The sequence below is a fragment of the Kitasatospora sp. NPDC088134 genome (assembly GCF_044741705.1).
Classification (GTDB): domain Bacteria; phylum Actinomycetota; class Actinomycetes; order Streptomycetales; family Streptomycetaceae; genus Kitasatospora.
Map to the genome: position 1 here is coordinate 1 of NZ_JBIUTD010000007.1, position 114,316 is coordinate 114,316.

Annotated in this window: 99 protein-coding genes; 32 read left to right on the forward strand and 67 right to left on the reverse strand. The window is 73.3% G+C overall.

Annotated features, from left to right (window positions below):
* Positions 1–40: 40 nt before the first annotated feature.
* A complete protein-coding gene (locus ACIOHG_RS13500) occupies positions 41–589 on the reverse strand; it encodes a hypothetical protein (RefSeq protein ID WP_400949287.1) in 549 nt (182 codons plus the stop codon).
* Positions 590–783: 194 nt separating this feature from the next.
* Here ACIOHG_RS13500 and ACIOHG_RS13505 point away from each other — a divergent pair, with 194 nt between their 5' ends.
* The 6 genes from ACIOHG_RS13505 (at position 784) to ACIOHG_RS13530 (ending at position 7,782) form a co-directional block, all read left to right on the forward strand.
* Entirely contained in the window at positions 784–981 is a 198-nt protein-coding gene (locus ACIOHG_RS13505; protein WP_400949290.1) for a hypothetical protein, read from the forward strand.
* Positions 982–1,219: 238 nt separating this feature from the next.
* The gene (locus ACIOHG_RS13510) at positions 1,220–1,978 is read left to right on the forward strand and encodes a hypothetical protein (RefSeq protein WP_400949292.1); all 759 of its coding nucleotides are present in this window, start codon (positions 1,220–1,222) and stop codon (positions 1,976–1,978) included.
* Entirely contained in the window at positions 1,975–2,256 is a 282-nt protein-coding gene (locus ACIOHG_RS13515; protein WP_400949295.1) for a helix-turn-helix domain-containing protein, read from the forward strand. The genes ACIOHG_RS13510 and ACIOHG_RS13515 overlap by 4 nt, the downstream gene beginning before the upstream one ends.
* A 263-nt stretch (positions 2,257–2,519) precedes the next feature.
* The gene (locus tag ACIOHG_RS13520; protein WP_400949298.1) at positions 2,520–3,335 is read left to right on the forward strand and encodes an ABC transporter ATP-binding protein; all 816 of its coding nucleotides are present in this window, start codon (positions 2,520–2,522) and stop codon (positions 3,333–3,335) included.
* Positions 3,329–5,734 carry an FtsX-like permease family protein gene (locus ACIOHG_RS13525; RefSeq protein ID WP_400949301.1) on the forward strand — a complete coding sequence of 802 codons (2,406 nt, stop codon included), beginning with the start codon at positions 3,329–3,331 and terminating at the stop codon, positions 5,732–5,734. The genes ACIOHG_RS13520 and ACIOHG_RS13525 overlap by 7 nt, the downstream gene beginning before the upstream one ends.
* Positions 5,735–6,090: 356 nt before the next feature.
* On the forward strand, positions 6,091–7,782 hold the full coding sequence (locus tag ACIOHG_RS13530; RefSeq protein ID WP_400949302.1) for a hypothetical protein: 1,692 nt from the start codon (positions 6,091–6,093) through the stop codon (positions 7,780–7,782).
* Here the strand turns inward: ACIOHG_RS13530 and ACIOHG_RS13535 are convergent.
* From ACIOHG_RS13535 to ACIOHG_RS13560, 6 genes are all read right to left on the reverse strand, one after another.
* Positions 7,722–9,923, reverse strand: coding sequence for an NB-ARC domain-containing protein (locus tag ACIOHG_RS13535; RefSeq protein ID WP_400949305.1), 2,202 nt, complete (start codon positions 9,921–9,923; stop codon positions 7,722–7,724). The two genes, ACIOHG_RS13530 and ACIOHG_RS13535, sit on opposite strands and share 61 nt — an antisense overlap.
* Before the next feature lie 148 nt (positions 9,924–10,071).
* Positions 10,072–10,830, reverse strand: a complete 759-nt coding sequence (locus ACIOHG_RS13540) for a class I SAM-dependent methyltransferase (protein WP_400949308.1) — start codon at positions 10,828–10,830, stop codon at positions 10,072–10,074.
* Positions 10,827–11,861 (reverse strand): aminotransferase class I/II-fold pyridoxal phosphate-dependent enzyme, encoded by a 1,035-nt coding sequence (locus ACIOHG_RS13545; RefSeq protein ID WP_400949310.1) that lies wholly within the window; start codon positions 11,859–11,861, stop codon positions 10,827–10,829. Before ACIOHG_RS13545 ends, ACIOHG_RS13540 begins: the two co-directional genes overlap by 4 nt.
* Positions 11,858–13,210 carry a radical SAM protein gene (locus ACIOHG_RS13550; RefSeq protein ID WP_400949312.1) on the reverse strand — a complete coding sequence of 451 codons (1,353 nt, stop codon included), beginning with the start codon at positions 13,208–13,210 and terminating at the stop codon, positions 11,858–11,860. Before ACIOHG_RS13550 ends, ACIOHG_RS13545 begins: the two co-directional genes overlap by 4 nt.
* A gap of 80 nt (positions 13,211–13,290) precedes the next feature.
* Positions 13,291–15,045 (reverse strand): putative Ig domain-containing protein, encoded by a 1,755-nt coding sequence (locus ACIOHG_RS13555; protein ID WP_400949315.1) that lies wholly within the window; start codon positions 15,043–15,045, stop codon positions 13,291–13,293.
* A 302-nt stretch (positions 15,046–15,347) separates the two neighbouring features.
* Positions 15,348–17,237 (reverse strand): RICIN domain-containing protein, encoded by a 1,890-nt coding sequence (locus ACIOHG_RS13560; protein ID WP_400949317.1) that lies wholly within the window; start codon positions 17,235–17,237, stop codon positions 15,348–15,350.
* Positions 17,238–17,416: 179 nt separating this feature from the next.
* Between ACIOHG_RS13560 and ACIOHG_RS13565 the strand changes: the two genes are divergently transcribed.
* Positions 17,417–18,439: a LacI family DNA-binding transcriptional regulator gene (locus ACIOHG_RS13565; RefSeq protein WP_400949319.1), complete on the forward strand. Its 1,023-nt coding sequence runs from the start codon at positions 17,417–17,419 to the stop codon at positions 18,437–18,439.
* A 510-nt stretch (positions 18,440–18,949) separates the two neighbouring features.
* Positions 18,950–19,819: a class I SAM-dependent methyltransferase gene (locus ACIOHG_RS13570; RefSeq protein WP_400949321.1), complete on the forward strand. Its 870-nt coding sequence runs from the start codon at positions 18,950–18,952 to the stop codon at positions 19,817–19,819.
* Positions 19,820–19,888: 69 nt separating this feature from the next.
* Here the strand turns inward: ACIOHG_RS13570 and ACIOHG_RS13575 are convergent, their stop codons facing one another.
* Positions 19,889–20,389: a hypothetical protein gene (locus ACIOHG_RS13575; protein ID WP_400949324.1), complete on the reverse strand. Its 501-nt coding sequence runs from the start codon at positions 20,387–20,389 to the stop codon at positions 19,889–19,891.
* 208 nt (positions 20,390–20,597) lie between these two features.
* On the reverse strand, positions 20,598–23,426 hold the full coding sequence (locus tag ACIOHG_RS13580; RefSeq protein ID WP_400949945.1) for a DEAD/DEAH box helicase: 2,829 nt from the start codon (positions 23,424–23,426) through the stop codon (positions 20,598–20,600).
* A gap of 348 nt (positions 23,427–23,774) precedes the next feature.
* Here ACIOHG_RS13580 and ACIOHG_RS13585 point away from each other — a divergent pair, with 348 nt between their 5' ends.
* From ACIOHG_RS13585 to ACIOHG_RS13595, 3 genes are all read left to right on the forward strand, one after another.
* Positions 23,775–24,506 (forward strand): hypothetical protein, encoded by a 732-nt coding sequence (locus tag ACIOHG_RS13585; RefSeq protein WP_400949326.1) that lies wholly within the window; start codon positions 23,775–23,777, stop codon positions 24,504–24,506.
* A gap of 600 nt (positions 24,507–25,106) precedes the next feature.
* Complete coding sequence (locus tag ACIOHG_RS13590) at positions 25,107–25,481, forward strand: hypothetical protein (RefSeq protein WP_400949328.1); 375 nt, start codon at positions 25,107–25,109, stop codon at positions 25,479–25,481.
* Positions 25,482–25,524: 43 nt separating this feature from the next.
* Positions 25,525–25,854 carry an ArsR/SmtB family transcription factor gene (locus tag ACIOHG_RS13595; RefSeq protein ID WP_400949329.1) on the forward strand — a complete coding sequence of 110 codons (330 nt, stop codon included), beginning with the start codon at positions 25,525–25,527 and terminating at the stop codon, positions 25,852–25,854.
* Positions 25,855–25,947: 93 nt separating this feature from the next.
* On the opposite strand, the gene ACIOHG_RS13600 is transcribed toward ACIOHG_RS13595, so the two are convergent.
* Entirely contained in the window at positions 25,948–27,186 is a 1,239-nt protein-coding gene (locus tag ACIOHG_RS13600) for an aminotransferase class V-fold PLP-dependent enzyme (protein WP_400949332.1), read from the reverse strand.
* Between the two features lie 53 nt (positions 27,187–27,239).
* Between ACIOHG_RS13600 and ACIOHG_RS13605 the strand changes: the two genes are divergently transcribed.
* The 8 genes from ACIOHG_RS13605 to ACIOHG_RS13640 all read left to right on the forward strand — a co-directional run bounded on the left by ACIOHG_RS13605 (position 27,240) and on the right by ACIOHG_RS13640 (position 36,488).
* Positions 27,240–29,342, forward strand: a complete 2,103-nt coding sequence (locus tag ACIOHG_RS13605) for a prolyl oligopeptidase family serine peptidase (protein WP_400949334.1) — start codon at positions 27,240–27,242, stop codon at positions 29,340–29,342.
* Positions 29,343–29,427: 85 nt separating this feature from the next.
* The gene (locus ACIOHG_RS13610) at positions 29,428–31,773 is read left to right on the forward strand and encodes an immune inhibitor A domain-containing protein (RefSeq protein WP_400949336.1); all 2,346 of its coding nucleotides are present in this window, start codon (positions 29,428–29,430) and stop codon (positions 31,771–31,773) included.
* A gap of 82 nt (positions 31,774–31,855) precedes the next feature.
* A complete protein-coding gene (locus tag ACIOHG_RS13615; RefSeq protein WP_400949338.1) occupies positions 31,856–32,473 on the forward strand; it encodes a winged helix-turn-helix domain-containing protein in 618 nt (205 codons plus the stop codon).
* Positions 32,470–33,813, forward strand: a complete 1,344-nt coding sequence (locus tag ACIOHG_RS13620) for an MFS transporter (protein WP_400949341.1) — start codon at positions 32,470–32,472, stop codon at positions 33,811–33,813. The genes ACIOHG_RS13615 and ACIOHG_RS13620 overlap by 4 nt, the downstream gene beginning before the upstream one ends.
* Before the next feature lie 180 nt (positions 33,814–33,993).
* Positions 33,994–34,377, forward strand: a complete 384-nt coding sequence (locus ACIOHG_RS13625) for a hypothetical protein (RefSeq protein WP_400949344.1) — start codon at positions 33,994–33,996, stop codon at positions 34,375–34,377.
* Positions 34,374–35,528, forward strand: coding sequence for a hypothetical protein (locus tag ACIOHG_RS13630; protein WP_400949346.1), 1,155 nt, complete (start codon positions 34,374–34,376; stop codon positions 35,526–35,528). Before ACIOHG_RS13625 ends, ACIOHG_RS13630 begins: the two co-directional genes overlap by 4 nt.
* A 37-nt stretch (positions 35,529–35,565) precedes the next feature.
* Positions 35,566–35,997 (forward strand): roadblock/LC7 domain-containing protein, encoded by a 432-nt coding sequence (locus ACIOHG_RS13635; protein WP_400949947.1) that lies wholly within the window; start codon positions 35,566–35,568, stop codon positions 35,995–35,997.
* A gap of 116 nt (positions 35,998–36,113) precedes the next feature.
* Positions 36,114–36,488 (forward strand): hypothetical protein, encoded by a 375-nt coding sequence (locus ACIOHG_RS13640; protein ID WP_400949349.1) that lies wholly within the window; start codon positions 36,114–36,116, stop codon positions 36,486–36,488.
* Between the two features lie 15 nt (positions 36,489–36,503).
* On the opposite strand, the gene ACIOHG_RS13645 is transcribed toward ACIOHG_RS13640, so the two are convergent.
* The 7 genes from ACIOHG_RS13645 to ACIOHG_RS13675 all read right to left on the reverse strand — a co-directional run bounded on the left by ACIOHG_RS13645 (position 36,504) and on the right by ACIOHG_RS13675 (position 46,619).
* Complete coding sequence (locus tag ACIOHG_RS13645) at positions 36,504–38,291, reverse strand: glycoside hydrolase family 36 protein (RefSeq protein ID WP_400949351.1); 1,788 nt, start codon at positions 38,289–38,291, stop codon at positions 36,504–36,506.
* A 138-nt stretch (positions 38,292–38,429) separates the two neighbouring features.
* Complete coding sequence (locus ACIOHG_RS13650) at positions 38,430–40,772, reverse strand: collagenase (protein WP_400949354.1); 2,343 nt, start codon at positions 40,770–40,772, stop codon at positions 38,430–38,432.
* A 142-nt stretch (positions 40,773–40,914) separates the two neighbouring features.
* Complete coding sequence (locus ACIOHG_RS13655) at positions 40,915–41,931, reverse strand: ABC transporter ATP-binding protein (RefSeq protein ID WP_400949357.1); 1,017 nt, start codon at positions 41,929–41,931, stop codon at positions 40,915–40,917.
* Complete coding sequence (locus ACIOHG_RS13660; RefSeq protein WP_400949360.1) at positions 41,928–42,911, reverse strand: ABC transporter ATP-binding protein; 984 nt, start codon at positions 42,909–42,911, stop codon at positions 41,928–41,930. The genes ACIOHG_RS13655 and ACIOHG_RS13660 overlap by 4 nt, the downstream gene beginning before the upstream one ends.
* Positions 42,908–43,897, reverse strand: a complete 990-nt coding sequence (locus ACIOHG_RS13665) for an ABC transporter permease (RefSeq protein WP_400949363.1) — start codon at positions 43,895–43,897, stop codon at positions 42,908–42,910. The genes ACIOHG_RS13660 and ACIOHG_RS13665 overlap by 4 nt, the downstream gene beginning before the upstream one ends.
* Positions 43,894–44,865, reverse strand: coding sequence for an ABC transporter permease (locus ACIOHG_RS13670; protein ID WP_400949366.1), 972 nt, complete (start codon positions 44,863–44,865; stop codon positions 43,894–43,896). Before ACIOHG_RS13670 ends, ACIOHG_RS13665 begins: the two co-directional genes overlap by 4 nt.
* 14 nt (positions 44,866–44,879) lie before the next feature.
* Entirely contained in the window at positions 44,880–46,619 is a 1,740-nt protein-coding gene (locus ACIOHG_RS13675; protein ID WP_400949368.1) for an ABC transporter substrate-binding protein, read from the reverse strand.
* 332 nt (positions 46,620–46,951) lie between these two features.
* Between ACIOHG_RS13675 and ACIOHG_RS13680 the strand changes: the two genes are divergently transcribed.
* On the forward strand, positions 46,952–48,397 hold the full coding sequence (locus ACIOHG_RS13680) for an aminopeptidase P family protein (protein ID WP_400949370.1): 1,446 nt from the start codon (positions 46,952–46,954) through the stop codon (positions 48,395–48,397).
* Between the two features lie 138 nt (positions 48,398–48,535).
* On the opposite strand, the gene ACIOHG_RS13685 is transcribed toward ACIOHG_RS13680, so the two are convergent.
* Positions 48,536–49,561, reverse strand: a complete 1,026-nt coding sequence (locus ACIOHG_RS13685) for an NAD(P)H-dependent flavin oxidoreductase (protein ID WP_400949372.1) — start codon at positions 49,559–49,561, stop codon at positions 48,536–48,538.
* A gap of 120 nt (positions 49,562–49,681) precedes the next feature.
* Between ACIOHG_RS13685 and ACIOHG_RS13690 the strand changes: the two genes are divergently transcribed.
* Positions 49,682–50,191 carry a hypothetical protein gene (locus tag ACIOHG_RS13690; RefSeq protein ID WP_400949374.1) on the forward strand — a complete coding sequence of 170 codons (510 nt, stop codon included), beginning with the start codon at positions 49,682–49,684 and terminating at the stop codon, positions 50,189–50,191.
* A gap of 100 nt (positions 50,192–50,291) precedes the next feature.
* A complete protein-coding gene (locus ACIOHG_RS13695; protein WP_400949376.1) occupies positions 50,292–50,765 on the forward strand; it encodes a carboxymuconolactone decarboxylase family protein in 474 nt (157 codons plus the stop codon).
* Here ACIOHG_RS13695 and ACIOHG_RS13700 read toward each other — a convergent pair.
* The 5 genes from ACIOHG_RS13700 to ACIOHG_RS13720 all read right to left on the reverse strand — a co-directional run bounded on the left by ACIOHG_RS13700 (position 50,741) and on the right by ACIOHG_RS13720 (position 53,671).
* Positions 50,741–51,472, reverse strand: a complete 732-nt coding sequence (locus ACIOHG_RS13700; protein ID WP_400949378.1) for a TetR/AcrR family transcriptional regulator — start codon at positions 51,470–51,472, stop codon at positions 50,741–50,743. The two genes, ACIOHG_RS13695 and ACIOHG_RS13700, sit on opposite strands and share 25 nt — an antisense overlap.
* Positions 51,473–51,553: 81 nt before the next feature.
* On the reverse strand, positions 51,554–51,748 hold the full coding sequence (locus tag ACIOHG_RS13705; RefSeq protein ID WP_400949381.1) for a hypothetical protein: 195 nt from the start codon (positions 51,746–51,748) through the stop codon (positions 51,554–51,556).
* Positions 51,749–51,810: 62 nt separating this feature from the next.
* The gene (locus tag ACIOHG_RS13710) at positions 51,811–52,272 is read right to left on the reverse strand and encodes a hypothetical protein (protein WP_400949383.1); all 462 of its coding nucleotides are present in this window, start codon (positions 52,270–52,272) and stop codon (positions 51,811–51,813) included.
* A gap of 119 nt (positions 52,273–52,391) precedes the next feature.
* Positions 52,392–52,598 (reverse strand): DUF397 domain-containing protein, encoded by a 207-nt coding sequence (locus tag ACIOHG_RS13715; protein WP_400949386.1) that lies wholly within the window; start codon positions 52,596–52,598, stop codon positions 52,392–52,394.
* Entirely contained in the window at positions 52,595–53,671 is a 1,077-nt protein-coding gene (locus ACIOHG_RS13720) for a helix-turn-helix domain-containing protein (RefSeq protein WP_400949388.1), read from the reverse strand. Before ACIOHG_RS13720 ends, ACIOHG_RS13715 begins: the two co-directional genes overlap by 4 nt.
* 493 nt (positions 53,672–54,164) lie before the next feature.
* On the opposite strand from ACIOHG_RS13720, the gene ACIOHG_RS13725 reads away from it, so the two are divergent.
* Entirely contained in the window at positions 54,165–54,890 is a 726-nt protein-coding gene (locus ACIOHG_RS13725) for an alpha/beta hydrolase (protein ID WP_400949390.1), read from the forward strand.
* 28 nt (positions 54,891–54,918) lie between these two features.
* Here the strand turns inward: ACIOHG_RS13725 and ACIOHG_RS13730 are convergent, their stop codons facing one another.
* The 6 genes from ACIOHG_RS13730 to ACIOHG_RS13755 all read right to left on the reverse strand — a co-directional run bounded on the left by ACIOHG_RS13730 (position 54,919) and on the right by ACIOHG_RS13755 (position 60,265).
* On the reverse strand, positions 54,919–55,917 hold the full coding sequence (locus ACIOHG_RS13730; RefSeq protein WP_400949392.1) for a hypothetical protein: 999 nt from the start codon (positions 55,915–55,917) through the stop codon (positions 54,919–54,921).
* Between the two features lie 233 nt (positions 55,918–56,150).
* Positions 56,151–57,176, reverse strand: coding sequence for a hypothetical protein (locus tag ACIOHG_RS13735; RefSeq protein ID WP_400949394.1), 1,026 nt, complete (start codon positions 57,174–57,176; stop codon positions 56,151–56,153).
* 86 nt (positions 57,177–57,262) lie between these two features.
* Entirely contained in the window at positions 57,263–57,697 is a 435-nt protein-coding gene (locus ACIOHG_RS13740) for a hypothetical protein (RefSeq protein ID WP_400949396.1), read from the reverse strand.
* A gap of 3 nt (positions 57,698–57,700) precedes the next feature.
* Complete coding sequence (locus tag ACIOHG_RS13745) at positions 57,701–58,036, reverse strand: hypothetical protein (protein ID WP_400949398.1); 336 nt, start codon at positions 58,034–58,036, stop codon at positions 57,701–57,703.
* A gap of 118 nt (positions 58,037–58,154) precedes the next feature.
* The gene (locus ACIOHG_RS13750; RefSeq protein WP_400949401.1) at positions 58,155–58,799 is read right to left on the reverse strand and encodes a response regulator; all 645 of its coding nucleotides are present in this window, start codon (positions 58,797–58,799) and stop codon (positions 58,155–58,157) included.
* Complete coding sequence (locus ACIOHG_RS13755; RefSeq protein WP_400949403.1) at positions 58,796–60,265, reverse strand: sensor histidine kinase; 1,470 nt, start codon at positions 60,263–60,265, stop codon at positions 58,796–58,798. Before ACIOHG_RS13755 ends, ACIOHG_RS13750 begins: the two co-directional genes overlap by 4 nt.
* Positions 60,266–60,441: 176 nt before the next feature.
* On the opposite strand from ACIOHG_RS13755, the gene ACIOHG_RS13760 reads away from it, so the two are divergent.
* On the forward strand, positions 60,442–61,494 hold the full coding sequence (locus ACIOHG_RS13760) for an FtsX-like permease family protein (RefSeq protein ID WP_400949404.1): 1,053 nt from the start codon (positions 60,442–60,444) through the stop codon (positions 61,492–61,494).
* Between the two features lie 29 nt (positions 61,495–61,523).
* Entirely contained in the window at positions 61,524–62,249 is a 726-nt protein-coding gene (locus ACIOHG_RS13765; protein ID WP_400949406.1) for an ABC transporter ATP-binding protein, read from the forward strand.
* A gap of 68 nt (positions 62,250–62,317) precedes the next feature.
* On the opposite strand, the gene ACIOHG_RS13770 is transcribed toward ACIOHG_RS13765, so the two are convergent.
* From ACIOHG_RS13770 to arc, 26 genes are all read right to left on the reverse strand, one after another.
* Positions 62,318–63,157 carry a PP2C family protein-serine/threonine phosphatase gene (locus ACIOHG_RS13770; RefSeq protein ID WP_400949408.1) on the reverse strand — a complete coding sequence of 280 codons (840 nt, stop codon included), beginning with the start codon at positions 63,155–63,157 and terminating at the stop codon, positions 62,318–62,320.
* Positions 63,158–63,199: 42 nt separating this feature from the next.
* Positions 63,200–63,658: a GAF domain-containing protein gene (locus ACIOHG_RS13775; protein ID WP_400949411.1), complete on the reverse strand. Its 459-nt coding sequence runs from the start codon at positions 63,656–63,658 to the stop codon at positions 63,200–63,202.
* A 215-nt stretch (positions 63,659–63,873) separates the two neighbouring features.
* On the reverse strand, positions 63,874–64,581 hold the full coding sequence (locus ACIOHG_RS13780) for a GntR family transcriptional regulator (protein ID WP_400949413.1): 708 nt from the start codon (positions 64,579–64,581) through the stop codon (positions 63,874–63,876).
* Positions 64,582–64,691: 110 nt separating this feature from the next.
* Positions 64,692–65,585: an ornithine cyclodeaminase family protein gene (locus ACIOHG_RS13785; protein ID WP_400949416.1), complete on the reverse strand. Its 894-nt coding sequence runs from the start codon at positions 65,583–65,585 to the stop codon at positions 64,692–64,694.
* Positions 65,582–66,589, reverse strand: coding sequence for a proline racemase family protein (locus ACIOHG_RS13790; protein WP_400949419.1), 1,008 nt, complete (start codon positions 66,587–66,589; stop codon positions 65,582–65,584). The genes ACIOHG_RS13785 and ACIOHG_RS13790 overlap by 4 nt, the downstream gene beginning before the upstream one ends.
* Positions 66,590–67,969 (reverse strand): aldehyde dehydrogenase family protein, encoded by a 1,380-nt coding sequence (locus ACIOHG_RS13795; RefSeq protein ID WP_400949422.1) that lies wholly within the window; start codon positions 67,967–67,969, stop codon positions 66,590–66,592.
* Between the two features lie 47 nt (positions 67,970–68,016).
* Positions 68,017–69,024: a proline racemase family protein gene (locus ACIOHG_RS13800; RefSeq protein ID WP_400949425.1), complete on the reverse strand. Its 1,008-nt coding sequence runs from the start codon at positions 69,022–69,024 to the stop codon at positions 68,017–68,019.
* A 117-nt stretch (positions 69,025–69,141) separates the two neighbouring features.
* Positions 69,142–70,050: a dihydrodipicolinate synthase family protein gene (locus ACIOHG_RS13805; protein WP_400949428.1), complete on the reverse strand. Its 909-nt coding sequence runs from the start codon at positions 70,048–70,050 to the stop codon at positions 69,142–69,144.
* Positions 70,051–70,133: 83 nt separating this feature from the next.
* Positions 70,134–71,573, reverse strand: a complete 1,440-nt coding sequence (locus tag ACIOHG_RS13810) for an NAD(P)/FAD-dependent oxidoreductase (RefSeq protein ID WP_400949431.1) — start codon at positions 71,571–71,573, stop codon at positions 70,134–70,136.
* The gene (locus ACIOHG_RS13815; protein WP_400949432.1) at positions 71,554–71,862 is read right to left on the reverse strand and encodes a (2Fe-2S)-binding protein; all 309 of its coding nucleotides are present in this window, start codon (positions 71,860–71,862) and stop codon (positions 71,554–71,556) included. Before ACIOHG_RS13815 ends, ACIOHG_RS13810 begins: the two co-directional genes overlap by 20 nt.
* Before the next feature lie 94 nt (positions 71,863–71,956).
* A complete protein-coding gene (locus tag ACIOHG_RS13820) occupies positions 71,957–73,114 on the reverse strand; it encodes an NAD(P)/FAD-dependent oxidoreductase (RefSeq protein WP_400949435.1) in 1,158 nt (385 codons plus the stop codon).
* A gap of 147 nt (positions 73,115–73,261) precedes the next feature.
* Positions 73,262–74,155, reverse strand: coding sequence for a twin-arginine translocase subunit TatC (gene tatC, locus ACIOHG_RS13825; RefSeq protein ID WP_400949950.1), 894 nt, complete (start codon positions 74,153–74,155; stop codon positions 73,262–73,264).
* A 91-nt stretch (positions 74,156–74,246) separates the two neighbouring features.
* Positions 74,247–74,507, reverse strand: a complete 261-nt coding sequence (locus ACIOHG_RS13830) for a twin-arginine translocase TatA/TatE family subunit (RefSeq protein ID WP_400949437.1) — start codon at positions 74,505–74,507, stop codon at positions 74,247–74,249.
* 125 nt (positions 74,508–74,632) lie between these two features.
* Complete coding sequence (locus tag ACIOHG_RS13835) at positions 74,633–74,788, reverse strand: hypothetical protein (RefSeq protein ID WP_400949440.1); 156 nt, start codon at positions 74,786–74,788, stop codon at positions 74,633–74,635.
* A gap of 13 nt (positions 74,789–74,801) precedes the next feature.
* Positions 74,802–75,032 carry a hypothetical protein gene (locus ACIOHG_RS13840; protein ID WP_400949443.1) on the reverse strand — a complete coding sequence of 77 codons (231 nt, stop codon included), beginning with the start codon at positions 75,030–75,032 and terminating at the stop codon, positions 74,802–74,804.
* The gene (locus tag ACIOHG_RS13845; protein WP_400949446.1) at positions 75,029–75,994 is read right to left on the reverse strand and encodes a helix-turn-helix transcriptional regulator; all 966 of its coding nucleotides are present in this window, start codon (positions 75,992–75,994) and stop codon (positions 75,029–75,031) included. The genes ACIOHG_RS13840 and ACIOHG_RS13845 overlap by 4 nt, the downstream gene beginning before the upstream one ends.
* On the reverse strand, positions 75,991–76,965 hold the full coding sequence (locus tag ACIOHG_RS13850) for a helix-turn-helix transcriptional regulator (RefSeq protein ID WP_400949448.1): 975 nt from the start codon (positions 76,963–76,965) through the stop codon (positions 75,991–75,993). The genes ACIOHG_RS13845 and ACIOHG_RS13850 overlap by 4 nt, the downstream gene beginning before the upstream one ends.
* A gap of 117 nt (positions 76,966–77,082) precedes the next feature.
* Positions 77,083–77,454 carry an FKBP-type peptidyl-prolyl cis-trans isomerase gene (locus ACIOHG_RS13855; RefSeq protein WP_033212825.1) on the reverse strand — a complete coding sequence of 124 codons (372 nt, stop codon included), beginning with the start codon at positions 77,452–77,454 and terminating at the stop codon, positions 77,083–77,085.
* A gap of 60 nt (positions 77,455–77,514) precedes the next feature.
* Positions 77,515–78,789: an FKBP-type peptidyl-prolyl cis-trans isomerase gene (locus tag ACIOHG_RS13860; RefSeq protein WP_400949452.1), complete on the reverse strand. Its 1,275-nt coding sequence runs from the start codon at positions 78,787–78,789 to the stop codon at positions 77,515–77,517.
* Between the two features lie 114 nt (positions 78,790–78,903).
* Positions 78,904–79,893 carry an FKBP-type peptidyl-prolyl cis-trans isomerase gene (locus ACIOHG_RS13865; protein ID WP_400949455.1) on the reverse strand — a complete coding sequence of 330 codons (990 nt, stop codon included), beginning with the start codon at positions 79,891–79,893 and terminating at the stop codon, positions 78,904–78,906.
* An 87-nt stretch (positions 79,894–79,980) separates the two neighbouring features.
* Positions 79,981–81,342, reverse strand: coding sequence for a Pup--protein ligase (gene pafA / locus ACIOHG_RS13870; protein ID WP_400949458.1), 1,362 nt, complete (start codon positions 81,340–81,342; stop codon positions 79,981–79,983).
* A 106-nt stretch (positions 81,343–81,448) separates the two neighbouring features.
* Positions 81,449–82,195: a proteasome subunit alpha gene (prcA, locus tag ACIOHG_RS13875; protein WP_400949461.1), complete on the reverse strand. Its 747-nt coding sequence runs from the start codon at positions 82,193–82,195 to the stop codon at positions 81,449–81,451.
* Between the two features lie 32 nt (positions 82,196–82,227).
* Positions 82,228–83,070, reverse strand: a complete 843-nt coding sequence (prcB, locus tag ACIOHG_RS13880; protein ID WP_400949464.1) for a proteasome subunit beta — start codon at positions 83,068–83,070, stop codon at positions 82,228–82,230.
* Positions 83,071–83,260: 190 nt separating this feature from the next.
* Entirely contained in the window at positions 83,261–83,479 is a 219-nt protein-coding gene (locus tag ACIOHG_RS13885; protein ID WP_400716540.1) for a ubiquitin-like protein Pup, read from the reverse strand.
* Positions 83,480–83,576: 97 nt separating this feature from the next.
* A complete protein-coding gene (gene dop / locus ACIOHG_RS13890) occupies positions 83,577–85,088 on the reverse strand; it encodes a depupylase/deamidase Dop (RefSeq protein ID WP_400949466.1) in 1,512 nt (503 codons plus the stop codon).
* A 95-nt stretch (positions 85,089–85,183) separates the two neighbouring features.
* On the reverse strand, positions 85,184–86,950 hold the full coding sequence (arc, locus tag ACIOHG_RS13895) for a proteasome ATPase (RefSeq protein ID WP_400949469.1): 1,767 nt from the start codon (positions 86,948–86,950) through the stop codon (positions 85,184–85,186).
* 229 nt (positions 86,951–87,179) lie between these two features.
* Between arc and ACIOHG_RS13900 the strand changes: the two genes are divergently transcribed.
* The gene (locus ACIOHG_RS13900) at positions 87,180–87,467 is read left to right on the forward strand and encodes a ferredoxin (protein ID WP_111552042.1); all 288 of its coding nucleotides are present in this window, start codon (positions 87,180–87,182) and stop codon (positions 87,465–87,467) included.
* 7 nt (positions 87,468–87,474) lie between these two features.
* Here ACIOHG_RS13900 and ACIOHG_RS13905 read toward each other — a convergent pair whose 3' ends face one another.
* The 3 genes from ACIOHG_RS13905 to ACIOHG_RS13915 form a co-directional block, all read right to left on the reverse strand.
* Positions 87,475–87,999 (reverse strand): hypothetical protein, encoded by a 525-nt coding sequence (locus ACIOHG_RS13905; protein ID WP_400949472.1) that lies wholly within the window; start codon positions 87,997–87,999, stop codon positions 87,475–87,477.
* A 159-nt stretch (positions 88,000–88,158) separates the two neighbouring features.
* Positions 88,159–89,124: a tRNA (adenine-N1)-methyltransferase gene (locus ACIOHG_RS13910; protein ID WP_400949475.1), complete on the reverse strand. Its 966-nt coding sequence runs from the start codon at positions 89,122–89,124 to the stop codon at positions 88,159–88,161.
* A 44-nt stretch (positions 89,125–89,168) separates the two neighbouring features.
* A complete protein-coding gene (locus ACIOHG_RS13915; protein ID WP_400949477.1) occupies positions 89,169–90,374 on the reverse strand; it encodes a site-2 protease family protein in 1,206 nt (401 codons plus the stop codon).
* 167 nt (positions 90,375–90,541) lie between these two features.
* On the opposite strand from ACIOHG_RS13915, the gene ACIOHG_RS13920 reads away from it, so the two are divergent.
* On the forward strand, positions 90,542–91,408 hold the full coding sequence (locus ACIOHG_RS13920; RefSeq protein WP_400949480.1) for a RecB family exonuclease: 867 nt from the start codon (positions 90,542–90,544) through the stop codon (positions 91,406–91,408).
* Positions 91,409–92,080, forward strand: a complete 672-nt coding sequence (locus tag ACIOHG_RS13925; protein WP_400949481.1) for a response regulator — start codon at positions 91,409–91,411, stop codon at positions 92,078–92,080.
* Positions 92,081–92,147: 67 nt separating this feature from the next.
* Here ACIOHG_RS13925 and ACIOHG_RS13930 read toward each other — a convergent pair whose 3' ends face one another.
* The 3 genes from ACIOHG_RS13930 to metH form a co-directional block, all read right to left on the reverse strand.
* A complete protein-coding gene (locus tag ACIOHG_RS13930; protein ID WP_400949484.1) occupies positions 92,148–93,749 on the reverse strand; it encodes an ABC transporter substrate-binding protein in 1,602 nt (533 codons plus the stop codon).
* 349 nt (positions 93,750–94,098) lie between these two features.
* Positions 94,099–94,803, reverse strand: a complete 705-nt coding sequence (locus ACIOHG_RS13935) for an HAD family hydrolase (protein ID WP_400949487.1) — start codon at positions 94,801–94,803, stop codon at positions 94,099–94,101.
* A 331-nt stretch (positions 94,804–95,134) separates the two neighbouring features.
* The gene (metH, locus tag ACIOHG_RS13940) at positions 95,135–98,638 is read right to left on the reverse strand and encodes a methionine synthase (protein WP_400949490.1); all 3,504 of its coding nucleotides are present in this window, start codon (positions 98,636–98,638) and stop codon (positions 95,135–95,137) included.
* Between the two features lie 147 nt (positions 98,639–98,785).
* Between metH and ACIOHG_RS13945 the strand changes: the two genes are divergently transcribed.
* Positions 98,786–99,898: a hypothetical protein gene (locus ACIOHG_RS13945; protein WP_400949492.1), complete on the forward strand. Its 1,113-nt coding sequence runs from the start codon at positions 98,786–98,788 to the stop codon at positions 99,896–99,898.
* A 53-nt stretch (positions 99,899–99,951) separates the two neighbouring features.
* A complete protein-coding gene (locus ACIOHG_RS13950) occupies positions 99,952–101,418 on the forward strand; it encodes a phytoene desaturase family protein (RefSeq protein WP_400949495.1) in 1,467 nt (488 codons plus the stop codon).
* 36 nt (positions 101,419–101,454) lie between these two features.
* On the opposite strand, the gene ACIOHG_RS13955 is transcribed toward ACIOHG_RS13950, so the two are convergent.
* From ACIOHG_RS13955 to ACIOHG_RS13970, 4 genes are all read right to left on the reverse strand, one after another.
* Positions 101,455–103,026: a glycoside hydrolase family 13 protein gene (locus tag ACIOHG_RS13955; RefSeq protein ID WP_400949498.1), complete on the reverse strand. Its 1,572-nt coding sequence runs from the start codon at positions 103,024–103,026 to the stop codon at positions 101,455–101,457.
* A 35-nt stretch (positions 103,027–103,061) separates the two neighbouring features.
* Entirely contained in the window at positions 103,062–103,949 is an 888-nt protein-coding gene (locus ACIOHG_RS13960; protein WP_400949500.1) for a carbohydrate ABC transporter permease, read from the reverse strand.
* Between the two features lie 2 nt (positions 103,950–103,951).
* Positions 103,952–104,896, reverse strand: coding sequence for a carbohydrate ABC transporter permease (locus ACIOHG_RS13965; protein WP_400949502.1), 945 nt, complete (start codon positions 104,894–104,896; stop codon positions 103,952–103,954).
* A 75-nt stretch (positions 104,897–104,971) separates the two neighbouring features.
* Complete coding sequence (locus tag ACIOHG_RS13970; protein ID WP_400949505.1) at positions 104,972–106,399, reverse strand: extracellular solute-binding protein; 1,428 nt, start codon at positions 106,397–106,399, stop codon at positions 104,972–104,974.
* 237 nt (positions 106,400–106,636) lie between these two features.
* Between ACIOHG_RS13970 and ACIOHG_RS13975 the strand changes: the two genes are divergently transcribed.
* Positions 106,637–107,647, forward strand: coding sequence for a LacI family DNA-binding transcriptional regulator (locus ACIOHG_RS13975; protein ID WP_400949507.1), 1,011 nt, complete (start codon positions 106,637–106,639; stop codon positions 107,645–107,647).
* Positions 107,648–107,749: 102 nt separating this feature from the next.
* Here ACIOHG_RS13975 and ACIOHG_RS13980 read toward each other — a convergent pair whose 3' ends face one another.
* Together ACIOHG_RS13980 and ACIOHG_RS13985 are read right to left on the reverse strand one after the other, a co-directional pair.
* On the reverse strand, positions 107,750–112,042 hold the full coding sequence (locus tag ACIOHG_RS13980; protein WP_400949510.1) for a discoidin domain-containing protein: 4,293 nt from the start codon (positions 112,040–112,042) through the stop codon (positions 107,750–107,752).
* A gap of 201 nt (positions 112,043–112,243) precedes the next feature.
* On the reverse strand, positions 112,244–113,257 hold the full coding sequence (locus ACIOHG_RS13985) for a LacI family DNA-binding transcriptional regulator (RefSeq protein WP_400949512.1): 1,014 nt from the start codon (positions 113,255–113,257) through the stop codon (positions 112,244–112,246).
* A gap of 292 nt (positions 113,258–113,549) precedes the next feature.
* On the opposite strand from ACIOHG_RS13985, the gene ACIOHG_RS13990 reads away from it, so the two are divergent.
* Positions 113,550–114,287, forward strand: coding sequence for a hypothetical protein (locus ACIOHG_RS13990; protein ID WP_400949514.1), 738 nt, complete (start codon positions 113,550–113,552; stop codon positions 114,285–114,287).
* The last annotated feature ends 29 nt before the right edge of the window (positions 114,288–114,316 follow it).

Sequence of the window (114,316 nt, forward strand, 5' to 3'; positions counted from 1 at the left end):
CGGCAACGCCGGCGGTCTCACCATGATCGATCAGACTCCTTCAAGCAGCAGGACCCGCAACAAACGAGCCCTGCCACAAAGTCTGACGCGGGACATCATGGGCACGCCATGATGCTTCGAGCTGCTGCCGGACGGCTGCCAGCCGAGCCTCGCGCAGCTTCAGCCGGAGGGCGGCGAACCCTTGGCCCGGCAGCCCTCGGAGCGGATCCTCCTCCGAGAACTCCGACAGAGCACGACTCAGCACCTCCACCTGTTCCGACCAGGGAAACCGCTCAGCCCGCTGGAGTGCGTCGAGGAACCTGAGGTAGTCCACGCTCTGCCTCGGAACGCGGAGGGCACAGAAGCCGGAACTACTGCGCGGTACGCATTCTTCCCCCAGAACGCGCCGCAGGTCGGCCATCGCCCGATCGACCAGTCGCCGGTCGAAATCGCGCCCGGGCCACAGATGACCGAACACCTCCTCGATACTGCACCGACAGTCCGGCGACATCACCAACAGGCCGAACAACGCCGCTGGCTTCGTCGTACCGAAAACCCTTTTGGCACCCGCCACTTCAAGACTGATCACACCAAGTACGCGCCCGTCCATGCTTGTCTCCTCCGTCGCACGGTGACGGCGACCGCTTCCGCGACGCCTGTCGGATTCTGCGCACACTCGACACTCGCTGCGCGGGGCTTCACTCCTTCACGCCCCCTCAGTACTGCCTCAGCTCCTCCTCAGATTCGGTCCCTCCACGGCGCTTCACAGTCGGGCACGATTGCACCAGTCACTCCCCGGGAGGGATGAAGGAAACCCAACAACCCCTGAAAGAAGGCGAGTTCATGAGCAACCGTCAACGCAACCGACGCTCGGTCCGCCGCAAGCGGTCTTCCGACTACCCGTCCACCAAGCACCGTTCGACCGGAGCGGTGAAGAAGCCGGAGATCACCCCGGAACCGTCTGCGGTCGAGCCGGAAGCGCCGTCGCCGGCCGACGACTGAGCCCTTGATTGCCGGGTGCCTGCCTCCGGGCGGGCACCCGGCGGAGGTGGCCACAGCTCACTCCGAGTGTCGGCCGCACCCACGCCATACCAAGCAGAGTCGAAAGCACGGCAAGTCCGCACAAAAGTGGGACACATGGGGCGCATTCCCGTTATGTCCGTTCTACGCCCCATCCTGCCGCGTGGGTTCTCTCTTCGCCCAGCTTTCATCCCACTCAGTGAAGCGAGAAAGGACAGCTATGACGGCTGTCGGTTCCAGCGGCGCATTCGCTGCCGTAGCAAGGTACTTCACCAATCCCCGGGTCCAGGATGCCGTGCGCCTGACGGTGCCGTCGGCCGATGCCGACGGACAAGAGCGCTCCTTCACCCCCGACAACGCCCTCGAAGCCCTCTACGGGCCGGACGCGGAACCCGAGCTGACCGCTGCGATCTGGCAGGCGGCCGTGCTGTCCGCGGCCACCGAGCCCAGGTCCACGGACAGCCACTGCCTCCTGCTGATCTGGCTGATGGTGCCCCGACTAGCCCGCACCGCCCAGCACATCTGTCGCCGACTGCGCGCGGACCGAGGTGACATCGAGGCGGAGATGCTCATGACTCTCGTCACCGAACTGCGAACCACCAACCTCGAGGTGTTGCCGACCGCCGAGGGCCTGATCAAGGCCGCTCGCAGCAGTGCGTGGCGATTCGCGCGAGCCGGCCTCAAGGAGACTGCGAGCGCGTTTCTGGAGAATCTCGGGGAGGACTCCCGGCTGACTCCGCACGACGAACCCGAACCCGCCGAGCAGCAGCACGGCACGGAAGTGGAGATCAGCCGCCCGGACGGGCCCGACGGCTTGCGCACACCGCTGCGCTTCACCCTCCCGGCAAACCGCCTTGGCAAGGAGACCCTGCGCCGCCTTACGGATCGGGCGGCCCCGCAGGACGACCAGTGCCGGGCCCGGAACTCACGGTCCGCATCCACCACTGTCACCGGACGCCGTACGGGGAGGCTCCTGTGAGCCCGACCTCCCAAGGCCCGCTCAGCTTCGTCGAGATGTTCGAGCTGCCGACGGTGGTGGACGTGCGGACGGCCGCGCGTGCGCTCGGCGTCTGCCCCTCCACCGCCTACCGGATGCTCCAGCGCCAGGCATTCCCCTGTCCCGTGCTGCGGGTGGGCGGACGCTACCGGATCCCAACGATCGAGCTGATGCGCGCCCTCGGAGTGGACGAGCACCCGGTGTACTCCGCGGAGCTCAGCCGACCGACGGAGTTCGTCCAGGAGACGTTCGCGTTTTGAGCAGGTGCGTGCGTAGCCGTTCGCCTCCCGTACGGCGCCGGCCCGGCAGCAGCGTGCGGTGAGACTGCAGCTTCCCGGCCTTCGTACTGATCCAGGAGTACGGCGACCTCGCGGGCGTCCGCGCCGCCGCCGACCCGGCGGTCGGGTTGCGAGGGCCGGGAAGGCCGGGCGCGTCCGTCCCGGGCGAATTGAGGTCGTCGGCGGAACCGGGATCTGCTACTACTGTCCCCCGATTCGTTGATCAACTCGGGGGGCGGTTCAGCATGCAGCAAGACAGCGCGGTCGTCGCGCTGACCGGAGTCCGCAGGACGTACGGCTCCGGCGAGAGCCGGGTCGCGGCGCTGGACGGGGTCACCCTGGAGTTCCCGGCGGGGACCTTCACCGCGATCATGGGGCCGTCCGGCTCCGGGAAGTCGACCCTGCTGCAGTGCGCGGCCGGGCTCGACCAGGTGGACGAGGGCCGGGTCCGGCTGGCCGGGGTGGACCCGCGCGGCATGTCGGAGACCGCGCTGACCAAGCTGCGCCGCGAGCGGATCGGCTTCGTCTTCCAGTCCTTCAACCTGCTGCCCACCCTGACCGCGCGCCAGAACGTCGAGCTGCCGCTCAAGCTGGCGAAGAAGCCGCCCCGGCCCGCCGAGGTCGACCGGGTGCTCGCCGAACTGGGCCTGGCCGCGCGTGCGGCGCACCTGCCGAGCGAGCTGTCCGGCGGCCAGCAGCAGCGCGTGGCCATCGCCCGCGCGCTGGTGACCCGCCCTCAGGTGCTGTTCGCCGACGAGCCGACCGGCGCCCTGGACTCGCGCACCTCGCGGGAGGTGCTGGCGCTGCTGCGCCGGATCGTCGTCGAGCACGGGCAGACGATCATCATGGTGACCCACGACCCGGTGGCCGCCTCGTACGCCGGACGCGTGGTCTTCCTGGCCGACGGCCGGGTGGTGGACGACCTGGCCGACCCCACGGCCGAGGCCGTCGCCGCCCGGATGGCCACCCTGGAACCGCTCGACGACGAGCCGGACGGGTCCGGCGACCACGAACCCGCCGGCCACGCTGCGGCCGACCGTGCGGGGGCGGCGACTTGCTGACCCTGGCCCTCGCCAACCTGCGCAGCCGCTGGACCGCTTTCGTCGGGACGTTCGTCGCCCTCGCCCTGGGCACCGGACTGATCTCGATGATGGCGCTCGTCCTGGCCGCGACCCTCGGTACGCCGCACCCCGCGCCCCAGCGGTTCGCGGCCGCGACCGCCGTGGCCGTCCCCGTCGACGCGCGCGGGGAGGCCGCCCGGCTCCCCGCCGGACTGCCCGCCGCCCTGCTCGCCGAGGCACCGTCCGGGGCCGTCGCCGACCGCACCTTCCCGGCCCGGTGGCCGGGCGGCCCGTCCGACGGGGTCGGGCACGGCTGGTCCTCGGCCGCCCTGACGCCGTACCACCTGACGGCCGGCCGGGCCCCGGCGGCGGACGACGAGATCGTGCTGACCGGCGGCGCCGAGCTGGTCGGCCGGCGGATCGACCTCGCCACCGCGGCCGGGCGCTCCGCCTACACCGTGGTCGGCGCCACCGAGCAGCGCTGGTTCGAGCACGCCGCCTTCCTCACCGACTCCGCCGCCGCGCGGATCTCGCCGCCGGTCAACGCCCTGGCCGCGACCGGCCCGGCCGGCCCGCTGCCGTCGGCCGACGGGGTGCTGCTGCTCACCGGGCCGGACCGCCGCCAGGCCGACCCCGACCCGTCCGGCGGCGCGGACCAGTTGCTCAACGCGCAGGCCATGGCCGCCACCACCAGCGGGATCGCGGTCACGGTCGCGGTCTTCATCGTGATCGCCACCTTCGCCTTCTCGGTCGAGCAGCGCGGCCGCGAGCTGGCGCTGCTCCGGCTCACCGGGGCCACGCCGCGGCAGGTGGCCGGCCTGGTGCTGGCCGAGGCCGGACTGGTCGGCCTGGCCGGGTCGGCGGTCGGGGCGGTGCTCGGCGTGTTCGGCGCCGGGGCGCTGCGCGGGTGGATGGTCGGTCACGGCGTCGCACCCGACTGGTTCGGGATCGGCGTCGATCCGCTCGCACTGCTGGCGGCCGTGCTGCTCGGCCTCGCGTCGGCGCTGCTGGGCGCCGCCGCCGTGGCCGTCCGGGCCGCCCGGGTCCGCCCGGTCGCGGCCCTGCGGGACTCCGCCGCGAACACCCGGGCGATGACGCCGCTGCGCTGGGTGCTGGCCCTCGGCCTGCTGGCCGGCGCCGTCGCCACGGGCTGGACGATCACCTCGACCTCGCCCGAGTACGCGGTGAACGCCCGCAAGTACGGCACGGTGCCGCTGCTCTTCGTCGGCGGCCTCGCCCTGCTCGCGCCGGTGCTGCTGCGACCCGCCGCGCGGCTGGCCACCTGGCCGCTGGGCCGGCTCGGCGCCGGTGCGCTGATCGTCCGTCAGAACACCCTCAACGCCAGGCGCCGGACCGCCGCCACGGTCACCCCGGTGGTGGTGGCGGTGGGCCTGGTCGCGGCCATGGTGAGCATGCAGGCCGCCGGCGACCGGGCCCGGGTCGAGCTGGCCCGGGGCCGGACCGGCGCTGCCGCGGTGGTGCTGCCCGAGGACGGCGGGCTGCTGGACCGTCCGACGGTCGCCGCGCTCGCGGACCTGCGCGCCACCACCGTCACCCCCACCCGGATCGAGATCACCGGCGCCGACGGCACGGTGCTCGACTCACTCACCGGCCAGGCCGTCCCGCCCGGCGCGCTCGGCTCCCTGCTCACCCCGACCGTGGTCGCGGGCTCGCTGACCGGGCTGGGGGACGACTTCCTGGTCGTCGACGAGCACACCGCCCGCAGCGACGACCTGTCGGTCGGGCAGACCGTCGGCTGCCGACTGCCCGACGGCTCGCGGACCGAACTGCGCATCGCGGCGGTGGTCCGGACGGGCCTGAGCGGCGACGACACCTACCTCGCGGCGGCGCACGCGGCCGGCGGGCTGCCCGCGCTGGCCTGGCTCGGCACCCCCGCGGACGCGGCGGCGGCCCGGGCGGCGCTCGACGGCCGGACCGCACTGGTCGGACCGGCCGACCGCTACTTCGACCGGCTGGCGGCCAAGCAGCGCGCGCAGTCGCGGAACGCGAGCGTGGTGGTGCTGGGGATCTCGGTCGGCTACGCCCTGCTCTCGGTGGCGAACACCCTGGTCATGGCCGCGGCCGGCCGCCGCCGCGAACTCGCGGCGCTCAACCTCGCGGGCGCGACCAGGGCCCACGTCCTGCGCCTGATCGCGGCGGAGTCCGTGCTGGCCGTGCTGGTGGGCAGCCTGCTCGCCGCCGTGGCCGGCGCCGCGGTCGCGGCCACCCAGGCGACCGCGCTGCGCCGCCTGGTCGGCGGGTTCGCGGTCACGGTCCCCTGGACGGCGGTCGCGCAGGCGACGGCCCTGTGCGCGGCGGTCGCGGTGACGGCGGCCGTCCTCTCCGCCTGGCGCACCACCCGCGGACGGGCCATCGAGGCGGCGGGGGCACGCGAGTAGCCGCCTCCGGAAGACCGCGCTCCGGGTTGCGGGCACGTGCATGCCTATAGGTTTGGGTGTGGAGTGGCGCCTTTGGAGAGCACGGAGATTCCCAGCGGAGATGTGGCAGCCGAGCTTGATCTGTGATACTGCCGCGAGCCGCGAGCCGCGAGCCGCGAGCCGCGAGCCGCGAGCCGCGAGCCGCGAGCCGCGAGCCGCGAGCCGCGAGCCGCGAGCCGCGAGCCGTCTGAGCGGTTCGGGGGGCTGTGTGGGACCCTGCGAGCGGGCGGAGGTGGGCGATGGGTCCCGATGAGCGCATTCGTGTTCCCGTGGGGTGGGGGGCCGGGCGGTGGCGCACTTTCGCGGGGGAACGGAACGTGGTCGTCGCGGCCCGGACGGTCACTTCGCTGGTGCGGGTGCTGGACGTGGTGCCGGAGGTGCTGGGCGACGACGCCCGGGTCACCATCGTGTTCGCCTACGATCCGGCGTCCGCGTTCAACGACGGCGTGCTCGATCTGCTCCGTTCGCTCGGCTGCCGCACCATGCCGTGGTCGCAGGTCGACGAGGTTTCGCCGGACCTGGTGATCTCCGCCTCGGAGAACGTCACCGCCCCGGCCGGCGACTGCCCGGTCCTCGTGCTGCCGCACGGGATCGGCTTCCAGAAGCAGGTGCCGGCCCCGGTGGGTCCCGGCACCCGGCTGTCCGGGCTGGTCCCGGAGGAGCTGCTGGCCTCCCGCCGGGCCTGGATCGCGCTGTCGCACCCGGACCAGGCGGCGCAGCTGGCCGCGGCGCACCCGGGGACGGTCGGCCGGACGGTCCTGGTCGGCGATCCGTGCCACGATCGGCTGCTGGCCGGTGCGCGCTGGCGCGAGCGGTACCGGTCCGCGCTCGGGGTCCGGCCGGGGCAGCGGCTGGTCCTGTTGAGCTCGACCTGGGGCACCGGGTCGCTGATCGGGCAGCACCCCGAGCTGCCCGCCGAGCTGCTGGCCCACCTGCCCGCCGACGAGTACCGGGTGGCGCTGGTCCTGCACCCGAACGTCTGGTCGGGGCACGGCGCCTGGCAGGTCCGGGTGCTCCAGCGCCGGGCCACCGAGGCCGGGCTGATCACCGTCGATCCGGTGGACGGCTGGCAGCAGGCCCTGCTCGCCGCCGACCTGGTGGTCGGGGACCACGGCTCGGTGACCCTGTACGGCGCGGCGGCGGGCCGGCCCGTCCTGCTGGCCGCGTTCGGTGCCGAGGCGGTGGCCGGGACGGCGTCCTGGGCGCTGCGGGCCGCGGCACCCCGGCTGGACCTCGACCGGCCGCTGCCGGAGCAGCTGGCCGCGGCGGTCGCCGGGCACACCCCGGAGCGCTACCGGGAGGCGGTGGAGATGGCCTTCGCCGTTCCCGGGGAGTCGCTGCCTCGGCTGCGCGAGACGGTCTACGACCTGCTCCGGCTGGCGCCGCCCAAGCAGCCGGCCCGCACGGCCCGGGCCTTCGCACCGGTGGCCGGCGACGGCGGGCCCGCCCGGTCGCTGCTGGTCCGCACCGCCGTCACCGCTCGGAGCGGGCGGGCGGTCGAGGTCGAGCTCCGGCGCTTCCCCGCCGTCCTGGCCCGGGAGACGGCCGAGACCGCCGACGCGTTCTGGCACCTGGCCTGCGACGTCGACGAGCCCGACACCCGGCTGACCGAGAGCGCCACCGCGCTGCTGCAGGGGTCGCCGGTCTTCCCCGAGGAGGCCGGGCGGCAGCGGCTCGCCGAGCTGCTGGCCGCGTTCCCGGGCGCCCGGGCGGCGGCCCTGCCCGTCGCGGACGGCTGCCTGGTCCGGCTGCGCGACGGCAGCACCGTGCTGGCCACCGGGGCGGGGCCGGACCCGGGGATCGCCGCCGCCGCGGTCTACGCCTGCCTGCGACTGGGCCTCCGCACGGAGGAATCGGACGGCCCGGACGGCCTTGTGGTGACGCTGCGTCATGGTGCCGGCGCGGAACGGGTGGTGCTGTGCCCGGACCGTCCCGGAACAGCGGCCGGTCAGCCCGCGGCGAGCCGGGCGCGGACCTCGGCCGCCTTCGGGCTGCCGCCCTCCTCGTAGATCGCCAGGGCCCGCCGCAGGCACTCTTCGGCTTCGGCCGGGTCGTCCAGCAGCGGCGCGAGGTCTTCCAGGGCCTGGGCCTCGTAGTACGTGGCCTGCTGCTTCGCGAGTTCGGCGGCGGCCTGCCGCAGGTCGGCGGCCGCGGCGGGGCGGTCGCCGAGCCGGGCCCGGACGCGCCCCTGGTCGGCCAGGGCCCGGGCCGCCATCCTGGCGTCCCCGCGGGTGAGCAACTCCGTACGGGCGGCGGTGAGTTCGGCCAGTGCTGCGGCACGGTCGCCGGCCGCGTCCTGCGCGCAGCCGAGGAAGTAGCGGGCCAGCGCGGCGCCGCGGGCCTCCCCGGCCCGATGGTTGAGGTCGAGCGAGGTGCGGTAGGCGTCGATCGCCCGGGCCGGGTCGTGCCGGTCCCAGTAGCGGCCGAGGAACTCCTGCACGGAGGCCTGGAGCACGAGGTGGCCGGTCTCGACGGCCAGCCGGTCGGCGGTCTCCAACTGCGCCCGCGCCTCGGCGTCCCGGCCCAGGTCGAGCAGCGGGCGGGAGAGCAGGCTGCGCAGCCGGGCCTCGGCGGCGGCCGCTCCGTCCTCGGCGGCGGCGTCGGCGCCGAGTTCCAGGGACTCCCGCCAGTCGGCGAGGTGGCGGTGGTGGAGGAAGAGGACGGTGAACACCTCGGCCAGCTGCCACACCGGCCGGTGCAGGCCGAAGCCGTAGGCGGCCCGGAGCACCGCGAGGATGTTGCCGCGTTCGGCCTCCAGCCAGGCCAGGGCGGCCTCCCCGGGGCGGTCCGCGGCCGCGAACGGTCCGGCGGCGGGGGTTTCCGGGCCAGGGGCGTCCGGGCCGGTGCCGAGGATCTCGGCCGGGTCGGTGAAGCGCAGCCGGTCGGTCCGGACGGCGAGGTCGGCGCGCAGGGTCAGCGCCAGGTAGTGGCCGGTGGCCCGGCGCACCACCTGCTCCTCGGTGCCGGGCGGGTCGGCGCGGCGGGCCGACTCCCGGGCGTGCAGCCGGACCAGGCTGTGCATGGTGTACCGGTCGTCCGCGCCGCGGACCAGCAGGCTCGCGGCCTCCAGGGTGTCCAGCGCCTCCTGGACGGCGGCCGGTTCCCGCCCGGCCGCCACCGCGACCAGGCCGGTGTCGAAGGCCCGGCCGGGCAGCAGGCCCAGCAGCCGGTAGATCGCGGCGGCCGGGTCGGGGAGGTCCCGACAGACCAGTTCGAGTGCTGCCGACATGCTGCGCTCCTCCGGGCCGGACGATGCTGCGATGATGTTCAACCTGGCTTTCTCGTCTGCGAGTTCGGTGACCAGTGCGCCGACCGTCAGCCGCCGGTGGGTGGCCAGCCGGGCGGCGCACAGCCGGATCGCCAGCGGCAGGCCGCCGCACAGGTCCACCAGGTCGGCGGCGGCCGGCTCCGCCGCGAGCTGCGGCTGCCCGCAGCGGGCCGCCAGCAGTTCGAGCGCGCTCGGCCGGTCCAGGACGTCGAGTTCGAGCAGGACGGCCCCGTCGCCGGCCAGCTCCCCCAGCCGCCGGTTGCTGGTGGCGAGCACGGCGCTGCCCGCTCCGTGCGGCAGCAGGGCGGTGACGTGCGCCGGGCTGCTCACGTCGTCGAGGACCAGCAGCATCCGCCGGTCCGCGGACATGGTCCGGTAGAGCGCGGTGCGGTCGGCGAGCCCGGTGGGCAGGAAGGTCTCGTGGACTCCGAGGCCGCGCAGGCACATCGCCAGCGCCTCGGAGACGTCCCGGCCGGCTCCCTCGCCCAGCTTCCCGAAGTCGACGTAGAACTGGCCGCCGGGGAAGCGGTCCCGGTTGCGGTCCGCCCACTCGCTGGCGGCGGCGCTCTTCCCGATCCCGGGCATCCCGCTGAACACGCCGATCGGGCAGCCCCGGCCGGACTCGGCGTCGACGAACGCCGCGTCGAACTCGGCGAGCGGGTCCACCCGGTCCACGAAGCGCCGGGGCGGCCTCGGCACCTGGTCCGGGCGGCGGTACTCGGGCGCGGCCGGCCCGGCCGCGTGGTAGGTGGTGAGGTTGATGCCCCCGTGCACGCTGCCGGCCTGGAGGACCGGGCCGTGCGCGACGCCGGACAGGCTGTTGCTCACGCTGCTTCGCACGGACGGCGGTTCGGGGTGCTCCGGCTCCGCCCGCCCGTTCATGCAGCCTCCGCTCCTCCGGATCACCAACGGAGGTCACGCTACTGGATGGGGCGGGCCGGGGCCGGTGGTTCGGCCGGACACGACCGGAAGAGGACGCCGGGGCGGGTCGGGCAGCCTGGCGGGTCAGGCGGCCGGGCGGCGAGGCGGATCAGGCGGCCGGGCGGCAGAGCAGGATCTGCTTCGGGGAGGTGCTGGTGAAGGGGGAGGCGTCGTAGTCGCCGTGGCGGTCGAGGACGTCGAGGCCGGCCAGGCGGCAGAGGGCGAGGAGTTCCTCGGGGAAGAAGCAGCGCATGCTGACCTTCTTGGTGCGGACGCGCTCGCCCGCGCGGAGGTAGTCGAGGGTGAAGTGCAGGACCTGGGTGGCGGCGTCGTAGCCGGTGCTGGCGCGGACGTCGAGGGGGGTGCCGTCGAGGTCGGCGACGGACTTGTGGTGGTAGGGGGCGTCGGGGAGGCGGGAGAGCTTGGCCGGGGCGGGGTTGAAGACGTCCAGGATCAGGGTGCCGTCGGGGCGCAGGACGTCGCGGGCGGAGGTGAGGAAGGCCAGCACCGAGTCCAGGTCGTGCAGGTGCTGCATGGCGTTGGTGGCGGAGAAGACCAGGGCGAAGCGGCGGTCGGTGCGGATGCTGCGGCAGTCCTGTTCGAGCCACTCGACGGGGAGCTGTTCGGCCGCGGAGCGGCGGCGGGCCCGGGCGAGCATGGCGGGCACCACGTCGAGGCCGGTGACGTCGACGCCCGCGCGGGCGATCGGCAGGGTGATCCGGCCGGTGCCGCAGGCGACTTCGAGGACGGGGCCGCCGGCCCGGACGGCCCGGTCGAGGAAGAACGGGATGTCGTGGGTGCGGCCGGCGAACTCCTGGTCGTAGAAGTCCGCGTCGTCGTAGACGGCCAGGTCGGTGAGGGGTTTCATCGCGGTACCGCCGGGGTCGGGCCGAAGGTGTCGGCGAGGCTGGTGAGGACGGAGCCGGGCCAGGGGTTGGCGCCGAAGACGGTGACCGGCAGGGCGAGCAGGCCGTGCTGCTCGCGCAGGGCGGCGGCGGGCAGCGGGACCGGGAAGAAGTAGTTGCCGGGGCTGGTCCGGGCGGCGGCCGGGATCGCGGCGAGCACCTCGGCCGGCAGCCGGGCGAACAGCCGCTCGGCGCGGTCGGCGAGCGCGTCGGCGATCCGCTGCGGGGTGTCGGCGTGGGTGCCCAACAGGCTTTCGGCGAGCCGCAGTCGGCTCTGGTCGGGCGGGTCGGTGCGGAAGGCTTCGGCGGCGCCGGACTGGTCGGGGCCGAGCAGGACGATGCCGAAGGTCTGCGGCCACAGCCAGCCCTTGGTGACCGAGTGCAGCAGGACGGCCCGGCCGGTCTCCAGCAGGCGGCGGGTGCCGGCCGCGAACGGGGTGCCGAGGTCGTAGACGGTGTCGATCAGCAGGCGGCGGTGCGGCGACTCCCCCAGCCAGGCGGTGAGTTCGGCGCACTCGGGGTCGGTGAGGAAGCGGCCGAGCGGCTTGCTGGGGTTGGTCAGCAGCAGGTACTCGGGGCGGCCGGTCGGCGGGGCCTGCGGCAGGCCCGGGGCGGGTAGCGTCGGGTAGCCGCCGGGGGTGAGGCCGGCCGCCCGGGCCAGCTCGCCGTAGACCGGATAGACGTCCGACGGAATCCACAACTCGGCCTGCTCGGCATGGAGTTGACGGAACATCAGGGCGAGGCCGTGCCGGACGCCGCGGCTCACCATGGCGCGCCGGGACCACTCCGGCGGCAGCCCGTAGCGGTGCAGCCACGTCCGGGCCAGGTCGCACCGGTACACCGTCCGGTCCGGGTCGACGGTGGAGGGGGCGGCCGGGTCGGCCGGGCGCAGCGGGGCGAGCGCCCGGTAGACGTTGGTCTCGGCGGCGTCCACCAGGCCGGGGTGGGCGGCGAGTTGCTGCTCCCGGTAGTGCTGGAACTCGTCGTACCTCATGCGGTGGCCGCTCCTGCCGGGAGGATCTCGCTGGCCCGGTCCTCCAGCGAGGCGTAGCAGCGGCCGTCGGCGAGGACGTTCCAGCTGCGGGCGACGCCGTGGGCGCGTTCCCAGTAGAGGCTGGGTTCGGTGTAGGCGGCGAGCCGCATCGGCCGGCCGTCCCAGCTGCCGTCCAGGACGGGGGCACCCCAGGGGAGGCGGTCGACGGTCTCGAAGCCGTGCCGGGCGGCGAACCGGGTGAGGACGGCGAGCGGGACCTGGTGGTCGCGGCTCCAGGTGTTGGCGGCGCGGTCGAAGTAGAGCGATTCGGTGCTGGTGGAGACGTAGAGCTCCTTGAAGCAGACCTCTTCGACGCCGAGGGCGGCGGCCCAGGAGAGGTAGGCGGCGATCCCGGCCTCGTCGGCGACGCCGCCGTGCTGGAGGACGCAGATCAGGCGCAGTCGCAGGCCGGGCCAGCGGTCGCGGCCGGTGCGCCAGGCTTCGACCACCTCGCCGACGGGCGTGTCGAGCATCATCAGGCGTCCGCTGACGGCGTCGTCCTGGTGGTGCCGGGAGACGGCCAGCACGCCGAGGCCGGCCTCGTGCAGGGCGGCGAGGCGGTCGGCGCGGTCGGTGGGCCCGCCCTTGGCGAGGTTGTGGGCGTTGGTGATCAGGACGGTCTTGGGGTAGACCGCGGCGCAGGCGGCGACCAGGCGCAGCTGCTGGTCGAACGGGAGGATGGTGGGTTCGCCGCCGCCGGTGATGACGGCGCGTTCGGCGCCGGCCTCGCGGGCGCGGGCCAGCCAGGCTTCGACGGTGTCCCAGGGGACCCGGGCGGGGGGCTGGTCGGCGGAGATCGAGGCGGCGGAGAAGCAGAACGAGCACTTGGCCTGGCAGGCGTTGGCGACCGGCAGCACGGAGACGGAGCGCGGCCGCAGTTCGGCGTACGGGCGCTGGACGTCCTGGTGCAGGTGCAGGGAGGCCGCCATGGCGTCCTCGACGGTGGTGGGGCGGAGCGCGGCCCCGTCGCCGCCGTCCTCGGTGCCGTCGAGTTCGTGGACGGCGGCGAGCCGGAGGGCGGGCCGGTGGAGTTCGGCGCCGAGGCCGGTGCGGGTGTTGGGGTGCAGCTCGGCGGGGTCGACCTCGGTCTCCAGCACGAGCAGCCGGTCGCCCGGTATCGCCAGCCGGTCCAGCAGGCGGCGGGCCTTGTCGATGCCGATGCCGAGTTCGGCGCGGGTGAGCAGGTGGAACCGGTCGGGGAAGCTGCTCTCCGGGATGCCCGCCTTGTCGTAGGCGAGCGCGTACTTGTCGAAGCCCCTGGCGAAGTTCGACAGCACGATGACGTGGAAGCGCCGGTCGGTTCGGTTCATCTCCTCATGATGCACGGAACCGCGGTCGGCCCGGCGTCGCCCCCCCCTGCGCGGGGGGGCGACGGCCCGGGCCGGACGGCTCAGGAGACGTTGACGTTGATGTCGTCGAGGACGAACGAGGTCTGCTTGGTGTAGTCCTCGGTGCCGGTGAACTTCAGCGTGACGCTCTGGCCCGCGTAGGCGGACAGGTTCAGGGTGCGCTGCTGGTAGCCGGTGGCGGCGTTGGTGTTGGAGTAGGTGGCGAGGGTGGTGCCGTTGGCGGTGACGGTGAGGGTGTCGAAGACGGTGGTGGCGGAGGACGCCGTGTCGATGTGCAGCCAGAAGCTCAGCGCGTAGGTGGTGCAGCCGGCGGGCAGGGTGACGGTCTGGGCCAGGCTGTCGGTGTTGGCGGCGCCGTAGCCGTCGAGCCAGGCGTCGTACGTGCCGCTGTGGGCGGGCTCGCTGCTGCTGGAGTTGATGGTGCTGGCGCCGCCGCTGTTGGTCTCGGTCCAGCCGGAGGTGGAGCCGGTCTCGAAGCCGGGGTTGGTGATCAGCTGGGCGGCGGTGCAGCCGGTGCCGCCGCCGGCCGGGTTGACGGTCCAGGTGAAGGCGGCGGTGGCGGACGGGCCGGTGGAGTCGGTGGCCTTGGCGGTGACGGCGTAGCTGCCCGCGGTGGTAGGGGTGCCGCTGATCAGGCCGGTGGCCGGGTTGACGGTCAGGCCGGCGGGCAGGCCGGTGGCGGAGTAGGCGAGGGTGCCGCCGGCGGTGTCGGTGGCGGCGAGCTGCAGGCTGGTGGCGGTGCCGGCGGTGGCGGTGCGGGCGCCGGGGTTGGTGAGCGCGACGGTGCCGGTGCTGCCGCCGCCGCTGCCCTGGGCGAGCCAGGCGGTGGCGTTCAGCGCGAGGGCGGCGTCGGTGCCGGCCGGGTCGTCCCAGCCGTTGTAGAGGGTGTTGCCGGGCTGGCCGGTGCCGTCGTCGATCGGCGAGGAGTCGCCCCAGACGGCGACCCGGCCGCTGCCGAAGGTGGAGGTGGCGAAGGCGGCGCCGGTGGTGCCGCTGTAGCCGGTGCGGTACACCAGGCCCTTGACGTTCGGGTTGTCGGCGGGCTTGAGGGTGAAGGTGGTGCCGTTGCGGATGATCGAGCCGGTGACCTTGCCGAACGGGCCGTTGATCACCGGGTCGGTGGTGTCGGCGATCGCCCGCGGGTTGTCGGTGGCGATGTTCAGCAGGTCGACGGAGAAGCCGAACGGGTCGGTGCTGTCGACGCTGTTGGTGGTCAGCAGGTCGTTGATGATGGCGGGCGAGTCCCAGCCGTCGTTGTTGCGGTCGCTGACGGTGTGGTCGGAGATCAGGAACAGGCCGCCGCCGTTCTGGACGAACTTCATCACGGCGGTCTTCTCGGCGTCGCTGAGCCGGATGTTGGGCTCGGGCAGCACGAACTCGTCGAAGTTGGCGAGGTCGAGCGCGCCGCCGGTGCCGTAGGTGATGGTGTTGCCGGCCGGGAGGGTCTTCAGGCTGTACTGGCCGGTCTTCTGGAGCGCGACGCCCCAGGCGGAGATCGCGCCCGTCCAGGAGGTCTCGGTGCTGGGGTTGGCGTTCTGGCCGAGCGGGTCGGGCTGGCTGGTGGAGATGATCCAGTCCGCGTTGCCGGCGGTCTCGGCCTTGGTGTTGTCGAACAGCACCCGCTTCGGGGTGGTGGTGGCGGCCTGCGCGGCGGTGGCGCTGCCGGCGGCCGGAGCGCTCGCGGCGGCCGGGGCGAGGGCGTGGGCGTGCTGCGGGACGGCGGTGGCCAGTGCGGCCACCACCAGGGCGGCGGCCGCCAGGCCGGTCGGGCGGACGGTCCTCGGTGCCCTGATCATCTGTCGATCTCCTCGTGCCGTGGGTGTTCGTCACAGACAGTGCGCTACGCGCGTAGTCGCGCAGGACACCGTCCCATGATGGAGTGAGCGGCACTTGAACGGAACACGTCGAGTTGATCCGGCGTCAGTCTTGACCGGGTCAAGGGGCGGTCATGGCACGAGGAGCCGCCGCGGGGGTGCCGGCGGGGAGCCGGGAGGCCCGCCACCGGTGCTCAGGCACACCGGGGGCGGGCCTCCCGCGGGGGCCGGCCGGTCCACCAACCGGCCGTCCCGGTACGGGGGTTCCTCGGGAGACCGGACGGTCAGCCGGCGGGGGTGAGGCGGAAGGTCTGGGCGGGGCCGCCGGTGCAGGTCCACTGCTGGAGGCGGGCGCCGTCGGCGGTGGAGACGTCGGTGACGTCCAGGCACTTGCCGCTGTTGCGGTTCACCAGCGTCCAGCTGCCGTCGGCCTGCCGGGCGGGCCGGAACTGCTGGTTGGCGCCGCCGGACCACTGCCAGGTCTGGATCTCGGCACCGTCGGCGGTGGCGGCCCCGGTGACGTCCAGGACCTGTCCGGTCGCGGCGGCGTTCCGGTTGACGACCCGGTAGTAGCCGCCGTCGGTGGGCGTGAACTGCCACTGCTGGTTGGCGCCGGTGCCGCAGGACCACTGCTGGACGGCCGTGCCGTTGGCGGTGCCCCAGCCGGTGGCGTCCACGCACTTGCCGGAGTGGGTGTTGGCCAGGGTGTAGGGGACGGCGGGGTCGACCGTCCCGCCCGTTCCGCCGCCGACGGGTGCGCCGGGCCAGGTGAAGGTGGCCACCGCCCCGGCCGGGAGGTCGTAGACCAGGGAGCGACCGCCCTCGCTGATCGAGAAGTGCTGGGAGCCGCCGGTGGCGTTGAGCACCACGTCGCCGCGCGAGCCGTCCGGGTTCAGGAAGGCGACGTTCTGCAGGCCGCCACTGCCCTGACTCGTCGAACCGATGCGGTGCGCACCGGACTTGACGAACTTCGAGAGGTGGCCGAGCACGTAGTACTCGGCGTTCTTGCGGTAGGTGCCGTCCGCGATCTCCAGCACGCCGTTGCAGGTGGTGGAGCAGTGGCCGTACTGCGGGCCGCCGTTGGCGTCCAGCGCGACGTTCCACAGCACGGCGGTGCGGCCGCCGCTGCGCAGGTTGCGGACGATCAGGTTCTCGGTCTGCCACTTCAGGGTGTCGGCGAAGGTCTGCGCGGGGGTGGCCGAGTCGCTGCCGGTGCACTCGGTGAAGAAGACCGCCTTCCCGGTGTCGGCGACCTGCTGCTCGGCCTCGGGCTGCCCGCCGTAGCAGTGGAAGGCCGCGCCCTTGAGCCGGGCCACCGCGGCGTCCTGGGAGAGCACGCTCAGCGGGAAGTTCGGGTCGTCCCAGTTGTGGTCGTAGGCGTACAGCTCGGTGGGCAGGCCGGCCGCGGTCAGCCTGGCGTCCAACACCTTGATGAAGTCGGCCTGTTGGGCGGCCGTCATCCCGGTGGACGGGTAAGTCGTCTGGAACTCCGGCTCGTTGGCCACCGTCAGATCGCCGATCGGGGCGCCGGCCGCGCCGTAGGCCCGGACCGCCTTCACCAGGTAGTCGGCGAAGTCCCCGTAGTTCTCCGGCTTCAGGCTGCCGCCGTTCAGCGAACCCGAGGTCTTCATCCAGGCGGGCGGCGACCACGGGGTGCCCATGATCCGGAGGTTCGGGTTGACCGCCCGGGCCTGGGTGATCGCGGGCAGGATCTCCTGCTGGTCGCGGGCGATCGAGAACGCGCCCCTGGTGTCCTCGTACGAGTAGAACGGCAGGTGGGAGACGAAGTCGGAGGCGCCGAGCGGCTGGCGCAGGTAGTTCAGGCCGATGCCGCTGCCGGTGGTGGCGAACAGGTCGTTCATCAGGGCGGCCCGGGTGGCGGCGGGCAGCCCCGCCACCAGGTGCGCGGAGGACTCGGTGAACGCCGCGCCGAACCCGACCAGCGGCTGCCGCACGTCACCCGCGTCGATCGAAATGTCCTGCGCCTGCGGGGAGTCGGACGCGAACGGGACGCTCGCCGCCCGGGCCAGCCGGCTGCTGCCGTCGGCGGTGGTGATCCAGACCTGGGCGGTGGTGTCGGCGGCCCGGGCGGCCGTCCCGCCGGCGGTGGCGAGCGCGGTGGCGGCCAGCGCGAGGGCGACGGCGATCCGGGTGGAGCGGTGCGGTCCGGGCATGCTGCGGCTCCTCACGTCGGGGGCCTCACCCCCGCGCCTTCATGAAACGAAATGAAACATTTCTGGAATCCGTGCCTGCGTTCAGGAAACGGCACCCGCTTTCCCCATGTCAAGATTCCTGCACCCCTTGCGAGTTGGGAGCGGTACGATCCCTTTCGTGAAACGGAACGGTGAAACACATGGGTAGGCCGAAGTCGACGCGGGTCACCGTCCGGGAGATCGCGGCCGCCGCCGGGGTCTCCCCCGCGACGGTCTCCCGGGTCCTGACCGGGCAGGCCGTCGTCGCCGACGGGACCAGGGCCGCCGTCCGCGCGGCGATCGAACGGCTCGGCTCGCCCGAGACGGCCGCGCCCCGGCGGACGGGCCGCCCGGGCGCGGTGTTCGTCCGCTGCCCCTACCTGCTCACCGACTACTTCGGCACCGTCGTCACCGCCGTCGCCGAGGCGCTGGACCGGCACGGCCGGGAGCTGATCCTCAGCGCGGGCGGCTCCGCGCAGCGCAACGGGGCGCTCGCCGCGCTGCCGCACCGGCGCGACCTCGCCGGGGCGCTGCTGGTCCTCCCCGTCGAGGAGAGTTCCGAACTGGAGCAACTCCGGCGCCAGGACGTCCCGTTCGTGGTCGTCGACCCCCGCACGCCGGTCCCCCGGGACATCGCGGCCGTCTCCGCCTCGCACTTCACCGGCGCCCGCAACCTGACGGCCCATCTGGTCGCGCTCGGCCACCGCCGGATCGGCTTCATCAACGGCCCCGGCGACTGGCTGGCCGCCACCTCCCGCTTCGCCGGCCACACCGCGGCCCTCGCCGAGGCCGGCGTCCTGATCCCCCCGGAACTCGTCACCGGCATCGAACCCACCAGCGACCAGGGCCACGCGGCCGCCGCCCGCCTCCTCGACCTCCCCCAACGCCCGACCGCCCTGGTCGCCTTCAACGACAAGGCCGCCATCGGCGCCCTCCGCGCCGCCCACGAACGCGGCCTGCGCGTCCCCACCGACCTCTCCGTCGCCGGCTTCGACGACGACCCCCTCAGCCGCGCCGCCGTCCCCGCCCTCACCACCGTCCGCCAACCCCTGGAAGAACTCGGCAACCTCGCCGTCAGCCTCCTCCTCCGCCTCGTCGAGGGCCACACCGTCGAAGCCCTCCACGTCGAACTCGCCACCGAACTCATCCCCCGCGCCTCCACCGGCCCGGCCCCCGCCACCTGACCGCCGACCGGGCGAAGGGTCCTGTCGCGTTCCCCGTGCTTCGCTCGCGGGCGGTTCCCCCCGGGACGGTGACCGGTCGGCTCGTGCCGACGCACCACGGGCAATGACCCGTCCGGGCAAGGGAACCGAGATGTTCCTGTACGAGCTGGGCGTGGCGTCGGTCGGGCCCTGGTGTCGGCGCTTGCGGACCTGTCACGTGAACGGGGCTGCTACGGCGCCGGCCCACACTCTCGCCGCACCGACCACCGCGGGGCCGCACCGGGGGTTCGACGACAGGCCCGGGATGATCGATTCCAAGCCGTCAGTGGTCATACGCGCTCAGCGACCGCATGGTGAACAGCTGCGACTCGAACTCGCTTGGAGTGCGGTCGCGCGGGAGTCCAAGTCCGTCTTCACACACCGAACACACCGACCTCGGACTCCCGCGCATCGCCCCGGAACAGCAGCGCCGGCCGACTCCACCGTTCAAAGGAAGGGCGCGTTTGGCGACTGCCTTGTAGGGTCCGGGAGATGACCACAACTCCCTCGTCCCGCAGCTCCAGGTCCGAGGCCGCCGAGATGTTCCTGCGCGACTTCCACAACAACGGACCAGGGCGCCAGTCGGTCAACACGGAGCGGGCCCCGCTCGCCGACGGCCGCACCAGTTACCAGGTTCTGGCCGCCGAGGTCGCCGGCGCCCGCCGGGTGCTTGACCTGGGCTGCGCGGACGGCGCGCTGCTGGAGGTGCTGGCCGCGGCCGGTGCCGAGGAATTGGCGGGCATCGACCTGGCGGACCAGGAGCTGGCGCTGGCCCGGGTGCGTCCCGCCCTCACACGTGCGGACCTGCGGCAAGGGCGGGCCCAGGAACTGCCGTTCGCCGACAACTCCTTCGACGCCGTGGTGTCGCACATGGCGCTGATGCTGATGCACGACGTGGACCTGGTAGCCGCCGAGGCGGCTCGGGTGCTGGCGCCCGGCGGCCGGCTGGCCGTCGCCGTCGGGGGCGGGGCCGTCGACGGCGAGGCCATGAGCCTGTTCCTGACCCTTGCCCGCCCCTGCTTCAAGGCGGCATCGCCGGAGCGGTCCATGCCGCGGCTCGGCGACGGCAGGGCCCGCAGCCGTGCGGGCCTGGACGAATTGTTCGGCCCAGCCGGATTCGCGCCGGTGAGCTGGGACACCGTCGTCATCGACATGGGCGGCACCCCGGAACAGGTCTGGGACTCCACCACCGAAGCCTTCTACGACATGGTGGTGCTCGCCCCGGAGCAGACCGCGAGCCTGCGCGCCGAGTTCCTCGCCGCTGCCCCGGCCCTGCTGGACACCGACGGCCGCATTCCCTCCGGCATGCGCCTCAACGTCGCCACCACCCGGCTCCTCCCCACTCACCACGGGGCGAACTGATCGCCACAGGGCCTGCCCCCTTGGAATCGATCGCCCAGTGCCGCGTCGGGCAACCTTTGCCTGACGCGGCTAGAAGGGGGTGCCCTCCGGGAAGACTGCGGCGATCCGGGCCTCGCGGGCCTGCTTCTCCTGCCGGTGGGCCTCCCGGAGGCGGTCCACGGTCTCTTCGGGGACGCCCAGTGCGGCGGCCAGTCGCTTGATCTGCTCCAGTTCGCCGGGGGCGATGACGCCGTCCGCGTCGCAGGCCCGCAGCGCGTCGAAGACCAGCGGCACCCGGGTGACCCGGGCGAGCACCTCCGAACTCTCCACCAGCGCGACCACGTCCTCGTCGGCCGGGTACGCGGCGAGCTCCCGCAGCAGGTCCGGGTTCCCCCCGGTGAGGGTGCCCATGTACCCCAGGACCCAGTCCCGCTCCTCCGGGGCGAGGACGCCGTCGCCCTTGGCGGCGACCAGCAGGGCCTTCGCGTAGATCCGGATGTCGCCGAAGTCCGGGAGGGTGCTGAACGCCCAGTCCTGCCGGAACAGCCAGCCGGCCGTCCCCGGTCCCGCGTACGCCGTTGCTTCGGTCATCGTCGTTCCCCTTTGCGCGCGTCTGCTCGAAGGGCGGTCGGCCGGGGCGGCCGACCGCAGCCGTCCCAGCCGCAACGGCCGCGCTGCGGAAGCCCGTTGCAGGTGGCACTCACCGAGTGTCGGGGGAACCCGGCCGTCCGGTCGGCGGTACGGCACCGCCGCCACCCGAACGAGTGGCGGCGGTGACCGGCGGCGGAGGCGGAGTGGCCTAGCCGACGGAGGAGTAGGCGATGATGCCGCGACGCATGGCGTCGACGGCCTTGCGGGCGGTCTTGCGGAGGTCGGTGTTGTCGCCGGCGGCGTCCTGGATCTGGCCGAGGACGTCGATGAGTTGCTTGGTCCAGCGGACGAAGTCGCCGGCGGGCATGTCGGCGTCGCGCAGGACGGCGTCGAGGTCGTGGCCGAGGGCCCAGCGGTAGGCCGTCCAGGCGAAGCCGAGGTCGGGTTCGCGCTGGCCGACGCCCTCAGCGGTGGAGATCTTGTGCTGCTCCTCCAGGTCGTCGAGGCGGCTCCAGATCCGGACCATGTCGCCGAGCGCCTGCTTGGTGCCGCCCTCGGGCACCCGGGGGGCGACCGCGTCGTCGGACTGCCGGGCCTCGTAGACCAACGCGGAGGCGCAGGCGGCGAGTTCGGCCGCGGCGAGGCCGTTCCAGACGCCTTCGCGGATGCACTCGGAGGCGAGCAGGTCGAGTTCGCCGTAGAGCCGGGCCAGGCGCTTGCCGTCGTCGGTGACGGTGTCGCCGCTCAGGTAGCCGAGGTCGGTGAGCAGGCCGCAGACCCGGTCGAAGGTGCGGGCGATGGTGTGGGTGCGCGAGCGCATCCGTCGTTCGAGGAGTTCGGTGTCGCGGTGCAGGCGGTGGTAGCGCTCGGACCAGCGGGCGTGGTCCTCGCGCTCGTCGCAGCCGTGGCACGGGTGCTGGCGCAGCGCGGCGCGCAGCCGGCTGATCTCTGGGTCGTCGGCGGCCGCGGCGCGCCCCTTGCGGAAGCGCTCGGGTTCGAGGTGCCCGGCCTTGGTGCGCAGCGCGGAGGCGAGGTCGCGGCGGGACTGCGGGCTGCGCGGGTTGAAGGACTTGGGGATGCGCATCCGGTCCATCGCGGTGACGGGGTACGGGAAGTCGATCATCGCCAGGCGCTTGACCTGGCGCTCGGCGGTGAGCACGACCGGGCGCGGCCCGTCCTGGAAGTCGGGGTGCCGGTGGTGCCGGCCGCTGCGGCTGTCCGGCGGCAGGCCGGGGTCGAGGACCAGCGCGAGGCCGGCGAACTTGCCGGTCGGGACGTGGATGATGTCGCCGGGCTTGAGCTGTTCGATCGCCTCGACGGCGGCGTTGCGGCGCTGGGTGGAGCCCTCGCGGGCGAGTGCGTTCTCGCGGTCCTTGAGGTCGCGGCGCAGGCGCATGTACTCGTCGAAGTCGCCGAGGTGGCAGGTCATCGACTCGCGGTAGCCGTCCAGGCCCTCCTCGTTGCGCTGGACCTGGCGGGCGATGCCGACCACCGAGCGGTCGGCCTGGAACTGGGCGAAGGAGGTCTCCAGCAGTTCCCGGGAGCGGTGCCGCCCGAACTGGCCGACCAGGTTGACGGCCATGTTGTAGGACGGGCGGAAGGAGGACTTCAGCGGGTAGGTGCGGGTGCCGGCCAGGCCGGCCAGCGCCTCCGGGTCGAGGCCGCGCTGCCAGAGCACCACGGCGTGGCCCTCGACGTCGATGCCGCGGCGGCCGGCCCGGCCGGTGAGCTGGGTGTACTCGCCGGGGGTGATGTCGGCGTGGGTCTCGCCGTTCCACTTGACCAGCTTCTCCATGACCACCGAGCGGGCGGGCATGTTGATGCCGAGGGCGAGCGTCTCGGTGGCGAAGACCGCCTTGACCAGGCCCTTGACGAACAGCTCCTCGACGACCTCCTTGAACCGGGGCAGCATGCCGGCGTGGTGGGCGGCGATGCCGCGCTCCAGGCCGTCCAGCCACTCGTAGTAGCCGAGGACGTGCAGGTCCTCGTCGGGGATGTCGCGGCAGCGCTCCTGGACGAACTGGCGGACCGTCAGGCGGTCGGCCTCCCGGTTCAGGCGCAGGCCGGAGCTGAGGCACTGCTGAACGGCGGCCTCGCAGCCGGCCCGGCTGAAGATGAAGGTGATCGCGGGCAGCAGGCCCTCGGCGTCCAGCCGGTCGATCACGTCGACCCGGCCCGGCGTCCAGACCCGGCCGGGGCGGCCGGTGGGCATCGAGCGGCCGCGGCCGCGGGCGAACCTGTCCCGGCCGCGGTCGGCCTCGGAGCGGGCGAGGCGGACCAGTTCGGGGTTGACCGCCTTGGCAGGGTTCTTCAGGCTGCCCTTGGGGCGGCCGTCCCGGTCGGGGCTGGCGAACAGGTCGTACATCCGGTTGCCGGCCATCACGTGCTGCCAGAGCGGGACGGGGCGGTGCTCGGAGACGATCACCTCGGTGCCGCCGCGGACGGTGTCCAGCCAGTCGCCGAACTCCTCGGCGTTGGAGACGGTCGCGGAGAGCGACACCAGCGTCACCGACTCGGGGAGGTGGATGATGACCTCCTCCCAGACGGCGCCGCGGAACCGGTCGGCGAGGTAGTGCACCTCGTCCATCACCACGTAGCCGAGGCCGTCGAGGGCGCTGGAGCCCGCGTACAGCATGTTGCGCAGCACCTCGGTGGTCATCACGACCACCGGCGCGTCGCCGTTGACGGAGTTGTCGCCGGTGAGCAGGCCGACCTTGGCGGCGCCGTAGCGCTTGACCAGGTCGCCGTACTTCTGGTTCGACAGCGCCTTGATCGGCGTGGTGTAGAAGCACTTGCGGCCGGAGGCCAGCGCGAGGTGGACGGCGAACTCGCCGACGATGGTCTTGCCGGAGCCGGTCGGTGCGGCGACCAGGACGCCCTTGCCGCTCTCCAGGGTCTCGCAGGCCCTGAGCTGGAAGTCGTCGAGCGGGAAGTCGTACAGCTGCTGGAAGCCGTGCAGGGCGGTGGCCTCCCGCTTGGCGCGCTCGCGCGCGGCCGCGTACCGCTCGGCGGGGCTGAGCTGCTCTTCTTCGGGCATGGGAGTGCCGGGCACTGGCGTCACCTTTTCTTCCCGTGGGTGTGGCTGGACGGAAGCGCAGACGGCGACGCCTGCGGCTGCGGGGCCGTGGCCGCGGGGGGCGACGGGGCGCAGCGGGTGCGTGGAGTGTGGTGATCGAGCATCTCAGCCTGAGATTACCCGCCGGGACCGACATCAACATCAGACTTTCGCAGCACTTCGAAGCGCTTCGGAGCGGCGGGGCGCGGGCGGTGGCCCGGCGGTCCGGGACGGCGGGGCGCGGGCGGTGGCCGGGTGCTTGCGGTGGGTGATCGGGGCTGGTGGAAAACCCGGTGACGGTCGAACGGGTGTGCCGATAGCGTCTGCGCCGTGGCCAAGTTGAACCAGATCATCGCCGTGGAAAAGGGCGTCAAGTCGAAGTTCTTCCAGGAGCTCACGCAGTCCCACCAGGACCTGCAGAAGCCCGCCCTGCTGGCCGGCCTGTCCCGGACGTACCAGCCCAAGGACGAGGAGGGCGAGCAGCTGCCGCCGGAGTCCACCCGGGTGCAGGTGAAGGCCGAGGAGGTGCTGCGGGCGACCGCGGCGACGCTGACCCGGCTGTTCGACGTGACGGCCACCAAGGACTGGGCGAACACCGAGGCCCGGGCCGACGTGGTGGTCGACGGGCGGACGCTGGTGGCGGACGCGCCGGTGACGTACCTGCTCTTCCTGGAGAAGCAGCTGACCGACCTGCGGACGTTCGTCCGCAAGCTCCCGGTGCTGGACGCCGCGGAGTCCTGGTCGCTGGACGTGTCCACGGACGCGTGGAAGACCGAGGCGGTGCGGACGATCCGCACCAAGAAGGTGCCGCGCAACCACGTGAAGGCGGAGGCGACGGAGAAGCACCCGGCGCAGGTCGAGGTGTACTACGAGGACATCCCGGTCGGGTACTGGACGACCGTCAAGTTCTCGGGTGCGCTGCCGGCCCGGCGGGTCAACGAGTTGGTGGAGCGGGTGGAGAAGCTGCAGCAGGCCGTGCAGTTCGCCCGCGAGGAGGCCAACGGGGCGGAGGTCACCGACCGCCGGGTCGGCGACGCCGTCTTCGGCTACCTGTTCGGGTAGCCCCATGATCTCCCCCGGGTGAGACCGGGGGTGGCGCGAAGAGCGCAAGCTGACACTGAAGTTGAAGCTGACATCGGGACACGGTGGGGGTTCGAATCCCTCCCCCGGCACCATCGCGCCGGGGTGGCCCAAGCAGGCAGAGGCATCCCGTGAAACTCAGACTCTCGCTCAAGTCTCAGCATTCGCCGCCGAGCGCCGGATCGACCGGACGGGGCCAGTAGCGTCGGATGGGGGTTCGATTCCCTCCTGCGCCTCTTACGTGGCGCGGTAGCTTCAACGGTAAAGCAAACGCTGTGAGCATGATCACCGTCCTTAAACGTGCCGGTGCAGAGCAATTGGGTGGCAACCCAGGGGCCCGGGAGCTGGATACCGCTCCCGGGCCCCGTCACGTTCCGGCGGCCTTCCCCGGCGCGCCCGGCGGAAATCTCGCACAGGTGAACTGTTCACATCCCGAGTTGCAAATGTCTTCATGCGGTCGGTAGATCGCCGAGCAGCGATCCGAAAGCAGCCAGCTTCGAAGGATTCCGATCAACAGTCGGATGCGCTGCGATCCCGTTCCTACAGTCGTGCCACCGACCCGCGACGACAGGAGCACAGGCGATGGCCAATCTGGAGACCTCGCTCAAGGAAGCCATGACCATCGAGGGAGCCATCGGCGTGGCCCTGGTGGACTACGGCAGCGGCATGGCGCTGGGCACGCTCGGCGACGGGGGCGACATCGACCTGAACGTCGCCGCGGCCGCCAACACCGACCTGGTCCGGGCCAAGATGCGGGCGATGGAGATGCTCAACCTCCACGACGACGGCATCGAGGACATCCTGGTCACCCTGACCGGCCAGTACCACCTGATCCGGCCGCTCACCACGGCCGGCGGGCGGGGCCTGTTCCTGTACCTGGCGCTGGCCCGCAGCCGCTCCAACCTGGCGATGGCGCGGCACCAGTTGAAGCGGATCGAATCGACGCTGGAGGTCTGAGCGCGGGGCGGCGGCCCGCCCGCCGCCGGGAAGGGGAGGAAGCATGCCCGTACCGCTCTACCAGGCCAAGGCCGAGTTCTTCCGGATGCTCGGCCACCCGGTGCGCATCCGGGTGCTCGAACTGCTCCAGGCCGGACCGACGCCCGTCCGCGACCTGCTGCCCGAGTTCGACATCGAACCGTCCAGTCTCTCCCAGCAGTTGGCCGTCCTCCGCCGCGCCGGCCTGGTCACCGCGACCCGCGAAGGGTCCACCGTGGTCTACGCCTTGGCCGGCGCGGACGTCGCGGACCTGCTCCGCACCGCCCGCCGCATCCTCACCGAGCTGCTGGCCGACCAGCACCTGTTGCTGGAGGAGCTGCGCGCCGCCCGGTGAACCGGCAGCACCACGACGGGCACCACTCCCCAGGGGTCAGTGGTGCCCGTCGCCGTTCCCCGCCCGTCGTCCCCCCGTTCCCGGACTGCCGGGCTAACGGGTGATCAGGTGGGCCAGGCCGTCGGCGAGGCGGAGGTACTCGGCGGGGCGGTTGTAGAGCTGGGCGCTGATCCGGAGGATGCCGCCGCCGGGCCAGGGGCGGACCGCGATCCGGGTGTGCAGGGTGCGGCGGACGGCGACCATCAGGGCCTTGGCGGCGTGCTCGTCCTCGGCGACGCCCGGGGGGAGGCGGACGGTGCGCATGCCGAGGCCGGGGAGGGCGGGCAGGGCGCGCAGGCCGGTGCGTTCGACCAGGAGCTGCTGGCCGTGCGCGGCGAGCCGGTCGTTGTGCGCGCGCAGCTGTTCGGCGCCGATCCGCTCCAGCAGGGCGAACCCGGCGGGGGCGGCCAGCCAGGCGGTGTAGTCGAAGGTGCCGCGCCACTCGACCCGCCGGGGGAAGCCCCGGTCGTGCTCCCAGGAGAACATCAGCGGCCGCACCCGGGGCCGCCACTGCCGGTCGACGGCCAGCACGCCGGTGGCGCGCGGGGCGAACGCCCACTTGTGCAGGTTGCCGACCCAGAAGTCGGCCCCGCCGGCCGCGCCGCCCAGGTCGACGGGCAGCGCGCCGGGCGCGTGCGCGGCGTCCACCACCGTGATGACGCCGCGTTCGCGCAGCGCGGCGAGCAGCGCGGGGGTGGCGATCGCCCGGGCGGTGGGCGAGGTGACCAGGTCGAGGACGGCGACCCTGGTGCGCGGGGTGACGGCCGCCAGGACGCGTTCGGCCACCGTCTCCGCGTCGGGGGTGTGCGGGGAGAGCCGGACGCAGTGCACGCTCGCCCCGCTCTCGGCGGCCCGGCGCTCGGCGGCCCGGGTGACCACGCCGTAGCCGTGGTCGGTGACCAGGACCTGGTCGCCCTCGGCGAGCGGGACGGTGTCGAGCGCGACGGCGACGCCCTCGGTGACGTTGGTGATCAGGGCGAGCCGGTCGGGGTCGCCGCCGAGGGCGGCGGCGATCTGGTGGCGGGCTCGGCCGACCCGCTCGGGCGCCTCCAGGAAGAAGCCGTCCGGGTCGCGTTCCAGTTCGGCGCGGAGCCGGCCCTGCAGGCGCTGGACCGGTACCGGGACGGCCCCGTAGGAGCCGTGGTTGAGGTGCGCGACGCCCGGGTCGAGGCCGAACAGCGTACTGCTGCCCGGCAGCGGGGCGAACCGCTCCGGCCCGCCCGCACCGGTCTTCGCGTCCGCGCCCGGGTTCCCCGTGTTCGTCATCGCCACCCGCTCCATGTTGTGTGACATTTCACACTGCATACTTCTAGCCGAACCGCCCCTGGCACGGCAACCATCGGCGGGTGACTCACACCGACCCCTACCTCGAGCTGAGCGCCGCCACCGGCCGCTTCGGCTACGGCTCGCCCCGCGCCGTCACCCTCGCCGCCGACGCGAGCCGCGCCCTGTTCCTGCGCTCCACCGGGCCCACCGATCCGGTCGAGCGCCTGTGGCTGTACGACCTGACGACCCATCAGGAGCGCCTGGTCGCCGACCCCTCGGCGATCGACCCGGCCCGCACGGGGGCGGCCGCCGCACTGCCGCCGTTGGAGCGCCGACTGCGCGAGCGGATCAGGCTGTGGGCGCCCGGCATCGGCTCCTTCGCGGCCACCGCCGACCTCGGCACCGCCGTCTTCGCCCTCGACGGCCGGGTGTTCAGCTGCGCCACCGACACCGGCACCAGCACCGAACTCCCGGTGGTGGGAACCGCGTTCGACCCGCGCCCGAACCCGGCCGGCGACACCGTCGCGTACGTCGCGGACGGCGCCCTGCACCTGACCCCGGGCGGCCGGCTCAGCCCGGCGGACGGCGCGCTCTGGGGCGTGGCGGAGTTCGCCGCGCAGGAGGAGCTGGGCCGCACCCGGGGCCACTGGTGGGCACCGGACGGCAGCGCGCTGCTGGCCGCCCGGGTGGACGAATCCGCGCTGCCGCTGCGGCACTTCGCCGACCCGGAGCACCCGGAGCGCCCGGCCGAGTCCTTCGCCTACCCGCAGGCCGGCGGCCCGAACGCGGACGTCCAGCTCTGGGTGCTGCGGCTGGACGGCTCGGCGACGCAACTGCGCTGGGACAGCGCCGAGTTCCCGTACCTGACGGCGGCGGGCTGGGAGGGCGACGGCGAGCTGCTGCTGACCGTCGCGGACCGGCTGCAGCAGAACGTGCTGCTGCTGAGCGCCGACCCGGCGACCGGCGCCACCCGCGAACTGAGCCGCACCGTCGACGAGTTCTGGGTCGACCCGCTGCCCGGCACGCCGCTGCGGCTGGCCGACGGCCGGGTGCTGACCTCCGCCGACACCCCGGCCGCGCGCGGGGTCGCGCTGGACGGCAAGATCCTCACCGACGAGCGGCTCCAGGTCCGCCGGGTGGTCGGCCCGTGGCGGGACGGCCGGCTGCTGATCGAGGCGGGCGACGGCGACCCGGCCGACCAGCACGTGTTCCTGCTGGACCCGCACACCGGCGCGCTGGAGAAGCTCACCGCGGGCCCGGGCGTGCACGCGGTGGCCGCGCACACCGGGGAGGTGCTGCTGCTCACCTCGGCCTCGCTGGACGGCGTCCGGCGCGAGCTGCGGACCCCGGCCGGGAGCACCGACTTCCCCGACCTGGCGGCCGAACTCCCCTACCGGCCGCGGCCGTTGCTGTCCCGGGTGACCGAGCACGGGCTGCCCGCCGCGGTGCTGTACCCGCGCGGGCACGCGGCGGGCCGCAAGCTGCCGGTACTGCTGGACGTGTACGGCGGCCCGGGCTCCCAGGTGATCGCCAACGAGCCGCGCCGCTGGCAGCTCAAGCAATGGTGGGCCGACCAGGGCTTCGCCGTGGTGACGGTCGACAACCGGGGCACCCCGTTCGTCTCGCCGGACTTCACCCGGGCGATCTTCCGCCGCTTCTCGCAGGTGGCGCTCGACGACCAGGTGGCGGCCCTGCAGGCCCTCGGCGCCGCGCACCCGGACCTCGACCTGGCGCGGGTCGGCGTGCGCGGCTGGTCGTACGGCGGCTACTTCGCGGCGCTGGCGGTGCTGCGCCGCCCGGACGTGTTCCACGCGGCCTGCGCGGGCGCCCCGCCCACCGACTTCCGGCTGTACGACACCGCGTACACCGAGCGGTACCTGGGCCTGCCGCAGCAGAACCCGGCGGGGTACGCGGCGGACTGCCTGGTCGACGACGCGCCGAGGCTGTCCCGTCCGCTGCTGCTGATCCACGGCCTGGCGGACGACAACGTGCACCCCTCGCACACCCTGCGGCTCTCCTCGGCGCTGACCCGGGCGGGCCGGCCGCACAGCGTGCTGCCGCTGCCGGGTGTCAGCCACATGCTGCCCGACGGGGCGCTGGAGCGGGTCGCGGCGGCGGAACTCGCCTTCCTGCGGGAAAAGTTGGGCCTCCGCGACGAGTCGGCGCCGGCCCCTTCCCTGTAGCAGATGACATGTGAAATATTACCGCTCATTCCTTTGCCCATCCCTTAAAGGAGCGGGTCACTTGCGCAGACTCCCCACGGCCCTCATGGCCGCGCTGACAACCGGTGCGATAGCACTGACCGCCGTCCCGGCGTTCGCCCAACCCTCTTCCCCCACTGTCCGGTTGACGGCCGAGCAGGCGCCGGAGGGCCAGGAGGCCCCGCAGTCGCCGCTGCCGCCGCAGGAGAAGGCCCGGCAGGCGCTCACCGCGCAGGCGCTGGCCGAGGTCAACCAGGGCCGGGTCGCCAAGAACGGCAGGTCGGCGCCGGCCAGGGTGAAGGTCGGCAACGACTACGTCCAGCTGGCCAAGCAGCGCACCGACAAGGTGTTCGTGATCCTGGCCCAGTTCGGCGACCAGGTCGACACCACCACCCAGTACAACGGCCAGGCCCGCTACGGCGGCACCCCGGGCCCGCAGCACAACGCGATCCCGAAGCCGGGCAAGGACGACACGCACACCTACTGGGAGCGCGACTTCAGCCGCGACTACTACCAGAAGATGTTCTTCGACAGCACGCCCGGCGCGAACTCCCTGCGCAACTACTACCGGACCCAGTCCTCGGGCCGGTACGACGTCGAGGGCACCGTCACCGACTGGGTGACGCTGCCGTGGAACGAGGCCCGCTACGGCTCCAACAAGGGCCCGCAGGGCGGCGGTGCCTGGACCCAGGCGCAGGAGTTCGTCCGGGACGCGACCAAGGCCTGGTACGACGGCGAGATCGCCAAGGGCCGCACCGCGGCGGACGTCAAGGCGGAACTGGCGCAGTACGACACCCAGGACCGCTACGACTACGACAAGGACGGCAACTTCGACGAGCCGGACGGCTACCTCGACAACGTGATCGTGGTGCACGCCGGCGTCGACGAGACCTGGGGCGGCGGCGCGCAGGGCTCCGACGCCCTGTGGGCGCACCGCAGCTGGACCTTCCCGGACCCGTCCGGCCAGACCGGCCCGGCCGGGAACCGGATCGGCGGCGCGCCGGTCGGCGACACCGGCCTGTACGTCTACGACTACGTGCAGGCGGGCGAGAACAGCGGCGTGGGCCTCTTCTCGCACGAGTTCGGCCACAACCTCGGCCTGCCCGACCTGTACCCGACCACCGGCGGCGACAACTCCGTCAGCTTCTGGTCGCTGATGTCCTCGGCCTCGTACCTGGGCCGCGGGAAGAACACCACCGGCGAGTACCCGGGCGACCTGGACGCGTGGAGCAAGCTGCAGCTCGGCTGGCTCGACTACGACGAGGCGCAGGCCGCCACCCGCTCCAGCCACACCCTGGGCGTGAGCGGCTACCACACCGACCAGGCGCAGGCCGTCCTGGTGCACCTGCCGCCGAGCAGCACCACCACCACGCTGGCCACCCCGTTCGAGGGCGGCAAGCAGTGGTGGAGCGACACCGGCGACAACATGGACGCCTCGCTGGCGCGCACCGTGGACCTGACCGGCGCCGCCGGCCCGGCCGCCCTGGACGCGGCGACCTGGTACGACACCGAGCAGGACTACGACTTCCTCTCGGTGGAGGCCTCGGCCGACGGCGGCAAGACCTGGACGCCGCTGCACGGCACCGTCGACGGGCAGCCGATCGGCGACACCACGGCCCTCACCCCGGGCCTGAGCGGCAGCTCCAACGGCTGGCGGCAGCTGCACATCCCGCTCGACGCCTACCTGGGCAGCAGCGTGCAGGTGCGCGTCCACGTCACCTCGGACTCCAACACCCACGGCAAGGGCGTGCTGATCGACGCGGTCAAGCTGACCGCGGGCGGCGCGGTGCTGTTCGCCGACGGCGCGGAGAACGGCGGCGGCAGCGGCGGCGACAACGGCTGGGCGCAGGTCGGCTTCTCGGTCATCCAGGGCAAGGACGCGGTCAAGCAGCACCCGCGGGCGTACCTGGTGGAGAACCGCCGCTACACCGGCTACGGCGCCTTCCTGCAGACCGGCCCGTACAACTTCGGGTACTCGGGCGTCGCGGGCAAGACCAACGTGATCGACAACTACCCGTACCAGGAGGGCGTCCTGGTCTGGCTGTGGGACACCGCCTACGGCGACAACAACACGGTCGACCACCTCGGCGGCGGCCTGATCCTCCCGGTCGACGCCCGCCCGCAGGCCCAGCGCTTCGCGGACGGCACCGTCACCAACGGGCGGTCGCAGCCGTACGACGCGACCTTCTCGCTGAAGCCGACCACCGCGTTCACCCTGCACAAGGCGGGCGTGGCGACCAAGGTCCCGGCCAAGCCGGCGGTGCCGGTGTTCAACGACCGCACCGGGGTCTACACCGACCCGGCGATCCCGCAGCTCGGGGTGAAGGTGCCGGACACCAACACCAGGATCGAGGTGGTCCGCGAGACCCAGGGCGGCAAGCTCACCACCATCAAGGTGGGCCCGGCCTCCTGAGCCCGCGAACGATCCGACACTCCGGCGGCCGCCCGCTCGCCCAGGGCTTGTAAAGAGTTCTTTCTAAAGCTAGCTTTAGAACATGAGCGAGCAGTCGCCGGAGATCCGGCTCACCGATCCGCGCGCCCTGCGCGCGTACGCCCATCCGACCCGGATGGCCCTGGTGGGCCTGCTCCGCCGCGAGGGTCCGCTGACCGCGACCCGCGCGGCGGAGCTGCTCGGCACCGAATCGGTGGCGAGCTGCTCCTTCCACCTCCGCCAGCTCGCCAAGTACGGGCTGGTGGAGGAGGCGGGCGGCGGGCGCGGCCGGGAGAAGCCCTGGCGCGCCACCGCCGTCTTCACCAGCTGGGACGCCGCCCCCGCCGACCCCGAGCAGGCCGCCGCCACCGAGGGGCTGCAACGGGCCGTCCTGGACACCTACTTCGCCCGCGCCACCGAGTGGCTGGTGCGCCGCCCCGGCGACGCCCCCGAGTGGCGCGAGGCCGCCGGGTACGGCGACACCCTGCTCCACCTCACCGCCGCCGAACTCACCGAACTCGACCGGCGGATCGCCGAGTTGACACGCCCCTACCTGGACCGGGCGACCGACCGGGCACTGCGCCCGACCGGCTCCCGCCCGGTGCTGCTGGTCCAACTCGCCGTCCCGCTGGCCGAGTCCGCGCAGGCCGCGCAGGCCGAGCGCCCCGAGGAGCAGCCGTGACCGCCCTCGACACCCGCTCCGGCACCGGCCCCGCCGACACCCGCGCCGCCGGCCCGCTGCGCCGCCGGATACCCGAGCTGCTGCACGACCCGGCGTTCCGCCGCTACTGGACGGGGCAGACCGTCTCCTCGCTGGGCGACCAGGTCACCCTGCTGGTGATCCCGCTGATCGCGGCCACCGCACTGCACGCCGACGCCGCCCAGATGGGCTACCTGTCCGCCGCCGGCTACCTGCCCTACCTGCTGCTGTCGCTGCACGCGGGCGGCTGGGCGGACCGCTACGGGCACCGCCGCCGGATGATGATCGCCGCCGACCTGGGGCGGGCCGCGGTGCTGCTGACCGTCCCGTTCGCCTGGGGCGCGGGCCTGCTGACGCTCTGGCAGCTGTACGCGGCGGTGCTGCTGACCGGTGCGCTCTCGGTGCTGTTCAACGTCTGCAACCCGCCGCTGTTCGTCGCCCTGGTGCCCGCCGACCAGTACCTGCGCGGCAACGCGCTGATCAACGGCAGCCGGGCCGCGACCTACGTGGCGGGCCCCGGTCTCGGCGGCCTGCTGGTCCAACTGCTGGCCGCCCCGCTGACCCTGGTCGCGGACGCGCTCTCCTTCCTCGCCTCGGCGCTGTTCCTGCGCCGGATCGACCCGGTCGAGCCGCCGCCGGCCGCGTCCGGGAAGGGCTCGACCGCCGAGGGCATGCGCTGGATCCGCCGCGACCCGGTGATCCGGGCGGCGCTGCTCGGCACCGCCACCGTCAACCTGTTCACCTTCGTCGTCAGCGCCCTGTTCGTGCTCTACGCCACCCGTGAACTCGGCTTCAGCGCGGGCCTGTTGGGCGCGGTACTGTCGGCCGCGGCGGTCGGCACGCTGCTCGGCGCGGCGCTCACCGGGCGGCTGGCGGCCCGGATCGGCGTCGGCCCGGCCTTCCTGTTCGGCCTGGTGGCCTTCCCCGCGCCGCTGCTGCTGGTCCCGCTGGCGGGCGGCTCGACGGGCGGTGCGGCGCTGCTGTTCGGTGCCGAGTTCCTGTCCGGCATCGGCGTGATGATCCTCGACATCACGGCGGGCAGCATCTTCGCGGCCTGCATCCCGAACGCCCTGCGGTCCCGGGTCCAGGGTGCCTACCAGGCCGTCAACTTCGGTGTGCGGCCGGTGGGTTCGCTGCTGGGCGGTCTGCTCGGCAGCACCCTGGGCCTGCGGCCGGCGCTGTGGATCGCGGCGGTCGGGGCGGTCGCCTCGGGCCTGTGGGTGCTGTTCTCGCCGATCCCGCGGATGCGCGAGCTGCCCGAGCCGGAGCCCGCGCCCGAAGCCGCTCCCGCACCGGCCGGGAGCACCGGCACCGGAACCTGACGGGGCCTCAACCGGCCGGGCACCCTAGCGCATTCGCGCATATGCCCGAGGGATATGCCGGAAAGTCTCGCCCTCCCGGGGTGCCCCCGGTAGCGTAGCGTCCTGGTCAGACTACCGCAGGTGAGCGCGGTGGCAGCGACGCGCCGTGCCCGCCCGCACGGTGGGGAGGGAACGCGGTACGTGCCCGGGATCGAGGAGTGCCTTGCCGAAGCCATGGGGATCACCGGCGCCCTGGGGGTCAGCCTGGTCGACTGGACGAACGGCCTGGCGATAGGGACCGCCGGACTCGGCCCCGACGGCGACCACGAGGTCGGGGCGGCCGACGCCACCGAGCTCGCCCGCGCGGTCACCCAGACCCCCTCGTTCGCCGACCCGGACACCGGGGCCCCGCCCGCCGAGGACGTCATCGTCACCTCGGCGGGCAACTACCACCTGCTGCGCTTCGTGCCCGCGTCCTTCGAGGCCAACGTCTTCCTCTACCTGCGGCTCGACCGGGAGGCCGGCAACCTGGCGATGGCCCGGCTGCGGCTCGCGGCGATCGCCGACCGGCTGGTGCTCTCGTGACCGGGCCCGCCGACACTCTCGCCCCGCCCCTGGAGGCGCCGACGGCGCCGACCGCGGTGGCACCTCCCGCCGTGCTCCCGGTCCTGCCGGTGCTGCCCGTCCCGCCCCGGCCGACGCTGCCGCCCGCGCTACCGCCTTCGGTGTCGTTCCCGGTGCCGCCGGGGGTGCCGCCGCTGCTGGTGGCCTCCCCGGTCGCCGCGACCCAGCTCTCCCCCGCCGCACGGCAGTTCGACCCCGATCCGGTCGCCGAACGGGCGTCCGTCGAACGGCCCCGGGCCCGGCGGACGCACGCCGCCCCGCTGCCGCGCCGCCGCCGCTCCAGCTGCGCGCCCGCCACCACCTTCGAGGCCGCGCTGACCGACCTGGCCGCGGAGGGCGCCACCGGCGCGCTGCACGGCCCGGACGGCGCGGTGCACCTGGCGGGCGGCCTGGTGGTGCACGCCGAGTCCCCGCACGCCGCCACGGTGGGCCACCTGCTGGTCGGCGCGGGCCGGATCGCGGTGCGGGACTGGGACGACGCCCTGCTGCCGGGCGCGGGCCGGCTCGCCGAGCACCTGCTCGACCGCGGCCTGGTCGGCGCGGGCGAGCTCGAACTCGCCCGGCTGGCCGCGACCCTGGACGGTGCGCAGGACGCGCTCGCCCAGCACGGCGGCGAGCTGCGCTTCGACCCGGCGGCCCGCCCGGCGTTCCGGCTCTCCCGCCCGCTGTCGGTGCTGGAGCTGCGCGGCGCGGTGGGCCGCCGCCGGGCCCTGCTGGACGCCTGCTGGCCGTCCGCCGAGCTGGACCGGGCCCCGCTGCTGCCCACCGGCAGCGCGCCGACCCGCCGCATCGCGGTGCCGCACCGCCGCCGGCAGGCGCTGCTGGCGGCGGCGGACGGCTCCCGGACGGTGCCCGAGCTGGCCCGGCTGCTGGGGCGCTCCACCTTCGGCACGCTGCTGGACGTCCGGCAGCTGGCCGCGGCCGGGCTGCTGACGGCCCGGCCGTCGGCCCCCGCCGCCTTCGACCCGCCCCCGGCCGCCGTACCGGAGCCCGCGCCGCCGGCGGCGCCGCTGCCCGAGGTGCTGCTGCCGCCCGGTCCGCGCTCCTACGACCCCTCGGACCCGGAGGTGGGCCTGCTGCTCCGACTACGCGCCGCTCTGGAGGCTCTGTGACATGTCCGATCACCCGTCCCTGCCCACCCGTCCCGTCATGAAGCGCACGTTCCGCCAGCTGACCGCGCGGCGGCCCTCCGGGTTGCCGGAGGCCGAGGTGCAGGCCGAGCTGCGCGGCCTGCGGGCGCGCGTCCCGCACCTGACCGGCTCGCTGGTCGCCACCACCGACGGGCTGGTGGTGGCGCACGACACCGCGGCGCTGGAGGCGGAGAGCGTGGCCGCGCTGACGGCCGCCGCGCTCGGCGTGGGCGCGCGGCTCACCGAGGCGACCGGGCAGGGCGCCTTCCGGGAGCTGATCACCCGCGGCGAGCGCGGCTACACGGCGACGTACGCCGCGGGCGCGTACACCGTGCTGACCCTGCTGGCCGGTGCGCAGGCCAATGTCGGCCGGCTGCACCTGGAGGCCCGCCGGGCCGGGGTGCGGATAGCCGCCCTGGCCGGCCCGGACCTGGACCGGACGCCCTCCTGAGCTCCGACTCCACCCCCGCCGGCCTCTCCCCCACTGTCCCATCCGTTCGAGGCACCCGCAGGCCGCGAGACCTGACGGGTCGTCAGTTCCTTTCCAGAAAGAGGTACTCGGAGAAAATGACTACTGTCGAAACCGCGCTCAAGGACATCATGGGCGGCATCGAGGGGACCATCGGCGTCGCGCTGGTCGACTACAACAGCGGGATGGCGCTGGGCACCATCGGCGGCGGCCCGGACCTGGACCTGAACGTCGCGGCGGCGGGCAACACCGACGTGGTGCGGGCCAAGCTGCGCGCCATGGAGCTGCTCAACCTGAACGAGGCGATCGAGGACATCCTGATCACCCTGTCCAGCCAGTACCACCTGATCCGCCCGCTGACCTCCCGCACCGGCAAGGGCCTGTTCCTGTACCTGGCGCTGGACCGGAACCGGGCCAACCTGGCGATGGCCCGGCACCAGCTCAAGCGGATCGAACCGGAGTTGGAGGTCTGACGGGCGGGCCGGTCCTCAGCGGCGCAGGGTGAGCAGACCCCCGGTGGGGACCCGGACGGAGAGTTCGGTGCCGCCGACCGGGGTCTGCGCCCGGGCGACGGTGCCGCCGAGGCAGTCCTGCACCAGCAGGTCGACGGTGCCGGGGGCGCGGTCGAACCCGATCCGGACCAGGGTGTCCTGGTCGGCGTTGGCGACCAGCAGCAGCTCCCACTCCCCCGCGGCCCGGACCGGCAGCGGGGCGTAGCGGCCGAAGGCCAGCTGTGCGCCGCGTCGGGCCTCGATCAGGGGGTAGGCCAATTCGGGTCGGTGCGGGCGGAGTTCGCCGCGCTGGAGCAGGTCGAGGTGTTCCTTCATGACGCCCAGCCAGAAGGCGACGGCGGCGAGCCGGTCGGGGTGCTGGGCGCCGAGGTCGACGGAGACCTGGGCGGTGGCGAACAGCACCGACTGGAGCAGGACGGCGACCTGTTCGGGGCTCTCGTCGGGGTGCCAGGTCAGCGGGTCGGCGTGCACGGCGAGCGGGCCGGCGGTGAGTCGCAGGTCGGCGGTGCGGACCCGGTTCTCGACGGCGCTGTGCGGGCAGTCGGTGGCCCGGACCATGTCGGCGTAGGGCCACAGGCCGGGGCCCATGTAGTCCTGGCGGTGTTCGATCAGGACGTCGGGGCGGGTGGCGCGGAGCCGGGTGTCGAGGGCGGCGAGGAGTTTCCGCACGCCTTCGGCGACGGTGGCGCAGTCCGCTTCCGGGGAGGTGGTGTGGGGGGCGGCGCCGGGCTGGGGCTTGCGGGCGAAGGTGTCGATGAAGTCGACCTTGAGGCCGTCGACGCCGTGTTCCTCGACGGCGGCGGCGAGCCGGTCGACCTGGTGGGCGCGGACGGTGGGGCTGCGCGGGTCGAGCAGGAAGGTCTCCAGCAGCGGCAGGTGGGCGAGGGTGTGCCCGGCCAGCAGTTTCGCGGCTTCGCTGCGGTCGCCGACGAACGGGATCGCGTGCCAGAGCAGGTAGTTGAGGCCGAGGTCCTGGACGCGGCGGACGTGGGCGGCGAAGTCGGGGAAGTCCCGGGGCGCGGGCCGCCAGTCGCCGGTGGTGGCGTAGGAGCGGGTGCGTTCGTCGGTCTGCCAGCCGTCGTCGACGATCAGGGTGCGGAAGCCGAGCGGGGCGGCGAGGGCGGCGAGCCGTTCGACGTCGGCGGAGGTCATCGCCAGGTGCAGGGCGTACCAGGTGCAGAAGACCGGTGCGAAGGCGGCGGCGGGGACGGTGCGGACGGGGGCGAGGCCGGCCCACCAGTCGGCGCACTCGCGGACGGTGTCGGCGAAGTGGCGGCCGCTCAGGTCGAGGCGGAGGGCGAGGGTCGGGCCGTCGTGCTCGACCCACCAGCTGAACCGGCCGGTCTCCTCGACGGCGCCCTCGCCGATGGTGACGGGTCGGACGAGTTCGCCGACGGCGAAGGTGCACAGGGCGCCGTCGCCGGGGCCGACCAGGCTGCCGACGGGGGCGCCCTTGGGCAGTGAGGCTTCCCGGGGCAGCGCCCAACTGGGGGGTAGCCAGCTGGTGTTGGTGTGGGGTGTCCAGTAGCCGGTGGCGCCGGTGCAGGGCAGGTGCCATTCGATGCGCAGCCGGGTGTCCGGGCCGGTGGCGGCGGCCTCAACCAGCAGGACGCCGGGGGTGCCGGTGGCGGTGACGGTGACGGCGGGGGCCGTGTCGCTGCCGATGGCGGTGACGCGGAGGGCGAGCGGCCCGGCCTCGACGGTGCGGGTGGTCTCGGTCCGGCCGGACGACGGCGCGGAGCCGTCCCAGGACAGCGCGGTCACGCGGTGGTTCCTTTCGCGGGGCCCGCGGGCGCGCAGGGCCCGGGGCGCGGGGTGGGCCCGCCCCGGCCGGCCGCGGAAGCGGTCGAACGGCCGGTCGGGGCGGGGGCGTTGGGGCGGGGGCCGGTGTCGGTGTGCCGCTCAGCGGCGGAGCGGGCCCTCGCAGGTGTAGTCGGCGCTGCCGGCCTGTCCGCCGGTCCAGACGTCGACCTTGCCGAACCAGCAGTTCATGTCGTCGAGGTTGTTGGCGACGCCCTTGGTGCGGGTCAGGACGAAGTAGTCGACGGTGGCGGACATGTCCTTGAACACCCGGTCCGGGTTGCCGGCGTCGGACAGGTTGGCGGTGATCCGGCCGGTGCAGACGAAGCGCATCGGCTTGTTGTCCCAGTCGCCGTTGTCGGTGCAGTCCGGGGTGTTGTAGGTGGCCTTGGCGAACGCCGCCCGGACCTCGGCCGGGTAGGCGTACTGGAGGTATCCGTTCGGGGTGAAGTCGGTCTTGGGGACGGTAAGTTGGTCGACCTGCTTGATCTGGGCGTCGAGGAACGCGGAGTACTCGGCGTTCAGGTTGCGGTCGGCGCCGAGGCGGGTGCGCCAGGCGTCGAAGCCGGCCGGGTCGTCGGCGCGCTGGTGGCCGTACATCTCGCGCAGCAGCGACGGGTGGGCGGTCCAGAGGAACTCGAAGAAGGTGCCGGCGTAGTTGTAGAAGTGGAAGGCCGGGGTGTCGTCGTAGCGGGCGTGCAGCAGTTGGTCGACGGTCATCCGGGGGATGCCGGCCGCCTCGTCGCGGGCGAGGGCGGCGACCAGGGCCCGGCGGACGGCGATGCCCTGGTCGCGGGTGGCGCCGTCGAAGAACTCGGCGGTGCCCTCGTCCATCGCGGTGGTCCGGTCGTTCGCGTACCAGCGCGGGTCGCCGAAGTAACCGGGCACCGCCCAGCGGCCGTTGAGGTAGTGCACGTACTCGTGCCGGAACAGTTCCTCCAGCGTCAGGTACGACTCGGCGGGGGTGCGCTGGTAGGTGTAGAAGGTGGCGCCCCGCTCGATGTAGATGCCGCCGTTGTTGGTGGCCATCCCGGTGAGCAGGGGGTGGTAGACCTCGTAGTCGGAGCGGGTCGCGTAGAGGTGGATGTGCAGGGTGTCGTTGGTGTCGCCGGCCAGCGGGGCATCGGTGCCCAGGACCCGGAAGAACTGGGTCTTGACCTGCTTGCTGGCATAGTACATCCGGTCGACGGTGGCCTTGTCGAGGGCGGTGTGCACCTCGATGGCGCCGTTGTCGTACCTGTAGGTCTGCGGGAAGAGCCGGGCTTCGATCGTGTCGGTGCAGACGTCGTACTGGGCGCAGACCTGGTAGGTGTTGGCCCAGCCGACGACCTTGATCCACGGGCCGGTGGAGGTGCCGAAGGTGGTCCCGGTGTCGGTGAGCAGGGCGCCGATCTCGCCGGTGATCTGCGCCGTCAGGGCGTCGATCTGCCCGAACCGGCCGTACTCGCCCATGGCGTCGCGGGCCACCCACTCGTTCGGGGTGCCCTTCAGGTACCCGGCGGTGGCGAAGCCGCGCAGCAGGCCGCGGAACTCGGCGTCCGCGGTGACGGCGGAGACGTACGCCCGGTCGCGGTTGCCGATGCCGAGGAAGTTCGCGGTGAGCGGGGCCAGCGCGCCGCCGCCCCACTGCGGGACGGCCACCAGCGGGCTGCCCGGGCCGAAGTGCGACAGGATCTGCTTGAACAGCGGCAGGTTGTGCTCGCGGATCCCGGTGGCGCCCGCGACGATGCCCAACTCGCGCATCACCAGGCCGGCTTCGGGCGTCGCGTCGAAGGCGCGGCCGCCCGCGAGGTGGGCGTCGATCGCCGCCTGGACGGCGGCGGTGGTCGGCGCGGCGGTCAGGTCGATCGAGTCCTGGGTGAAGTCGTGGAAGACGGCGGCGTGCAGGAAGTACCAGAGCTGGTACAGGTTCGGGTCGTTCGCCGCGGCCAGGCTCTGCGCCTTCGCGGCGACCGCCTGGACGTGCGCCGGGTCCATGGTGGTCGCGAACCGGGCGTCCCAGGTCCACAGGATCGCGCCGAGGCAGCTCTCGGTGACGGCCGGGTCGGCCAGGAAGTCGGCCAGGCCCTGCGGGGACAGGCCGGTGATGCCGTTCAGGTCGCAGGAGACGCCGGCCGCGGTCGTCGCGGCGGCGCCGGTCGGCCCCGACTCGGCTGCCGCGGGTGCCGGTTGACCGATCCTCGCGGGCAGCGCCCCGGGGATCCGGTTGCCGTCCAGGACACCGCCGCCGGGCGCGGGCGCGGCGGTGCCGGTCCGCTCGGTCGCCGAGCCGAGGTGCGCGACCTCGTCGTAGGCCCCGCGCCCGGCGGGGGCGGCGACGGGTGCGGGCGCGGGGGCGGCCGTGACGGCGGGGAGGGCCTGGGCGCTCTGGGCGCTCTGCAGGACGGGCAGGGCGAGCGTGGCGGCGACGGCCGTGGCCAGCAGGGTCTTTCGGGTCGGGCGCATGGTGGGGGCTCCATGGTCGGGACGGGGTGGGGGGTTGCAGGGGCGCGGGCAACCCGGCGGCCCGGAAAGCTTGTTGACGCTTCGTCAGATTGCTTTTCGGGCAAGGCCGTTCGGGTGGTCGACCGCACCCCTGCCGGGTCCGCTACGCCTCGGGGAAGTGGCAGGCGACCTGGCGGGTGGGGGTGTGGGGGGTGAGCAGCGGCGCCTCGGTCCGGCAGAGTGCCTGGGCCTTGGGGCAGCGGGGGTGGAAGGTGCAGCCGCTCGGCGGGTTGGCGGGGCTGGGCGGGTCGCCGAGCAGGACGATGCGTTCGCGGGCGCGTTCGGCGGCCGGGTCGGGCAGCGGGACGGCGGAGAGCAGCGCCTTGGTGTAGGGGTGCGCGGGGCGGTCGTAGACCTGCTGCTTGTCGCCGATCTCGACGATCTGGCCGAGGTACATGACGGCGACCCGGTGGCTGATGTGCTTGACCACGGCGAGGTCGTGCGCGATGAACACGTAGGCGACGCCGAGTTCGCGCTGGAGGCGTTCCATCAGGCCGACGATCTGGGCCTGGATGGAGACGTCGAGCGCGGAGACGGGTTCGTCGGCGACGACCAGTTCGGGGCGGGTGGCGAGGGCGCGGGCGATGCCGATCCGCTGGGCCTGGCCGCCGGAGAACTGGTGGGGGTAGCGCTCCAGGTGTTCGGGGGCGAGGCCGACCAGCCGGACCAGGTCGCGGACCTCGGCCCGGATCTTCTCGGTGCTCGCGCCCTGGGCGCGCAGCGGGGCGCCGATGATCTGCTGGACGGTCTGCCGGGGGTTCAGCGAGGCGAACGGGTCCTGGAAGATCATCTGGAACTTGCCGCGCAGTGGCCGGAGCCGGCCCTGCGGGGTGCGGGTGATGTCCTGGCCGCGGAAGCGGACGGTGCCGGCGGTGGGGTCGAGCAGACGGACGAGCATCCGTCCGGTGGTCGACTTGCCGCAGCCGGATTCGCCGACCAGGCCGAGGGTCTCGCCGGGGCGGACGTCGAAGGTGACGCCGTCGACGGCGCGGACGCCGGGGAGGCGGCGCAGGGTGCCGCGGGCGCCGGGGAAGGTCATGCCGAGGTCCTGGACGCTGAGCAGGGCGTCGGGGGTGCGGCCGTCGGCGGGTCCGGTGGTGACGGCGGTCTCGGTGGTCATGCGGTCACCTCATCGAGGACGCAGGCGCTGCGGTGGCCGAGGTCGACGATGCGCAGCGGGGGCCGTTCGCCGGTGCAGCGGGCGTCCTGCTTGGCGGCGTGGACGGCGCAGCGGGGGTGGAAGGCGCAGCCGGCGGGCGGGGCGAGCAGGGAGGGCGGGCTGCCGGGGATGGAGCGCAGTTCGGTGTCGTCCCCGGCGTCGAGGCGGGGCAGCGAGTCGAGCAGGCCGCGGGTGTAGGGGTGCCGGGGGTGGGCGAACAGGGTGTCGGCGGTGGCCTGTTCGACGGCGGAGCCGCCGTACATGACGAGGACTTCGTCGGCGACCCGGGCGATGACGCCGAGGTCGTGGGTGATCAGGACGATGCCGAGTCCGCGTTCCTGCTGGAGGCGGACGAGGAGTTCGAGCACCTGGGCCTGGACGGTGACGTCGAGGGCGGTGGTGGGTTCGTCGGCGATGATCAGGTCGGGTTCGCAGGACAGTGCGAGGGCGATCATGGCGCGTTGGCGCATGCCGCCGGAGAACTGGTGCGGGTACTCCTGGGCGCGGCGGGCGGGTTCGGGGATGCCGACGTCGCCGAGGACGTCGACGGCGCGGGCCAGGGCCTGCTTGCGGGTGCCGCCGAAGTGCTGCCGGTAGGCCTCGGCGATCTGGTCGCCGACGGTGAAGTAGGGGTGCAGGGCGGTGAGGGCGTCCTGGAAGACCATCGCCATCTTCCGGCCGCGGAGCCGGCGCAGTTGCTCGTCGCCGGCGCCGATGAGTTCGGTGCCGTCGAGCCGGGCGGAGCCGGTGACGGTGGCGCCGCGGTGCAGGCCCATGACGGCGAGGGAGGTGACGGACTTCCCGGAGCCGGATTCGCCGACGATGCCGAGGGTGCGGCCGCGTTCGACGGTGAAGTCGACGCCCTTGACGGCGTGGACGGTGCCTTCGGCCGTGCGGAAGCGGACCTGGAGGTCCTCGACGGCCAGCAGGGGTTCGGTCATGCGAGCCTCGCCCGGGGGTCGATCCAGGCGTAGACGAGGTCCACGACCAGGTTGGAGCTGACGATGAAGAAGGAGGCGAGCAGGGTCACGCCCATGATCACCGGTTGGTCGGACTTGTTGAGCGAGTCGGCGAAGAGCTTGCCGACGCCGGGGAGGCTGAACATGGACTCGGTGATGAGGGCGCCGGCCAGCAGTCCGCCGAGGTCCATGCCGAGCATGGTGGCGACGGGGGTGAGGGCGGGGCGCAGGCCGTGCTTGCCGACGACGCGGCGTTCGGGCAGTCCCTTGGCGCGGGCGGTGCGGACGTACGGTTCGGCCAGCGTCTCGATGACGGAGTTGCGGGTCATCCGGGCGTAGATGGCGGCGTACAGCAGGGCGAGGGTGATCCAGGGGAGAATCAGGTGGCTGAGCCATTCGCCGGGGTTCTCGGTGAAGGCGACGTAGCCGGGGTTCATCGGGAGTCCGAGTCCGACGACGCACAGGTAGAGCAGGATCATCGCGGTGAAGTAGACCGGCAGGGCGGCGATGCCGATGGTGCCGACCATCAGGGTGCGGTCGAGCCAGCTGCCGCGGCGCAGGGCGGAGACGACGCCGGTGCCGACGCCGAGGACGAGCCAGAGCACGGCGGCGCCGAGGGCCATGGCGACGCTGGTGGGCAGCCGGTCCATCATCAGGTCCCAGACGGGCTGGGCGGATTGGAAGGAGTAGCCGAAGCAGGGGAAGCCGCAGTGCACGGCGTACTGGCCGGTGCCCATGGTCTGGCCGGCGAAGATGCCGACCAGGTAGTGCCAGAACTGGACGATCAGGGGGTCGGCGAGGCCGAGTTGCTGCCGGACGAGTTCGATCCGGTCGGCGGAGCAGTCCTTGCCGCAGAACTGGGCGGCGGGGTCGCTGGGCAGCAGGTAGAAGACGGTGAAGGTGAGCGCGCAGATGACCAACAGGGTGGCGGCCATCGCGGCGAGCCGGCGGAGCAGGAATCCGATCACGTCCGGCTGCCCTTCGGGTCGAGCGCGTCGCGCAGCGCGTCGCCGACCAGGGTGAAGGCCAGGACCACCAGGAACAGGCAGGCGCTGGGCAGGATGAAGAACATCGGGTCGACCTTGTAGTAGAGCACCGCGTCGGAGATCATCTGACCCCAGGACGGGGTCGGCGGGCGGATGCCGACGCCGAGGTAGGTCAGGGCCGCCTCGGTGCCGATCAGGCCGGGGATGGCGAGGGTGACGTAGACGATGACGGTGCCGGTGAGGTTGGGCAGGATCTCGCCGAACAGGATGCGCCGGTCGGTGGTTCCGCTGGCGCGGGCGGCCTCGACGTACTCGCGGTGCTTGAGCGAGAGGGTCTGGCCGCGGACGACGCGGGCGATGTAGGGCCAGGAGAAGACCGACATCACGCCGATGAGCAGGGCGACCCGGTTGACGTCCCGGGCGACCGAGAGCAGCGCGATCATGAAGATCAGGCTGGGGAAGGACATCATGACGTCCATGAAGCGGCTGATCACGGCGTCGACGCGGCCGCCGAAGTAGCCGGCGGTGATGCCGAGGACGGTGCCGATCAGGGTGATCAGCAGGGCGGCGCTGAAGGCCACGAACAGGCTGATCTGGGCGCCGTAGAGCAGGCGGGCGAAGATGTCGCGGCCGAGCAGGGGTTCGACGCCGAGCCAGTGCTTGGGGCCGATGCCGCCGAAGTCGCCGCGGGGCAGGCCGCCGAGGTAGGGGTCGATGGACTTCTTGTCGAGGGTGTCCGGTTCGGTACCGCTGATCGCGGTGAGCACGGGGGCGAGGACGGCGGCCAGGACGAAGAAGACGATGATGCCGAGGCCGAGCTGCGCGGTGCGCCGGCGTCGGACGGTGCGGAGGGCGAGGGCCCAGGGGGAGGCGGGGGCGGCGGGGGCCTTCTCGGGGGCCTCCGGGGCCCCCGCTCCCCCGGCCGGGGCCGGGGCGAGCGGGGTGGTCATGGTGAACTACCGCCTCACTTCACGGACTTGAGGCCGATGACCGCGTAGTCGATCTGGCCAGCCCAGACCGGGTGGGCGAAGGCGCCGGCCACGTTGGAGCCGACCAGCAGCGGCTTCTTGGCCCACACCAGCGGGACGGCGGGCGACTTCTCCATGATCTTCGCGTCGAGCTCCAGCCAGGCGGTGTTGGCCTTCTGCAGGTCGGACAGGCCGGCGATCCGGTCGAGTTCGGCGTTGGTCTCCGCGTCGTTGAAGCGGGTCATGTTGCCGTTGTTGCCCTTGTCGCGGATCAGGCGGCCGTCGTAGATCATCGGCAGGAAGGTGGCGGCCGACGGGTAGTCGGGACACCAGCCGAGCTGGGCGAGGCCGGGCTGCTTGTCCTTGTCGCCGACGATGGAGTTGACGGCGGTCGGGTCGACGGTGGTGATGGTGACGTTGATGTTGACCCGCTTAAGGGCGGCCTGGAGCGCCTCGGCCTGCTGCTTGCCGCCGGTGGAGGTGACCATCTCGGTGTCGAAGCCGTTCGGGAAGCCCGCCTCGGTGAGCAGCTGCTTCGCCTTCTCCGGGTCGCCGGCCGGCTTGATCATGTAGTGGTCGACGGGGGCGCCGGAGGTGAGCACCGGCGGCAGGTAGGTGGTGGCGACGTCGTTGAACGCGGGGCCGCCCATCGAGGCGGCGAAGGACTCCTTGTCGACCGCGAACTGCAGTGCCCGGCGGACCTTCGGGTTGTCGAAGGGCGCCTTGGTGTTGTTCATGTCGAGCATGGTGGTGCAGCCGGCGTTCTCGCTGATCAGGCGGGCCTTGACGTCCGGGTTGGTGAGCACCTCGGAGATCTTCGCGGGCAGCAGGTCGACGTAGGAGATCGCGTTCTTGTCCTCGCCCTGGTCGGCGATCAGGCGGTCGCCGATGCCGCCGCTCTTCAGGGTCTGGTCGACGACGATCTTGTCCGGGTAGGCCTTGCGGACGGTGTCGGAGGCCGGGTCCCAGTTGGTGTTGCGGACCAGCACCATGCGCTTGCCCCGGTCGTAGCTCTCGATCTTGTACGGGCCGGAGGAGACCGGGTGGTTGGAGTAGTTGGCGCCGGTCTCCTTGGCCTTCGGCACGGGGGCGAAGGTGGGGAGGGTGACGGTGTAGCCGAACTCGGCGACCGGGCGCTTGAGGTGGAAGACGATGGTCTTGGCGTCGGGGACCTCGATGGAGTCCTTGCCGAGGCGCTCGCCGCCCAGCGGGCCCTTGTAGGTGTCGGCGCCGGCCAGGTAGCGCACCGCGTAGTCGGGGCCGCCGGCCAGTTCGGCGGAGAACGAGCGCTCGACGTTGTACTTGATGTCGTCGGCGACGATCGGGGTGCCGTCCTCGTACTTGAGGCCGTCCTTCAGGTGGAAGGTCCAGGTCTTGGCGCCGTCGCTCGGGGTGCCGAGGTCGGTGGCCAGGTCGGGCTCGATCTTCAGGCCCTCGGCGCCCGGGGCGGCCTTGAAGGTGGTGAGCGTGCGGTAGAGCATCCGGACGCCGACGTCCATCACCGGCATGGTCCAGTTGCGGGCCGGGTCGAGCTGGTCGAAGTCCTGGTTGGACAGGATGGTGAGGGTGCCGCCCTTGACCGGCGTGCCGCCGATGATGCCGTTGCCCTGGGTGGTCACACCCTTCTCGCCGCCGGTGTCGCCGCTGTTGTCGCTGGTGCTGCTGCAGGCCCCGAGACCGAGGGAGAGGGAAGTCGCGATGGCCGCCGCGAGGGCGGCGTGGGTACGCCTGTTCATGTGCAACTCCGGAAGTGGGGGCCGCTCAACGGGGAATCCGTTCCGCCGGGGTCTGGCCCGCTCTGAGGTGTGACCCGTAACATAGTAATGTGAAATTGCACTGCGCAACGAGGCGGCCGGACTGTTACCGAGCCGTGTCATTGCCGCTCTCCGGCAGCCAAGTGCCTTTCCCGTCAACCGAGTTGCCCGCGCAGCCCTCCTGAGGTGCCCGCGCAGCCACCCCGGGACGGACCGCCCGTCCGCCCGGCGCCAGCGGCCCGGCCGCCCGCCGGACCACCGAACAGACCACCGAACAGACCACCGAACAGACCAGGTCAGAGGAGCCCCCGACGATGGCCGACCAGCCCACGCTGAACACCGGAAGCCACGACCTCCCCGTCACCCCCGCCCTGGAGGCCTTCATGGCCGGGCAGTGGGCCGCCACCCCGCTGCCCGCCGACGAACGCGTCCCTGGCTACGCCTTCTTCCCGGCCCGCCGGGCCAGGCTCGCCGCCGCCTTCCCCGGCGAGCGGCTGCTGGTCCCCGCCGGGCAGTTGAAGGTCCGCAGCAACGACTGCGACTACCGCTTCCGCCCCTACAGCGGCTACGCCCACCTCACCGGCCTCACCGGCGAGGAGCAGGTCGGCCACGTCCTGGTGATCGAGCCCGACGGCGAGCCCGTCCTCTACCTGCGCCCCCGCTCCGACCGGTCCGGCGGCTCCGCCGAGTTCTACCGCGACCGCCGCTACGGCGAGTTCTGGGTCGGCCGGCGCGCCGACCTCGCCGAGGCCGCCCAGCTCACCGGTCTGCGCACGGCCCACCTCGACGACCTGCCGAAGCTGTTCACCGGCTCCGTCCCGACCCGGATCGTCTCCGGCGTCGACCCCGTCCTCGACGCACTGGCCGGCCGGCCCGCCGCCGCGTCCGCCGTCCTCGACGGGCAGTTCGCCGCCGCGCTCTCCGAACTGCGCCTGGTCAAGGACGCCTGGGAGATCGAACAGCTCCAGCTCTCCGTCGACCACACCACCCGCGGCTTCGAGGACGTCGTCCGCGCGCTGCCCGCCGCGCTGCGCCACCACCGCGGCGAACGCTGGCTGGAGGGCGCGTTCGACGCCCGGGCCCGCGCCGAGGGCAACGGCACCGGCTACGAGACCATCGTCGCCTCCGGCGCGCACGCCTGCGTCCTGCACTGGATCCGCAACGACGGCCCGCTGAACCCCTCCGAACTGCTGCTGCTCGACGCCGGCGTGGAGACCGACACCCTCTACACCGCCGACATCACCCGCACCCTCCCGCTCTCCGGCACCTTCACCCCCGCCCAGCGCGACGTCTACGAACTCGTCCTCGCCGCCCAGTCCGCGGGCATCGCCACCCTCCGCCCCGGCGCCTCCTTCCGCGACTTCCACCGGGCCGGCATGCGCGTCATCGCCGAGGGCCTGGCCGAATGGGGCCTGCTCCCGGTCTCCGCCGAGGAGGCCCTCCAGGACGACTCCGGCCTCTACCGCCGCTACACCCTCTGCGGCAGCGGCCACATGCTCGGCCTCGACGTGCACGACTGCGCGAAGGCGCGCGCCGAGACCTACCTGGACGGCGTCCTCGAGGAGGGCATGGTCCTCACCGTCGAACCCGGCCTCTACCTCCAGCCCGACGACCTCACCCTCCCCGCCGAACTCCGCGGCATCGGCATCCGGATCGAGGACGACCTCGTCATCACCTCCGACGGAGCCCGCCTCATGTCCAACGCCCTCCCCCGCGACCCCGCCGCCATCGAATCCTGGATGGCCACCCTCCTCCCCTGACCCCACCCCCCGGGGGGCGCCCCCCACGGACTCCCCTCCGCAGGGGCGCCCCTCCCCTCACCCCCCACGACGCTACGCGGCGAGCCCACGCGCAGCGCGTCCTCCCACCCCACCTGCCACGCCCGCCGCGTGACCCTCTCAGCCCGCGCGCAGCGCGTCCTCCCACAGCCCCCTTGTCACGTCCGCCGCCCCGCCCTCGCGGGCCGAGCGGTGCGCGGTGCCCGCCCACAGGTGCATCGCCGTCAGGTCCTCCCGGCGGGTCGCGGCTGCGCGGAGCGGCTGGGTGAGGTGGTGGATCTCGGGGTAGGCCGGTGGGGCCTGGTCGGCGTGGGCTTCGGTGAAGGCGTTGCGGAGGGCGCGGGCCGGGCGGCCGGTGAAGGCGCGGGTGACGGTGGTGGTGTCGAGTGCGGTGAGGGCCCGGCGGTAGGCGGCGGACGCCCCGGATTCCTCCGTCCGGAGGTACGCGGTGCCGAGTTGGACCCCCACCGCCCCGGCCCGCAGCGCGGCCGCGATCGACGCCCCGTCCCCGAGCCCGCCGGCGGCGATCACCGGCAGGTCCGTCACCTCCCGTACCGCCGTGAGGAGTTGGAGCAGCGGCCGGGTGTCGGGCCGGTCCTCGGCACGGTGGGTGGCCCGGTGCCCGCCGGCCTCGGGGCCCTGGACGGTGAGGGCGTCGAGGCCGAGCGCGCTCGCGGCCCGCGCCTCCTCGGGGCTGGTGACGGTGCCGAGTTGACGCATTCCGGCGGCGCGGACGGCCGCGACCTCCGCGGGCTCGGGCAGACCGAAGGTGTACGAGACCCACTCCACGGGGCGGCGCAGCAGCGCCTCCAGTTTGGCGTCCCAGTCGTCCCGGTCGGGCGGGATCACGGCGGGCAGTTCGACGCCCCACTTCCGGGCCTCGGGCAGCAGCAGTTCACGGTACGCGGCGACCGCCGCCGCCTCGGCGGGCGGCCCGGGCACGAACAGGTTCACGCCGACCGGACGGCCCGTCAACTCCCTTGCCCACTGGGCCTGTTGACTCATCTCCGCGGCACTGCGGTAACCGGCCGCCAGGAACCCGAGACCCCCTGCCCCGTTGACGGCGGCGACCAGTTCGGGAGTGCTCGCCCCACCGGCCATCGGCGCCGCGACCACCGGCACCGCCCAGTCGAAGTCGATGCCCATACCCGCTCCCTCTCCAGCCGGCGACCCCGCCCCCACCCTACGTCCGCCCACCGCCCCGCCCCGGGAACCCCCGGGGAACCCACTGCGACAATGGCCGCACCGAAGAGAGAGGGGACGAGGTTGCGGACCTATCCGTACGTGGGACCGCCGGACATCGCGGCGGCAGCCCGCCACGCACCGCCCGGCACCGGACTGCCGGACCCGGCCGCGCTCGCCGCCTGGCTGGCCGAACAGCCTTCCCCGGTAGGGCCGTTCACGTACACGGTGGGTGCGGACGAAACCTTGCGGCTGGCGGACCGGCGCAGCGAGCACGTCGCGTGCGCGGGCGGCGGGGCGGTGCTGGCGGCGGGCGAGGTGACGTTCGGCCCGGCGGGTGGCGGGCGGATGCGGGTGGTGGAGGTGTCGAACCTGTCGACGGGGTACTGCCCGGACACCGCGTGCTGGCCGGCCGTCGCCGGGGCGCTGGCGGCGGTGGGGGTCGAACATCCGGGCGGGTTCACGCAGGCGGTGGTGTTCCGGCGGTGTCGGGGGTGCGGAGCGGCGCAGGTGGTGCGGGAGGGGTTCTTCGTGTGCGTGTTCTGCGAGGCGGACCTCCCCGAGCGGTGGAACCTGGACGACCGGGCGACGTGACTGGCGTCACATCAGCGAGCTGTCACACTCGGGCGGGCGGCGGGGTCACTCCTGGTGGAAGCACTCACCGCGCTGCGGCGCAGACATCGGGAGAACCACCGTGGACGCTCGTCTCGACTACTTCGCCAACCCGCTCGGTGCGAAGTTCCTGAAGTACATCAACTCGGCCGGCCACGCGCTGGGCCTGTCGGCGCTGCCCGCCGCCACCCAGGAGCTGGTGAAGATCCGGGCCAGCCAGATCAACGGGTGCGGGTTCTGCACCGACATGCACACCAAGGACGCGGCGCACGCGGGCGAGACCCAGGTCCGGCTGAACCTGGTCGCGGCCTGGCGGGAGGCCAAGGTCTTCACCCCGGCGGAGCGCGCCGCGCTGGAGGTGACCGAGCAGGGCACCCGGATCGCGGACGCCGCGGGCGGCGTGGACGACGCGGCGTGGGCGGAGGCCGCCCGGCACTACGACACGGAGCAGCTGGCCGCGCTGGTCAGCCTGATCGCCCTGATCAACGCCTACAACCGGATCAACGTGATCGTCCAGCAGCCCGCGGGCGACTACGTCCCGGGGCAGTTCGCCTGATCCCCACCCGCCCGGCCCCGCTCCGGGGCCTGTCGGGGCAGCAGGTCGCGGGCGGCGGCAGCGGCCGCCGCCCGGGCCGCCCGGTCGCAGCCGGCCAGGCGCAGCGCCGCGTCGGCGACGGCCGGTCCGACCTCGGCGGCGGGGTGGGCGTCCTGGTCGCGGACCACGGCGACGCCGCCCTCGACCAGGCCGAGCAGCAGGTCGCAGCGCAGTTCCCGGCCGGGGTCGGCGGGGTCGATCAGGTGCAGCAACTCGCCGTAGGCGGACTTGAGTTCGGCCCGCGAGCGGCGGAAGTCGGCGAAGCGTTCGCCGCGCACCTCGGGGAGCTGGTAGAGCGCGCCGAGGTTGTACAGGCCGCTGTGCAGCAGGGCGGCGTCGGCGGCGGCCAGCGCCCACAGGCGGGCGGCGGGGTCGAGCGCGGGGCGGGCCAGCAGCGAGGTGGCGAGCCGCAGCGAGGGCTCGACGGTGGACTCCAGCAGGGTGGCGAGGATGTCCTCCTTGCGCGCGAAGTAGTGGTACATCGACGCCTGCCGCAGCCCGGCCTTCTCGGCCACCGCCCGGGTGGTGGTGGCGGCGTACCCGTTCTCGGTGAACAGCTCCGCCGCCGCGGCCAGCACCTGTTCCCGGGGCGTCAGCGAACTGGCGGACCGACCCTGCGCGCGGGGGCGTCCGACCCGTGCACGGGACTGGGGTTGCGGGGCGGCCATGCGCGGCATCCTGCCACACCCGCGGGGGCCGGCGGACGGCCTTCCGCCCGTCGGGGGCCTGCCACGAACCCGTCGGCAGCCCTACCGGGGAGCGGCCCCGCGACGCGGCCAGTCGGGTACGTTCCGCACGTGTACCCGGTCGTCGCACCAGGCGCACTCCCACTCCCCCAGGTCGAGGTCGTAGGCAAGGCGCCCGCAGTGCACGGGAATCGGCTGGCTCCCCAACCTGGTCGTACCCCAGTCCGCCCGCAGCGTGATCACGTTCTCGTCGCTCATGGACCGCAGAGTGGCACGGTCAACTGACAGCCCCTCAGCCGAACCCGCCCCCGCGCCTCCCCTCATCCCGTCAACTCCACTGCCGCGGCGTACAGTTCGTCCTCCCAGGCCCGCCGCTCCGCCGGGGCGAGCCCGGCCCGGCAGTCGGCACAGCAGGCCGCCCGGGCCGCCCGCCGGAACCGCGCCTCGGCGGCATCGGCGCTCTCCGCCGCCATCCCGCCCCAGACCTCCGCCTCCACCTCCCCCGGAGTGACCAGCCCGGCCCGCAACCGGGCGGCCAGATCCCCCAACAGCCACCGCTCGGCCCGTTCCGCCCCGGGAAGCTCCGTCCCCGCTTCGACGAACACCTCCCGCAGCAACTCCTCCAACTCCGCCGCCGACTCCCCCCGCCCCCGCCCGGCCAAGTCCCGCAGCGCCGGCGAATCATGCCCGAACACCAGCAACTCGGCTGCCACCATCGGCAGTTCCGCCACCGGTATCTGCTCCGCGACATACCGCAGAGCCACCCTCGTCATCTCGTCCACACCCACCATCCTCCCGCCCCACCCCCGAGCACCACGACACCGATCGGCCTCCGACACGCCGAAGCCCCTACCACCGAGAGGCGGCAGGGGCTTCGAACTCAGGCTTGGATGGAGGTAGTTCAGACCTGACCGAACTCACCGGCCGCGGTGGCAGTCGCGAACGCCGCCCACGCCTCGGCGGAAAATCGCAGCTGCGGGCCGTGCGGGTCCTTCGAGTCCCGGACCGCGATCACGGCGGTGCTCGGCACAGCGATTTCGACGCACGCGCCGGAGCCACCGCTGTAGCTGCTCTTGCGCCAGGTCAGCTCGTCCGTGGTCTTGCTCATGGTGTTAGCTCCTCCAACTTGGCCTTCAACATGGCGATCGACTGATCTGGCGAGACCGCCGTCGACCTGAGGAGATCATAGGCACGTGAACATGCCGCAACCGCTCTCGCCGGAAGGATCAGTCGCCCGGAAGCGTGACCGTCGCAATAAACAATGTCCGGACCTTCGGCGAAGGATAGGATGGTGAGAGGTCCGTCCAAGCCCGCGTGAGCCCCAACTGTTTTGGGGATGAACTGTATGACGACCCGTGGGTTCTCTGCCTCTTCCAGCAGCCGCTCGATCTGAGCACGCATCACTTCGCGGCCGCCGACCAGCTTGTCGAGGATGTGCTCCTCCATGATGACCCAGAGGTACGGCGGGTCGTCTCCTCGCAAGATCTCCTGCCGATTCATTCGATTCGCCAGTGCCTGTTGAAGGTTGTCCAACCTCGCCGCACGGAGCACCGCCTCGGCGTACGCCTCGGTCTGGAACAGCCCGGACACCACCTGTGGTTCGAACGCAAGGATCTGAGTCGCCCGGCGCTCGTGCCTCACGTAGTCCTTGAACTCCGGTGGCAGATCGACTGACAGGACGTACGGGAGGAGGCCCGCCAACTGGCCACCCGTCTTCAGGAGGTCGTCACAGGCCCGTGCCGTCTCCATCGGCATGATCCGGTGGGCGTTCTCGAAGTGGCTCATCGCGGCCGGGCTGTAGTTGATCAATCGACCGAGTTCGGCCGCCGACAAGTCCGCCTGCTCGCGGAACTGCTTGAGCAACCGACCCCAGTAGAGCGCGAGCGATTCAGCACTCGACCCGCCGTCGACTTCGCCCGACACACCGACCTTTACCGCTCCGTTGTGAACACCCACGTGGGGGATCGTAGCGGCAAGTGAGCAGTCGACTACGTCGAAGTGCCAGAAGTCGAAGCACTCACCGCCGCAAGCCACCGGGCGATACAGTAACCGAGGACCCCGCCAGGGCCCGGTGAGCTTGAACTCCTCTGCGAGCCCTGGCGGGGTCCTCTGCTTTACAGGTGCGGTGTAAAGACCGACCCCCTGGAGCCCACTGCCGACCACGTCGATGCTGATGTCCACACCCCAGCGCTCGTCACCACATCAGCGAGGTTCCCATGCCAGACGCCGGCCGCAGCAACCCGAAGCTCGTGATCAGGACGTACCGGGTCGACCCGGCGGATGGCAGCCGGGTCTTCCGGTCGATCGCAACGTCCGACGATCCGATCGACGACGCCTACCACAACCTGTCCACCTTGACGTGGCCCGCGTGCCGGTGCCCCGTCCACGGCGGCCGCGCGGCCGAAGCCGGAGTTTCCCACCCGAACAAGGGAGGTGGCGCAGAATGACCACGGCGCTGCGCCCGGACGTCGAGAAGCCCGGCCCGGCGATTCGTGGACTGCACGACCGCCCAGGCCCGGGACGCTTGCGAGGCGCTGCCGCCGGACCGGCCCCGCCGACTGGCGCGCCGGTGCGTGACGGTCGACCTCCGGAGGCCCCCGCTGCGGCACCATCGACTCCGGGGCATGCCTCGCCCGAGGCACCGGTTGCGGGCCCCTTCCCGAGGGAGCATCACATGCGACAGCACGAGCGCACGTTCACCGTCGACGGCGAGGTCCTGCAAGCCACCGAGGCCGGGCCCGACGCGCCCGGGCGGCCCGAGGCGGTGGTCGTCCTGCACGGCGCCGGCAGCAGCGGTCGGGCCCGGAACCTGCCGCTGGTCGGGGACTTCGCCCGGGCCGGACACCGCGCTCTGGCCTTCGACTTCTCCGGCCACGGCGACAGCACCGGCACCCTCGGGGCGCTCAGCCTGGAGCGCCGGTTCGTCCAGGCCCGCCACGTCGTCCGGGAGTTCGCGGGCACCGGGCCGGTCGTCCTGGTCGGGTTCTCGATGAGCGGCCAGACCGTCGCCGACCTGGTCGGCGCCCTCGGCGGGCAGGTCTCGGCGGTCGTGCTCGCCGCGCCCGCCGCGTACGCGCCCGAGGCGTGGAAGCTGCCCTTCGACCACGGGTTCACCGAGGTCCTGCGCCGCCCGGACAGCTGGCAGCACAGCAACGCCTACGGCCTGCTCGCCGGTTTCCCCGGGCGCGCCGTACTGGTCGTGCCGGAGCGGGACGAGGTGATCCCGCCCGGCGTCACTTCCCGGATCGAGGACGCCCTGCGGCAGCGCGCCGACTTCGCCCGCCTCACCTTCCCCGGCTCCACCCACCGGCTCGGCTCCTGGCTGGCCGAGCACCCCGAGGACCGGGCCCGCCTCGTCCGCACCGTCCACACCGTCCGCGCCGCCCCCGCAGGCCGCTGACCAGCACGCACCTCGCCCCGACACCCCGTCAGGGCAGCCGGGGTGCCTCGCAGCCGTGGCGCTCGGCGGAGCGGCGGGCGAACCCGGCGAGGGCGTCCGCAGCCGGGGTGTCCATCCGTTCCAGCCGAACCGCGAGGAAGAACGCCTGGCCGGTGGGGCACTTCGCCGTCGCCCACGCCGCGTCGCCCCGGACTCCCGGTTCGGTCTTCGTCGGGGCCAGACCCTCCCGGTAGCGGGCCTCGGCCGCGAACGGCGGGTAGTAGGCGGACAGTCGGAGGACTTCGGTGTCGGGCCGACCGGGCCGCAGGACGGCACAGTCCTCGATCGGCACGGTCGGGTCGGCGGGCCCCTCACGGACCGGGCCGTCGACCCCGGCGCAGGTCCCGTCCGCCCGGCCCCGGTCGGCGGTGGCCACGGCCGTGCGGCCCGGGACCTCCGTGACCGCGCCCCCGAGCGGAGCGGCGCAGCCCCAGAGCGTGTCGGCGCGCCGCGCGATCCGGGTGGCGATCCGTCCGAGCCTGGCCCGCTGGTCGGCGGAGGCGAAATCGTCCGCGGGGCCGGTGCGCGACCTGGTGGGGTCGGCGTTCAGTTCGACGACCAGCTGCCGTGCGGACTCCTTGCCCGTGCAGGGCAGGGACAGCGCGAGCCGCGCCGTCCCGTCGTCCAGCGCGGACACCACCCCGGCCCAGCCCGCCCCGAGCGGCACCAGCGGGGTGCCCGCAGCCCTGGACGGCCGGCTGCGCCGGTACCCGTCGAGCACGTCCCGCGTCATCGGCACCTCCCAGCCGATCCGGACCGACAGGATCCCGAACCGGTCGGGCGCCGACACCCAGCAGTCGACGAGTGCCCCGTTCGGCGCTTCCTCGTGCCCCCGCAACCGGCCTGCCCCGTCGAGCAGTTCCCGCACCTCCCCGGTGTCGAGGGCCCCGCCGCACAACCCGCGCAGCGACCGCCCGTCCTGCCACCGCTCGTACCCGCCCCCGAACCACCACCCCGCCGACGCCCCGACCACCACCAGCAGCAGCACGCCGCACCACACCCACCACCGCCGGGCCCCTCCGGAAGCCCTCGGCGGCGGCGGGGTCACGACCGGCTCCCGGCAGCAGCCGTACCACCGGGCCGCGTCATGCCCGGCACAACTTCGTCCATGGATCCCCCAGGTGTTCGACACCGGGTCGCCGCACGCGCTTCTCCCGCGCGGCGGCCCGGTGCACGGCATGCCGGAACACATCCGCCCCGGCCCCTCGCACCGACGCCCCGTCAGGGCAGCCGGGGTGCCTCGCAGCCGTGGCGCTCGGCGGAGCGGCGGGCGAACCCGGCGAGGGCGTCCGCGGCCGGGGTCCGGTCCTGGGCGCGGGTTCTGAGCAGGTAGAGGGCTTCGCCCGTCGGGCAGGAGGCGGTCGCCCAGCGGAGCTCACCGGAGGTTCCCGGGCCGGGGCGGGCGGCCGCGGGGCCGAGGAAGGTCCGCATTCCCTGGGCGAACGGCGGTTGGAAGGCGGTCAGTTCGAAGCTCACCTGCCTGGTGTCGTCCGCCCGCAGGGCCGTGCAGTTCTCGATCGGCGCTTTCGCGTCCGCCGGTCCCTCGCCGACCGGGCCGGGCACTCCGGCACAGCTGCCGCCCTCCGTGCCCGCGTCCGCGCGGGTCCGGCTCTCCGCGCCCGGGACGCGTTCGATCCGGGCGCCGAACACGGCCCCGCAGTTCCAGCGGGCCGAGGCCCGCTCCGCCGTCCGCACCGTGATCCGGCCCAGCCCGGCCCGGGTCTCCGGCGACTCCTGCGGGTCGGCGGCGTCCTTCTCCGGAACGTCGAGCAGGACCCGGGTGGAGACGACCAGGTGCTTTCCGGCGCTGGGACCGGTGCACGGCAGCGCCAGGACGACCGCCGGGGGTGTGCGGCCGGTCGTGACCACTCCCGTCCAGCCCGCTCCCAGCGGGGCCACCCACTGGCCCCTCGTCCGGGCCGGCTCGGTCCAGGAGAGGCCGCTCAGCGATTCGCCCGCCGCGGACTCGCCCCAGCCGATGTCGACCGACAGCAGACCGGAGCGGTCCGACGTCCCCACCGTGCAGCGGGCCAGCCAGTTCTCCGAGCCGCCCCGGTCAGTGCCCTTCAGCCGGCCGGAACCGCCGAGGACGTCCGGCACCTCCCCGGTGTCGACGGCCCCGCCGCACAACCCGCGCAGCGACCGCCCGTCCTGCCACCGCTCGTACCCGCCCCCGAACCACCACCCCGCCGACGCCCCGACCACCACCAGCAGCAGCACGCCGCACCACACCCACCACCGCCGCACCCTCCGCACCCTCCCCGCCGGAGGTCCGGGCGGGAACGACGGCACCGGCGGCACGGGCCCGCCCGGCGTTCCGAACCGGTCCCCCGTCATGGCCGGCCCCTGAGCGCGTCGCCGACCACGACCTGGGAGGAGTTCTGGGTGTTGGCCGCATGACGCTGCATCACGTCGACGGACGAGTCGTCCGGGTCGCCGGTGGCGGCCGCCTCGAGGGCGGGGCCGAGCGGTCCGGCGCCGAGGTCGACACCCCCGGGGAAGGCGTGGCCGTTGTCGGCGGGCCACTTCCGGTCCTTGAGCAGGTACTCCAGGTGGCCGTTGGTGCCGTCGGGGCCCGAGTCGAGGAAGGCCGTCACCGCCTTCGGGTTGTTGCCGAGGGCCGCCCCGAAGGCCGCCATCCGGTCCGCCACCTGCTGGGTCAACTGGTCGTGCAGCCCGAGGTAGCGGTTGCGCAGCGCGCTCCAGGCGTCGGCGGCGGCGGTCACCCGTTCCAGCCGGGCCTCGGCGACGGCTTCGAAGGCGGGCACGCGTCACCACCCGCCGTTCGGGGTGGCGAAGCCCCGCCGGGCGGTGGCGTCGGCGGCGGTGTAGCTGTCGGCAGTGCGGCGCAGCCGTTCGGCGACGTCGACGAGCAGGTTGCCGAGCGTGCTCTCCTGGTCGTCCCAGCGGATCGAGCGCTCCCGCAGCGCCGGGCCGGTGAGCCAGTCCGCGAGTGCCACGTACGCGTCGGTGGTCTCGTCCTCGACGCCGGCGCCGACCGCCTGGAAGGAGCGGGCGATGTCGAGCACGGACGCGGACCAGGCGCGCAGGTCGTCCGGTGCGACGCGGAGCGTGCCCGGCGGCAGGTCGGGTGCGGTGGTGGCCATGGATTCCCCCCCATGTGTGTTCACGGTGAGTCGCCGCATGCTTCTCCCCCGTGGCGACTCGGCAAGCACCGTACCAAAACCAGGTCAAGGAATTGGCTGTCTGTCAGCAGACGAACGCTCAGCGCTCGGGCGGCCGGATCAAACCGGCGGTGAGGCCGGCGGCGATGGCGGCGGTGCGGGAGTCGACGCCGAGCTTGTCGTAGACGTGGACGAGGTGGGTCTTGACGGTGGCTTCGCTGATGAACAGGCGCTTGGAGATCCGGCGGTTCGGCAGTCCCTCGGCGAGGAGTTGGAGGATCTCCGTCTCGCGCGGGGAGAGCGAGGGCCGGCCGGCCCGGACCCGGCCGAGCAGGCGGGCGGCGACGGGCGGGGCGAGGACGGTCTCGCCGCGCGCGGTGGCGTGGATGGCGGCCGCCAGCTCCTCCGGCGGGGCGTCCTTGAGCAGGTAGCCGGTCGCGCCGGCCTCGACCGCGGCGAGGATGTCGGCGTCCGTGGAGTAGGTGGTGAGGATCAGCACGGCGGGCGGGTCGGGCAGCGCGGTGAGGCGGCGGGTGGCCTCCACGCCGTGCATGCCGGCGCCCATCTGGAGGTCCATCAGGACCACGTCCGGCCGCTGCCCGGCCGGGAGCCCGGCCAGCAGGTCGAGCGCGGCGGCGCCGTCTGCGGCCTCGCCGACGGACGTCACCCCGGGCAGGTCCTCGACCATCGCGCGCAGGCCGCGCCGCACCACCGGGTGGTCGTCCACCACCAGCACCCGGATCACCGGCGCACCCCCGCGAGGGCGGGCCGGAGCCCGAACCGCCGTGCGCCGCCCGGACGTTCGGGCTCCGGAGGCACCTCCGTAGGAAGAACGGGCGGGACGGCCGGGGCGTCGATCGCCCGCACCGGCAGGGTCGCGGCGACGGCGGTGCCCTCGCCCGGGGCGGACTCCACGGTGAGGGTGCCGCCGAGCGCGGCGATCCGCTCGTGCATGCCGTGCAGGCCGAACGAGCCGGGCGCGGGCGCGGCGGCGGGGTCGAAGCCGACGCCGTCGTCGTAGACGTCGAGGGTCACGGTGTCGTCCAGGTATCCGAGGGTGACGGCGACGTGCGGGGCGGCGGCGTGCCGGACGGCGTTGGCCAGCGCCTCCTGGGTCAGGCGCAGCAGCGCGACCTCGGCCTCGACGGGCAGCGGGTAGGGCTCGCCGTCGAGGTGGAAGGCGGCGTCCGCGCCGGTGGCGAGGCGGCGCAGCGCGTCGGCGAGGGTGGCGTCGTCCAGCGCGGGCGGGGTGAGCGCGTGGACGAACCGCCGGGCCTCGGCGAGGTTCGCGGAGGCGGTCCGCTCGATCTCCCCGAGCAGCGCCCGGACGGCCGACGCCCCGTCGCCCCCGGGTACCGCACCGCCCTCCGACGCTCCGTCAGCGCCCACCGCGCCCACGGCTCCCACAGCACCCGCACCCGCACCCGCACCCGCACCCGCACCCGCACCCGCCGAGCCCACAGCACCCACAGCATCGGCACCCACCGGGCCCGCCGCGGCAGCGGCCTCGCGCGCGAGCAGCACGATCCCCGCCAGCCCCTGCGCCAGGGTGTCGTGGATCTCCCGGGCGAGGCGCTGGCGTTCGGCGAGGCGGCCGGCCTCGCGCTGGCTGGCGGCGAGTTCGTCGCGGGTGCGGACCAGGTCGTCGATGAGCTGCTGGCGGGCCCGGCTCTCCCGGTAGAGGGCGGCGTAGCCGTACGCGGTGAGCAGGGCGACGGCGGCGCCGGCCAGCGGGCCGAGGACCTTGGCGGTGGTGAGGCCGCCGGGGGTGGTGGTCTGGGCGGCGATCACGGCGGCGGTGAGGGCGGCGACGGCGGGCAGGCCGAGGCGCGGCGGCAGGGCGTGCAGGCAGACGAAGTACAGCGGGAAGGCGAGGTAGCTGAACTCGGGGTGCTGGAGCGTCAGTCCGATCCACAGCACGGCGACCACCAGCAGCCAGAGCGCGCCGAGCGCCCGGGACTCGCGGACCGGCCGCAGTATCCCGCCGGCGGCGTACCCGGCGGCGAGTGCGGCGGCGGTGGCCCAGCCGCCGGGGCCGAGCCCGCCGTCGGCGGCGGCGCGGACCAGCAGCACGGCGAGCAGCGTGAAGAACAGGCCGTGCACGGCGAGGTTGGCCAGCCGCAGCGCCGGCGTGGGGCCGGCCGGGGAGGCGTGCGGCTCACCAGGGGGAACGGGCACGGGGGCGGGAACAGGAGGTTCGGTACGGGGCACGCCTTCCGAGGGTACGGGGCGCCGGGGGCCGCCCGGCGCGGCGCGGCATCAACCGTTCGATGGATTTTCGGCTGCACCCCTCGGACGGTGCGCACTCCGTTCCTCTCCCCGATGGCAGCGGGGGCCGCGCCGAGCAGGCTGGTCCCGTCCATCGTTTTCCGCTCGGAAGGTTTCCCGTGTTCGTCGCACTCCGTGACATCCGTTTCGCCCGGGGGAGGTTCGCCCTGATGGGTGCGGTGGTCACCCTGATCACGACCCTGGTGGTGTTCCTGTACGGCCTGACCGGCGGCCTGGCCTCGGCGGCGTCCTCGACGGTGGCCGAACTGCCGGTGGACGACGTGGTGTTCGGCGCCCCGGCGGGCGCCGACCCGGAGGTGTCGTTCGCGTCGAGCACGGTGTCGGCGGCGCAGCGGCAGGCGGTGGCGGCGTCCGGTCCGGACGCGGTGCACCCGCTGGGCGTGGCGATGAGCCGGCTGACGGCGGACGGCGGCGCGGCCTCGGTGAGCGTGCTGGGCACCGACCCGGCGCTGCTGCCGCCGCTGTCGGCGGGGCGGGCCCCGCAGGACGGCGAACTGGCCGTCGGCAAGGACACCGCGGACACCTACCACCTCGCCCCCGGCACGCAACTGACGCTCGGCGCACAGAAGTTGACGGTCAGTGGGGTGGTCGCGGCGCGCTCGTTCTCGCACGCCCCGACGGTGTGGACCACCCCGGCGACCTGGCAGCAGGTCTCCGGCCAGCCGCAGCCCACCGCGCTCGCGGTGCGCGGCACCCCGCACGGCCTGCCGGCCGGCCTGAAGGCGGTGTCCCGGGCGGACGCGCTGGCGGGCATCAACGGGTACGCGGCCGAGCAGGGCAGCCTGCAGCTGATCCAGGGCTTCCTGTTCGCGGTCAGCGCGCTGGTGGTCGGCGCGTTCTTCACGGTCTGGACGGTGCAGCGCCGCCCGGACATCGCGGTGCTGAAGGCGGTGGGCGCGTCCAGCGGCTACCTGGTGCGCGACGCGCTCGCCCAGGCCGCGGCCGTGCTGCTGGCGGGCGCGCTGCTGGGCGGGGCACTGGGCGCGACCGGCGGGGCGTTCGCCTCGGCGGCGGTGCCGTTCGACGTGGGGGTGGGGACGGTGGCGGTGCCGGTCGGCGCGATGGTGCTGCTCGGCCTGCTCGGCGCGGCCCTCGCGGTGCGCCGGATCACCGCCGTCGACCCGCTGGCCGCGCTCGGCGCCAACCGATGACCGCCCACCCCTCTCCCGGGAGCTCCCCCATGAACACCGAGACCGCCACCACCCCCGACCCCGCCACCACCGCCGTCCGCACCGGCCTCGCGCTGCGCGGCGTCACCCTGACCTACCGGGACGGCGAGAGCCGGCTGACCGCCCTGGACGAGGTCGAACTCACGGTCGCACCGGGCGAGTTCGCCGCGATCGCGGGGCCGTCCGGGTCCGGCAAGTCGAGCCTGCTGGCGGTCGCGGCGACGCTCCAGCGCCCGGACCGCGGCGAGGTGCTGATCGACGGCGCCGACGCGGGCGCGCTGGGCGAGCGGGAGCGCACCGCGCTGCGCCGCGACCGCCTGGGCATCGTGTTCCAGCAGTCGAACCTGCTGGCCTCGCTGACGGCGGTGGAGCAACTGCTGGTGCTGGAGTCGGTGCGCGGGCGCCGCCCGGCGGCGGCCCGGGCCCGGGCCGAGGAGCTGCTGGCCTCGGTGGGCCTGGCGGGGGCCAAGCAGCACCGCCGCCCGCACCAGCTCTCGGGCGGCGAGCGGCAGCGGGTGAACATCGCCCGGGCGCTGTTCGGCAGCCCCTCGGTGCTGCTGGTGGACGAGCCGACCTCGGCCCTCGACCACGAGCGCGGCGCGCAGATCGTCGACCTGCTGGCGGCCGTCACCCGCACCCACGGCACGGCGACGGTGATGGTCACCCACGACCGCGACCTGCTCGGCCGGGTCGACCGCGTCCTGGAGATGCACGACGGCCGCCTGCGCCCGGCCTGAGCCCGTTCGGGGACGTCACCGGGCCGGGCCGCCGGGCCGCCGGGAGCGCACTGGGCGGCCCGGGCCGTTCAGCGGGCCGGGCCGCCCGGGTCGGTGCGCAGGACGAGCAGGGCGGTGTCGTCGCTGGACCAGCCGCCGTGCCAGGCGTCCAGGACGGCGGCCAACTGCTTGACGGTGGCGGCGGCACCGAGGCCGTGGGTGTCGACCAGGGCCCGGACGAGGTCGGCCGCGCCGAAGACCGCCCCGGCCTGCTGCGGGTCGGTGCCGGGCCGGGGGCGGGCCTCGATCGCGCCGTCGGTGTAGAGGAGCAGGAGGTCGCCGGGTGCGAGGGCGAAGGGGACGTCGGTGAGCCGGACGTCGGGCTCGGGCAGGACGCCCAGCACGGTGCCCGGCTCACCGAGCTGCTCGACGCTGCCGTCGGCGCGGCGGATCAGGGCGGGCGGGTGGCCGCCCAGCGCGAGGGTGCCGGCGGCGCCGTGGGGGGTGAGGTGGAAGGCGGCGTAGACGCAGGTGAGGTAGCGGTCGGCGTGCTGGGCGGTCATGGCGTCGTGCAGGCGCTTGAGCAGGCCGCCGGGGCTGCGGGGGTCGGTGGCGTCGGCGCGGATGGTGTAGCGGGCCATCGCGCTGAGCTGGGCGGCCCGCACGCCCTTGCCGCACACGTCGCCCATCACCGCGGCCCAGTTGTCCCCGTGGGTGCGGAACAGGTCGTAGAAGTCGCCGCCGACCTCGATGTCGGCGCGGTCCGGGCGGGAGGCGGGCAGGTAGGAGGCGGCGGCCTCCAGCCCGGGGACGGTACGCAGCTCGTTCGGCAGCAGCCCGGCCTGGAGGGCGTGGGCGAGGTCGGCCGAGCGGCGGTGCGCGGCCCTGGCCGTGCTGAGGGCCTGGCGGAGGTGGATCTCGGCGGACACCGAGCGGGCCAGGGTCGCCAGGGTGGCGATGTCCGCGTCCGACTAGGCGCGCGGGGCGGTGTCGATCACGCACAGCGTGCCCAGCACCCGCCCGTCCGGGTCGAGGAGCGGCTGCCCGGCCCACGCGCCGATCGCCATCGGGGCGGTGGCGGGGTGGTGGGCGGTGCGCGGATCGGCGGCGGCGTCCGCCACGACGAAGGGCTCGCCGCCCGCGCCGACCACGAAGGGGCAGTAGCTGCCGTCCAACGGGCCCTGCCGGTCGGCGAGGTCGACCAGGTCCACGCCGACGCAGGACTTCCAGAACGAGCGCGCGTCGTCGACGAGGGTCACGAACGCCCGGTCCGCACCGGTGATCCGGGCCGCCAGCGCGGCGAGGTCGTCGAAGACCTGCTCGGGGCCGGTGTCCAACAGGCCCGTCGCCGCCACCGCCCGCAGCCGGTCCGGGTCGGACAGTGCCGCCGGCAGGCCGTCCGCCCTCAGCCCGTCCTGGTACTCCGCCACTGCCGGTCCTCGCATTCCCTGCTGCCTGTCGCCCGCCGAGCGGACCGCGCCTTCCCGTCCCCTCCAGTGTGCCCGCAACCGCGCACCGCACCGGGCGCGGAGTTCGCCGGGGCCGGGCCGGCCCGGGTCGGTGCCCCGGGGAAGCACGGGCGCAGCAGGAGGACCGGCGGGTGGTGGCCGGAAGGGAGCAGGGCCTCGACCGTCCTGACGGAGCGTCAGCGGCTGGGCAGCCGCAGCGCCGTGTCGGGCTCGGCGGCCTGCGCGTCGGCGGCCCACAGGTGGCGGACGTGGCCGAGGTGGCGGGTCATGCAGGCCATCGCGGCCGCGGCGTCGCCGGTGAGCAGGACGTCGAGCAGTTCCAGGTGCTCCTCGGCGGAGGTGACGAGTTCGCCGCGCTGGTCGAGCCGGTTGAGGCCGTACAGGCGGGAGCGCTTGCGCAGGTCGCCGACGGTCTCGACCAGGCGGGCGTTGCCGGCCAGCGCGAGCAGGTCGAGGTGGAACTGGCGGTCGGCCTCCAGGTAGCCGATCAGGTCGTGCTTGCGGGCGGCGGCGACGATCGCCTCGGCCTGCGGGCGCAGCGCCTCCAGCTGTTCGGCGGTGGCGGTGCGGGCGACCTGGCCGACGGTGGGGACCTCGATCAGGGCGCGGATCTCGGTGAACTCGTCGAGGTCGCGCTCGCTGAGTTCGGTGACCCGGAAGCCCTTGTTGCGGACGGCCTCGACCAGGCCCTCCCGGGCCAGGTCGAGCATCGCCTCGCGGACCGGGGTGGCGGAGACCCCGAAGTCGGCGGCCAGCGCCGGGGCGGAGTAGACCACGCCGGGGCGCAGTTCGCCGGAGATCAGGGCGGCGCGCAGGGCGTGGGCGACCTGGTCGCGCAGCCGCTCCTGGACGGAGATGAGGTTGCGGGGCTTCAGGTCGGCCATGGTGTTCCTCCGGGGGTTCGAGGACCCCGATTGTACAATGTCACGTTGCGGAGAGTGAATGCCCGGCGCACGGCGGTGGTTGTGGGTGCGCGGGGTCCCCGCGCCGCCCGTCAGTGCTGCCGCTCGTACTGGGCCGCCGCCACCGCCAGATCCTGCCAGGCCATGCCGACGCTCTTGAAGAACCTGGGTCGATCATGGCGGACCGCGGCCGCCCCGGTGACCAGTTCGGACAGATTAGCAAGCCGTTCGGCCGGGGCACCGGCCATCAGCAGGTCCCCGGCCTCGCGCAGCGCCACCGCCCGCGCCTCCACGAACAGGTCGGCGCGGCCCACCAGTTCGGCGTCCACCTCGCGGGCGTCCGGCTCGTGCGAACCGACCGCCGCGACCACCGCCCGGTCCGGCACCAGCCGGCCGTCGAACAGCGGGGTGCGGGCGGTGGTGCAGCACACCACCGCGTCCGCCCCGGCGACCGCCTCCGGGCCGCCGGCCTCGGCCGCCAGGCCCAGCGCGGCCGCGTACGCCACCGCCGCGGCGGCGGGGCCGGGGCGGCGGGACACCACGGTGGCCCGCTCCAGCGCGGGCAGCACCGCGCGCAGCGCCGCCAGGTGCCCGAGCGCCTGCGGCCCGGCGCCGAACACCACCAGGTGCCGGGCGTCGGGCGCGGCCAGCGCGCGCAGCGCCAGCGCCGTCACGGCGGGGGTGCGCAGCGCCGTCAGCGCCGCCCCGTCGAGCAGGGCCAGCGGCTGCAGCGTCGGGCCGTCCAGCAGCAGGTAGGAGCCGGTGATCCGGGGCAGTCCGACCGTCGGGTTGGCCGGGGCGACGCCGGCGATCTTCACGCCCGCGAACCCGCCGGCCGCGGCGGGCATCAGCAGCAGTTCCCCGGCCGGGACCGGCACCGCCGAGCGGGGCGGGCAGCTCTCCACGTCCAGCCCGCCGCGCAGCACCGCCTCCAGCGCGGCGACGGCCGCCGGGTGGTCGAGCGTCAGCTCCAGCGGGCCGATCACAGCAGGAACCCCGCTCCCAGGGTGTCCTCGGGGTCGAGGACGAAGCGGTGCTCGCCGGTGCGGTGGGCCGTGCCGGTGACCTCGGTGACCACGCCGTCGCCCTGCCGCTCGCGGACCCGGCCGGTGAAGACGGTGCCGATGACCGAGTCGTGGCGCAGCGTCCGCCCGGCGCCGAGGGCGCCCTCGTCGGCGAGCAGGGCGAGCCGGGCGGAGGTGCCGGAGCCGCACGGGGACCGGTCGATCTGGCCGTCGGCGAAGACGGTGACGTTGCGCTGGTGCGGGCCGGTCGGCGTGTCGGGCAGTTCGTCGTACAGGATGACGCCGTAGACGCCGTCGCGGTCGCCGGCCAGCGCCCGGTGGCCCTCCAGGGCGGCCCGGATCTCCCGTCCGGCGGCGGTCAGTTCGGGCAGCCGGTCGGGGACGACGGACAGGCCGAGGGCGGCGGCGGGCAGCGAGGCGTAGACCGCGCCGGAGTGCGCCAGGTCGACGGCGACGGTCCTCCCGGCGACGGTCAGCTCCACCTTGCGGGCGAGCACCCGGGTCGGCACGTTGCGGAAGGTCACGGCGGTGGTGCGGCCGCCGCTGCGGTGCACGGTGGCGCTCACCCGGCCGGAGGGGACGTCGATCCGCACCAGCGCGGTGCCGTCCTCGGGGGCGGCGACCAGGCCGGAGTCGACGGCCCAGGCGCCGAGCGCCATGGTGCCGTGGCCGCAGGCCGTCGAGTAGCCGTCCTTGTGCCAGAACAGCACCCCGAAGTGGGCTTCGCTGTCGTCGGCGGGGACGAGGAACCCGCCGTACATGCCGGCGTGCCCGCGCGGTTCGCGGGTCAGCAGCCGGCGCACGTCGTCGAGCGCGCTGCGGCGCGGCGCGGTGGCGCGGCCGCCCGCGCCGATCACGATCGAGCGGCGCTCGGCGACGCTGTCGCCGGGGACGGGCGGCAGGCCGCCCGTGACGATCCGGAACGGCTCGCCGGCGGTGTGGTAGTCGGTGGTGGTGACGTTCACTCAGTACTCCCCGGCGGGCAGCACGCTGACGGTGCGGGAGGCGGTGTAGAAGTCCAGCACGGCCCGGCCCTGCTCGCGCGCGCCGTACGAGGCGCCCTTGGCGCCGCCGAACGGCAGGTGGAAGTCGACGCCGCTGGAGGGGGCGTTGATCCGGATCATGCCCGCGTCGAGACGGTCCGCGGCGGCCAGCGCCACGTCCAGGCTGCGCGAGTGGACGGAGGTGGAGAGGCTGTGCCGGGTGTCGTTGGCGAGCGCGACCGCCTCGTCCAGGTCGGCGGCGCGCAGCAGCACGGCGACCGGGCCGAAGAACTCCTCGGTCAGCAGCGGGTGCCCGGCGGGCACGTCCTCGACCAGGGTCGGCTCCAGGAACCAGCCCGCCCGCTCGGCCCGGGCGCCGCCGGCCAGCACGGTGGCGCCGCCCGCCCGGGCGGTGTCGATCGCGTCGGTCAGCCGCTCCAGCGCCTGCCGGTTGATCACCGGGCCGCAGGCGGTGGCCGGGGCGGACGGGTCGGCGGCCGGGGTCTGCGCGAGTGCCTTCGCCAGGGCCTCGGCGAGCGGCTCGTAGGCGTCGCCGACCGCGATCACCCGGCTGGTGGCGGTGCACTTCTGGCCCGCGTACCCGGCGATGGCGTTGGCCAGGTGCGCGGCGGCCTGCGCGAGGTCGGCGTCGGGGAGCACCAGCGCGGCGTTCAGGCCGCCCATCTCGGACTGCACGGGGATGCCGCGTTCGGTCGCGCCGGCGATCACCGAGCGGCCCACCCAGGTCGAGCCGGTGAACGAGACCACGTCGACGCCCTCGATCAGCGCCGTCCCCTCGGCGGCGCCGCCCGGCACCACCGTCAGCACGCCCTCCGGCAGGCCCGCCAGCTCGGCCAGCCGCAGCGCGCACGCCACCGCCTCGGAGGACGGCTTGAGCACCACGGCGTTGCCGACGGCCAGCGCGGGCGCGGCCTTCCAGGTCGGGATCGCCAGCGGGAAGTTCCACGGCGTGATCAGCCCGGCCACGCCGTAGGGGCGGCGGCGGGTCAGCAGCAGGCCCTGCCCGGCGGCGGGCTCGTGCACCTCGCCGACGGCCTCGAACGGCGCCTGCGCGTAGTAGCGCCAGATCGCCACCGTCCGGGCGACCTCGCCGCGGGCCTCGGCGACCGGCTTGCCGACCTCCCGCACCACCAGGGCGACCAGTTCCTCCGCCGCGCCCTCGATCGCCGCCGCGGCCCGGGTCAGCGCGGCCGACCGCCCGGCCGCCCCCAGCGCCCACCAGGCGCGCTGCGCCTCCCGCGCGCCCGCGACCGCCGCCGCGACGCCGTCGGCCCCGACCGCGGGGACCGAGGCGACCAGGTCCTCCGGGTCGGCCGGGTTGTACGAGTCGATGGTGCTCATGTTCGGAAAACCTTTCACAGGGGGCGGGGCGGGAGGCGGCGGGGCGCTCAGAGCAGGAAGCCGGCCGGGAACGGGTCCGTCGGGTCGAGGAAGTACTGCGCCGTACCGGTCACCCAGGCCCGGCCGGTGACGGTCGGGACGACGGCGGGCAGGCCGGCGACGGTGGTCTCCTCGACCAGGCGGCCGAGGAAGGTCGTCCCGATGAAGGAGTCGTTGCGGAACTCGGCGCCGATCGCCAGCTCGCCGCGGGCGTGCAGCTGCGCCATCCGCGCGGAGGTGCCCGTCCCGCACGGGGAGCGGTCGAACCAGCCGGGGTGGATCGCCATCGCGTGCCGGGAGTGCACGGCGTCCGAGCCGGGCGCGAGCAGCTGGACGTGGTGGCAGCCGTGGATGGTCGGGTCCTCGGGGTGCACGGGGCGGTGCTCGTCGGAGGCGTTGACCGCGTCCATCATGGCCAGGCCGGCGGCCAGGATCTCGTCCTTGCGGGAGCGCTCGAACGGCAGGCCGAACTGCTCCAGCGGCAGGATCGCGTAGTAGTTGCCGCCGTAGGCGAGGTCGTAGGTGACGGTGCCGTACCCGGGCACCTCCAGCTTGCGGTCGAGCGCGACGCAGTAGGAGGCGACGTTGCGGAGGGTGACGCCGACGGCCGCGCCGTCCTGCACCCGGACGTCGGCGACCACCAGTCCGGCGGGGGTGTCCAGGCGGACGGTGGTGACCGGTTCGACCACCGGGACCATGCCGGTCTCGACCAGCACGGTGGCGACGCCGATGGTGCCGTGGCCGCACATCGGCAGCAGGCCGGAGACCTCGATGTAGAGCACGCCGAAGTCGGCGTCGGGCCGGGTGGGCGGCTGCAGGATCGCGCCGCTCATCGCCGCGTGCCCGCGCGGTTCGTACATCAGCAGGGTGCGGAAGTGGTCCAGGTGCTCCTGGAAGTGGGTGCGCCGCTCGGCCATGGTGGCGCCGGGGATCGTGCCGAAGCCGCCGGTGATCACCCGGGTGGGCATGCCCTCGGTGTGCGAGTCGACGGCGTGGAAGACGTGACGGGTCCGCATCGCGGTGCTCTCTCCTGCCTGGGGTGACGGCCGGGGTGACGGCCGGGCTGGCGGGTCGTCGGGGGCGGGCGGTGCGGGCCGGCTCCCCCGTGGCCGGACCGCACCGCCGCCGCGCCGCTACCGGTGGCCGTCGGCGAGCGCCTTCTCGGTGGCGGCGCGCACCGCGGCCTCGATCTCGGGGACCAGCGGCAGGCGCGGGGCGCGGGTCGGACCGCCGGGGCGGCCGGCGATGTCCATCGAGAGCTTGATGGACTGCACGAACTCGGTCTTGGAGTCCCAGCGCAGCAGCGAGTGCAGCGACCTGTACAGCGGCAGGGCGGTGGCCAGGTCGCCGGAGACGGCGGCGTGGTACAGCTCGGAGCTGGCGGCGGGCAGCGCGTTCGGGTAGCCGGCGATCCAGCCGACGGCGCCGGCGAGCGCCAGCTCCAGCAGGACGTCGTCGGCGCCGATCAGCAGGTCCAGCTCGGGGGCCAGCTCGGCGATCTCGTAGGCGCGGCGGACGTCGCCGGAGAACTCCTTGACGGCGACGATCGAGCCGTCGGCGTGCAGCTCGGCCAGCAGCGAGGGGACCAGGTCGACCTTGGTGTCGATCGGGTTGTTGTAGGCGACGACCGGCACGCCGGCCCCGGCGACCTCGGCGTAGTGGGCGCGCACCGCGGCGCGGTCGGCGCGGTAGGCGTTCGGCGGGAGCAGCAGCACCGACCCGGCGCCGGCCTCGGCGGCCTGCTCGGCCCAGCGGCGGGACTCGGCACTGCCGTAGGCGGCGACGCCGGGCATCACGCGAGCGCCGTCGCCGGCCGCCTCGACGGCGGTGGTGACGACCTTGGCCCGCTCCTCGGGGGTGAGGGTCTGGTACTCGCCGAGCGAGCCGTTGGGGACGACGCCGTCGCAGCCGTTGTCGATCAGCCAGCGGACGTGCTCCGCGTAGGCGTCGTAGTCCACCGTGAGGTCGTCACGGAACGGCAGGGTGGTGGCGACCATGATGCCGCGCCAGGGACGGGCGGAGTCGTGGGGGGTGCGGGTCATGGGGGATCTCCCTCGATATGATGTGTGACATTTTATAAACAGGCGACGGAGGTGCACAAGGGGCCCCACCGCCCGTACCGGGACTACTGCTCGGACCCGGAGGACCCCGACAGCTCCGGCAGCCTCGACAGCTCCGACAGCTCCGCCAGCTGCGCCAGCGGCACCGGGCAGGACAGCGGACGGCTGTCCGGCCGACCGGTCGGGCCGCCGGACAGGCAGGCCACCGCGGGCCCGCACATCCGGCCCTGGCACCAGCCCATGCCGGCCCGGGTGAGCAGCTTGACGGTGCGGGCGTCGGCCGCGCCCAGCTCCGCGACGGCCGTCCGGATCGCCCCGGCCGGGACTTCCTCGCACCGGCAGACGTCGGTGTCGTCGGTGACCCAACCGGTCCAGTCCGGCCCGGGGGCGTGCGCCGCGGCCATCAGCGCGGCGAATCCGCGCCGCCGCCGACGGACCGTCAACTCCCGTGTGGGAGCGGGCTGTCCGGCCACCGAGTGGGCCGCCAGCACGCCCTCGGCGAGCGCCAGGTCGGCGCCGCCGACGCCGCAGGTCTCCCCCGCCGCCCACAGCCCGGGCACGCTGGTGCGCTGCTGCGCGTCCACCTCCAGGGCGACCGCGCCGTCCGGCCCGGCCACCGTGGCGGCGCCCAGCTCGACGGCCAGCTCCAGCTGCGGGACCAGCCCGTGGCCGATCGCCAGCGCGTCGCAGGCGATCCGCCGCTCGGTGCCGGGCACCGGCTTCCAGCGGGCGTCCAGCCGGGCCACCGTGACGGCGGTGACCCGGTCCGTGCCGTGCGCCTCGACCACGGCGCTGGAACGGCGCAGCCGCACGCCGTGCCGCAGCAGCCGGGCGCCGTGCGCGGCGCCCTCGGCGAGCTTGGCCGGGTTCCCGGCCAGCACGGCCGCACCGCGGACGTAGCCGAGGTAGGAGGTGGCCTCGACGATCGCCGGGACCTCGGCCCCGGCGGCGACCAGCGAGGAGGCGGTGGCCAGCAGCAGCGGGCCGCTGCCGGCCACCACGATCCGGCGGCCGGGCAGTACCAGGCCGGACTTGAGCATCGCCTGCGCGCCGCCCGCGGTCACCACGCCGGGCAGCGTCCAGCCGGGGAAGGGCAGCTGCCGCTCGTAGGCGCCGGTGGCCAGCAGGACGGCGCGGGCCCGGACGGTGGCCCGGTCCCCGGCCCCGGGGCCGCGGGTGGCGTGCAGCCGCCAGGGCCGGTCGCCGTCGCCCGCCTCGGCGGCCCAGACGTGGTGCCCGGCGAGGTGGTCGACCAGCGGGCTGGCCCCGATCCGCTCGCGCAGCCGGGCGAAGGCCGCCCAGCCGTGGTGCAGCCGGTCGGGGCGGGCGGCGCCGAGTTCGGGCGCGGGGTGCCGGTAGTACTGGCCGCCGAGGCGGGCCCCGGCGTCCACCAGCGCGACCCGCAGGCCGAGGCGGGCGGCGGCGTCGGCGGCGGCCAGTCCGGCCGGGCCCGCGCCGACCACCGCGAGGTCGTAGCGGCCGGGCTCAGACGTCGAGGTCGGCATGGCCGTGGCCCTCCTGGGTGGTGACGGTGTCGCCGTGCTCGGCGGGCAGCAGGCACAGGCGCTGGTTGGGGCGGCCGTTGACGGTGGCCAGGCAGTCGAAGCACTGGCCGATGCCGCAGAACGCGCCGCGCGGGCGGCCGCCGACCCGGGTGGTGCGCCAGGCGAGCACGCCGTCGGCCCAGAGCGCGGCGGCCAGCGTCTGCCCGGGCAGCGCGGGCACCGGGCGGCCGTCGAACAGGACGGTGCGGGCGGGGCCGGGTTCGGCGCCCACCAGGTCGAGCGGGTCCACGGCTACTCCTTGCCTTCGCGTGCTTCGAACCGGACGGCGGACCGGACATCGAACCGGACGTCCGACTGGGTGCCGGGGCGGGGCGGGTGCGCGCTCACTCCTCGTCCTCCCGGCCCTCGAAGCGCTCGGGGCGGAACGGCGCCAGGTCCAACTCCGGCTCCGTATCGGTGAGTTGACGGCTGATCAGCAGTCCGGTGGCGGGCGCCAGGCCGATGCCCGCGCCCTCGTGCCCGCAGGCGTGGTACAGGCCGGGCACCCGGCCGTCCAGGCCGATCGCGGGCAGGTGGTCGGGCAGGTAGGGGCGGAAGCCCCGGTAGCTGCGCTGCACCTGGACGGTGCGCAGCACCGGGAAGAGCGCGGCGGCCTGCGCGGCCAGCCGGTGCAGCACCTCGGGGTTCAGGGTGCGGTCGAAGCCGACCCGTTCGCGGCTGGCGCCGATCAGCACCGGCCCGGCGGGGGTGCCCTCGACCACGGCGGAGGACTGCAGGTCGGCGGAGCCGGAGGCGACGTCGGCGACGTAGTCGGCGGCGTAGACCTTGCGCCGGACGATCCGCGGCAGCGGCTCGGTGACCAGCACGAAGCCGCGCCGGGGCAGCACCGGCAGCCGGACCCCGGCCAGCGCGGCGAGCTCGCCGCCCCAGGTGCCGGCGGCGTTGACCACGGCGGGCGCGGCGAGTTCGCGGCGGTCGGTGACGACGCCGGTGACGGCGCCGCCGGGGCCGCGGCGCAGCGCGGTGACGGCCTCGCCGAGGTACCGGTCGGCGCCGGCGGCGCGCAGCAGGTGGGCGGCGGCCAGCGCGGGCTGCACCTGGGCGTCCTGCGGGTACAGGTAGCCGCCGGGCAGGTCCGGGGCGAGGTGCGGCTCCAAGGTGCGCAGGTCGTCGGCGGCGACCGGGACGGCCGCCACCCCGGCGGCGCGCTGCTTCGCGGCGAAGCCGTGCAGGGCCGCCAGGCCGGCGGGCCGGGCGGCGACCACCAGGCCGCCCTTGGGCTCGTACTCGACCAGGTCGCCGAACTCGGCGGCGAGGTCCTGCCAGAGGCCGGTGGAGAGCAGGGCGAGGTCGAGTTCCGGGCCGGGCTCCTTGTCGGAGACCAGCAGGTTGCCTTCGCCGGCGCCGGTGGTGCCGCCGGCCACCGGTCCGCGGTCCACCACGGCGACCTTCAGCCCGGCCCGGGCGGCGTAGTAGGCGCAGGCCGCGCCGACCACGCCGGCGCCGACCACCACGACGTCGTAGGGGGTTCGCTTGAGCACATCAGTAATATGTCACATGGCTCGAATCTCCGGCAAGCCCCCCACCAGCGGCGATCAACCCGGCCGGCCCCGCCCGCAGCGGCCCGGGAACGCGGAACGGCCCCGGACCGCTGGGGTCCGGGGCCGTCCGCAGGGCGGGGCGGAGGATCAGGTGATGTCGTCGATCTGGTCCCGGCGGGCGGCCGGCACCGGCGCGGACGCCTGCACCGCCTCGACCCCGCCGACCGACTCGGCGCCCTCGACCTCCTCGACCGTCAGGTCGACCTGGGAAGCCTCCTCGTCGTCCAGCAGCGCGTCCGGGTTCCGGGCCAGCTTGCGCTTGTCGTTGAGCAGCGCGATGCCCACCGCGATGAAGTACAGCGCCCAGATCGGCGCGGCCAGCGCCAGCATCGAGAGCGGGTCGGCGGACGGCGTGGCGAACGCGGCGAACACCGTGATGCCCATCACCATCGCCCGCCACCAGCCCAGCAGGCGCTTGCCGGTGAGCACCCCGACCAGGTTCAGCATGACCAGGAACAGCGGCAGCTCGAAGCCCGCGCCGAACACCAGCACCATGCGGGTGATCAGGTCGAGGTAGTCCTCCACCGGCACGATCGAGGTGACGCCGTCCGCGATGAAGCTGATCAGCATCTGCGCCGTCACCGGCATGACCACGTACGCGAGGACCGCGCCGGCCAGGAACAGCGGGGTGCCGACGACCAGGAAGCTCACCGAGTAGCGCCGCTCGTGCTGGTGCAGGCCCGGCGAGACGAACTTCCACAGCTGGTACAGCCAGACCGGGGTGGCGGCCACCACGCCGGCGGTGAGGCTGACCTTCAGCATGACCGTGAACGGCGTGGTCAGGCCGATGTTGGAGATCTGCGCGCAGTGGTCCATCCCGGCCGGGGGCTTCCCGTCCGGCCCGCAGGCGGGCAGCGGCGCGATCAGGAAGTCGAGCAGCTTCTTGTGGTAGAACGCCGCCACGATCGTGAACACGATGATCGCGAGCAGCGCCTTGACGATCCGGTTGCGCAGCTCGCGCAGATGGTCGGCGAGCGCCATCCGCCCCTCAGGGTCCTTGGGCGCTTTGGTCGTCTTGCTCAACCCGGTCCTCGAATCGTGCGCAGGTGGTCGGAGTGGGGCGGGCCGCGGTTCAGGCGGCCCGGTCGGTGCGGGACGCGCCCGGGGCGGCCTTGACCACCCGGTCGGCCTCGGCGGCCGGCGGCGCGGGGGCGGGAGCGGCGGGCGCCTCCCGGCCGGCGTCGAACTCCCGGCGCAGCGCCCTGCCCTCGCTCTTCAGGATGCGCAGCGAGCGGCCGAGCGCGCGGGCCGCCTCGGGCAACCGCTTGCCGCCGAACAGCAGCACGGCGAGGACCGCGACCAGCAGCAGCGATCCGGGTGACAGCAGCCGCATCGGGGAGCACCGCCTTCCTGTAGTCCGGGAGGCAGGACTCCCCCTCTGCGGGCGATGGTAGCCGCTCGGGGTGTCGCGCCGGGAACCCGGTACCCAACGATCGGATACCGGTGGGTCCGCGCAGCTCAGCCGCTGTCCCCGGCCCGCTGCAGGGCGGTGACCGCGCCGTCGATCTCCCGGGCCAGCGCCCGGGCGTCCAGCCACAGGCGCAGCGCGAGCACGCCGAGCACCAGCAGCCCGGCGGTGGACAGCAGGACGGCCCCGACCAGGGTCCAGTTCACGCGCGGAGCCTCCCTATCCGTCCACCGGCAGCAGCCGCATGGTGTGCACGCCGGCCTCGGTCAGCGCGGCGACGATCTTCTCCCCGGCGATCTTGCGGACGGACGCGCCGCAGGCCGGGCAGGTGAAGCTGTAGAAGGTGCGCTCCTTGCTGGCCCCGAGGGCCAGCCGGAACTCGGGGGCCGGGAGTTCGACCTTCTCCCGGCACTGCGAGCAGTACACCTTGAACCTGGTGCCGTCGGTCACGTGCTGGAGACCTGTCCGTCCCGGTAGTGCTCCAGCGCGGCGAGCGCGGCGGTGCGGGCCTGTTCGGCGAGGAGCGGCGGGGCGGTGATCCGGCCGTCCCGGCCGAGCCGCAGGGCGAGCGGGCGCAGCCCGGAGGGCTCGGCGGAGCGCAGCGTGATCCGCAGGCCGCCGTCGGGCAGTTCCTCGGCGCTGTCGTGGGTGTAGTACTCGGCGACCCAGCGGCCGCCGGGCCCGACCTCGACCACCACCTCGGGGTCGTCGGCGGCCGGGGCGACCAGGCCGGCGGACAGGTCGCGGGGCTGCAGGCGGGGCGGGTTGGCGGGCTCGTCGAGGACCTTGATCTCGGCGATCCGGTCCAGCCGGAAGGTGCGCCGGTCCTCGGAGGTCCGGCACCAGCCCTCCAGGTAGGTGTGGCCCTCGGTGACCAGCCGGATCGGGTCGACCTCGCGCTCCGTCAGTTCGCCGCGGCCGTGCGACCAGTAGCGCAGCCAGAGCAGCCGGCCCTCGCTGAGCGCGCGGTCGATGTCGGCGAAGACGGTGCCCTCGGCCTCGAAGGTGACGCCGATCCGGGCGGCGGAGCGGGCGCTCTCCCCCGCGGCGTCCTCGATCTTGGCGACGGCCCGGGTGAGCGCCTGCCGGTCGCGCTCGCGCAGGCCGGGCAGCCCGGCCACCGCGCGGGCGGCGACCAGCAGCGCGGTGGCCTCGTCGGCGGCGAGCCGCAGCGGCTGGGCGACGTCGTCGACGTTGTGCCACCAGATCCGCTCGCCGTCGGTGTCGATGTCGAGCAGGTCGCCGCCGCGGAAGGAGGTGCCGCACATCGGCAGCACGTTGAGGTCGCCGATCAGCTCGCGCTCGGTGATCCCGAACGCCCGGGCCACCTCGGCGACCTCGGCGCCGGGCCGCTCGCGCAGGTACGTCACCAGCGACAGCATCCGCCGGGTCTGGTCGATGGCGTTGCTCATGCCTGCACCTCCGCGAGACCGGCGACGGCGCGCAGCCGGTCGATGACGTCGGCCCGCAGGTCCTCGGGGCCGATCACGATGACGTCGGGGCCGTACTCGGCCAGGTCGGCGCCCAGCCCGTTGCCGTGCGGGACGTCCAGTTCGTCCCAGCCGTCGCCGGCCGGGCGGGTGGCCAGGGCGCGCTGGCGCAGCGGGTAGGCGGCGCCGGAGCGGACCTTGACGGTGGCGACGGCGGTCGCGCCCTCGCCGGCGAACCGGGCGACCACGGCGCGCACGTCGACGTGCTCGGGGACCTCGCCGGTGAAGGCGCCGGCCCGGGAGCGGACCTTGCCGGTGATCCGGGAGAGCCGGAACACCCGGGCGGAGCCGCGGTCGCGGTCGAAGCCGGCCAGGTACCAGTGGCCGCGCCAGCACTCCAGCGCCCAGGGCTCGACCGAGCGCGGCTCGGCGCTGGCGGCGCCGGCCTTGCGGTAGTCGAAGGTGACCGGGCGCCGGTCGCGGGCGGCGACCAGCAGCGGCTCGAACGCGGCCTCCCGGCCGGGGATGCGGGGCTCCAGCGCGCCGTGCTCGCGGTCCTCGGCGAACGGGACGCCGGCCGCGCGGAGCTTCTGCAGGGCGCCGCTGGCGGCGCCGGACATCTTGGCCTGCTGCCAGACCCGGGCGGCCAGCGTCAGCGCGGCGGCCTCCTCGGCGTCCAGCGCGATCTCCGGGAGGCGGTTGCGGTCCCGGCGGGCCAGGTAGCCGATCTCGCCGTCGATCGCGTTCTCGTCCACGTCGATGACCAGGCCGAGTTCGCGCAGGTCGTCCTTGTCGCGCTCGAACATCCGGTTGAAGGCGTCCTCGGAGCCCTGTTGCCAGGCCTCCCGGTACGCCTCGACGGACTCGCGCAGCTCCTTCTTGGAGAGCGGACGCCGGGTGTTCATCAGGCACAGGGCGAGGTTCATCAGCCGCTCCGCCTTGGCGATCGCCATCGCTGACCCTTCCTCCGATCGGGGGTGACCCGCCTGACCGTACCGGTACGGGCACGTCCAGTGAAAGCCGAGCCCCCGGCTCCTGGCGGAACCGGGGGCTCGGCGGTGCGTCCGAGGTCAGACGCCCAGCAGGTCCACCACGAAGATCAGGGTGGAGCCGGCCGGGATGAGCGGGCTCGGCGACTGGTTGCCGTAGGCCAGGTGCGGCGGGATGACCAGCTCGCGGCGGCCGCCGACGCGCATGCCCTCGACGCCCTGGTCCCAGCCCTTGATGACCCGGCCGCCGCCGAGCGGGAACTTGAAGGTCTGGCCGCGGTTCCAGGAGGCGTCGAACTCCTCGCCGGAGGCGAAGGTGACACCCACGTAGTGGACCTCGACGACCGCGCCGGCCTTGGCCTCGGCGCCGTCGCCCACCACGATGTCGCGGATCTGGAGCTCGGTCGGGGCGTCGCCGCCCGGGAAGTCGATCTCCGGCTTGGTCAGGCTCACGGTTGCTCTTCTCGTTCGGTTGCGTGAACGGGGTTCATCCTACGGCGCGGCGACGCTCCGTCAGTCCGCGCCGCCGACGCCGGCGTCCAGGATGTCGACCACGAACACCAGGGTGGAGTTGGCCGGGATGGAGCCGCTGGCCTGGTCCTTGTAGCCGAGCGAGGCGGGGATGACCAGTTCGATCCGGCTGCCGATGTTCTGGCCGACGATGCCCTTGTCCCAGCCCTCGATGACGTTGCCGCCGCCGGTGACGAAGCTGAACGCCTGGCCGCGGTCGAGCGAGGAGTCGAACTTCTTGCCGTCCTTGTACAGCGCGCCGGTGTACTGGACGACGACCTTCTCGCCGGACTCGATCTTGCGGCCCTTGCCCTGGATCAGGACGTGGCTCTTCAGCTCGGTCGGGTCGGTGGTGTCCTTCGGCGGGGTGATGTCGAACGGCTTCTTGCCGTTGTCCTTCACCTGCGGGAAGCCGGCCGGCGGCGCGGTCATCTCGCCGGAGAGCACCGCGTCGGGCGCGGTGGCCTGCTTGATGTCCAGCACGAACACCAGGCTGTCCTTGGCGCCGATGCCGAGGTCGGGGCTGCCCTGGTCGCCGAAGGCGGCGGCGGGCGGGGCGACCACGACGATCCGGCTGCCGGCCTTGTGGCCGACGATGGCCTGGTCGATCGCCGGGATCAGCTTGCCCGCGTCGGCCTGGATCAGCTGCGGCTTCGGCTTGTCGCCCTCGTAGGAGCCGGGGATCTCCTTGCCGGTCTGCCAGTCCATCGCCGTGTAGTCGACGGTGACCCAGTTGCCCTTCTCCACCTTGGGGCCGCTGCCCGCGGAGAGCTCCTTGACCACGAAGGTGCCGTCGGGGGCGTCCTTGGGCACGGTGATGGTGGCCTTGGAGCCGAACTCGCCGGCCACCGTGGGCAGCACCTTGGCGCTGTCCTTGATCGGCGGCACCGGCGGCTGGGTCGGCGCGGCCGGGGCGCTGGCCGTCGGCTTGGCCGAGTCGGCCTTGGCGGCGGGCTTCCCGTCGTCCTTGTTGACGTAGTACATCGTCACCGCGGAGCCGATCAGCAGGACCGCCACCACCGAGCCGAGGATCGCGCCGAGCCGGCCGGAGCTGCCCGGGTCCTCGGCGTAGCCGGCCTCGGAGAGGTCGATCTTGCGCTGGGTGGAGGCGAAGACCTGCGGCTCCTCCTTGGCCTCGGCCGGCCTGGCCGCCGGGGAGGGCGGGGCCCAACCGGCCTGGGTGAGCATCTCCGCGGGGACCACGATCGACTCGTGCTCCGCGGAGGTCAGCTTCCCGGTCTTGTCGCCCTCGTCCGGGCTCGACGCTTTCTCAGACATGACTCCCCATTCATCTCGCCCGACGACGCGTGTACCGCTGATACGGGGCAGCAGTATGTCAGGTCGGCATGAGAGCGGGTCAGTCCGGTCCTCACCCCGTCGCCGGGGGGATTCTCAGACGGCCTGCAGGATGTCGATCACGAACACCAGGGTGGAGTTCGGCGGGATCGACCCGCTGGCCTGGTCGCCGTAGCCGAGCGCCGGCGGCACCACCAGTTCGACCCGGCTGCCCACGGTCTTGCCGACCAGTCCCTGGTCCCAGCCCTTGATCAGGCTGCCGGCCCCGACCTGGAGCGCCTGCGCGCCGCCGTGGTTCCACGAGGAGTCGAACTGCTTGCCGTCGGCCCAGGTCACGCCGGTGTACTGGACCACCAGCGTCTGGCCGCTCTTCACCTCCGGGCCCTCGCCCTTGACCAGCACGTACTGCTGGAGGTCGGTGGGCGGCTGCTGCCCGGCCGGGACGGTGATGGTCGGCGCGGCCTTGCCGTTGTCGGTGACCTGCGGGGCGGTGGCGGGCGGCTGGGTCATCGCCCCGGTGACCGCGGAGTCCTGCGGGACGGTCTGCATCACGTCCAGCACGAAGACCACGGTGTCGTCCTTGCCGACGCCGAGCGCCGAGGAGCCCTGGCTGCCGAACCCGGCGGCGGGCGGCGCCACCACCAGCACCCGGGAGCCGACCTTCTTGCCGACCACGCTCTGGTCGAACGCGGGCACCAGCTGCCCGGTGCCGGCCTGGTACAGCTGCGGCTTGCCGCCGGAGTCGTAGGAGCTGTTCAGCTCCTTGCCGGTGGTCCAGTCCTTGGCCGTGTAGTTGACGGTCACCCAGTCGTTCTTGTTGACCGTCGCGCCGGAGCCCTCGGTCGCCACCGACACCACGAACCGGCCGCTCGGCGGCTCGGTGGGCAGCGTGATGGTCGCCTTCGCGCCGAAGTCCCCGCCGCCCAGGGTGGGCATCGGCGCGGCGGAGGCCACCGGGCTGGGCACCGCGGCCGCGGTGCCGGTCGCCGAGGGCGTCGCCGAGGGGGACTTGCCGGAGCCGCTGCCGCAGGAGACCAGCAGCGCGGCGGCGAGGGGCAGGGTGAGCAGGGAGGCGATTCGACGCATGCCGTCACCCTATGACCGGATTCGTCCGGGTCGTCGGAGGCGCGGCGCGCGCCCCCGACGGCCCGTCAGGACCGGCTGCACCAACAGCTACATCCCGGCGATCAGCTTCTCCACCCGCTCGTCCACCGACCGGAACGGGTCCTTGCACAGCACGGTGCGCTGCGCCTGGTCGTTCAGCTTGAGGTGCACCCAGTCGACGGTGAAGTCCCGGCGCTGCTCCTGGGCGCGCCGGATGAAGTCGCCGCGCAGCCGGGCCCGGGTGGTCTGCGGGGGCACCGACTTGCCCTGGAAGGTCAGTAGGTCGGTGGTGACCCGCTGGGCCTGGCCGTTCTTCTGCAGCAGGTAGAACAGGCCGCGGCGGCGGTGGATGTCGTGGTAGGCGAGGTCGATCTGGGCGACCCGCGGGTTGGACATCGTCATCTGGTGCTTGGCCCGGTACTTCTCGATCAGCTGGTGCTTCATGATCCAGTCGATCTCGGTGCCGACCGCGGCCAGGTCCCCGCTGCGGATCGCCTCCAGGGTGCGGCCCCACAGGTCCAGCACCCGGGCGACGGTGCCCTCGTTGATGCCCTTGCGGTCGGCGAACTCCAGCGCCTTGGTGTAGTACTCCTCCTGGATCTCCAGGGCGGAGGCCTCCCGGCCGTTGGCGAGCCGGACCTGGTGGGTGCCGGTCAGGTCGTGGCTGACCTCGCGGATCGCCCGGATCGGGTTCTCCAGCGTCAGGTCGCGCATCACCACGCCGGCTTCGATCAGCCGCAGCACCAGGTCGGTCGCGCCGACCTTGAGCATCGTGGTGGTCTCCGACATGTTGGAGTCGCCGACGATGACGTGCAGCCGGCGGTACTTCTCGGCGTCGGCGTGCGGCTCGTCCCGGGTGTTGATGATCGGGCGGGAGCGGGTGGTGGCGGAGCTGACGCCCTCCCAGATGTGCTCGGCGCGCTGGCTGACGCAGTACACCGCGCCGCGCGGGGTCTGCAGCACCTTGCCGGCGCCGCAGATCAGCTGACGCGTCACCAGGAACGGGATCAGCACGTCCGCCAGCCGGGAGAACTCGCCGTGCCGGGCCACCAGGTAGTTCTCGTGGCAGCCGTAGGAGTTGCCGGCCGAGTCGGTGTTGTTCTTGAACAGGTAGACGTCGCCGGCGATGCCCTCCTCGTGCAGCCGCCGCTCGGCGTCCACCAGCAGCCCCTCCAGGATGCGCTCGCCGGACTTGTCGTGGGTGACCAGCTCGATCACGTCGTCGCACTCGGGGGTGGCGTACTCGGGGTGGGAGCCGACGTCGAGGTAGAGGCGGGCGCCGTTCTTCAGGAAGACATTGCTGCTGCGGCCCCAGGAGACGACCCGGCGGAAGAGGTAGCGGGCGACCTCGTCCGGCGACAGGCGGCGCTGACCGCGGAAGGTGCAGGTGACGCCGTACTCGTTCTCGATCCCGAAAATTCGGCGGTCCATGATGGCGACTCTTCTCTGTTCGAAGCCCGGTGGAACCCCTCGGTGGCGGGTGACGGTCCGTCGGGGCGGCCCGCGTGCGCGCGGGGCCGCCCCGGCGGTCGGCCGGTCATTCGGCGGCGGCGGTGCCCTCCTCCTCGGTGGCGGCGGACTCGTCGCCACCGAGCAGGCGGGCCAGCTGGCCGCCCAGGATGCGCTTGAACTTGCGCTGCTGGAACCGCTGGCGGTCCAGCACCGCGACCTCCAGCTGCTCCGGCGTCAGCGTGCGCGGGGTGCCCCCGTTCGGGTCCCGGGCCAGGCTGTCGACGGCCAGCTTCAGCGCCTCGGTGACCGTCATGCCGGACCGGTGGCGCTGGCCGAGGTAGCTGCCGATCGAGTCGGCGTTGCCGCCGACCACCACGGCGTTCTTCTCGTCCACCACCGAGCCGTCGGGGGTGAGGCGGTAGATCTGGTCGTCGGCGTCGGTGCGGCCGACCTCGGCGACGATCAGCTCGACCTCGTAGGGCTTCTCGCCCACCGAGGAGAAGATGGTGCCGAGGGTCTGGGCGTAGACGTTGGCCAGGCCGCGGGCGGTGACGTCGGCCCGGTCGTAGGAGTAGCCGCGCAGGTCGGCGTAGCGCACGCCGCCGATCCGCAGGTTCTCGAACTCGTTGTAGCGGCCGACCGCGGCGAACGCGATCTTGTCGTAGATCTCGGAGACCTTGTGCAGGGCCCGGGAGGTGTTCTCCGCGACGAACATGATGCCGTCGGCGTAGGTGAGCACGACCACGCTGCGGCCGCGGGCGATGCCCTTGCGGGCGTACTCCGCGCGGTCCGCCATGGCCTGCTGGGGCGAGACGTAGAACGGCGTGGACACCGCCGGTCTCCCTTCGGGTGGGTGGGGCGGACTCAGAGCAGCGGGGCCTGCGGGCCGTTCGGGTGCTCGCGGCGCCGGTCGGTGATGGAGACCGCGATCGCGGAGACCTCGTCCTCGGTGAGGCGGCGGAAGCCGTCCTCGGTGATCAGCGAGACGATCGGGAAGATCTTCCGGGCCAGGTCGGGCCCGCCGGTCGCCGAGTCGTCGTCGGCGGCGTCGTAGAGCGCCTGGACGGCGAGCGTGGCGGCCTGATCGGCCGTCAGGTCGTCCCGGTAGAGCTTCTTCATCGAGCCGCGGGCGAACACCGAGCCGGAGCCGGTGGCGGCGAAGCCGCGCTCCTCGGAGCGGCCGCCGGTGACGTCGTAGGTGAAGATCCGGCCGCGGCCGAGTTCGAGGTCGTAGCCGGCGAAGACCGGGACCACGGCCAGGCCCTGCATGGCCATCGCCAGGTTGGAGCGGATCATCGTGGTGAGGCGGTTCGCCTTGCCCTCGAAGGAGAGCACGGCGCCCTCGATCTTCTCGTAGTGCTCCAGCTCCAGCTGGAACAGGCGGACCATCTCGACCGCGAGGCCCGCGGTGCCGGCGATGCCGATGGCGCTGTACTCGTCCGCCGGGAAGACCTTCTCGATGTCCCGCTGGGCGATCACGTTGCCCATGGTGGCGCGGCGGTCGCCGGCGATCACCACGCCCCCGTCGAACACCGCCGCCACGATGGTGGTGCCGTGCGGGGCCTCGATCGTCAGGCCCTCGGGGAGGGCGCGCCGGCCGGGGAGCAGCTGGGGCGCGTGGCTGTCGAGGAAGTCGAGGAACGAGGAGGAGCCGGGAGTGAGGAAGGCGGCCGGCAGACGCCCGGTGCCACTGAGGTTGGCTTCCACGCGTGTCCTTCCGGATCGAAGATCGAAAGTTGGTTGGTGCCCCGGACCCTACCCGTTTCGCGGGCCCGTTCCACGTCCCTCGGGAGGGTTCTCCGAAGTCGCCGGGAACGCGGCGCCGCAGGCGCGCTCGGGCCCGCCTGCGGCGCTCGCCGTCCCGTTCACCGGTGAACGGGAGGAACTCTCCTCCGGCTCACTCGCCGCCCTTCTGGACGAATCCGCGGACGAAATCCTCGGCGTTGGATTCCAGTACCTCGTCGATTTCGTCGAGTACCGCGTCGACGTCGTCGCCGAGCTTTTCCTGGCGCTCCTTGAGGTCGTCCGAGGCCTGGGTTTCCGCGGCCTGTTCCTCGACCTCCTCGGAGTTGCGACTGGCCCGCTGCTGGCCGCCGCCGGTGTCCTTGTCCGCCATTTCCCTCACCCCGCTCGTTCGGTGTTCTCGTTCAACGCTGGCTGCTCACCCGAATGATGCCCCGTCCGGGAATTGTTCACCCGTGGTGATCGAAAAGTTACCCGCCGGAGAGCACCCGGACCAGGTCCTGCGCGGTGCGGCACCGGTCGAGCAGCTCCTTGACGTGCTCCCGGGTGCCGCGCAGCGGCTCCATGGTGGGGACCCGCTGCAGGCTGTCGTGGCCGGGCAGGTCGAAGATGACGGAGTCCCAGGAGGCCGCGGCGACGTCGTCGGCGTACTGCTCCAGGCAGCGGCCGCGGAAGTACGCCCGGGTGTCCTCCGGGGGCTGGGAGACGGCCCGGCGGACCTCCTCCTCGGTGACCAGGCGCTCGAACCGACCGCGCGCCTCCAGGCGGTTGTACAGGCCCTTCTCGGCCCGCACGTCGCTGTACTGGAGGTCGACCAGCTGCAGCCGGGGGCTGTCCCACTCCAGGCCGTCGCGCTGGCGGTAGCCCTCCAGGATCTCCTTCTTGGCGATCCAGTCGAGCTGCCGGGACAGGCTCATCGGGTCGCGCTCCAGCCGGCCCAGCACGTCCTCCCAGCGGGCCAGCACGTCCAGGGTCTGCTCGTCGGCGTCCTGCCCGTACTTGTCCTCGACGTACTTGCGGGCCAGTTCGCAGTACTCCATCTGGAGCTGGACGGCCGTCAGCTTGCGGCCGGAGCGCAGCGACACCAGGTGCTTGAGCTCCGGGTCGTGCGAGACCCGGTGCAGGGTGCGGACCGGCTGGTCGACGGCGAGGTCCACGGCGACGAAGCCGTCCTCGATCATCGACAGGACCAGCGCGGTGGTGCCGAGCTTGAGGTAGGTGGAGACCTCGGAGAGGTTGGCGTCGCCGATGATCACGTGCAGCCGGCGGTACTTCTCGGCGTCGGCGTGCGGCTCGTCCCGGGTGTTGATGATCGGGCGCTTGAGGGTGGTCTCCAGGCCGACCTCGACCTCGAAGTAGTCGGCGCGCTGGCTGATCTGGAAGCCGTGCCCGCCGCCCTCCTGGCCCAGCCCGACCCGGCCGGCGCCGCAGACCACCTGGCGGGAGACGAAGAACGGGGTGAGGTGGCGGACGATGTCGGCGAACGGGGTGGCCCGCTGCATCAGGTAGTTCTCGTGGGTGCCGTAGGAGGCGCCCTTGTTGTCGGTGTTGTTCTTGTAGAGCAGGATGCGCTGGCCGTTGGGCAGTTCCAGCGCCCGCTCGGCGGCCGCCGCCATGATCCGCTCGCCGGCCTTGTCCCAGAGCACCGCGTCGCGCGGGTTGGTGACCTCGGGGGACGAGTACTCGGGGTGGGCGTGGTCGACGTAGAACCGGGCGCCGTTGGTGAGGATGACGTTGGCGAGGCCGATGTCCTCGTCGGTCAGCTGGCTGGAGTCCGCCACCTCCCGGGCCAGGTCGAAGCCCCGGGCGTCGCGGAGCGGGTTCTCCTCCTCGAAGTCCCAGCGGGCGCGGCGCGCCCGGTGCATCGCCGCCGCGTAGGCGTTGACGACCTGGGACGAGGTGAGCATGGCGTTGGCGTTCGGGTGGCCGGGCACCGAGATGCCGTACTCGGTCTCGATCCCCATCACGCGCCGTACGGTCATGCGGCCCTCCTAACCCGTCGGTACTGCCGGTGCAGACGCGCCGTCCGGCTGCGGGGCTCGGCGGGGCTCCGCAGCCGGACGGGGTGGTTCGCGTGCTACAGGTACTGCCCCGTGTTGGCGACAGTGTCGATGGAGCGTCCGGACTCGGCGCCCTGCTTGCCGGTGACCAGGGTGCGGATGAAGACGATCCGCTCGCCCTTCTTGCCGGAGATGCGGGCCCAGTCGTCCGGGTTGGTGGTGTTCGGCAGGTCCTCGTTCTCCTTGAACTCGTCCACGCAGGCGGCGAGCAGGTGGGAGACGCGCAGACCGCGCTGGCCGTGGTCGAGGTAGTCCTTGATGGCCATCTTCTTGGCCCGGTCCACGATGTTCTGGATCATCGCGCCGGAGTTGAAGTCCTTGAAGTACAGGACCTCCTTGTCACCGTTGGCGTAGGTGACCTCCAGGAAGCGGTTCTCCTCGGTCTCGGTGTACATCCGCTCGACGACCGACTGGATCATCGCGGCGACCGTCGCGGGCAGCGAGCCCTCGTGCTCCTTGACGTCGTCCGGGTGGAACGGCAGCGAGTCCTTGAGGTACTTGGAGAAGATGTCCTTGGCCGCCTCGGCGTCCGGCCGCTCGATCTTGATCTTGACGTCCAGGCGGCCGGGCCGCAGGATCGCCGGGTCGATCATGTCCTCGCGGTTGGAGGCGCCGATCACGATGACGTTCTCCAGGCCCTCCACGCCGTCGATCTCGGCGAGCAGCTGCGGGACGATGGTGTTCTCCACGTCCGAGCTGACGCCGGAGCCGCGGGTGCGGAACAGCGACTCCATCTCGTCGAAGAAGACGATGACGGGCGTGCCCTCGCTGGCCTTCTCCCGGGCCCGCTGGAAGACCAGGCGGATCTGCCGCTCGGTCTCGCCGACGTACTTGTTGAGCAGCTCGGGGCCCTTGATGTTGAGGAAGTAGCTCTTGCCCTGCGGCCGGCCGGTCACCTCGGCGACCTTCTTGGCCAGCGAGTTGGCGACCGCCTTGGCGATCAGCGTCTTGCCGCAGCCGGGCGGTCCGTAGAGCAGCACGCCCTTGGGCGGGCGCAGCTCGTACTCCTTGAACAGGTCCGCGTGCAGGTACGGGAGTTCGACCGCGTCGCGGATCTGCTCGATCTGGGTGCCGAGGCCGCCGATCTGGCGGTAGTCGATGTCCGGGACCTCCTCGAGGACCAGCTCCTCGACCTCGGACTTCGGCACCACCTCGTACACGTAGCCGGAGCGGGGCTCCAGCAGCAGCGCGTCGCCCGGACGGAGCTTGAGGCCGTGCAGCGGTTCGGCGAGCCGGACCACCCGCTCCTCGTCGGTGTGGCCGGTGACCAGCGCGCGGTCGCCGCCCTCCAGCACCTCCTTGAGCGTGACGATCTCACCGATCCGCTCGAACGCCATCGCCTCGACGACGTTCAGCGCCTCGTTGAGCATCACCTCCTGGCCGCGGCGCAGCTCGTCCAGCTCGACGCTGGGGCTGACGTTGACCCGGAGCTTGCGGCCCCCGGTGAAGATGTCGGCGGTGCCGTCCTCGTTCTTCTCGAGGAAGGTGCCGAATCCGGCCGGCGGCTGGGCGAGCCGGTCGACCTCCTCCTTGAGGGCCACGATCTGGTCGCGGGCCTCGCGCAGGGTGGCGACCAGCCTCTCGTTCTGGGCGGTCACACCGGCCAGGCCGGTCTGCAGCTCGACGATCCGCTCTTCTAGGATCCTCGAACTGCGGGGGGAATCGGCGAGCCGGCGCCGGAGCACGGCGATCTCCTGCTCGAGGTACGAGATCTGCGCGGCCTCGTCGGACCCCCGTGCGGGCCTGCCGGCGCTGCGGTCGTAGTCGTCATCCTGGGCTGCCACGGTCCTCACCTCCTCCTGGGGGAGCTGGACGACCCAAACCTACCTGGGACCGGGGTCGTGTAAACCCCTTAGTGATCAGAAGGTGGGTCGGGCGTGTCCGATCGGTCGCCCTGGGTGCTTCCCCTCTGACAAGGAGATGCCCACCGCCCAACGGTTCAAAGCAGCGCGGATGTATCGTGACAGGAATGTCCCCGAATGCGGGGTGGCGAGCGCAGAAACGGCAGGGGCAATGGCGGGGACGGGCGAAGCACTCGAAGTCTGGATCGACCAGGATCTGTGCACCGGCGACGGCATCTGTGCGCAGTACGCGCCCGAGGTCTTCGAACTCGACATCGACGGGCTCGCCTACGTGAAGGGCGCCGACGACGAGTTGCGCCAGCAGCCCGGCGAGACGGTGCCCGTCCCGCTGACGCTGCTCCAGGACGTGGTCGACTCGGCGAAGGACTGCCCGGGCGACTGCATCCACGTCCGCCGGGCGGCGGACGGCGTCGAGGTGTACGGGCCGGACGCGGACTGACGCCCCGTCAGGCGGTGCGGGCGGAGCTCCGGGTCTCGGTCTTCGTCCAGGTGCCGCCGTTCTGCGTCCAGACCAGGTCGACCTGGAGGTCCGGGGCGAACCGCGGCACGTCGTCGGAGGAGTAGCCCCGGGCCCTGCCGCGGATCGAGCCGTCGCTGCGGATCGCCAGTTCGGTGAGCGTGTACCCGGCGGCGTCGGTGAGCAGCGCGACGGGCTTCGGCGAGTCGGCGCGCAGCAGGAACACCGCGTCCGGCGGGGTGCCCATGTCGGCCTGGCAGTGCGCGGCGACCACGGTCAGCGCGCTGCCGCCGACCGTCGCCGAGGTCTTCAGCGTGGTGGCCGCCAGGAACGGCCCGCAGTCCATCGGCAGGGCGACCTTGGTGACGTCCACCGCGGGAGCCGTCGGCTGCGCGGCGGCCCCGCCGCCCGCGCCGGCCGGCGTCACGGCCCCGGTCGCCGAGGTGGCCCCCAGCGCCCCGCCCACGACGGCCGCGCACCCCGCCGCGACCAGCACCCAATGCCGCATCCCCACGCCACACCCCTTTCCGGTCCGCGCATCCTCGCACACGTCCCTGCGAAAGGTGCAGATGGGGGCGCGGGGAACTGCGCGAAGCGGGAGCGCACGCACCGCGAGGTCGCCGTGCGGGCACTGACGTGCCGTCACACGGCGACCTCGCGGTGGGCCGTCAGCCTACGGGAGTTCCCTGGCGTCGTGGGACGCGGCTTCGCGCTGCGCCTTGCGGATCGCCGCCCGCTCGGCGAGCGTCAGCTCGCTCTCGGGGCCGGTCTCGTAGTCCTCGCCGTAGGAGCCCTTCGCGGGGCGCCGGCGGCGGAGCGGGGGCTCGACGCCGTCGGCGAGGCGACGGGACGTCAGGAGGAAGCCGGTGTGGCCGATCATCCGGTGGTCCGGGCGGACGGCCAGGCCCTCCAGGTGCCAGGTGCGGACCATGGTCTCCCAGGCCTGCGGCTCGGTGAAGGTGCCGTGCTCGCGCAGCGCCTCGACGGTGCGCGACATCTGGGTGGTGGTGGCCACGTAGCAGCAGATCAGGCCGCCGGGGACGAGCGCCTTGGAGGCGACGTCCAGGCACTCCCAGGGGGCGAGCATGTCCAGGATGACCCGGTCGACGTCGCTCTCCACCAGGTTGTCCTGGAGGTCGCCGACGGTGAGCTTCCAGGCCGGGTGCGGGCCGCCGAAGTAGCGTTCGACGTTGCCCTTGGCGATGTCGGCGAAGTCCTGCCGGCGCTCGTAGGAGGCGAGCATGCCGGTGTCGCCGACGGCGCGCAGCAGGTAGGTGGAGAGGGCGCCGGAGCCGACGCCGGCCTCGACCACCCTCGCGCCGGCGAAGATGTCGGCCATGGCCAGGATCTGCCCCGCGTCCTTGGGGTAGATCACGGCCGCGCCGCGCGGCATGGACAGGACGTAGTCGGGGAGCAGGGGGCGCAGCGCGAGGTACGGGACGTTGCCCGTCGTGCGGACGACCGTGCCCTCGGGAGCGCCGATCAGCTCGTCGTGCGGGAACATACCCTTGTGGGTGTGGAACTGGTTCCCGGCCTGGAGCGTGAACGTGTAGTGGCGGCCCTTGGGGTCGGTCAGCTGGACCTGGTCCCCGACCTGGAAGGGCCCGCGTCGGCGGGTGGCACCGGTCGGTTCGGACATGGGGGCCATCCTACGGGAGCCCGGGGGCTCCCCCGACCACATGATCAGTTCGCTCCGGCGGGGCGTCCCATCAGGGCGGCGGTGAGGCGGCGTTCGAGGTCGGTGAGGGAGAGCACGCCGTAGACCGAGCCGTCGGGGCGGACCACCAGGTACTCGGTGGCGGGGGCGCGGCGCAGGGTGTCGAGGATGTCCTCGCCGGCCAGGTCGACCGGGACGGTGAGGCCGGGTTCGAGGTCGCGGGCGACGGCGGTGACGGCGACCCAGGGGCGGCGGTGCTCGGGGATGCCGGTGACCGCGGACTCCTTGACCAGGGCGGCCGGCGTGCCGCTGCCGTCGACCACCACGATCGCGCCGGCGTGCGCCTCGCGGGCCCGGCGCATGGCCTCGCCGAGCGGGGTGTCGGCGGGGACGTCGATGCTGCGGCGGGCCAGTTCGCGGACCTTGAGCCCGGGCAGCACCTGCTTGAGCCGGGCGTTGCGCAGCGCGCTCCCGGCGCCCTGCCAGATGATGAAGCCGAGGATCGCGGCGAGCACGCCGTCCAGCATGGCCTCGGCGGTGGAGCGTTCGACGTCCTGGGCGGAGCTGAGGATCGGCAGGCCGAGGACGACGGCGACGGCGAGCGCGCGGCCGGTCCAGACGGCGGCCAGGGTGCCCTTCATCGGGTCGCGGGTGAGGCCCCAGACCAGGGCGCGCAGCATCCGGCCGCCGTCCAGCGGCAGGCCGGGGAGGAAGTTGAAGGCGGCGACGACCAGGTTGGCGACCATCAGCCCGGCCAGCAGCACGCCGGGGACGGTGTCGGGGCGGACGGCGCGCAGGCCGAGCCAGAAGCCGCCGCCGAGCAGCAGCGAGAGCAGCGGGCCGACGAAGGCGAGCCAGAACTCGCGCCAGGGGGTCCCGGCCTCCTTCTCGATCTCGGAGATGCCGCCGAGGAACTGCAGTTGGATCCGGCGGACGCCCAGCTCGTACCTCAACCCGACGACGGTGTGGGCGAGTTCGTGGACCAGCACGGAGGCGTAGAAGGCGACGGCGAAGGAGAAGGCGAGCAGGTAGCGGGCGGCGCCGAGGTCGGGCAGCACGTCGGCGAGGCGGCTGCCGAAGATCCAGGTGATCAGTGCGGCCACCAGGAACCAGGACGGGGTGACGTAGACGGGCACGCCGAACGGACGGCCCATCAGGATGCCGCCCCTGGGCCGGTCGTCCCTGTCGGGGGGCTCCGGCTTCCCCGGTGCCCGTCCCTCGGTGTCGTTCACCCTGTTCCTTCCGCCGTCTCCGCCGTCGGCCGCTGCTGCTCGTACGCTACGTGATCTCTCCCCGGGATCGGCGGCGCACCCCGTGTTCCCCCTCCTATACCCACCTGTTCGCCGGGCGCCCCGGCCCGTGCGCCCGGGCGGTCCGTCCGGTGCAATAGGGTCGGGGCATGCAGCAGACCGACCCCTCGCCCGCGCCCCGGCCGGCCTCCCGGCCGACCGGTCTGTCGCCGTCCCGGGCGGGCGACTTCATGACCTGCCCGCTGCTGTACCGGCTGCGGGTGATCGACCGGCTGCCGGAGCCGCCGAGCGCCGCCGCGACCCGCGGGACGCTGGTGCACGCCGTGCTGGAGCGGCTGTTCGACCAGCCGCCGCAGGCGCGCACCCCGGAGCGGGCGCACGAACTGGTGGCCCCGCAGTGGGAGCGGTTGCTGGAGGAACGGCCGGAGCTGGCCGAACTGTTCCCGGACGACCCGGCCGGCCTGGCGGGCTGGCTGGCGGACGCCGGGAAGCTGGTGGACCGGTGGTTCCGGCTGGAGGACCCGACCCGGCTGCACCCGGTGGAGCGCGAGCTGTACGTGGAGACCGCGCTGGAGTCCGGGCTGCTGCTGCGCGGCTACATCGACCGGGTGGACGTCGCGCCGTCCGGCGAGGTCCGGCTGGTGGACTACAAGACCGGCCGGGCGCCCTCGCGGGACTTCGAGGGCAAGGCGATGTTCCAGATGAAGTTCTACGCGCTGGTGGTGTGGCGGTGGAAGGGCGTGGTCCCCAAGCGCCTGCAGCTGGTGTACCTGGGCGGCGGCGGGGACGTGGTCACGTACGACCCGGACGAGGCCGATCTGCTGGCGGTGGAGCGGAAGTTGGAGGCGCTGTGGGAGGCCGTGACGGCCGCGGTGGACTCCGGTGACTTCCCGGCGACCCGCAACCGGCTGTGCGACTGGTGCGACCACAAGGCGTCCTGTCCCGAGTTCGGCGGCACTCCCCCGCCGTACCCGCTGCCGCTCGCTACTGTGACCATTCCTGGCAAGGAGTCGTAGGTGACGATCCGTGTACTGCTGGTGGACGACCAGCCGCTGCTGCGCACCGGTTTCCGGATGATCCTGGAGGCGGAGTCCGACCTGGTGGTGGTGGGCGAGGCGGGCGACGGCCAGCAGGCGCTGGACCAGGTCCGCGCGCTGCAGCCGGACGTGGTGCTGATGGACATCCGGATGCCGCGGATGGACGGGGTGGAGGCGACCCGGCGGATCGCCGGCCCGGACCGCGGCGGCCCGGCGAAGGTGCTGGTGCTGACCACCTTCGACCTGGACGAGTACGTGGTGGAGGCGCTGCGCGCGGGCGCGTCGGGCTTCCTGCTGAAGGACGTGCCGGCCGAGGAGCTGGTGCAGGCGATCCGGGTGGTGGCGGACGGCGCGGCGATGCTGGCCCCGTCGGTGACCCGTCGGCTGCTGGACATGTACGCCACCAAGCTGCCCTCGGGCGAGGAGGCGCCGCCGCAGGCGCTGACCGTGCTGACGGAGCGCGAGGTGGAGGTGCTGCGGCTGGTCGCCAAGGGCCTGTCGAACGCGGAGATCGCGGCGGAGCTGTTCGTCAGCGAGACCACGGTGAAGACGCACGTGGGGCACGTGCTGACCAAGCTCCAGCTGCGCGACCGGGTGCAGGCGGCGGTGTACGCCTACGAGTCCGGTCTGGTGCGGCCCGGCGCGATCTGAGCCCGCCGGCACGCACTGCGGCCCGCCGCCCCTTCCGGGGTGGCGGGCCGCAGTGCTCGGCGGAACGTCACTTCTTGCCGGTGCGGCCGACCAGCCAGAACCGGAAGACGCCGCTGTTGTCCACGGTGGAGTCGACGCCGGAGATGCCGCTCTTGTAGACGTAGAACGACTTGTTCTGGAACAGCGGGACCATCGGGACGCCGTCGGCCAGCAGCTTCTGGATCTGGTCGTAGGCGCCGCCGCCGGAGCGGTCGGTGAGCTTGATCGAGTCCGGCACCAGCTTGGTGCTGATCTGCGGGTTGTCCCAGCCGTTGTGGAAGGCGCCGCCGTCGACCACCAGCGGGCTGATGTAGTCGTCCGCGTCGGCGTAGTCGGGGGTCCAGCCGACGGTGTAGGCCTGGTAGCTGCCGTTCTTCCAGCCGGCCTGGTAGGCCGTCCAGTCGGGCTCCTGGGCGACGGTGACCTGGAACAGGCCGCCGTTCTCCAGCTGCTTCTTGAGCTGCTCCGTCTCGGCGGCGCCGGCCCGGGCGCGCGACCAGGTCAGGTTGAGCTTGACCGGGGTGGTGACGTGCGCGTTGGCCAGGATGCGCTTGGCCTTGGTGACGTCGGCCTCGCCGTACTTGTCGAAGAAGGCGGTGTTGTGGCCCGCGATGCCGGCCGGGACGATCGAGTAGAGCGGCTGCACGGTGCCCGCGTACACGTCGTGGGCGAGCGCGCCGCGGTTCATCAGCTGGGCGGCGGCCTGCCGGACGGCCGGGTTGCCGGTGGTCTCGTTCTTGGTGTTGAAGACCAGGTAGCGGGTGGCGCCGCCGGCGCCCTCGGCGACCTTCAGGCTGCCCTTGCCGACCTGGTCGTCGTCCTTGATCTGGGCGGCCGTGATCGGGTCCAGGCTGTTGTCGGTGAGGTCGATGTCGCCGTTGTCGAGAGCGGTCTTCAGCGTCTCGGGCTTGTCGTAGTACCGGAGCGTGAACTTGCTGTTCTCCAGCTTGGCGCTGCCCTGGTAGCCGGAGTTGGCGCTGAGCACGACCTTGCTCGGGGCCTTGCCGTTCATCTCGACCGAGTCGACCTTGTACGGGCCGGAGCCGACCAGCTTGTCGTTGCCGAGCAGCTTGTCGGCGGGGAAGACCTGGTGGTCGACGATCGCGCCGGCCGCGGAGGCGAGCTTCGCCGGGAGGACCGCGTCGGGGGTCTCCAGGTGGAAGGTGACCTCGCGGTCGCCGGCCGTCTCCACCGACTTGATGGTGGAGAGCAGCGAGGTCGGGCCGGACGGGTCGTTGATCTTCTTGGTGCGCTCGATCGAGAACTTGACGTCCTCGGCGGTCAGCGGGTGGCCGTTGGTGAACTTCAGGCCGGCCTTGAGCGTGCACTTGTAGGTCAGCGCGTCGGCGCTGGTGAACTGGCAGCTCTCGGCGGCCTCCGGCTGCGCGACGGTGGCGCCGGCCGGGAAGCTCAGCAGCGACTGGAAGGTGTTGTTGAGGACCAGCCAGGAGCCCGCGTCGTACGCGCCGGCCGGGTCCAGCGTGCTGGTGACACTGGTGGTGCCCATGGTGATCGAGCCACCGCCGTCGCCGCCGCCGGAGGCGACCTTCTCCACGGAGGCGCAACCGGCCGCGGTGGAGACGACGAGCGCGGCGCAGCCGAGCACGGCCAGGCGGTTTGGCGTAGTCATGCGGGGTGGTCTTCCTCACTGCGTGCGGCCGGCGGTCGCCGGTGGCCCGGCGTCCGGCGCCGGGGTGGGGCGGCGTCCGCGGGGCTGGTACGACCGCGTGCCCGCCCGCCCTCCGGGGTCTCCCGGCGGTGGACGGCGCGCGGTACGGGGACTGATCGGATGTAGCGTGCCACATCGCCCCGGGGCGGGCTCCGGAGCCCCGGGCGGTGGATTGAGCGTGTACAGGCGATCAGCCCGGGGCGGCTGGCGTTCTGTCAGCCAATGCCCGTTTTCGCCCCCATGGTCGGACACGTTCCGCATAGCACCGGACGCGGACCGGAACCGGGAATGCGACCGGGAGAGACGAAGCTCACACCCGGGCGACGACCAGGCCGCGCAGCAGGTCGAGGTCGACGCGCTCCAGCGAGGGCAGCACCAGCCGGCCGGCGGCGGGCTCGATCGGGGCGATCGAGGGGACGGCGACGACGGGGCAGCCGGCCGCCTCGGCGGCGGCCACGCCGGTCGGGGTGTCCTCGACGACCACGCAGCGGGCCGGGTCGGCGCCGAGCCGGGCGGCGGCGATCAGGTAGGGGTCGGGGTGCGGCTTGGTGCGCGGGACCTCGTCGCCGGCCACGGTGAAGGCGAAGTGCTCGGCGCCCAGGCTGCGCAGCACGATGTCGATGATGTGCCGGTGCGAGGCGGACACCAGGGCGGTCGGGACGCCGTGCGCGGCCAGCGTGTTGAGCAGCCGCTCGGCGCCGGGCATCAGCGGGACGCCGCCGGCCAGCAGGTCGACGAAGCGCCCGTTGATCAACTCGGTCAGCTCGGCGGCGGACAGCGTGGTGCCGGTGCGGGCGGTCAGGTAGTCGATGACCCGGGTCATCGGGCCGCCGACCACGTGGGTGCGGTCCTCGGCGGTGAGCCGGTGCCCGAGTCCGGCGAACAGGTCGACCTCGGCCTGCCACCACAGGTCCTCGGTGTCGACCAGGGTGCCGTCCATGTCGAGCAGCACCGCCTGCAGGCCGCTGTCCTCGCCGTCCCCACCGATGCGGACCGGGGTCGAGACCGTCGTCATGCGCGCCGTCCTTCCTGCTGGATGCCCCGGCGCGAGCGCCTCCGGGGATGGCACGGGCCGGCCCGCCAAGGCCTCGCCCGGCCGGTCCTGCCGGATCGGCGCGCGGCGTCGGGGGCCCGGCTGGGAGTGCCGGCGGAACGCCCTCGTACTGGGTGTACTTGGGTGTTTCGCCGGTGCTTCCAGGCGGGATGCCCGGCGTCGCGCGCCCGGCAGGACCGGCCGGGCGGGGCCTGGCTGCGGACCGGCCCGTTCAGGATCATCAAGGATACGCCCGGCCGATCGGATTGCATCGGGCAGCAACGCGGCGAACGGATGATCTCCGGTTGAAGACTTACCTGGCGTTGAAGTACTTGGCCTCGGGGTGGTGCAGCACGATGGCGTCGGTGGACTGCTCGGGGTGCAGCTGGTACTCCTCGGAGAGGATCACGCCGACCCGTTCGGGCCTGAGCAGTTCGGCGATCTTGGCGCGGTCCTCCAGGTTGGGGCAGGCGCCGTAGCCGAGCGAGAAGCGGGCGCCGCGGTACTTGAGCGCGAACATGTCGCGCACGTCCTGCGGGTCCTCGTCGCCGAAGCCGAGTTCGTAGCGGACCCGGGCGTGCCAGAACTCGGCCAGCGCCTCGGCCAACTGGACGGACAGGCCGTGCAGTTCGAGGTAGTCGCGGTAGGAGTTGCCGGCGAACAGCTCGTTGGCGGCCTCGGAGATCCGGTTGCCCATGGTGACCACCTGGAGGCCGACCACGTCGCGTTCGCCGGACTCCTCGGGGCGGAAGAAGTCGGCCAGGCAGAGGCGGCGGCCGCGGCGCTGGCGGGGGAAGGTGAACCGGGTCAGCTCGGAGCCGTCCTCGCGGTACAGGATCAGGTCGTCGCCCTTGGAGTTGGCCGGGTAGTAGCCGTAGACCACGGCGGGCTCCAGCCAGCCCTCGGTCTGCAGGCGGTCCAGCCAGCCGCGCAGCCGCGGGCGGCCCTCGGTCTCCACCAGCTCCTCGTAGGACGGCCCTCCGCTGCGGCCGCCCTTCAGGCCCCACTGGCCCTTGAACAGGGCGTCCTCGTCGAGCCAGGAGGCGTAGTCCTGGAACGGGACGCCCTTGATGATCCGGTCGCCCCGGAACGGCGGGACCGGGACCGGGTTGTCGACGGCCACGTCGGAGCGGATCTGGCCGAGGTTGACCTCCTCCGGCTCCTCGACCTCGACCCGGGCGTGCCGGCGCTTGCGCAGTTCGGGCAGCGCGGCGCCGGGGACGCCGCGCTTGACGCCGATCAGCGCGTCCATCAGGCGCAGGCCCTCGAAGGCGTCCCGGGCGTAGCGGACCTCGCCCTGGTAGATCTCGTGCAGGTCCTGCTCGACGTAGGCGCGGGTGAGGGCGGCGCCGCCGAGGATCACCGGGAAGTCGGCGGCCAGGCCGCGCTGGTTGAGCTCCTCCAGGTTCTCCTTCATGATCACCGTGGACTTGACCAGCAGGCCGGACATGCCGATCACGTCGGCCTTGTGCTCCTGCGCGGCCTCCAGGATCGCCGAGACCGGCTGCTTGATGCCCAGGTTGACCACGTTGTAGCCGTTGTTGGACAGGATGATGTCGACCAGGTTCTTGCCGATGTCGTGCACGTCGCCCTTGACGGTGGCGAGCACGATGGTGCCCTTGCCCTCGCTGTCGGACTTCTCCATGTGCGGTTCGAGGTGCGCGACGGCGGCCTTCATCACCTCGGCGGACTGCAGCACGAACGGCAGCTGCATCTCGCCGGAGCCGAACAGCTCGCCGACCACCTTCATGCCGGACAGCAGCGTGCCGTTGATGATCTCCAGGGCCGGACGCTCCGTCAGGGCGGCGTCCAGGTCGGCCTCCAGGCCGTTGCGCTCGCCGTCGATGATCCGGCGCTGCAGGCGCTCCTCCAGCGGGAGGGCGGCCAGCTCCTCGGCCCGGGAGGCGGCGGAGGAGGCGGCGGAGACGCCCTCGAACAGCTGGAGCAGCTTCTGCAGCGGGTCGTAGCCCTCGCTGCGGCGGTCGTAGACCAGGTCGAGGGCGGTCTGCCGGCGGTCCTCGGGGATCCGGTTCATCGGGAGGATCTTGGCGGCGTGCACGATCGCGGAGTCCAGGCCCGCCTCGACGCACTCGTGCAGGAAGACCGAGTTGACGACCTGTCGGGCGGCCGGGTTGAGGCCGAAGGAGATGTTCGACAGGCCGAGGGTGGTCTGCACGTCGGGGTGGCGGCGCTTGAGCTCGCGGATCGCCTCGATGGTCTCGATGCCGTCGCGGCGGGACTCCTCCTGGCCGGTGGCCAGCGTGAAGGCCAGGCAGTCGACCAGGATCGAGCCCTCGTCGATGCCGTACTCGGTGGTGAGCTGCTCGATCAGGCGCTCGGCGATGGCGACCTTGGTCTCGGCGGTGCGGGCCTGGCCCTGCTCGTCGATGGTCAGCGCGATCAGGCCGGCGCCGTGCTCGCGGGCCAGCGACGCGATCCGCCCGAACCGGGTGTCGGGGCCGTCGCCGTCCTCGTAGTTGACGGAGTTCAGGACGGCCCGGCCGCCCAGCATCTCCAGGCCGGCCTTCAGCACCGGCGGCTCGGTGGAGTCCAGCACGATCGGCAGCGTGGAGGCGGTGGCGAGGCGGCCGGCGATCTCCCGCATGTCGGCGACGCCGTCCCGGCCGACGTAGTCGACGCACAGGTCGAGCAGGTGGGCGCCCTCGCGGATCTGCTCGCGGGCGATCTCCACGCACGCCTGCCAGTCGCCCGCGAGCATCGACTCGCGGAACTTCTTCGAGCCGTTGGCGTTGGTGCGCTCGCCGATCGCCAGGTAGGAGGTGTCCTGCCGGAACGGCACCGACTGGTAGAGCGAGGCGGCCGAGGCTTCCGGCTGCGGGGCGCGCGGGGTCAGCGGGCGGCCCTGGACCCGCTCGACCAGGTGGCGCAGGTGCTCGGGGGTGGTGCCGCAGCAGCCGCCGACCAGCGCCAGGCCGTAGTCGCGGACGAACGACTCCTGGGCGTCGGCGAGTTCGGCCGGGCTGAGCGGGTAGTGCGAGCCGTCCTTGGTGAGGATCGGCAGGCCCGCGTTCGGCATCGCGGAGAGGCCGATCCTGGCGTGCTTCGCCAGGTAGCGCAGGTGCTCGCTGTACTGCTCGGGGCCGGTGGCGCAGTTCAGGCCGATGAAGTCGATGCCGAGCGGCTCCAGGGCGGTCAGCGCCGCGCCGGTCTCGGAGCCGAGCAGCATGGTGCCGGTGGTCTCGACGGTGATCTGGGCGAGGATCGGCAGGTCGACCCCGGCCTCGGCCAGCGCGGCCTTGCAGCCGAGCACCGACGCCTTGGTCTGCAGCAGGTCCTGGCTGGTCTCGATCAGCAGCGCGTCCACCCCGCCCGCGACCAGGCCGGCCGCGTTCTGCCGGAAGCCCTCGCGGACCACCTCGAAGGTGGTGTGGCCGAGCGTCGGCAGCTTGGTGCCGGGGCCCATCGAGCCCAGCACCCAGCGGGTCCGGCCGTCCTGCGCGGTGAACCCGTCGGCCACCTCGCGGGCGATCCGGGCGCCCGCCTCGGACAGTTCGAAGATCCGGTCGGAGATCTCGTACTCGCCCAGCGCCCAGTGGTTGGCGCCGAAGGTGTTGGTCTCCACGCAGTCCACGCCGACCTCGAAGTACGCCTCGTGGACCGAGCGGACGATGTCGGGGCGGGTGACGTTCAGGACCTCGTTGCAGCCCTCCAGCTGCTGGAAGTCCTCCATCGTCGGGTCCTGCGCCTGGAGCATGGTGCCCATCGCCCCGTCGGCCACCACGACTCGGGTGGCGAGGGCCTCGCGCAGGGCGTCGGCGCGGTCCTGCTGGGCGGACGTGGGTACAACGGTGGCCATGGGGCTGCTCCCTGAGTGCGACGGCTGTCGGCTATGCGGCCCCACCGGTACCGGGGGCGCACCCCGCCAGGGTATCGGCCCGCGGACGGTGCGACGGAACCCGTTCCGCATCGTGGGCGTCCTTGTCCACCGGAAGGGAGCACGATCATGCCCGTTTCGGGGGAACAGAGCCGGTGGCAGCGCGCCGTGGACGCGCTGCGTCCGTCCGAATGGCGGACACTGCCGGGCCGGGCGGCGCGGCGGCTGCGGGCGCGGCGGCGCTGGAGCCGCCGCCGGCGGGTGCTGACCGCGCTGGGGCTGCTCGCCGTGCTGCTGGTCGGGCCGGTGGTGGCCGCGGCCGGGTACCTGCAGGTCGCCTACACGGGCGACCCGGCGGCCGACGCCCGCACCCGCGGCCGGGACGCGCTCTGGCTCGGCCACGCCTGGGTGGACGGCCGCCGCAGCGACACCGAGCTGAAGGCGCTGGCCGGGCAGCTGCGCGGCACCGGCATCCGCGACCTGTACGTGCACACCGGCCCGCTGGAGCACGACGGTTCGCTGGACCCGGCGCTGGCGCCGAAGGCCGCGGACTTCGTGGCCCGGGCGCACGCCGCGCTGCCCGGGGTGCGGGTGCAGTCCTGGCTGGGCGACGTGGTGGCGCCCGAGAAGGACGGCCTGCACCTGGACCGGGACGAGGTCCGGGAGCGGATCGCCGCGTCCGCGCGGCAGGTCCTCGACCTGGGCTTCGACGGCGTCCACCTCGACCTGGAGCCGGTGCACTCCGGCTCCCCCGGCTTCCTGGCGCTGCTCGACCGGGTGCGGGCGCTGACCCGCGAGCGCGCGGTGCCGCTGTCCGTCGCCGCCCCGCAGATCGACCCGGTGCCGGGCCTGGGGCGGGTGAGCTTCGCGCTCAGCGGCCACGGCAAGTACTGGTCGGCGGACTACTTCGGGGCGGTGGCCGGGCGGGTCGACCAGGTCGCGGTGATGTCCTACGACACGGCGATGCCGGTGGAGTCGCTGTACGGCGGCTACGTCGCCCGGCAGACCGGGCTGGCGCTGGCGCACACGCCGGCCGGCGTGGACCTGCTGATGGGCCTGCCCGCGTACTGGGACGACACGCCCGCCCACCGGGGCGACGCCGAGACCGTCCGGGCCGCCGTCCGCGGCGCCCGGCTCGCCCTCGGCCCGGGCGCCCGGCGTAACTTCGGCCTCGCCCTGTACGTGGACTTCGCCGCCACCCCGGACCACTGGGCCGCCTACCGGGACGGGTGGTGCGCCTGAGCCTCCGTCAGGACGCGTACGGTGGAACCGGACCGAGGGACGAGGGGGGCGCCGTGGCGGACGCGGTGGTGGTGGGCAGCGGCCCGAACGGGCTGGCGGCGGCCGTGGTGCTGGCCCGGGCCGGGCTGGACGTCGAGCTGTACGAGGGCGCGGACGGGATCGGCGGCGGGCTGCGCTCGGTCCCGCTGTTCCGCGACGACGTGCTGCACGACGTCTGCTCGGCGGTGCACCCGATGGCGGCGGCCGCCCCGTTCTTCCGGGCGTTCGACCTGGCGGCGCGCGGCGTCGAACTGCGCCACCCGCCGGTCGGCTTCGCCCACCCGCTGGACGGCGGCCGGGCCGCCCTGGCGTACCGGTCGCTGGAGGAGACCTGCGCCGGGCTGGGCGCCGACGGTCCGCGCTGGCGGTCCCTGATGGCGCCGCTGGTGCGGCACAGCCCGGCCCTGGTGGAGCTGCTGCTCTCCGACCACCGGCGGCCGCCGCGCGACCTCTCGGTGCTGCCGGCGCTGCCCGCGCTGGCGCTGGGCGTGCTGCGGCACGGCACCGCGCTGGCCGGGCACCGGGCCGCGGGCTTCGCGGGCGAGCAGGCGGCGGCGCTGCTGGCGGGCGTGTCGGCGCACGTGGTGGGCCCGATGCCGACGCCGGTGTCGGCCGCCACCGGGCTGCTGCTCGGCCACCTGGTGCACGCCTCCGGCTGGCCGCTCCCGGCGGGCGGCAGCCGGGTGATCGCCGAGGCGCTGGCCCGGGACGTCCGGGCGCACGGCGGGCGGATCAGCACCGGCCGCCGGGTCGACGACCTGCGGGAGTTGCGCGGCACCCGGGCGGTGCTGCTCGACCTGGGGCCGAAGGAGTTCCTGCGGATCGCGGGGCCGCTGCTGCCCGCGCGCTACGCCCGGCAGCTGCGGGCGGTCCGGTACGGGCCGGGCGCGGCCAAGGTGGACTTCCTGCTGTCGGGGCCGGTGCCGTGGGCGGACCCGCGGGTCGGCCTGGCCGGGACGGTGCACCTGGGCGGGAGCCGGGCGGAGGTGTTCCGGCAGGAGAACCTGGTGGCCCGGGGCCGCCGGGGCGGGCGGCCGTTCGTGCTGGTGGTGGACCCGGCGGTGGCCGACCCGGGCCGGGCGGCGGCCGACGGGGTGCGCCCGCTGTGGGCGTACGCGCACGTGCCGCACGGGGACGGCGCCGATCCGGTGGCGGCGGTGACGGGGCAGATCGAGCGGTTCGCGCCGGGTTTCGCCGACACCGTGCTGGCCGCCCGGGGCGTGCCCGCGGCGGAGCTGGAGCGCTACAACCCGAACTACGTGGGCGGGGACATCGCGGCGGGCGCGATGACGCCGCGTCAGACGGTGCTGCGCCCGGTGCCGCGCTGGGACCCGTACCGCACGCCGCTGCGCGGGGTCTACCTGTGCTCGGCCTCGACGCCGCCCGGGCCGGGCGTGCACGGGATGGCGGGGTGGTTCGCGGCGGTGGCGGCGCTGCGCCGGGAGTTCGGGGTGGTGGCGCCGCCCGCCCTGGCTCCGTGAGCGCGGGGCGGGCGGCGGGTCCGCGGCCGCCGGTGGTCAGCGCAGCCAGACGGCGGTGTCGGCGGGCAGCCGGCCGTCCGTCAACTCGCCGCTGGCCAGCAGGACTTCGCCGTCGACGGGGAGCGGCGCGGCGGAGAGGTTGACCAGGCAGCGGACGTCGCCGCGGCGGAAGGCGAGCACGCCTGCGGGGGCGTCGGCGTCCCAGCCGAACGGGCCGCGCAGTTCCTCGCGGCGCAGCCGCAGGCCGGTGCGGTAGAGCGTCAGCATCGAGGCGGGGTCGGCGCGCTGGGCCTCGACGGTGAGCGGCGCCCAGTCGGCGGGCTGCGGCAGCCAGGGGTCGGTGCCGTCGCGGGTGAAGCCGTAGGGCGGGCGGTCGCCGCCCCAGGGCAGCGGGACGCGGCAGCCGTCGCGGCCGGGGTCGGTGCCGCCGGAGCGGAAGTGCATCGGGTCCTGGAGGGTGTCCAGCGGCAGGTCCTCGACCTCGGGCAGGCCCAGTTCCTCGCCCTGGTAGAGGTAGAGCGCGCCGGGCAGGGCCATGGTGAGCAGCGCGGCGGCGCGGGCCCGGCGGCGGCCGAGGGCGGGATCGGTGGGGGTGCCGAAGGACTTGGTGGCGAACTGGAAGCGGGTGTCCTCGCGGCCGTAGCGGGTGACGGTGCGGGTGACGTCGTGGTTGGCGAGCACCCAGGTGGCGGGGGCGCCGACGGGGGCGTGCGCGGCGAGCGTGGTGTCGACGGAGGCGCGCAGTTCGGCGGCGTCCCAGGGCCGGGCCAGGAAGTCGAAGTTGAACGCGGTGTGCATCTCGTCGGGGCGCAGGTAGCGGGCGAAGCGTTCGGCGTCGGGGACCCAGATCTCGCCGATCAGGACGCGCGGCGGGGCGTAGGAGTCGGCGACGGCGCGCCAGGAGCGGTAGATCTCGTGCAGGTCGTCGCGGTCGACGTAGGGGTGCGGGCGGCCGGGTTCGACGTCGGCGAGGTCGGGGTCCTTGGTGAGCAGTCCGGCGGAGTCGATCCGGACGCCGGCGGCGCCGCGGTCGAACCAGAACCGGAGGATGTCCAGGTGCTCCGCGCGGACGGCGGGGTGGGCCCAGTTGAGGTCGGGCTGGGCGGCGGCGAACAGGTGCAGGTACCACTGGCCGTCGGGGAGGCGGGTCCAGGGGCAGCCGCCGAACTCGGACTTCCAGTCGTTGGGCGGGAGTTCGCCGTCGGCGCCGCGCCCTTCGCGGAAGTGGAAGAGGTCGCGTTCGGGGCTGCCGGGGGCGGCGGCGAGGGCGGCCCGGAACCAGGGGTGCTGGTCGGAGACGTGGTTGGGGACGATGTCGACGATGGTGCGCAGGCCGAGCCGCCGGGCCTCGTCGATCAGGAGCTCGGCCTCCGCCAGGGTGCCGAAGACGGGTTCGACGCCCCGGTAGTCGGCGACGTCGTAGCCGCCGTCGGCCATCGGGGACGGGTACCAGGGGTTGAACCAGAGGGCGTCCACGCCGAGTTCGGCGAGGTAGGGCAGTTCGGCCCGCACCCCGGCGAGGTCCCCGATGCCGTCGCCGTTGCCGTCGGCGAAACTGCGCGGGTACACCTGGTAGATCGCCGCGTTCCGCCACCACTGCTCTGACACGGTCCGGGTTTCCTTTCGGGAGGGGGAGGGCGGGCTCAGCCCTTGAGGCTGCCCGCGGTGAGGCCGGCCATGATGTTGCGCTGGAATACCAGGAACAGGGCGATGGTCGGGATCGAGGCGAGGAAGAGTCCGGCGATCAGGGTGTTCTGCGGCATCGAGGTGGCCGCGGTGTTGACGCCGACGTTGAGCGTCTCGTGCTCGGGCACGGTGATCAGCGGCCAGAGGAAGTCCTTCCAGACCGCGACCAGGCCGAAGATCGAGACCACGCCGAGGATCGGCCGGGACAGCGGCAGGACCACCGACCGGAGGGTGCGCAGCGGGCCCGCCCCGTCGATGGCGGCGGCGTCGAGCAGTTCGTTCGGGATCGAGTCGAAGAAGCGCTTGAGCAGGAAGACGTTGAACGCGTTGGCCACGGTGGGCAGCCAGATCACCCAGGGGGTGTTCAGCAGGTTGACGTGGATCAGCGGCAGGTCGAGCACCGTCAGGTACTGCGGGATCACCAGGGCGGCGGCCGGGATCATCATCGAGGCCAGCATCATGCCGAGGATGACGTTGCCGAAGATCGGGCGCAGCTTGGAGAGCGAGTAGGCGGCGGCGACGCAGAAGATCAGCTGGAGCAGCAGCGCGCCGCCCGCGTACACGACGGTGTTGAGCAGCAGCTGTCCCATGCCGAGCCGGTCCCAGGCCTCGGTGAAGGCGTGCGTGGCGGGGTGTTCGGGGACGAGCGTCGGCGGGGTGCGGACGAGTTCCCGGGAGGACTTGAAGCCGCCGGTGGCCATCCAGTAGAGCGGCCCGATGAAGACCAGGGTGGCCACGAGCAGGGTCAGGACCAGCACGGTCCGGTAGATCCGGCGTCCGCCGGGCTGGTTGAGCCGGACCGGCGAGATCAGGGTGCGGGTGCCGCTGTGGGCGGGCTTGCTCATCGTCACTCCTCCCCGCCCCGGCGCTCCAGCCACAGGTAGAGGGCGGAGAAGGCGCCGAGCACCAGCAGCAGGACGACGCCCAGCGCGGCGGCGGTGTTGAACTTGTCGAAGTTGAACGCGTAGTTGTAGAGCAGGTAGACCACGGTGGTGGTCGATCCCTGCGGTCCGCCGCCGGTGAGGACGAAGGACTCGGTGAACATCTGCATGGTGGCGACCACCTGCAGCATCAGCATCAGCGAGAGGATCAGCCGGGTCTGCGGCACGGTGACGTGCCAGACGCGGCGGAGCAGGCCGGCGCCGTCGAGTTCGGCGGCCTCGTAGAGCTCGCCGGGGATGGACTGCAGGGCGGCCAGGTAGACCAGGGTGGCGCTGCCCATGTTGGCCCAGGTGGAGACGAGGACCAGGGAGAGCATCGCGGTGTCCGGCGAGGCCAGCCAGGACGAGGTGGGCAGGTGCAGGAAGCCCAGGATCTGGTTGAACAGGCCGTAGCCGGGGTCCATGAAGTACTTGAACAGCAGGATGCCCGCGACCGGGGGGAGCATCACGGGCAGGTAGACCAGGATGCGCAGGTAGCTCTGGGCGTGCCGGAACTCGTTGATCACGATCGCGGTGACGAACGGCGCCGCGAAGCCGAAGAACAGCGCGATGCCGGTGAACTCCAGGGTGTGGCCCCAGGCGGGCCAGAACTCGGGGTCGGCGAAGATCTGCCGGAAGTTGTCGAACCCGACCCAGTGGGTCTCGCCGTGGCGGACCTTCTGGAACGACATGACGATCTCGCGGACCATCGGGTACCAGGTGAACAGCGCGAAGCAGAGCAGCGCGCCGATCAGGAAGGCGTGGGCGCGCAGGTTGCGCGCGAGGGCGCGGCGCAGGGCTCCGCCGCGCGGCCCGGCCCCGGTGCGGGCGGCCGCGGCCCGGGCCGGTCGACGGCTCAGCGTGGTGCTCATGGGGGGTGACTCCTCGTCAGGGTGCCGGCCGCCGGCCGGACCGCCGGGCGGGGGCGGTCCGGCCGGCGGCGCGGGTCACTGGTTGGCCAGGATCTGGTTGGCCTGGGTCTCGGCGGTGGCGAGCACGCTGTCGAGGTTGGCGTTCGGGTCGGTCATCGCGGCCGACATCGCGGTGTCGAGGATCTTGTAGAGCTGCTGGGCGGCCGGGGGCTCGGTGATCGTCCTGGTGGGGTTCTTGACGTACGGGTCGTAGTTGGACAGCGGCAGGTTGCCGTTGGTCTTCAGCGACTCGGTGATCGCCTTGATCTGCGGCGACTCGGCGGCCCAGAAGTACGGCTGCGGGACGGCGATCGCGACCGGGTCCTTGCTGGAGCCGGCCAGGGTCTTGGCGCGGGCGAAGTTGAACTGGCCGGCGTCCGGGGTCTGGTACTGGAAGTTGATCCAGGCGATCTCGGCCTTGATCTGGTTCGGGGTCTGGCCCTTCTTGATGTAGTAGAGGTCGCCGCCGCCGAGGCTGTTGCCGGGGCCGGTGGCGCCGGGCATCGGGCCGAGGCCCCACGCCTTGGGGTCGGCGCCGAGCACCTCGATCAGGTGCTTGACCACGTCGGGGGCGCCGAGGAACATGCCGACCTTGCCGGTGGCCAGCGGGGGGAAGGCGTCGGCCCACTGGGTGACCGGGGTGGCGCCGATGCTCTGGTCGGTGAAGCGCATGTCGTGCAGGCGCTTGAGGACCTGCTTGCCCTCGGGCGAGTTGAACGCGGCCTTCTTGCCGTCGGCGGAGACCATCTTCCCGCCGAGGCTGTAGAGCTCCGAGGTGAAGTGCCAGCCGCCGGTGTTGCCGCCGCTGTAGTCCTCGTAGCCGGAGACGCCGTTGCCGAGCGCGGCGATCTTCTTGGCCGCGGCCTGAACCTCGTCCCAGGTGGTCGGCGGCTTGTCGGGGTCGAGGCCGGCCTGCTTGAACAGGTCGCGGTTGTAGACCAGGCCGGTCGCGTAGTAGTTGATCGGCAGCGCGTAGACCTTGCCGTCGACCGTCATGTTGTCCTTGACCGACGGCAGCATCGAGGAGAAGCCGGGCAGCGTGTCGTCGTTGACGTACTTGGTGATGTCCTGCGCGTCACCGGAGTTGAGGGTGGCCTCCCGGTCGGTGAAGTAGGCGTGGAACGCGCCGGTCTCGTCGTGCGCCTTGTACTGCGCGGTCTGCTGGGCCGGCACCTCGCACTGGCCGACGTAGGGCTTCGCGTTGATGGTGACGTTCGGGTACTTGGTCTTGAAGAGGGCCAGGTCGTCCGCGTAGTTGGCCTTGCCCGCGGCCTGGTCCGCACCCGGTGCGCAGTCGATCGAGATGGTGACGGTCGCGTTCGGGTCGAGCGGCTTGCCGTCCGCCGTGCCGGCCGCCGCGTCGCCGCTGCCGGTGGAGGAGGAGCTGCTGCACGCGGCGGTGCTCAGGAGCAGGCCCGCGGCGAGCGCGAGGGCGGCCGTCTTGCTCGATCTGTTCAGCTTCATGCGTACCCCAGGGTGGGAAGAGGTTTCGGGGGGAGTCCGGGCGAAAGCCTGACGTGTGAGGAACGTAGGTGTCTCACAGAGTTAACGCAAGAGGTTGACGAGATATTGAAAAGTTACGACTGGGCATCACCCGGCCCGGCTTGCCCGGCACGCCCCCACCCGCCCGCGCGGCGGGTGCCCAGGCCGTGCGACAGGCAGCCTTGCAGGTTCTTGCTCGATCCTGTTCTACTTTTGCGCATGAAAAGCAAGCTCTCGCTGGTCGCGCAGAAGGTCGGAGTCAGCGAGGCCACGGTCAGCCGGGTCCTCAACGGCCGCCCAGGGGTCGGCGCCGCCACCCGCGACGCGGTGCTCACCGCGCTGGACGTCCTGGGCTACGAGCGGCCGACCCGGCTGCGCGGGGAGCGGGCCCGGCTGATCGGCCTGGTCCTCCCCGAGCTGCAGAACCCGATCTTCCCGGCGCTGGCGGAGGTGGTCGGCGGCGCACTGGCGCAGCGCGGCTTCACCCCGCTGCTGTGCACCCGCACGGCCGGCGTCGGGGAGGCCGGGCACGTCAGCATGCTGCTCGACCAGCAGGTCTCCGGCGTGGTCTTCGCCGGCGGGCAGTGCGCCCAGGCGGACGGCTCGCACGAGCACTTCGGGCAGCTGCGCGAACGGGGCGTCCCCGTGGTGCTGCTGAACGCCTCGGTGGAGCGGCTCGGCTTCCCGCAGGTGTCGACCGACGACGCGGTCGCGGTGGCCCAGGCGTTCGGCCACCTGGCCACCCTGGGGCACGAGCGGATCGGGCTGGTCGTGGGCCCCGAGGACCACGTCCCGTCCCGCCGCAAGCTGGCGTCCTTCCTGCGGCAGTACGCGCTCCGCGACCGGGTGCCGCGGCCGGAGTGGGTCGCCCACACGCTGTTCGGCCTGGAGGGCGGCCACGCCGCCGCGGGGCGCCTGCTGGCGGCCGGGGTGACCGGAGTGATCTGCGCCAGCGACCCGCTCGCCCTGGGCGCCGTCCGGGCCGCCCTGCGGGCCGGGCTGGACGTCCCCGGCGACCTGTCGGTGATCGGCTTCGACGACTCGGTGTTCATCAACTGCACCCGGCCCCCGCTGACCACCGTGCGCCAGCCGATCGAGGCGCTCGGCCGGGCCGCCGTCGAGCTGCTGGTCGGCCGGATCGAGGGCGGCCCGACCTCCCCCGCCGAGCTTTTGTTCGAACCCGAGCTGGTGGTCCGGGGCTCCACCGGCCCGGCCCCGCACCGGGGCTGACACACGCGGACGTGGGGGCGTGGGGACGTGCGGACGTGCCGGGCAGGACGGGCGCTGTCAGGGGCGCCCGTCCTGCCCGGGGTCGGCGGGGTGTGAGGGGTGCTACGGGTTGACGGTGATGTGCATCGTCGAGGTGGTGTTGCGGATGTCCGTCGCGTTGTTGCTCAGCGTCAGGTGGTTGAAGGTGACGTCGCCGACGGCCGGGCCCTGACCCGGCTCGGGCAGCTCGTTGGCCCACAGGCCGAACCCGGACTTGGCGTCGAAGGCGTCGCCGCTCTTCCGCGCCCCGCTGATCGACACGTTGGTGAAGACGGTGTCCTTGATCGGGTTCTGCGGCTGCCCGCCGACGTAGTTGGTCTGGAACATGATGCCGCTGTAGGTGGGGTCGACGATGTCCACGTCGCTCACCCGGATGCCCTGGAACACCTTGGAGGCGGAGAACACCCAGATGCCGGGGAAGGTCTGCCCGCCCCAGAAGTGGCCGCCGGCCCGGACGATCGAGATGTTCTGCAGGGTGGTCGGGTCCGTCCCGAAGCCGTTCATCGGGTAGCCGAAGTCCAGCGAGGAGATGGTGACGCCCGAGTAGCAGAGGGTGTCCGCGAGGTAGATGTTCCGGAAGGTGTTGGCGTAGCCGCCGTACACCGCGATGCCCGCCGCGCGCCAGGTCAGGATCGCGGTGAGGTTCTGGAACACGTTGTTCTTCTCGTCGGCGCCGCCCGCGTCGATCGCGGAGAACAGTGCGAAGGAGTCGTCGCCGGTGGCCCGGGCCTCGTTGTTGGAGACCAGGTTGTCGGTGGAGCCGTTGGTCATGTTGATGCCGTCGGCGAAGGTGTCCCGGATCCGCGAGTTGGTGATCGTCATGAAGTCCGTGTTGGCACCCCAGTACATGCAGACCATGTGCTCGGTCCAGATGTTGTCGATCGTGATGTTGGCGACGTTGGCGAAGTCGAACACCTTGCCGGGGCCGTCGATCCGCGAGGTGTAGTTGCCGAAGTAGGCGAACCCGCTGAAGGTCGAGCCGTTGGCGGTGGAGTCGGCCCGGAAGCCGACGTCGGTGTTGGACTGGCTGGTCGGGGCGTAGAACCGGGTGAACCAGGGGCCCGCGCCGACCACCTTCACCGGCTTGCCGTAGACCTGGAACTTGCTCGCGGTCTGGTAGTCGCCGGCCGGCAGGTAGACGCCGACCAGGGTACCGGTGGTGTCCATCCGGACCTTGTCCAGGGCGTTCTGCACGTCCTGGTGCGCGAAGCCGGTCGGGACGACGTACTTGGCCGGGTCCGGGTTCGGGAGCTGGGCGGCCTGCTCCAGGCTGACGAAGTCGATCGCGTACTGCGAGGTGTTCGCCGCGTCCTTCTGCAGCCTGATCTTGTGGCCGGCCGGGACGGTGGTGCCGAGCAGGACGTTGGCCTCGTCGTAGATGTGCCGGGGGCTGCCCGCGCTCGGCGCGTTGCCGGGGCCGGTCTCCGAGCCGTACAGCCAGGCGTACTTGGAGGTCAGGTCGATCGCCTTGAGGAAGGTGCCGTCCACGTAGACGTTCAGGGTGGCGCTGGTGCCGTCGCCGCCCGGCGCGTCCGGGATGGAGAACCGGGTGACCAGCGTGTTGGTCGCCGCCCTGGTGGTGAACTCCACCGAGGAGCCGGTCGAGTTGAGCGTGACGGCCTTGCGGCCGGACGCCTCGCCCGCCAGGTCGCCGATGGTCCGGTTCGGGCCGACCAGCTGGGCGCCGCCGCCGAGCACGCCGTCCTCGGCCTCGTAGGTGTCGAACGGCAGGTTGGCGCCGCGGCCGACGTACAGCGACTGGGTGGAGGTGTTGTTGGCCTGCTTGACCGGCAGCTCGTTGGCGTCGGCGGCGATCACCGTCTTCACGGTGTAGCGGCCGTTGGCGGCGGTCCAACTGCCCAGCGCGACGGGGCTGCTGGTGGCACCGGGGGCGAGCGTGCCGGTGTACGCGCCGGTCAGGGTCTTCAGCACGGCGCCGGTGCCGGCGTCCGCGACGGTGACGGTGATGCCGTGGCTGCCGGACGAACTCGCCACCGTGCCCTGGTTCTTGACGGCGACGGTGAAGTTCACCGGGCTGCCGTCGGCGGGGTTGGTGGGCGACCAGGTCGACGGGGCGGCGACCAGGTCGGAGGAGGCGACCTGGTTGACCGTCAGCGAGCCGGTGAACGCGTTGTTGGTCTCGTCCTGCTCGATGACCTTGTTGTCCTCGTCGACCTTCGCGGTCAGCTGGTAGCTGCCCGCGTTCTGCGCCGGGACCTGCGCGGACACCGTGGTGGAGGCACCGGCCGCCAGCGCGCCGACGGCGGCCGTGCCGACCTTGGTGGCGCCCAGGTAGAAGTTCACCGAGGTGGCGCCGGAGGGGTTGGTGCCCGCGTTCTTGACCACGGCCGACAGGGTGGGGCTGTCGGTCTCCACCGGGGCGGCCGGGTTGCTGCTCACCGCGGTGACGGTCAGGTCCGGGTTCGGGGCCGGGACGCCGATCACCTGGAACTCGGCGGCCTGGCCGCCGGCGGAGCCGGAGTTGGCGGTGAACTTCAGCTGCACGTCGGCGACGGTCGCGGACACCGGGATGGTGACGGTGTTGCCGCTCGCCGGGTCGAAGGTGTAGCTCTGCGCCGGGACGAGGGTGCTGAAGCCGCTCGCGCTCTGCTCCCGGCCGTCCACCTCGATGGTCTGGGTCCGGGTCGACCAGGCCGCGGCCGGGTTGAGCTTGACCACCACCGCGCTGGTGGTCGCGTTCGCGCCCAACTGCACCGCGAGGGTATTGGGGTAGCTGCCCCCGGCGGCCTCCCAGTAGGTGGCGGTGTCGTTGTCGTTGGCGTTGGTCGCCACGTACGTGAAGGTCGACGAGGAGGCCGAAATGGGCTTGCCCGCCGCCAGGTTGCTGCCGGTGCCGCCGCCGCTGCCCGTCCGGGTGACGGTGTTGGAGGAGGCCGAGACGTTGCCCGCCGCGTCCTTCGCCTTCACGTAGTACGAGACGGTCGCGCTGTCCGGCTGGCTGTCGGTGTACGTCAGGGTGCTGCCGCTGACGCTGCCGCGCAGCGCCCCGTTGGCGTACACGTCGTAGCCGGTGACGCCGGTGTTGTCGCTGGACGCCCCCCAGGTCAGCCTGACCTGGCCGGCGGCGGGCTGGGTGTACGCCAGGTTGCTCGGGGCGCTGGGGGCCTGGGTGTCGCCGGACCGGCCGGTGCGGGTGACGGTGTTGGAAGCCGCGGACTGGTTGCCCGCCGCGTCCTTGGCCTTCACGTAGTACGACACCGTCTCGCTGTCGGAGCGGCTGTCGGTGTACGCCAGGGTGCTGCCGGACACGCTGGTCAGCAGGGTGCCGTTGGCGTACACGTCGTAGCCGGTGACGCCGGTGTTGTCGGTGGCGGCGCCCCAGGTCAGCCTGATCTGCCCGGCGGCGGGCTGGGTGTACGCCAGGTTGGCCGGGGCGCTGGGGGCCTGGGTGTCGCCGGTGGCGGGGCCGTACGCCTCGAACTCGGCGAGCTGCCCGGCCGGCCAGGCGGTGTTGCCGGTGAAGGTCAGCCGCAGGTAGCGGGTGGTGGTGGTCGACAGGGCGACCGTGACCGTGTTGCCCGTGGCCGGGTCGAAGACGTAGCCGGCCGAGGCCACCAGGTCGGTGAAGTTGCTGCCGTCGGTGGAGCCCTGCACCTTCAGGGTCTGGGTGCGCTTCTCCCAGCCGGCGGGCAGCTTCAGCACCAGCTTGTTCACCGGGACGGCGGAGCCCAGGTCGCCCTGGATCCACTGCGGCCAGGCGTTGTTGACGCTCTCCCAGTAGCTGGCGGTGCTGCCGTCGCCGGCGTTGGCGGCGGTGTAGTTCTGCGCGTTGCCGCTGGCGGTGAAGGTGCGGCCGGCCAGCAGGTTCGCGGTGGCGGAGGTCGCCCCGTAGACCTCGAACTCGGAGAGCTGGGCGGCCTGCCAGCCGGTGTTGGCGGTGACACTGACCCGCAGGTAGCGGGCGGTGGTGGCCCCGAAGGAGATCGTCGCCTTGTTGCCGGAGGCCGGATCGAAGGTGTAGTTCGCCGCGGCGGTGACGGTGGCGAAGGTGCTGCCGTCGGTGGAGCCGAGCACGGTGAGCGTCTCGGTCCGGGCGCCCCAGCCGGCCGGGACCTTCAGCACCACGGTGTCGACGGCGGTCGCCGCGCCCAGGTCGACCTGGAGCCACTGCGCGGCGGCGAGGCCGTTGGACTCCCAGTAGCTGTCCTGGCTGCCGTCGTCGGCGTTGCCCGGGGTGTAGGCGCCGTTGCTGTTGGAGGCGGTGACGGCCTTGCCGAGGGCCAGGTTCGGCCCTCCCGCCGCCCTGGCTGCCGGGAGGAGGGGCCCGGCGAGCAGGAGCATTCCCAGCACGGCCGACGACGCCGTCAGCCGCGTGGTGATGCGCTTCGATCTCATGACGTCCCTTCACAAGGTCGAGAAGATTCACTCTTCTGTCCATCTTTTGCGTGATGGCAGCCAAGAGTTACCGTCGGGCTACGGGCATGTCAACGGACCGGAGCGGACGTGCGCATACGAAAAAGCGGGCGGGCACCGAAGTGCCCGCCCGCTCGGCGGCCCTGCCCGGACCCCTCCCGGGGGCCCGCTACCCGTCCTTCGTCAGCCGCGCTCCCGGGCCGGCGCGGTCGAGCCGCGCACCACCAGCTCCGGCTCGAACAGCAGCTCGTCGTGGGTGACCCGGACCCCGGCGATCTCGCCGACCAGCAGGTCCACCACCGCGCGGCCCATCGCCTCGATCGGCTGCCGGACCGTGGTCAGCGGCGGGTCGGTGCACATCATGAACGAGGAGTCGTCGTAGCCGACCACCGACACGTCGTCCGGCACCGACAGCCCGGCCCGGCGCACCGCGCGGACCGCGCCGAGCGCCAGCGGGTCGCTCGCGCAGACCACGCCGGTGACGCCCTGGCGGAGCAGCCGGGTGGTCGCGGCCTGGCCGCCCTCCAGGCTGAACAGCGCCCGTTCGACGTGCTGTTCGGGCAGCTCCAGGCCGAACTTGCGGAGCACCGCCTCGGCCGCGGCCAGCTTGCGCTGCGAGGGCATGTGGTCCTGCGGGCCGAGCACCAGGCCGATCCTGGTGTGCCCCAACTGCCGCAGGTGGCCCACCGCCTGCTCGACCGCCACCGCGTCGTCGCAGGACACCCGGGGGAAGTCCAGGTGCTCGATCGCGGCGTTCAGCAGCACCGTCGGCAGGCTGCGCTCGGCGAGGCGCTGGTAGTGGTCGTGCGGCGCGTCGCCCTGGGCGTAGAGGCCGCCGAAGAAGACCACGCCGGAGACGTGCTGCTCCAGCAGCAGGTCCACGTAGTCGGCCTCGGAGACGCCGCCGGCCGTCTGCGTGCACAGCACCGGCGTGAAGCCCTGGCCGGCCAGCGCCCCGCCGACCGCCTCGGCGAAGGCCGGGAAGATCGGGTTGCCCAGCTCCGGCAGCACCAGCCCGATCAGCCGGGCCCGCTCGCCGCGCAGCTGGGTGGGGCGCTCGTAGCCGAGCACGTCGAGGGCCGTGAGCACGGCCGCCCTGGTCGCCTCGGAGACACCGGGCTTCTCGTTCAGCACCCGGCTGACGGTCGCCTCGCTGACCCCGACCTTCTTCGCCACCTCGGCGAGTCGTCGCGTCATGCGTCGAGTGTACGACAGAAAGCGCAAGCCGCTTGCGTGAATTTGCAGAATGAGGACGGAGCCGGGGTGCCGCAGCCTCCTGCGGGCCGACCGCGGCGATCGGGCCGACCGCGGCGATCGGGCCGACCGCGGCGATCGGGCCGGTCGCGGCGGTCGGGCCGGTCGCGGCGGTCGGGGCGGAAACCGCTCGTTCCTGACGGACCGTCACGATAGCTTTGACCACGACCCGTCAGGTCGGGCGGGTCGGCGGCGGAGGCCGCCGTTCGGACACGCACGCGCACGGAGGACCACCATGAGGACGCGCACCGCCGGGGCCGGCACGGCCCTGTTCGCCGCCGGGCTGCTGCTGGTCGGCTGCTCATCCGCCAAGCACGCGGAGGCCGCCCCGCCGAGCCCCTCCTCCAGCCCGTCCCCCAGCCCCGTCCGCAGCTCCCCCGCCCCCGCCCGGTCGACCGTCCCCGCGCCGCCCGTCCTGAACGACCACTACTTCGCCGAGGGTGACTGCGCCCGGGCCGCCGGCGGTTCCCGCTACGAGCCGGTGCCCTGCGACTCCCCGCAGGCCGAGGCCAAGGTGATCAAGCGCAGCAGCACGGCGCAGGGCGTGGCCGCCGCCCTGCCGCAGGGCGCGGACTGCCCCGACGGCACCGACGTCGCCCTCGACCTGACCCAGAACGCCCTGGTGGACGTCAAGCAGAACCGGGCCGCCTGGGCCTGCCTGCGCAACCTGCGCGACCCGCACCCCGGGGACCCGGGCGGTGGCGGCGGCCCCGGCATCCTGGTCGGCGACTGCGTGTACCGGGGCAAGACCTCCAGCGGCGCCGAGACCGTCCTGGAGACCCGCTGCGACGGGCAGGGGGAGCACCGCCCCGAGTACAAGGTCGACAAGATCTACGTCAAGCAGACCCTGATCGACACCACCAAGCCCAAGCCCGGCTGCCCCGACGAGGCCACCGTCAGCTTCACGCTCCCCCGGGCCCCCGGCGCGCTCGCCCTCGACCCGACCGTCGCCTGCGCCGAACCCGTCGACTGACGCCACTACGCTTGGGTCCCCTGCCCGGC

Bases quoted from the DNA above. Each gene is read 5' to 3' on its own strand.
- ACIOHG_RS13780 (WP_400949413.1), bottom strand. From the start codon at position 64,581: ATGGCCGACCTGAAGCCCCGCAACCTCATCTCCGTCCAGGAGCGGCTG.
- pafA (WP_400949458.1), bottom strand. From the start codon at position 81,342: ATGGACCGCCGAATTTTCGGGATCGAGAACGAGTACGGCGTCACCTGC.
- ACIOHG_RS13920 (WP_400949480.1), top strand. From the start codon at position 90,542: ATGCAGCAGACCGACCCCTCGCCCGCGCCCCGGCCGGCCTCCCGGCCG.
- ACIOHG_RS13670 (WP_400949366.1), bottom strand. From the start codon at position 44,865: ATGACCACCCCGCTCGCCCCGGCCCCGGCCGGGGGAGCGGGGGCCCCG.
- metH (WP_400949490.1), bottom strand. From the start codon at position 98,638: ATGGCCACCGTTGTACCCACGTCCGCCCAGCAGGACCGCGCCGACGCC.
- ACIOHG_RS13575 (WP_400949324.1), bottom strand. From the start codon at position 20,389: ATGACCGAAGCAACGGCGTACGCGGGACCGGGGACGGCCGGCTGGCTG.
- ACIOHG_RS13830 (WP_400949437.1), bottom strand. From the start codon at position 74,507: ATGCGGCTGCTGTCACCCGGATCGCTGCTGCTGGTCGCGGTCCTCGCC.
- ACIOHG_RS13640 (WP_400949349.1), top strand. From the start codon at position 36,114: ATGACTACTGTCGAAACCGCGCTCAAGGACATCATGGGCGGCATCGAG.
- ACIOHG_RS13960 (WP_400949500.1), bottom strand. From the start codon at position 103,949: ATGAGCAAGCCCGCCCACAGCGGCACCCGCACCCTGATCTCGCCGGTC.
- ACIOHG_RS13970 (WP_400949505.1), bottom strand. From the start codon at position 106,399: ATGAAGCTGAACAGATCGAGCAAGACGGCCGCCCTCGCGCTCGCCGCG.
- ACIOHG_RS13505 (WP_400949290.1), top strand. From the start codon at position 784: ATGAAGGAAACCCAACAACCCCTGAAAGAAGGCGAGTTCATGAGCAAC.
- ACIOHG_RS13965 (WP_400949502.1), bottom strand. From the start codon at position 104,896: ATGAGCACCACGCTGAGCCGTCGACCGGCCCGGGCCGCGGCCGCCCGC.
- ACIOHG_RS13570 (WP_400949321.1), top strand. From the start codon at position 18,950: ATGACCACAACTCCCTCGTCCCGCAGCTCCAGGTCCGAGGCCGCCGAG.
- ACIOHG_RS13985 (WP_400949512.1), bottom strand. From the start codon at position 113,257: ATGACGCGACGACTCGCCGAGGTGGCGAAGAAGGTCGGGGTCAGCGAG.
- ACIOHG_RS13500 (WP_400949287.1), bottom strand. From the start codon at position 589: ATGGACGGGCGCGTACTTGGTGTGATCAGTCTTGAAGTGGCGGGTGCC.
- ACIOHG_RS13535 (WP_400949305.1), bottom strand. From the start codon at position 9,923: ATGAACGGGCGGGCGGAGCCGGAGCACCCCGAACCGCCGTCCGTGCGA.
- ACIOHG_RS13685 (WP_400949372.1), bottom strand. From the start codon at position 49,561: ATGGGCATCGACTTCGACTGGGCGGTGCCGGTGGTCGCGGCGCCGATG.
- ACIOHG_RS13980 (WP_400949510.1), bottom strand. From the start codon at position 112,042: ATGAGATCGAAGCGCATCACCACGCGGCTGACGGCGTCGTCGGCCGTG.
- ACIOHG_RS13615 (WP_400949338.1), top strand. From the start codon at position 31,856: ATGAGCGAGCAGTCGCCGGAGATCCGGCTCACCGATCCGCGCGCCCTG.
- ACIOHG_RS13520 (WP_400949298.1), top strand. From the start codon at position 2,520: ATGCAGCAAGACAGCGCGGTCGTCGCGCTGACCGGAGTCCGCAGGACG.
- ACIOHG_RS13655 (WP_400949357.1), bottom strand. From the start codon at position 41,931: ATGACCACCGAGACCGCCGTCACCACCGGACCCGCCGACGGCCGCACC.
- ACIOHG_RS13860 (WP_400949452.1), bottom strand. From the start codon at position 78,789: ATGTCTGAGAAAGCGTCGAGCCCGGACGAGGGCGACAAGACCGGGAAG.
- ACIOHG_RS13540 (WP_400949308.1), bottom strand. From the start codon at position 10,830: ATGAAACCCCTCACCGACCTGGCCGTCTACGACGACGCGGACTTCTAC.
- ACIOHG_RS13745 (WP_400949398.1), bottom strand. From the start codon at position 58,036: ATGGCCACCACCGCACCCGACCTGCCGCCGGGCACGCTCCGCGTCGCA.
- ACIOHG_RS13565 (WP_400949319.1), top strand. From the start codon at position 17,417: ATGGGTAGGCCGAAGTCGACGCGGGTCACCGTCCGGGAGATCGCGGCC.
- ACIOHG_RS13700 (WP_400949378.1), bottom strand. From the start codon at position 51,472: ATGGCCGCCCCGCAACCCCAGTCCCGTGCACGGGTCGGACGCCCCCGC.
- ACIOHG_RS13600 (WP_400949332.1), bottom strand. From the start codon at position 27,186: ATGTCACACAACATGGAGCGGGTGGCGATGACGAACACGGGGAACCCG.
- ACIOHG_RS13810 (WP_400949431.1), bottom strand. From the start codon at position 71,573: ATGCCGACCTCGACGTCTGAGCCCGGCCGCTACGACCTCGCGGTGGTC.
- ACIOHG_RS13610 (WP_400949336.1), top strand. From the start codon at position 29,428: ATGGCCGCGCTGACAACCGGTGCGATAGCACTGACCGCCGTCCCGGCG.
- ACIOHG_RS13945 (WP_400949492.1), top strand. From the start codon at position 98,786: ATGCCCGTTTCGGGGGAACAGAGCCGGTGGCAGCGCGCCGTGGACGCG.
- ACIOHG_RS13550 (WP_400949312.1), bottom strand. From the start codon at position 13,210: ATGAACCGAACCGACCGGCGCTTCCACGTCATCGTGCTGTCGAACTTC.
- ACIOHG_RS13595 (WP_400949329.1), top strand. From the start codon at position 25,525: ATGCCCGTACCGCTCTACCAGGCCAAGGCCGAGTTCTTCCGGATGCTC.
- ACIOHG_RS13510 (WP_400949292.1), top strand. From the start codon at position 1,220: ATGACGGCTGTCGGTTCCAGCGGCGCATTCGCTGCCGTAGCAAGGTAC.
- ACIOHG_RS13635 (WP_400949947.1), top strand. From the start codon at position 35,566: ATGAAGCGCACGTTCCGCCAGCTGACCGCGCGGCGGCCCTCCGGGTTG.
- ACIOHG_RS13705 (WP_400949381.1), bottom strand. From the start codon at position 51,748: ATGAGCGACGAGAACGTGATCACGCTGCGGGCGGACTGGGGTACGACC.
- ACIOHG_RS13795 (WP_400949422.1), bottom strand. From the start codon at position 67,969: ATGAGCACCATCGACTCGTACAACCCGGCCGACCCGGAGGACCTGGTC.
- ACIOHG_RS13650 (WP_400949354.1), bottom strand. From the start codon at position 40,772: ATGCGCCCGACCCGAAAGACCCTGCTGGCCACGGCCGTCGCCGCCACG.
- ACIOHG_RS13845 (WP_400949446.1), bottom strand. From the start codon at position 75,994: ATGAGCAACGCCATCGACCAGACCCGGCGGATGCTGTCGCTGGTGACG.
- ACIOHG_RS13975 (WP_400949507.1), top strand. From the start codon at position 106,637: ATGAAAAGCAAGCTCTCGCTGGTCGCGCAGAAGGTCGGAGTCAGCGAG.
- ACIOHG_RS13990 (WP_400949514.1), top strand. From the start codon at position 113,550: ATGAGGACGCGCACCGCCGGGGCCGGCACGGCCCTGTTCGCCGCCGGG.
- ACIOHG_RS13715 (WP_400949386.1), bottom strand. From the start codon at position 52,598: ATGAGCAAGACCACGGACGAGCTGACCTGGCGCAAGAGCAGCTACAGC.
- ACIOHG_RS13675 (WP_400949368.1), bottom strand. From the start codon at position 46,619: ATGAACAGGCGTACCCACGCCGCCCTCGCGGCGGCCATCGCGACTTCC.
- ACIOHG_RS13935 (WP_400949487.1), bottom strand. From the start codon at position 94,803: ATGACGACGGTCTCGACCCCGGTCCGCATCGGTGGGGACGGCGAGGAC.
- ACIOHG_RS13765 (WP_400949406.1), top strand. From the start codon at position 61,524: ATGAACACCGAGACCGCCACCACCCCCGACCCCGCCACCACCGCCGTC.
- ACIOHG_RS13580 (WP_400949945.1), bottom strand. From the start codon at position 23,426: ATGCCCGAAGAAGAGCAGCTCAGCCCCGCCGAGCGGTACGCGGCCGCG.
- ACIOHG_RS13560 (WP_400949317.1), bottom strand. From the start codon at position 17,237: ATGCCCGGACCGCACCGCTCCACCCGGATCGCCGTCGCCCTCGCGCTG.
- ACIOHG_RS13555 (WP_400949315.1), bottom strand. From the start codon at position 15,045: ATGATCAGGGCACCGAGGACCGTCCGCCCGACCGGCCTGGCGGCCGCC.
- ACIOHG_RS13660 (WP_400949360.1), bottom strand. From the start codon at position 42,911: ATGACCGAACCCCTGCTGGCCGTCGAGGACCTCCAGGTCCGCTTCCGC.
- ACIOHG_RS13900 (WP_111552042.1), top strand. From the start codon at position 87,180: ATGGCGGGGACGGGCGAAGCACTCGAAGTCTGGATCGACCAGGATCTG.
- ACIOHG_RS13885 (WP_400716540.1), bottom strand. From the start codon at position 83,479: ATGGCGGACAAGGACACCGGCGGCGGCCAGCAGCGGGCCAGTCGCAAC.
- tatC (WP_400949950.1), bottom strand. From the start codon at position 74,155: ATGGCGCTCGCCGACCATCTGCGCGAGCTGCGCAACCGGATCGTCAAG.
- ACIOHG_RS13680 (WP_400949370.1), top strand. From the start codon at position 46,952: ATGGCCGACCAGCCCACGCTGAACACCGGAAGCCACGACCTCCCCGTC.
- ACIOHG_RS13850 (WP_400949448.1), bottom strand. From the start codon at position 76,965: ATGGCGATCGCCAAGGCGGAGCGGCTGATGAACCTCGCCCTGTGCCTG.
- dop (WP_400949466.1), bottom strand. From the start codon at position 85,088: ATGACCGTACGGCGCGTGATGGGGATCGAGACCGAGTACGGCATCTCG.
- ACIOHG_RS13545 (WP_400949310.1), bottom strand. From the start codon at position 11,861: ATGAGGTACGACGAGTTCCAGCACTACCGGGAGCAGCAACTCGCCGCC.
- ACIOHG_RS13865 (WP_400949455.1), bottom strand. From the start codon at position 79,893: ATGCGTCGAATCGCCTCCCTGCTCACCCTGCCCCTCGCCGCCGCGCTG.
- ACIOHG_RS13725 (WP_400949390.1), top strand. From the start codon at position 54,165: ATGCGACAGCACGAGCGCACGTTCACCGTCGACGGCGAGGTCCTGCAA.
- ACIOHG_RS13590 (WP_400949328.1), top strand. From the start codon at position 25,107: ATGGCCAATCTGGAGACCTCGCTCAAGGAAGCCATGACCATCGAGGGA.
- ACIOHG_RS13800 (WP_400949425.1), bottom strand. From the start codon at position 69,024: ATGCGGACCCGTCACGTCTTCCACGCCGTCGACTCGCACACCGAGGGC.
- ACIOHG_RS13910 (WP_400949475.1), bottom strand. From the start codon at position 89,124: ATGTCCGAACCGACCGGTGCCACCCGCCGACGCGGGCCCTTCCAGGTC.
- ACIOHG_RS13805 (WP_400949428.1), bottom strand. From the start codon at position 70,050: ATGACCCGCACCCCCCACGACTCCGCCCGTCCCTGGCGCGGCATCATG.
- ACIOHG_RS13930 (WP_400949484.1), bottom strand. From the start codon at position 93,749: ATGACTACGCCAAACCGCCTGGCCGTGCTCGGCTGCGCCGCGCTCGTC.